Origin of the sequence: Sporosarcina sp. P3 (assembly GCF_002743415.1) — a bacterium.
In the GTDB taxonomy this organism is placed as follows: domain Bacteria; phylum Bacillota; class Bacilli; order Bacillales_A; family Planococcaceae; genus Sporosarcina; species Sporosarcina ureae_A.
In genome coordinates, this window is record NZ_PDZE01000009.1 from 1 (window position 1) to 115,343 (window position 115,343).

At 40.4% G+C, this 115,343-nt stretch carries 106 protein-coding genes, 13 tRNA genes, 1 other RNA gene and 4 pseudogenes (1 of these 124 running past the window's edge); 93 read left to right on the plus strand and 31 right to left on the minus strand.

From position 1 onward, the window contains the following. Nucleotides 1–7: 7 nt before the first annotated feature. From CSV61_RS11655 to CSV61_RS11715, 13 genes and pseudogenes are all read left to right on the plus strand, one after another. A tRNA-Met gene (locus CSV61_RS11655) sits at nt 8–82 on the plus strand. A gap of 1 nt (nt 83) precedes the next feature. Continuing rightward, nucleotides 84–159, plus strand: a tRNA-Asp gene (locus tag CSV61_RS11660). A 46-nt stretch (nt 160–205) separates the two neighbouring features. Beyond that, nucleotides 206–281, plus strand: a tRNA-Phe gene (locus CSV61_RS11665). 7 nt (nt 282–288) lie between these two features. Beyond that, a tRNA-Thr gene (locus CSV61_RS11670) sits at nt 289–361 on the plus strand. Between the two features lie 8 nt (nt 362–369). Beyond that, nucleotides 370–454, plus strand: a tRNA-Tyr gene (locus CSV61_RS11675). 3 nt (nt 455–457) lie between these two features. Then, nucleotides 458–528, plus strand: a tRNA-Trp gene (locus CSV61_RS11680). Nucleotides 529–553: 25 nt separating this feature from the next. After that, nucleotides 554–629, plus strand: a tRNA-His gene (locus tag CSV61_RS11685). 53 nt (nt 630–682) lie between these two features. Then, nucleotides 683–758: transfer RNA gene (locus CSV61_RS11690), tRNA-His, on the plus strand. A gap of 4 nt (nt 759–762) precedes the next feature. Continuing rightward, nucleotides 763–834: transfer RNA gene (locus tag CSV61_RS11695), tRNA-Gln, on the plus strand. Between the two features lie 8 nt (nt 835–842). Beyond that, nucleotides 843–917: transfer RNA gene (locus tag CSV61_RS11700), tRNA-Gly, on the plus strand. Nucleotides 918–924: 7 nt separating this feature from the next. Next, nucleotides 925–995 (plus strand) — tRNA-Cys (locus tag CSV61_RS11705). A gap of 28 nt (nt 996–1,023) precedes the next feature. Further along, nucleotides 1,024–1,104 (plus strand) — tRNA-Leu (locus tag CSV61_RS11710). A 247-nt stretch (nt 1,105–1,351) separates the two neighbouring features. Continuing rightward, nucleotides 1,352–2,565 (plus strand): annotated as a pseudogene (locus CSV61_RS11715) (ISL3 family transposase). A gap of 102 nt (nt 2,566–2,667) precedes the next feature. On the opposite strand, the gene CSV61_RS11720 reads toward CSV61_RS11715, so the two are convergent. The 6 genes from CSV61_RS11720 to CSV61_RS11740 all read right to left on the minus strand — a co-directional run bounded on the left by CSV61_RS11720 (nt 2,668) and on the right by CSV61_RS11740 (nt 8,535). Next, on the minus strand, nt 2,668–3,591 hold the full coding sequence (locus CSV61_RS11720; RefSeq protein WP_099639360.1) for a cation diffusion facilitator family transporter: 924 nt from the start codon (nt 3,589–3,591) through the stop codon (nt 2,668–2,670). 176 nt (nt 3,592–3,767) lie between these two features. Next, nucleotides 3,768–4,391, minus strand: a complete 624-nt coding sequence (locus CSV61_RS11725; RefSeq protein WP_099639361.1) for a DUF421 domain-containing protein — start codon at nt 4,389–4,391, stop codon at nt 3,768–3,770. 334 nt (nt 4,392–4,725) lie between these two features. Next, the gene (locus tag CSV61_RS16840) at nt 4,726–4,887 is read right to left on the minus strand and encodes a hypothetical protein (RefSeq protein ID WP_158233847.1); all 162 of its coding nucleotides are present in this window, start codon (nt 4,885–4,887) and stop codon (nt 4,726–4,728) included. A 195-nt stretch (nt 4,888–5,082) separates the two neighbouring features. Then, entirely contained in the window at nt 5,083–6,756 is a 1,674-nt protein-coding gene (locus CSV61_RS11730; RefSeq protein ID WP_099639362.1) for a ribonuclease J, read from the minus strand. A gap of 562 nt (nt 6,757–7,318) precedes the next feature. Further along, nucleotides 7,319–7,831: a hypothetical protein gene (locus CSV61_RS11735; RefSeq protein ID WP_099639363.1), complete on the minus strand. Its 513-nt coding sequence runs from the start codon at nt 7,829–7,831 to the stop codon at nt 7,319–7,321. Further along, the gene (locus CSV61_RS11740; RefSeq protein WP_099639364.1) at nt 7,828–8,535 is read right to left on the minus strand and encodes a B3/B4 domain-containing protein; all 708 of its coding nucleotides are present in this window, start codon (nt 8,533–8,535) and stop codon (nt 7,828–7,830) included. Before CSV61_RS11740 ends, CSV61_RS11735 begins: the two co-directional genes overlap by 4 nt. Before the next feature lie 55 nt (nt 8,536–8,590). On the opposite strand from CSV61_RS11740, the gene queG reads away from it, so the two are divergent. Together queG and trmL are read left to right on the plus strand one after the other, a co-directional pair. After that, the gene (queG, locus tag CSV61_RS11745; protein WP_099639448.1) at nt 8,591–9,727 is read left to right on the plus strand and encodes a tRNA epoxyqueuosine(34) reductase QueG; all 1,137 of its coding nucleotides are present in this window, start codon (nt 8,591–8,593) and stop codon (nt 9,725–9,727) included. A 14-nt stretch (nt 9,728–9,741) separates the two neighbouring features. Beyond that, nucleotides 9,742–10,218, plus strand: a complete 477-nt coding sequence (gene trmL / locus CSV61_RS11750; RefSeq protein WP_099639365.1) for a tRNA (uridine(34)/cytosine(34)/5-carboxymethylaminomethyluridine(34)-2'-O)-methyltransferase TrmL — start codon at nt 9,742–9,744, stop codon at nt 10,216–10,218. A 253-nt stretch (nt 10,219–10,471) separates the two neighbouring features. Here the strand turns inward: trmL and CSV61_RS11755 are convergent, their stop codons facing one another. Next, nucleotides 10,472–11,770: an NCS2 family permease gene (locus tag CSV61_RS11755; protein WP_083033483.1), complete on the minus strand. Its 1,299-nt coding sequence runs from the start codon at nt 11,768–11,770 to the stop codon at nt 10,472–10,474. A 156-nt stretch (nt 11,771–11,926) separates the two neighbouring features. Here CSV61_RS11755 and CSV61_RS11760 point away from each other — a divergent pair, with 156 nt between their 5' ends. After that, nucleotides 11,927–12,751: an aldo/keto reductase gene (locus CSV61_RS11760; RefSeq protein ID WP_083033481.1), complete on the plus strand. Its 825-nt coding sequence runs from the start codon at nt 11,927–11,929 to the stop codon at nt 12,749–12,751. 31 nt (nt 12,752–12,782) lie between these two features. Then, nucleotides 12,783–13,715 carry a methyl-accepting chemotaxis protein gene (locus CSV61_RS11765; protein WP_099639366.1) on the plus strand — a complete coding sequence of 311 codons (933 nt, stop codon included), beginning with the start codon at nt 12,783–12,785 and terminating at the stop codon, nt 13,713–13,715. Between the two features lie 240 nt (nt 13,716–13,955). Here CSV61_RS11765 and CSV61_RS11770 read toward each other — a convergent pair whose 3' ends face one another. The 6 genes from CSV61_RS11770 to CSV61_RS11790 all read right to left on the minus strand — a co-directional run bounded on the left by CSV61_RS11770 (nt 13,956) and on the right by CSV61_RS11790 (nt 17,831). Then, nucleotides 13,956–14,798 carry an RluA family pseudouridine synthase gene (locus tag CSV61_RS11770; protein ID WP_099639367.1) on the minus strand — a complete coding sequence of 281 codons (843 nt, stop codon included), beginning with the start codon at nt 14,796–14,798 and terminating at the stop codon, nt 13,956–13,958. Nucleotides 14,799–14,811: 13 nt separating this feature from the next. Next, nucleotides 14,812–15,285, minus strand: coding sequence for a thioredoxin family protein (locus CSV61_RS11775; protein ID WP_083033475.1), 474 nt, complete (start codon nt 15,283–15,285; stop codon nt 14,812–14,814). 6 nt (nt 15,286–15,291) lie between these two features. Next, nucleotides 15,292–15,711, minus strand: coding sequence for a disulfide oxidoreductase (locus tag CSV61_RS11780; protein WP_099639368.1), 420 nt, complete (start codon nt 15,709–15,711; stop codon nt 15,292–15,294). 59 nt (nt 15,712–15,770) lie between these two features. Continuing rightward, complete coding sequence (locus CSV61_RS11785; RefSeq protein WP_199173624.1) at nt 15,771–17,108, minus strand: hemolysin family protein; 1,338 nt, start codon at nt 17,106–17,108, stop codon at nt 15,771–15,773. A gap of 322 nt (nt 17,109–17,430) precedes the next feature. Next, the gene (locus tag CSV61_RS16845; RefSeq protein ID WP_156890527.1) at nt 17,431–17,583 is read right to left on the minus strand and encodes a hypothetical protein; all 153 of its coding nucleotides are present in this window, start codon (nt 17,581–17,583) and stop codon (nt 17,431–17,433) included. Between the two features lie 44 nt (nt 17,584–17,627). Further along, the gene (locus CSV61_RS11790) at nt 17,628–17,831 is read right to left on the minus strand and encodes a YheE family protein (RefSeq protein ID WP_083033470.1); all 204 of its coding nucleotides are present in this window, start codon (nt 17,829–17,831) and stop codon (nt 17,628–17,630) included. Between the two features lie 84 nt (nt 17,832–17,915). Here CSV61_RS11790 and CSV61_RS11795 point away from each other — a divergent pair, with 84 nt between their 5' ends. Next, the gene (locus CSV61_RS11795) at nt 17,916–18,308 is read left to right on the plus strand and encodes a ferritin-like domain-containing protein (protein WP_099639369.1); all 393 of its coding nucleotides are present in this window, start codon (nt 17,916–17,918) and stop codon (nt 18,306–18,308) included. A gap of 1 nt (nt 18,309) precedes the next feature. Here the strand turns inward: CSV61_RS11795 and CSV61_RS11800 are convergent, their stop codons facing one another. Further along, nucleotides 18,310–19,089 carry a helical backbone metal receptor gene (locus CSV61_RS11800; RefSeq protein ID WP_099639370.1) on the minus strand — a complete coding sequence of 260 codons (780 nt, stop codon included), beginning with the start codon at nt 19,087–19,089 and terminating at the stop codon, nt 18,310–18,312. A gap of 190 nt (nt 19,090–19,279) precedes the next feature. Between CSV61_RS11800 and CSV61_RS11805 the strand changes: the two genes are divergently transcribed. The 4 genes from CSV61_RS11805 to CSV61_RS11820 all read left to right on the plus strand — a co-directional run bounded on the left by CSV61_RS11805 (nt 19,280) and on the right by CSV61_RS11820 (nt 23,252). Then, nucleotides 19,280–20,419 (plus strand): DUF445 domain-containing protein, encoded by a 1,140-nt coding sequence (locus CSV61_RS11805; RefSeq protein WP_369824371.1) that lies wholly within the window; start codon nt 19,280–19,282, stop codon nt 20,417–20,419. Between the two features lie 11 nt (nt 20,420–20,430). After that, nucleotides 20,431–20,778: a YlbF/YmcA family competence regulator gene (locus CSV61_RS11810; protein ID WP_099639372.1), complete on the plus strand. Its 348-nt coding sequence runs from the start codon at nt 20,431–20,433 to the stop codon at nt 20,776–20,778. 65 nt (nt 20,779–20,843) lie between these two features. Next, nucleotides 20,844–22,352: a coproporphyrinogen III oxidase gene (locus CSV61_RS11815; RefSeq protein ID WP_099639373.1), complete on the plus strand. Its 1,509-nt coding sequence runs from the start codon at nt 20,844–20,846 to the stop codon at nt 22,350–22,352. 114 nt (nt 22,353–22,466) lie between these two features. After that, nucleotides 22,467–23,252: an enoyl-CoA hydratase gene (locus CSV61_RS11820; protein WP_099639374.1), complete on the plus strand. Its 786-nt coding sequence runs from the start codon at nt 22,467–22,469 to the stop codon at nt 23,250–23,252. Between the two features lie 68 nt (nt 23,253–23,320). Here CSV61_RS11820 and mgsA read toward each other — a convergent pair whose 3' ends face one another. Together mgsA and CSV61_RS11830 are read right to left on the minus strand one after the other, a co-directional pair. Then, nucleotides 23,321–23,725, minus strand: coding sequence for a methylglyoxal synthase (gene mgsA / locus CSV61_RS11825; protein WP_199173625.1), 405 nt, complete (start codon nt 23,723–23,725; stop codon nt 23,321–23,323). A gap of 269 nt (nt 23,726–23,994) precedes the next feature. After that, a complete protein-coding gene (locus CSV61_RS11830) occupies nt 23,995–24,180 on the minus strand; it encodes a YhzD family protein (protein ID WP_099639376.1) in 186 nt (61 codons plus the stop codon). Between the two features lie 186 nt (nt 24,181–24,366). On the opposite strand from CSV61_RS11830, the gene CSV61_RS11835 reads away from it, so the two are divergent. The 5 genes from CSV61_RS11835 to yhaM all read left to right on the plus strand — a co-directional run bounded on the left by CSV61_RS11835 (nt 24,367) and on the right by yhaM (nt 31,739). Beyond that, on the plus strand, nt 24,367–25,266 hold the full coding sequence (locus CSV61_RS11835) for an ABC transporter ATP-binding protein (RefSeq protein WP_099639377.1): 900 nt from the start codon (nt 24,367–24,369) through the stop codon (nt 25,264–25,266). Next, nucleotides 25,259–26,518, plus strand: coding sequence for an ABC transporter permease (locus tag CSV61_RS11840; protein ID WP_099639378.1), 1,260 nt, complete (start codon nt 25,259–25,261; stop codon nt 26,516–26,518). Before CSV61_RS11835 ends, CSV61_RS11840 begins: the two co-directional genes overlap by 8 nt. Before the next feature lie 226 nt (nt 26,519–26,744). Further along, complete coding sequence (locus CSV61_RS11845) at nt 26,745–27,947, plus strand: metallophosphoesterase family protein (protein ID WP_099639379.1); 1,203 nt, start codon at nt 26,745–26,747, stop codon at nt 27,945–27,947. Nucleotide 27,948: 1 nt separating this feature from the next. Continuing rightward, nucleotides 27,949–30,801, plus strand: a complete 2,853-nt coding sequence (locus tag CSV61_RS11850; protein ID WP_099639380.1) for an ATP-binding protein — start codon at nt 27,949–27,951, stop codon at nt 30,799–30,801. Continuing rightward, nucleotides 30,801–31,739 (plus strand): 3'-5' exoribonuclease YhaM, encoded by a 939-nt coding sequence (yhaM, locus tag CSV61_RS11855; RefSeq protein ID WP_083033443.1) that lies wholly within the window; start codon nt 30,801–30,803, stop codon nt 31,737–31,739. The genes CSV61_RS11850 and yhaM overlap by 1 nt, the downstream gene beginning before the upstream one ends. A 319-nt stretch (nt 31,740–32,058) precedes the next feature. On the opposite strand, the gene CSV61_RS11860 is transcribed toward yhaM, so the two are convergent. Continuing rightward, nucleotides 32,059–33,033 (minus strand): peptidylprolyl isomerase, encoded by a 975-nt coding sequence (locus tag CSV61_RS11860; RefSeq protein ID WP_099639381.1) that lies wholly within the window; start codon nt 33,031–33,033, stop codon nt 32,059–32,061. Nucleotides 33,034–33,191: 158 nt separating this feature from the next. Here CSV61_RS11860 and CSV61_RS11865 point away from each other — a divergent pair, with 158 nt between their 5' ends. Continuing rightward, on the plus strand, nt 33,192–33,293 hold the full coding sequence (locus CSV61_RS11865; protein ID WP_081657910.1) for a YjcZ family sporulation protein: 102 nt from the start codon (nt 33,192–33,194) through the stop codon (nt 33,291–33,293). A 42-nt stretch (nt 33,294–33,335) separates the two neighbouring features. On the opposite strand, the gene CSV61_RS11870 is transcribed toward CSV61_RS11865, so the two are convergent. The 4 genes from CSV61_RS11870 to CSV61_RS11885 all read right to left on the minus strand — a co-directional run bounded on the left by CSV61_RS11870 (nt 33,336) and on the right by CSV61_RS11885 (nt 35,336). Then, nucleotides 33,336–33,521, minus strand: coding sequence for a hypothetical protein (locus CSV61_RS11870; protein ID WP_029054118.1), 186 nt, complete (start codon nt 33,519–33,521; stop codon nt 33,336–33,338). A gap of 85 nt (nt 33,522–33,606) precedes the next feature. Then, on the minus strand, nt 33,607–34,170 hold the full coding sequence (locus CSV61_RS11875; RefSeq protein WP_099639382.1) for an HTH-type transcriptional regulator Hpr: 564 nt from the start codon (nt 34,168–34,170) through the stop codon (nt 33,607–33,609). Between the two features lie 188 nt (nt 34,171–34,358). Further along, entirely contained in the window at nt 34,359–34,715 is a 357-nt protein-coding gene (locus CSV61_RS11880) for a YtxH domain-containing protein (protein WP_083033437.1), read from the minus strand. A gap of 195 nt (nt 34,716–34,910) precedes the next feature. Then, nucleotides 34,911–35,336 (minus strand): HIT family protein, encoded by a 426-nt coding sequence (locus tag CSV61_RS11885; RefSeq protein WP_099639383.1) that lies wholly within the window; start codon nt 35,334–35,336, stop codon nt 34,911–34,913. 121 nt (nt 35,337–35,457) lie between these two features. On the opposite strand from CSV61_RS11885, the gene CSV61_RS11890 reads away from it, so the two are divergent. The 6 genes from CSV61_RS11890 (at nt 35,458) to CSV61_RS11915 (ending at nt 44,111) form a co-directional block, all read left to right on the plus strand. Then, nucleotides 35,458–36,204, plus strand: coding sequence for an ABC transporter ATP-binding protein (locus CSV61_RS11890; RefSeq protein WP_099639384.1), 747 nt, complete (start codon nt 35,458–35,460; stop codon nt 36,202–36,204). Next, on the plus strand, nt 36,188–37,399 hold the full coding sequence (locus tag CSV61_RS11895; RefSeq protein WP_099639385.1) for an ABC transporter permease: 1,212 nt from the start codon (nt 36,188–36,190) through the stop codon (nt 37,397–37,399). Before CSV61_RS11890 ends, CSV61_RS11895 begins: the two co-directional genes overlap by 17 nt. Nucleotides 37,400–37,616: 217 nt before the next feature. Beyond that, on the plus strand, nt 37,617–37,874 hold the full coding sequence (locus CSV61_RS11900; protein WP_083033426.1) for an IDEAL domain-containing protein: 258 nt from the start codon (nt 37,617–37,619) through the stop codon (nt 37,872–37,874). A gap of 207 nt (nt 37,875–38,081) precedes the next feature. After that, nucleotides 38,082–40,064, plus strand: a complete 1,983-nt coding sequence (uvrB, locus tag CSV61_RS11905; protein WP_099639386.1) for an excinuclease ABC subunit UvrB — start codon at nt 38,082–38,084, stop codon at nt 40,062–40,064. A gap of 7 nt (nt 40,065–40,071) precedes the next feature. Next, the gene (uvrA, locus tag CSV61_RS11910; protein WP_099639387.1) at nt 40,072–42,939 is read left to right on the plus strand and encodes an excinuclease ABC subunit UvrA; all 2,868 of its coding nucleotides are present in this window, start codon (nt 40,072–40,074) and stop codon (nt 42,937–42,939) included. An 80-nt stretch (nt 42,940–43,019) separates the two neighbouring features. Continuing rightward, a complete protein-coding gene (locus CSV61_RS11915) occupies nt 43,020–44,111 on the plus strand; it encodes a DUF4097 family beta strand repeat-containing protein (protein ID WP_099639388.1) in 1,092 nt (363 codons plus the stop codon). A gap of 757 nt (nt 44,112–44,868) precedes the next feature. Here the strand turns inward: CSV61_RS11915 and CSV61_RS11920 are convergent. Continuing rightward, nucleotides 44,869–45,426 (minus strand): N-acetylmuramoyl-L-alanine amidase family protein, encoded by a 558-nt coding sequence (locus CSV61_RS11920; RefSeq protein WP_099639389.1) that lies wholly within the window; start codon nt 45,424–45,426, stop codon nt 44,869–44,871. Nucleotides 45,427–45,621: 195 nt separating this feature from the next. Between CSV61_RS11920 and hprK the strand changes: the two genes are divergently transcribed. From hprK to CSV61_RS11980, 12 genes are all read left to right on the plus strand, one after another. Next, complete coding sequence (gene hprK, locus CSV61_RS11925; protein WP_099639390.1) at nt 45,622–46,572, plus strand: HPr(Ser) kinase/phosphatase; 951 nt, start codon at nt 45,622–45,624, stop codon at nt 46,570–46,572. Next, complete coding sequence (gene lgt / locus CSV61_RS11930) at nt 46,573–47,394, plus strand: prolipoprotein diacylglyceryl transferase (protein ID WP_233193592.1); 822 nt, start codon at nt 46,573–46,575, stop codon at nt 47,392–47,394. It abuts the gene before it with no gap. Next, entirely contained in the window at nt 47,378–48,337 is a 960-nt protein-coding gene (locus CSV61_RS11935; protein WP_099639391.1) for a nucleoside recognition domain-containing protein, read from the plus strand. Before lgt ends, CSV61_RS11935 begins: the two co-directional genes overlap by 17 nt. Then, nucleotides 48,330–48,986 carry a pyrophosphatase PpaX gene (ppaX, locus tag CSV61_RS11940; RefSeq protein WP_083033408.1) on the plus strand — a complete coding sequence of 219 codons (657 nt, stop codon included), beginning with the start codon at nt 48,330–48,332 and terminating at the stop codon, nt 48,984–48,986. Before CSV61_RS11935 ends, ppaX begins: the two co-directional genes overlap by 8 nt. Next, nucleotides 48,983–49,504 carry an acyltransferase gene (locus tag CSV61_RS11945; protein ID WP_083033406.1) on the plus strand — a complete coding sequence of 174 codons (522 nt, stop codon included), beginning with the start codon at nt 48,983–48,985 and terminating at the stop codon, nt 49,502–49,504. Before ppaX ends, CSV61_RS11945 begins: the two co-directional genes overlap by 4 nt. Before the next feature lie 88 nt (nt 49,505–49,592). Further along, entirely contained in the window at nt 49,593–51,116 is a 1,524-nt protein-coding gene (locus CSV61_RS11950) for a tetratricopeptide repeat protein (RefSeq protein WP_099639392.1), read from the plus strand. A gap of 147 nt (nt 51,117–51,263) precedes the next feature. Next, nucleotides 51,264–52,217: a thioredoxin-disulfide reductase gene (trxB, locus tag CSV61_RS11955; RefSeq protein WP_099639393.1), complete on the plus strand. Its 954-nt coding sequence runs from the start codon at nt 51,264–51,266 to the stop codon at nt 52,215–52,217. 203 nt (nt 52,218–52,420) lie between these two features. Continuing rightward, complete coding sequence (locus CSV61_RS11960; protein ID WP_099639394.1) at nt 52,421–52,897, plus strand: NUDIX domain-containing protein; 477 nt, start codon at nt 52,421–52,423, stop codon at nt 52,895–52,897. 5 nt (nt 52,898–52,902) lie between these two features. Beyond that, complete coding sequence (gene rapZ / locus CSV61_RS11965; protein WP_369824366.1) at nt 52,903–53,790, plus strand: RNase adapter RapZ; 888 nt, start codon at nt 52,903–52,905, stop codon at nt 53,788–53,790. A 7-nt stretch (nt 53,791–53,797) separates the two neighbouring features. Further along, entirely contained in the window at nt 53,798–54,760 is a 963-nt protein-coding gene (locus CSV61_RS11970; protein ID WP_369824372.1) for a gluconeogenesis factor YvcK family protein, read from the plus strand. A 41-nt stretch (nt 54,761–54,801) separates the two neighbouring features. After that, nucleotides 54,802–55,728: a DNA-binding protein WhiA gene (gene whiA, locus CSV61_RS11975; protein ID WP_083033394.1), complete on the plus strand. Its 927-nt coding sequence runs from the start codon at nt 54,802–54,804 to the stop codon at nt 55,726–55,728. A gap of 48 nt (nt 55,729–55,776) precedes the next feature. Beyond that, a complete protein-coding gene (locus CSV61_RS11980; protein ID WP_029054095.1) occupies nt 55,777–56,034 on the plus strand; it encodes an HPr family phosphocarrier protein in 258 nt (85 codons plus the stop codon). 371 nt (nt 56,035–56,405) lie between these two features. On the opposite strand, the gene clpP is transcribed toward CSV61_RS11980, so the two are convergent. Beyond that, nucleotides 56,406–57,002 (minus strand): ATP-dependent Clp endopeptidase proteolytic subunit ClpP, encoded by a 597-nt coding sequence (gene clpP / locus CSV61_RS11985; RefSeq protein ID WP_083033388.1) that lies wholly within the window; start codon nt 57,000–57,002, stop codon nt 56,406–56,408. 231 nt (nt 57,003–57,233) lie between these two features. Between clpP and CSV61_RS11990 the strand changes: the two genes are divergently transcribed. From CSV61_RS11990 to CSV61_RS12065, 16 genes are all read left to right on the plus strand, one after another. Continuing rightward, nucleotides 57,234–57,305, plus strand: a tRNA-Arg gene (locus tag CSV61_RS11990). A 462-nt stretch (nt 57,306–57,767) separates the two neighbouring features. Next, the gene (ehuB, locus tag CSV61_RS11995) at nt 57,768–58,655 is read left to right on the plus strand and encodes an ectoine/hydroxyectoine ABC transporter substrate-binding protein EhuB (protein ID WP_083033385.1); all 888 of its coding nucleotides are present in this window, start codon (nt 57,768–57,770) and stop codon (nt 58,653–58,655) included. A 93-nt stretch (nt 58,656–58,748) separates the two neighbouring features. Beyond that, complete coding sequence (gene ehuC / locus CSV61_RS12000) at nt 58,749–59,408, plus strand: ectoine/hydroxyectoine ABC transporter permease subunit EhuC (protein ID WP_099639395.1); 660 nt, start codon at nt 58,749–58,751, stop codon at nt 59,406–59,408. Then, nucleotides 59,408–60,091, plus strand: a complete 684-nt coding sequence (gene ehuD / locus CSV61_RS12005) for an ectoine/hydroxyectoine ABC transporter permease subunit EhuD (RefSeq protein ID WP_099639396.1) — start codon at nt 59,408–59,410, stop codon at nt 60,089–60,091. Before ehuC ends, ehuD begins: the two co-directional genes overlap by 1 nt. 26 nt (nt 60,092–60,117) lie before the next feature. Next, a complete protein-coding gene (ehuA, locus tag CSV61_RS12010; RefSeq protein ID WP_099639397.1) occupies nt 60,118–60,894 on the plus strand; it encodes an ectoine/hydroxyectoine ABC transporter ATP-binding protein EhuA in 777 nt (258 codons plus the stop codon). Between the two features lie 479 nt (nt 60,895–61,373). Continuing rightward, nucleotides 61,374–62,132, plus strand: coding sequence for an SDR family NAD(P)-dependent oxidoreductase (locus CSV61_RS12015; RefSeq protein ID WP_158233848.1), 759 nt, complete (start codon nt 61,374–61,376; stop codon nt 62,130–62,132). A gap of 587 nt (nt 62,133–62,719) precedes the next feature. Beyond that, nucleotides 62,720–64,159, plus strand: a complete 1,440-nt coding sequence (locus CSV61_RS12020; RefSeq protein WP_099639399.1) for an aldehyde dehydrogenase family protein — start codon at nt 62,720–62,722, stop codon at nt 64,157–64,159. A 135-nt stretch (nt 64,160–64,294) separates the two neighbouring features. Next, the gene (locus CSV61_RS12025) at nt 64,295–65,209 is read left to right on the plus strand and encodes an ABC transporter permease (protein WP_099639400.1); all 915 of its coding nucleotides are present in this window, start codon (nt 64,295–64,297) and stop codon (nt 65,207–65,209) included. Nucleotides 65,210–65,225: 16 nt separating this feature from the next. After that, the gene (locus tag CSV61_RS12030; protein ID WP_158233849.1) at nt 65,226–66,128 is read left to right on the plus strand and encodes an ABC transporter permease; all 903 of its coding nucleotides are present in this window, start codon (nt 65,226–65,228) and stop codon (nt 66,126–66,128) included. A gap of 49 nt (nt 66,129–66,177) precedes the next feature. After that, nucleotides 66,178–67,239, plus strand: coding sequence for an ABC transporter ATP-binding protein (locus CSV61_RS12035; protein ID WP_099639402.1), 1,062 nt, complete (start codon nt 66,178–66,180; stop codon nt 67,237–67,239). Further along, nucleotides 67,214–68,179 carry an ABC transporter ATP-binding protein gene (locus CSV61_RS12040; protein ID WP_099639403.1) on the plus strand — a complete coding sequence of 322 codons (966 nt, stop codon included), beginning with the start codon at nt 67,214–67,216 and terminating at the stop codon, nt 68,177–68,179. Before CSV61_RS12035 ends, CSV61_RS12040 begins: the two co-directional genes overlap by 26 nt. A 179-nt stretch (nt 68,180–68,358) precedes the next feature. Then, the gene (locus CSV61_RS12045) at nt 68,359–69,846 is read left to right on the plus strand and encodes a carotenoid oxygenase family protein (RefSeq protein ID WP_199173626.1); all 1,488 of its coding nucleotides are present in this window, start codon (nt 68,359–68,361) and stop codon (nt 69,844–69,846) included. Nucleotides 69,847–69,892: 46 nt separating this feature from the next. Then, nucleotides 69,893–70,600, plus strand: coding sequence for an alpha/beta fold hydrolase (locus tag CSV61_RS12050; RefSeq protein WP_099639405.1), 708 nt, complete (start codon nt 69,893–69,895; stop codon nt 70,598–70,600). Nucleotides 70,601–70,863: 263 nt separating this feature from the next. Next, on the plus strand, nt 70,864–72,417 hold the full coding sequence (locus tag CSV61_RS12055) for an ABC transporter substrate-binding protein (protein WP_099639406.1): 1,554 nt from the start codon (nt 70,864–70,866) through the stop codon (nt 72,415–72,417). Nucleotides 72,418–72,720: 303 nt separating this feature from the next. Further along, the gene (locus CSV61_RS12060) at nt 72,721–72,903 is read left to right on the plus strand and encodes a hypothetical protein (RefSeq protein WP_099639407.1); all 183 of its coding nucleotides are present in this window, start codon (nt 72,721–72,723) and stop codon (nt 72,901–72,903) included. Further along, nucleotides 72,896–74,320 (plus strand): amidase, encoded by a 1,425-nt coding sequence (locus CSV61_RS12065; protein ID WP_099639408.1) that lies wholly within the window; start codon nt 72,896–72,898, stop codon nt 74,318–74,320. The genes CSV61_RS12060 and CSV61_RS12065 overlap by 8 nt, the downstream gene beginning before the upstream one ends. A 140-nt stretch (nt 74,321–74,460) precedes the next feature. On the opposite strand, the gene CSV61_RS12070 is transcribed toward CSV61_RS12065, so the two are convergent. The 3 genes from CSV61_RS12070 to CSV61_RS12080 all read right to left on the minus strand — a co-directional run bounded on the left by CSV61_RS12070 (nt 74,461) and on the right by CSV61_RS12080 (nt 77,109). Further along, nucleotides 74,461–75,438 carry a metal ABC transporter solute-binding protein, Zn/Mn family gene (locus CSV61_RS12070; protein ID WP_199173627.1) on the minus strand — a complete coding sequence of 326 codons (978 nt, stop codon included), beginning with the start codon at nt 75,436–75,438 and terminating at the stop codon, nt 74,461–74,463. 61 nt (nt 75,439–75,499) lie between these two features. After that, nucleotides 75,500–76,369 carry a metal ABC transporter permease gene (locus tag CSV61_RS12075; RefSeq protein WP_099639410.1) on the minus strand — a complete coding sequence of 290 codons (870 nt, stop codon included), beginning with the start codon at nt 76,367–76,369 and terminating at the stop codon, nt 75,500–75,502. Then, nucleotides 76,369–77,109, minus strand: coding sequence for a metal ABC transporter ATP-binding protein (locus CSV61_RS12080; RefSeq protein WP_099639411.1), 741 nt, complete (start codon nt 77,107–77,109; stop codon nt 76,369–76,371). Before CSV61_RS12080 ends, CSV61_RS12075 begins: the two co-directional genes overlap by 1 nt. Before the next feature lie 418 nt (nt 77,110–77,527). Here CSV61_RS12080 and CSV61_RS12085 point away from each other — a divergent pair, with 418 nt between their 5' ends. From CSV61_RS12085 to CSV61_RS17110, 18 genes and pseudogenes are all read left to right on the plus strand, one after another. Further along, nucleotides 77,528–78,106, plus strand: coding sequence for a LemA family protein (locus tag CSV61_RS12085; RefSeq protein ID WP_099639412.1), 579 nt, complete (start codon nt 77,528–77,530; stop codon nt 78,104–78,106). Further along, the gene (locus tag CSV61_RS17220) at nt 78,106–78,906 is read left to right on the plus strand and encodes a TPM domain-containing protein (RefSeq protein ID WP_143561095.1); all 801 of its coding nucleotides are present in this window, start codon (nt 78,106–78,108) and stop codon (nt 78,904–78,906) included. Before CSV61_RS12085 ends, CSV61_RS17220 begins: the two co-directional genes overlap by 1 nt. Before the next feature lie 1,088 nt (nt 78,907–79,994). Further along, entirely contained in the window at nt 79,995–80,228 is a 234-nt protein-coding gene (locus tag CSV61_RS12095; RefSeq protein WP_099639414.1) for a glutaredoxin family protein, read from the plus strand. A 126-nt stretch (nt 80,229–80,354) separates the two neighbouring features. Then, nucleotides 80,355–81,380 carry a sugar-binding transcriptional regulator gene (locus CSV61_RS12100; RefSeq protein WP_099639415.1) on the plus strand — a complete coding sequence of 342 codons (1,026 nt, stop codon included), beginning with the start codon at nt 80,355–80,357 and terminating at the stop codon, nt 81,378–81,380. Between the two features lie 62 nt (nt 81,381–81,442). Beyond that, nucleotides 81,443–82,450, plus strand: a complete 1,008-nt coding sequence (gap, locus tag CSV61_RS12105; protein WP_099639416.1) for a type I glyceraldehyde-3-phosphate dehydrogenase — start codon at nt 81,443–81,445, stop codon at nt 82,448–82,450. A 133-nt stretch (nt 82,451–82,583) separates the two neighbouring features. Continuing rightward, a complete protein-coding gene (locus CSV61_RS12110) occupies nt 82,584–83,771 on the plus strand; it encodes a phosphoglycerate kinase (RefSeq protein ID WP_099639417.1) in 1,188 nt (395 codons plus the stop codon). 12 nt (nt 83,772–83,783) lie between these two features. Continuing rightward, nucleotides 83,784–84,548 (plus strand): triose-phosphate isomerase, encoded by a 765-nt coding sequence (tpiA, locus tag CSV61_RS12115; protein ID WP_099639418.1) that lies wholly within the window; start codon nt 83,784–83,786, stop codon nt 84,546–84,548. After that, complete coding sequence (gpmI, locus tag CSV61_RS12120) at nt 84,538–86,064, plus strand: 2,3-bisphosphoglycerate-independent phosphoglycerate mutase (RefSeq protein WP_099639419.1); 1,527 nt, start codon at nt 84,538–84,540, stop codon at nt 86,062–86,064. Before tpiA ends, gpmI begins: the two co-directional genes overlap by 11 nt. A 12-nt stretch (nt 86,065–86,076) precedes the next feature. Next, nucleotides 86,077–87,372: a phosphopyruvate hydratase gene (eno, locus tag CSV61_RS12125; protein WP_099639420.1), complete on the plus strand. Its 1,296-nt coding sequence runs from the start codon at nt 86,077–86,079 to the stop codon at nt 87,370–87,372. Between the two features lie 110 nt (nt 87,373–87,482). Then, nucleotides 87,483–87,710, plus strand: a complete 228-nt coding sequence (gene secG / locus CSV61_RS12130) for a preprotein translocase subunit SecG (protein WP_085426945.1) — start codon at nt 87,483–87,485, stop codon at nt 87,708–87,710. A gap of 61 nt (nt 87,711–87,771) precedes the next feature. Continuing rightward, the gene (locus CSV61_RS12135; RefSeq protein ID WP_029054060.1) at nt 87,772–88,518 is read left to right on the plus strand and encodes an alpha/beta hydrolase; all 747 of its coding nucleotides are present in this window, start codon (nt 87,772–87,774) and stop codon (nt 88,516–88,518) included. 39 nt (nt 88,519–88,557) lie between these two features. Further along, entirely contained in the window at nt 88,558–90,945 is a 2,388-nt protein-coding gene (gene rnr / locus CSV61_RS12140; protein ID WP_099639421.1) for a ribonuclease R, read from the plus strand. Nucleotides 90,946–90,987: 42 nt separating this feature from the next. Beyond that, nucleotides 90,988–91,455, plus strand: coding sequence for an SsrA-binding protein SmpB (gene smpB / locus CSV61_RS12145; protein ID WP_099639422.1), 468 nt, complete (start codon nt 90,988–90,990; stop codon nt 91,453–91,455). A gap of 90 nt (nt 91,456–91,545) precedes the next feature. Next, nucleotides 91,546–91,905, plus strand: a transfer-messenger RNA (tmRNA) gene (gene ssrA / locus CSV61_RS12150). A 176-nt stretch (nt 91,906–92,081) separates the two neighbouring features. Continuing rightward, a complete protein-coding gene (locus CSV61_RS16855; RefSeq protein WP_156890526.1) occupies nt 92,082–92,231 on the plus strand; it encodes a hypothetical protein in 150 nt (49 codons plus the stop codon). Beyond that, complete coding sequence (locus CSV61_RS12155; RefSeq protein ID WP_099627434.1) at nt 92,231–92,581, plus strand: type II toxin-antitoxin system RelE/ParE family toxin; 351 nt, start codon at nt 92,231–92,233, stop codon at nt 92,579–92,581. The genes CSV61_RS16855 and CSV61_RS12155 overlap by 1 nt, the downstream gene beginning before the upstream one ends. A 144-nt stretch (nt 92,582–92,725) precedes the next feature. Further along, nucleotides 92,726–93,157, plus strand: coding sequence for a Fic family protein (locus tag CSV61_RS12160; RefSeq protein ID WP_099639423.1), 432 nt, complete (start codon nt 92,726–92,728; stop codon nt 93,155–93,157). After that, nucleotides 93,156–93,377: pseudogene (locus CSV61_RS17110) on the plus strand (IS5/IS1182 family transposase); the annotation flags it as partial. The gene CSV61_RS12160 and the pseudogene CSV61_RS17110, both read left to right, overlap by 2 nt. Nucleotides 93,378–93,390: 13 nt before the next feature. Here the strand turns inward: CSV61_RS17110 and CSV61_RS12170 are convergent. Genes CSV61_RS12170 through CSV61_RS12180 form a run of 3 tightly spaced genes read right to left on the minus strand, consistent with a single transcriptional unit; the run spans nt 93,391 to nt 97,094 of the window. Continuing rightward, the gene (locus CSV61_RS12170; protein ID WP_099639424.1) at nt 93,391–94,497 is read right to left on the minus strand and encodes a Ger(x)C family spore germination protein; all 1,107 of its coding nucleotides are present in this window, start codon (nt 94,495–94,497) and stop codon (nt 93,391–93,393) included. Next, nucleotides 94,472–95,614, minus strand: coding sequence for a GerAB/ArcD/ProY family transporter (locus CSV61_RS12175; protein ID WP_369824368.1), 1,143 nt, complete (start codon nt 95,612–95,614; stop codon nt 94,472–94,474). Before CSV61_RS12175 ends, CSV61_RS12170 begins: the two co-directional genes overlap by 26 nt. Before the next feature lie 4 nt (nt 95,615–95,618). Next, nucleotides 95,619–97,094, minus strand: a complete 1,476-nt coding sequence (locus tag CSV61_RS12180; protein WP_233193593.1) for a spore germination protein — start codon at nt 97,092–97,094, stop codon at nt 95,619–95,621. Nucleotides 97,095–97,851: 757 nt separating this feature from the next. Here CSV61_RS12180 and CSV61_RS17225 point away from each other — a divergent pair. The 6 genes from CSV61_RS17225 (at nt 97,852) to CSV61_RS12205 (ending at nt 103,255) form a co-directional block, all read left to right on the plus strand. Then, nucleotides 97,852–97,983: a hypothetical protein gene (locus tag CSV61_RS17225; RefSeq protein WP_255408192.1), complete on the plus strand. Its 132-nt coding sequence runs from the start codon at nt 97,852–97,854 to the stop codon at nt 97,981–97,983. 19 nt (nt 97,984–98,002) lie between these two features. After that, entirely contained in the window at nt 98,003–99,628 is a 1,626-nt protein-coding gene (locus tag CSV61_RS12185) for a sodium/proline symporter (protein ID WP_099639427.1), read from the plus strand. Nucleotides 99,629–99,643: 15 nt separating this feature from the next. Next, entirely contained in the window at nt 99,644–100,090 is a 447-nt protein-coding gene (locus tag CSV61_RS12190) for a hypothetical protein (RefSeq protein WP_099639428.1), read from the plus strand. A gap of 50 nt (nt 100,091–100,140) precedes the next feature. Next, on the plus strand, nt 100,141–100,767 hold the full coding sequence (locus CSV61_RS12195; RefSeq protein ID WP_099639429.1) for a glutamine amidotransferase-related protein: 627 nt from the start codon (nt 100,141–100,143) through the stop codon (nt 100,765–100,767). 81 nt (nt 100,768–100,848) lie between these two features. Beyond that, a complete protein-coding gene (locus tag CSV61_RS12200; RefSeq protein ID WP_233193600.1) occupies nt 100,849–102,012 on the plus strand; it encodes a M24 family metallopeptidase in 1,164 nt (387 codons plus the stop codon). A gap of 121 nt (nt 102,013–102,133) precedes the next feature. Continuing rightward, a complete protein-coding gene (locus tag CSV61_RS12205) occupies nt 102,134–103,255 on the plus strand; it encodes a tyramine oxidase subunit B (protein WP_099639431.1) in 1,122 nt (373 codons plus the stop codon). 128 nt (nt 103,256–103,383) lie between these two features. On the opposite strand, the pseudogene CSV61_RS12210 reads toward CSV61_RS12205, so the two are convergent. Next, nucleotides 103,384–104,136: pseudogene (locus tag CSV61_RS12210) on the minus strand (DegV family protein); the annotation flags it as partial. Between the two features lie 186 nt (nt 104,137–104,322). Between CSV61_RS12210 and CSV61_RS12215 the strand changes: the two are divergent. The 3 genes and pseudogenes from CSV61_RS12215 (at nt 104,323) to CSV61_RS17360 (ending at nt 107,975) form a co-directional block, all read left to right on the plus strand. After that, on the plus strand, nt 104,323–107,415 hold the full coding sequence (locus tag CSV61_RS12215; protein ID WP_099639433.1) for an AAA domain-containing protein: 3,093 nt from the start codon (nt 104,323–104,325) through the stop codon (nt 107,413–107,415). Between the two features lie 103 nt (nt 107,416–107,518). Further along, nucleotides 107,519–107,655, plus strand: a pseudogene (locus CSV61_RS12220) (23S rRNA (uracil(1939)-C(5))-methyltransferase RlmD); the annotation flags it as partial. Nucleotides 107,656–107,867: 212 nt separating this feature from the next. After that, nucleotides 107,868–107,975, plus strand: coding sequence for an Ltp family lipoprotein (locus tag CSV61_RS17360; protein ID WP_233193594.1), 108 nt, complete (start codon nt 107,868–107,870; stop codon nt 107,973–107,975). Between the two features lie 250 nt (nt 107,976–108,225). Here the strand turns inward: CSV61_RS17360 and CSV61_RS12230 are convergent, their stop codons facing one another. Continuing rightward, entirely contained in the window at nt 108,226–109,077 is an 852-nt protein-coding gene (locus tag CSV61_RS12230; RefSeq protein WP_099639434.1) for a DegV family protein, read from the minus strand. A 255-nt stretch (nt 109,078–109,332) separates the two neighbouring features. Between CSV61_RS12230 and CSV61_RS12235 the strand changes: the two genes are divergently transcribed. The 4 genes from CSV61_RS12235 to CSV61_RS12255 all read left to right on the plus strand — a co-directional run. Then, a complete protein-coding gene (locus tag CSV61_RS12235; protein WP_099639435.1) occupies nt 109,333–111,258 on the plus strand; it encodes a DUF2075 domain-containing protein in 1,926 nt (641 codons plus the stop codon). 606 nt (nt 111,259–111,864) lie between these two features. Then, entirely contained in the window at nt 111,865–113,286 is a 1,422-nt protein-coding gene (locus CSV61_RS12245; RefSeq protein WP_233193595.1) for an SNIPE associated domain-containing protein, read from the plus strand. 277 nt (nt 113,287–113,563) lie between these two features. Next, entirely contained in the window at nt 113,564–114,313 is a 750-nt protein-coding gene (locus CSV61_RS12250; RefSeq protein WP_099639436.1) for a hypothetical protein, read from the plus strand. 212 nt (nt 114,314–114,525) lie between these two features. Beyond that, nucleotides 114,526–115,343: the 5' portion of an NADP-dependent oxidoreductase gene (locus CSV61_RS12255; protein WP_099639437.1), read on the plus strand. 115 nt of this gene lie beyond the right edge of the window; only the first 818 of its 933 coding nucleotides appear in the window; the start codon lies at nt 114,526–114,528; its stop codon lies off the right edge, out of view.

Below are 115,343 nucleotides of genomic sequence, written 5' to 3' on the forward strand. Positions count from 1 at the left end.
GTATTATCGCGGGGTGGAGCAGTGGTAGCTCGTTGGGCTCATAACCCAAAGGTCACAGGTTCAAATCCTGTCCCCGCAACCAAGGTCCCGTGGTGTAGCGGTTAACATGCCTGCCTGTCACGCAGGAGATCGCGGGTTCGATTCCCGTCGGGACCGCCATTTTATACATACGCTTCAAAAGCGTCTTTCTAAAAATAACAAATGTGGCTCAGTAGCTCAGTCGGTAGAGCAAAGGACTGAAAATCCTTGTGTCGGCGGTTCGATTCCGTCCTGAGCCACCATGTATATGCCGGTGTAGCTCAATTGGTAGAGCAACTGACTTGTAATCAGTAGGTTGAGGGTTCAAGTCCTTTCGCCGGCATCCTTACTGGTGGGGTAGCGAAGTGGCTAAACGCGGCGGACTGTAAATCCGCTCCCTCCGGGTTCGGCGGTTCGAATCCGTCCCCCACCACCATTTAGGGGCATAGTTCAACGGTAGAATAGAGGTCTCCAAAACCTTTGGTGTGGGTTCGATTCCTACTGCCCCTGTATTTTTAAATTAATATTTATTATGGCGGTCGTGGCGAAGTGGTTAACGCATCGGATTGTGATTCCGACATTCGGGGGTTCGATACCCCTCGTCCGCCCCATTTTTTTCAGAAACATTAAGACTCATTACTATATTGTATGTAATCATATCATGGCGGGCGTGGCGAAGTGGTTAACGCATCGGATTGTGATTCCGACATTCGGGGGTTCGATACCCCTCGTCCGCCCCATTAATGGGGTATAGCCAAGCGGTAAGGCAACGGACTTTGACTCCGTCACTCGTTGGTTCGAATCCAGCTACCCCAGTCATTTTTGCGGAAGTAGTTCAGTGGTAGAATACGACCTTGCCAAGGTCGGGGTCGCGGGTTCGAATCCCGTCTTCCGCTCCACTATGTTGGCGGCATAGCCAAGCGGTAAGGCACGGGTCTGCAACACCCTTACCACCGGTTCGATTCCGGTTGCCGCCTTATAATTTTATATAATTACTTTACACGTGCCCGAGTGGTGGAATGGCAGACACGTCGCACTCAAAATGCGATGCCGCGAGGCGTGCCGGTTCAAGTCCGGCCTCGGGTATCACCAGGTTTTATCGTGTTAGTTTAGGTAAGATCTATAGCATCTACAAACGTTGATACAAAACGTTTGTAGATGCTTTTTGTTTTGAGGCAATACTATCGGCATTAAAAATATTTTATGGTTCTATAATAAATGTTGGTTCTATAATATTTGTTGGGGTGTAGACTCAATTTGAATAAAAAATGCACGCAATCACCATTTCTTTTATACTTGGATTGTCTAGAAACAAGTAAATGAAAGGTGATACGTGCATATGAATAATACCATGAATACGCCGGGGTTAAAAAGTGTGGAGGTTAATAAAATTGAAGAAGTTGGAGACCGATTCGCACTTCATGTTTCCCTTCCTCTGAAGTCTCACCAATGCCTGCTTGTGGAACGCTGACAAAGAAGATCCATGATTATCGCATTCAGAAAATTAAACACCACAAATGGTTTGAACGTTTGAGTGTTCTGTTCTACAAACGTCGTCGGTACGCATGTCCATGTGGGAAAAGGTTTGCGGAGAAATCACCATTTGTCGATAAGTATCAACGGTATTCTAAAGAGTGGAATCGTGTAGTCCGTATTCGAAGTGTAAAAGCGAAGACCTTCAAAGAAGCAGGCGAGGTGTTAGGTACATCCTGCTCAACTGTGATTCGCCGTTTCAAAGAAGTAGCGAAAAATGAATTGAAAAAAGGAGGTAGATTGCCTAAAGCGATTGCGATTGATGGATATAAAGGCGATACAGATGCCGGTACCTATCAATTGTCATCGCGGATGCAGAAACTCATGAACCCCTAGATATCTTGTCGAACCGCAGGAAAGACACCATCAAAGATTACCTTTATCAATATGGAGCTGACGTTGAACTGGTGGGGATGGATATGAACCCAAGCTTTAAAGCAGCTGTGAAGACGGCGTTAGGTCGCCCAGTCATTGTCGCTGACCGCTTTCATTACTGTCGGTATATTTATTGGGCAATTGACGAAGCACGACGTAAAGTTCAGAGAGAGTGGCATGCATATGACCGTAAGAAGTGTAAGCACATGCGACACGTGCTTTACAAGCGAAGTGAAAAACTAACTGACAAACATCGTTGGTATCTGAATCGCTATCTAAGTATGTCGGACGAGTTGAAGACCGCTTACGAATTAAAGGAAGCCTATTGTGAATGGTTTGATTGGGGCAAAGACAACAGACGATTTAGTCGAGGTGAAAAGAAGAGTACAAGACTTTTACCGAAAGGGAGAGAAAGGGCACATTCCAGCGTTTTTAAAAGCGATTCAAACGCTTAAAAACTGGCAGGTAAAGATTCTATACAGTTTCTCCTTTAAGTACTCGAACGACCTCCTAGAAGGTATTAATAACAAAACAAAAGTGATGAAACGCAATGCCTATGGCTTTAAACGTTTCGATCACTTTAGAGCGAAAATCTTATTAAACATACAGTATAAAGAAATTGGGGTTCATTTAGGTTGAAGGATGATGTGCGAGTTACATCACCCGAACGTTTGATTTAGAACCATATTTTGATGCTTTACTAAAGAAAAACAGATGAATATTAATGGAGGTATTCTTAAGTTATTCAGACTCTTGATTAATTTTACAAATTAAGGAGTCGTCATGTGAATGATCACCGCTCTCCATCTGAATCGTTACATGATGGATATTTTTTTGAATTAATTCCTGTTCTATTGTTCGTAATATTTTTTGGCTCTCTTGCACAGTTAAGGCTCCATTAATTACCGCATGACAAGATAAAGCATTTTGTCCACTTGTAATGCTCCATACATGTAAATCGTGGATGCTTATAATACCGGTTACGTTTTCTATTGTTTGGATCACTTCATCTACATCAACATCTTCTGGAGTACCTTCCATTAATATATGTACTGCGTCTTTGGTTACTCGCCAACCACTTATCAAAACGAGAATAGCAACAATAACACTTGCTATTGGATCCGCTAGATTCCACCCTAAAAACATAATGAGTAATGCAGCAATAACTGCACCAACAGATCCTAATAGATCACCAATTACATGAAGAAATGCAGCACGTATGTTTAAGTTTCCTTTTGTATCACCTTTGCGCATGAGTATCCATGCAACAAGAATATTTATTAGTAAGCCAATGGAGGCAATAAATAACATACCAGTCGATGCGACTGCAGGTGGCTCTGCTAAACGATGGAAAGCTTCATAAAATATGTAGATTGAAATTAGTATAAGTGTAACCCCATTAAATATAGCGGCTAGTATTTCAAAACGCTTATATCCATAGGTTTTACTATAATTTGCAGTCTTCTCTCCCAATGTAAAGGCCAATAGACCAACCCCAAGTGATATGGAGTCACTTAACATATGCCCTGCATCGGATAATAAAGCAAGACTATTAGTAAGGAATCCTCCTATCGCTTCAATAATCATATAAATTGTAATGATTATAAAGCTAATCAATAAGGCTTTTTTGTTTGTACCATGTGCATGGTTATGATTGTGACTCATTTTTAATCCCCCCTAATCTCCAATATTACATTAAATAATATTCAGATCCAAATTGTTACTATGTAAACGCATGAATATAGCAGTCGCAAAAGAGGGGGGATCCTAATGCGACGCTATAGCAGAGTAGAGTGTCTATAATCATCATTTTGTTAGAATTTAAGGTTGATGGAAATTTTCTATTGTAAATGTTTTGGAACATCTGAATTTCCCTTGCTATTTTGTATTCCTTGTATATTCTCTTGTAAGGTCTCGGTGAAAATATTATTGCTTTGATTAGCAGAATGTCGGGGTGTTTTTGTATTATTGTTACTAATTAAATCATGAAGGTCTTGAATATCTTGCTTGGTTGCAGGCTGCTTGTTTGATTTTAACGTATAACCTAACTGTCCACTGGTTTCAAGTGTAGCATATTGAACATCACTAATATGTGTAACACCCACTTGCCTTAAGCGCTCTTCTAGTCTATCTACAGTTAACCGATGTTTCTTTAAATTACTCTCATTTAATGTTCCGTTTTCAATAACAGGTACTGCTTTACCTGACAAAGTACCTTCCGCTTTGTCAATTTTTAATTGGATATATTCGGCTGCTAGTAAGAGAAGTATTAATAAACCAGCTACCATAAAGGTGTTCTTAAGACCATGACCTGCAACTGGTTGGATTAGCAAAGTACCAATTGAAATTATGATCACAGTTTGGGGAATAGTCATTTGTGAAATGGTTTTTCTTCCACCAATTCTTAAAAATATAGTTCCTATTATGAAAATAAGGACTGTTTGCCAAACGAGATTGAGATCCATTTTAAATTATCCTTTCTAAAATAAAATAGTATAGAAATTTATTACAAAATAAGTGGTGTACACGACATGAAAGTATATAGGTCTGCGTCACAATTTTACTTGAAGGGAGAATGATGGCCTATGTAGGAAAAGCCAACCGTTGATGTGGCTGGCTTGGTGTACATACTCGCAGAAACTTCATGTCAGATGCAACATAAGCATAGCTGCAATTGTCATCTTGTGTATTGATGTTGGAAAATACAATAACTGCGTTTATAGCCTCCAAGACAATTTTGTTCAAAATGAATATTCAGGATTTTGTACATAAAAACTAAATTATTTCACAGTGTTTCATTCATTGCAATAATTCGCAGCATTTAGCAATACATTCTTCTAGATCTTTTACAGCATGTTGCATTTTCTGTTTAGCTTCATGATGGGCCATTGGTAAAGCATTGTTCATATGCGTTAACGCTCTCTCGCATTCCGAGATACCTTCCTGAATATGATTGGTCATTGGAAAGCATTCCTTTCAATTTAAAAAATGGTATAGGTATATTGTTTGCCTGTTTATTCTTTTCTATTCACATAAACAAAAGGAGCCTGTTGGCAGGCACAATGGAATGAAAGATGACGGACCATCAAACAACTCCGCAAGGCATGTAAATGTTCTGTTATTCCTAAAAGGGTTTTGGAAATTATTACATCAGTTTCATATTTCAATTACGAACGGAAGAATCATCGGTCTTCTTTTTGTTTGGGTATATAAGAGCTGCTCAATTGCCTTTTTCAGATGATGTTTTAATTCGCTAGTTTTATCTCCATTCGATTGTCTTGATTCATTAATGATCGTAATAACTAGCTGATTCACTTCATGCAGAATATCTTCTGCAGCACGTTCATAGACGAATCCACGGGAAATGATCTCGGGGTTAGAAATGATTTTCCCATCCGCTTTGCTTAGGGAAATCACAATAATTAACATTCCTTCTTCTGAAAGCAATTTACGATCACGTAATACAATTTTCCCGACATCTCCAACGCTTAGCCCGTCCACAAATACGCTACCAGCTTGTATGCGTCTTGTTTGGCTAGCGACAGTATTGTTAATATCTACTACATCACCATTGTTAATGATGAAGATGTTTTCACTCTTTACTCCTACGGATTCGGCTAATGTTCGATGTTGCTGAAGCATGCGGAACTCACCATGAATCGGGATGAAATAAGTTGGCTTCATCAAGGTGAGCATGAGTTTTAATTCTTCCTGGAAGGCGTGTCCTGAAACATGCATACCGGATGTGCTACCGGATCCATAGAGTACCTTGGCCCCTAAATGGAATAAATTATCGATGATGCGTGACACACTTTTTTCATTACCAGGTATAGGGCTTGATGCAAGAATGACGGTATCTCCAGCTAATACAGATACTTGGCGGTACGTTGAAGTGGATAAGCGTGATAAAGCTGCCATAGGCTCACCTTGACTGCCTGTACAAATAATGGCAACTCGTTCAGGTGCCATCCGATTGATTTCATTAGCTTCTATCAAAGTGCCATCAGGTATTGTTAAATATCCAAGTTCCGCTGCAACAGATACAATGTTGACCATACTTCTACCAAGCAACGCAACCTTTCGATTTGTTTTAGTTGCGGCGTTAATAATTTGCTGAACACGATACACATTGGATGCGAATGTAGAGATAAAGATTTTTTGATTGGCCTTACGAAATGCATCTTCAATATGTTCGCCAACGACCCGTTCAGATTGTGTGAAACCTGGACGTTCAGCATTCGTGCTCTCGGATAATAAAAGCAACACTCCGCGGTCCCCAATTTCGGTCATTTTATGAAAATCTGGATACTTTCCATTTATAGGTGTTAAATCAAACTTGAAGTCGCCTGTGTGTACCACAGTCCCTTCTGGTGTATGAATCGCTATTCCTAGACAATCCGGAATACTATGATTTACATTGAAGAATGTCATGTTGATCGTACCGGCTTCGACATTCGAATCCGCATGAATCGTCTTCAGTTCCGTTGTACGTAGAAGGCCATGTTCTTTCAATTTCAATTTAATTAATCCGAGCGTTAATTTAGTTGCATACACGGGGATACGTAGCTGTTTTAGTAAATATGGAATACCACCGATATGATCTTCATGTCCGTGAGTCACAATCAATGCACGAATTTTATCTTTGTTCTTTTGCAAATAGGATATATCTTGAATAATTAAATCTACCCCTAATAAAGTTTCATCTGGGAACTTGGCACCGCAATCGATAATGATGATATCCTCTTCATATTGTAGTACGTACATATTTTTACCAATTTCATTGATGCCACCCAAAGCAAAAATGGATAACGTGCTTTCTCCTATACTCAATGCAAAAACCCCTTACAAAGTTATTTTTAATAAGTTAGATGTAGATTAAGATGACCATAATAATAAAGTTTATGTAGTATGCACAAAGATAAATTTTTCTTTGCTTATTTCATATTACGGAAAGCGGAATTAGCAAAAGATCCGTGTTGGGAAGGAATGGTAGATAGTAGAGAAATTGAAGTATGTTTGACTTAGTCGAACGGATATAAACTAGTATCTACATTTTTTTTATATACGCATAAAGAGCAATTTGAATTAGTTGTACGATAGTTTTGTTCGGAAACGAATGAATCAATGGAGTATCATATATCTTTGGTGTAGTTATGCTATAGTCCTGTTATTTTAAAAAACACAAAAAACGCCTGCTATCTGTCAAAATGACAGGTAGCAGGCCACAGAGGGGAAATATGGAAGGGTGTTACTCAGTAAGGGTTCATTGCCATGGACGTGGTTGGTAATAGGTCATTGGTCAATGTGTAAAGGGTAATGTGTAATTGGTTTAGCAAGTTTAAGTACATATTTCCCACTCTATGCCTCAAAAAGGAGTCTCACCTTTTTGAGGTTAAAAGTAGTTGGCGCCATCGAAGTCTAGAACGATTGAATAGTTTTTCATGTTGATACGATTCGATAATTGATGAGCTGCTTTTTCTGCTTGCTGTGCTTTCAGTCGATACTCTTCTGGATCAAACAAAGCCACTCGATAAACTGTAGTCGATTCGGCAAAACCGTATTGTATTTCTTCTTTACTCGCTAAAGAAAATTGTTTATAGTAAGAAGACTTTGCACGCAATTGGATAGCCAGTTCAATGGCTTCAACTAATGGTAGTTGTTTGCCTTCGAATTCTACTGTATTTGTACTGTTTGCTACGTAGATGAGATAATCTAGTTTGCGTTGGTCTAGTCTCACTTGTTCCATTTCAGCTTCTACATCTTGTAATGTTCGGCTGATTATCGGACGTGGCGCGCCTTTTTCAACCGTTATGAAAGCCACTCGTTGGGCTTCTGTTTCTAGTTCACGTATTTGTTTAGATAGAATGCTTTTTAATTTAATGCCTTCAGCTAATGTAATATTCATTGTTCCACCTCTTTTGTTAGGATGAAGTTAGGATTCTGTCTATCCAATACAGAGCTTTGATAGTCCCCACCGTTGATGCTTGTGAACATTTTGCCGCAAGCATTAGTTAGTTGTAAAGCCTGATCTTGCTCCAACGAAGGGCGAATGAAAAGAAGTTGGATGATGTTTTCTGTTTCCTCTGTTACGGCTGTTCGTATAGAATCAACATATGGACTACCGAATGGACTGTAACCGTCGCTTAGGAGTAAGATGTTTTCCAAGGTATTGAATTGATTATTCAATCCTTCGTAGCCATCCTCAGCGGTGCCGATAGACAACATAATATCTCCTGCTATTTTGTCCGCATCGTAAATAACAGTCGGAATTTCGTATTGCAAGGAAAAGAACGTATTCAGATCTTCTGCACTATGGAAGGATGGAGTATAGTGACGATCTTTGATCTGTTGTAAGAGTAATTGAAGAGCTGGTGGCTTAGTCGACGGGTCTGCACCAAGAGTTGTCCAAATGGATCGCCACTCTGCTAGACCGTTAAAATCCGTGAAATCTTTATCGAGTAGCTCGAAGTATAGTTGTTCTTGGAATAATTGTAGTCGTCCTTTTAGCATCTGAGGTGATGCGGAGACGATTGTTTTGTTATAATAGATTATGCCTAATTTAAAATCAGGAATTTTCGAGAATATAGAAGTATCAATAGTAAGTTGCATCAGTATCACCTGCTTGTAATTTTACTTCATCTTATCATAAGGGAGGCGGGGAATGGTGAATGTCGCTCAGTTACAGCATGAAATACAAACGTTTGCGGCGTCCATTGGAATTGACAAAATTGGTTTTACGACAGCAGCCCCGTTTGTGAAATTGAAAGATCGTTTAAAACAACAGCAACGATTGAACTATCAATCGGGTTTTGAAGAGTCGGATATTGAGAAACGAACGGAGCCTTTATTATTACTAGATCAAGCAGAGAGTATCATTTCTATAGCCGTTGCATACCCCTCGAAAATGTCGAATAGTCCTCGTGGGAGAAAAGGGGAACGTCGCGGTATGTTTTGCAGGGCTTCTTGGGGTGAAGATTATCACACCGTGTTGCGTGACAAACTAGCACAGCTCGAGTTATTTATTCTGACTAAGGTACCAGATGCGCGACTTCGTTCTATGGTGGATACAGGAGAACTTGTAGATCGTGCTGTAGCAGAACGTGCGGGTATCGGTTGGTCAGCTAAGAATTGTTCCATCATTACACCTGAGTTCGGATCCTACGTTTATCTGGGTGAAATGATTACAAATCTGCCATTTACACCAGATGAGCCGATGGAAGATCAATGTCTAGACTGTAATTTATGTTTGGATGCTTGTCCGACTGGTGCGCTTATACAGCCTGGACAATTGAATGCACAGCGTTGTATTGCGTTTTTGACACAAACAAAGAAACCTGTACCTGAAGAATTCCGTCACAAGATCGGAAATCGATTGTATGGATGTGATACATGCCAAACCGTTTGTCCAAAAAACAAAGGAATGAATCACCAGCATCAACTTGCATTCACGCCTGAGCCAGAGCTCGTTAAACCTTTGTTACTGTCACTATTGTCATTATCCAATCGGCAATTTAAAGAGCAATATGGCCATATGTCGGGCTCTTGGCGCGGGAAGAATCCGATTCAGCGAAATGCGCTCATTGCATTGGCTCATTTTAAAGATGAATCGGCGATACCGGAACTCACCCGATTGATTAAAGAAGATCCGCGACCGATGATTAGAGGAACAGCGGCCTGGGCACTTGGGGAGATTGGAACGACAGACGCACAAGAGGTGCTGAAAGAATGTTTGGTTATGGAAGAAGAGGAGTTTGTCGTGAGTGAAATTACGCAAGCTATGGAACAGCTGTACATTAATTGAAAGAAGGTAGTAAGATGACGATTCATGTTGCATTATTCGAACCACAAATACCCGCGAATACGGGGAATATTTCACGTACGTGTGCGGGGACTGATACAGCTCTTCATTTAATAAAGCCACTTGGTTTTTCTACTGAAGATAAAATGTTGAAACGTGCGGGACTGGATTACTGGGAACATGTTGATATTACGTATCACGATGGGATCCAAGAGTTTTTAGACGCGTATCCGGAGGGTGAGTTTTATTTCATAACCAAATTCGGAGAGACGAGCTATGACACGTTTGATTATTCGGATACTGATCAGGATATTTTCTTTGTGTTTGGCAAAGAGACAACTGGATTGCCGAATGAAATAACAGAGAAGTATAAAGAGAGTTGTTTGCGTATTCCGATGAACAATGAGCATATCCGTTCATTGAACTTGTCGAATACTGCTGCGATTCTTATCTATGAAGCGCTTCGTCAACAAGGATTTGCACATTTAACATAATATAAAAAAAGGATTGGCTCATGGCCAATCCCTTTTTTATTTATTTCATTTGATTCGTTTTTGATTCGCCTGGCTTATTTTCATATCCGCCAGTCAAGATGGCAGATAAGAATGCAAAAGAAACGGCCATAATTAGAATGAGTCGCATTGTTTGTACCTCCTATGAAATCGATAGTCCTTCATACAGTATACCGTAAAAATTGTATAAATGAAATATTCTTCGTCATTTTATGTGACAGCTTACTAACAAATCTTAATGAGGCAGGAATAGCAACTGATAGGTGAATAATACTGCAAAGATATACATCAACAGCGGAACTGACTTACCTTGCCCTTTTGTAATCTTCAGTAATGGGTATGTGATGAACCCAAGCGCGATACCTGTCGCAATACTTGAAGTCAGTGGCATCGTTAAAATAACTAGAAATGCTGGGAACGATTCGTCGAATGAGTCCCAGTCTATATTTTTCACTGCACCGATCATCAAACTGCCTACAATGATCAAAGCAGGTGCCGTAATGGCTGCGACGCCGGATAAGGCACTGACGATCGGACTGAAAAACGCTGCGGCTATGAATAGCACTGCAACTGTTAATGTAGTCAAGCCTGTACGACCGCCTACAGCTACGCCAGAGGACGACTCGACGTAAGCGGACGTAGGGCTGGTTCCGACCATTGAGCCGACTGTGGCGGCTACAGAGTCGGCTAGAAGCGCATGGCGAGCACGAGGTAGCGATTTACCTTTCATGAGTCCAGCTTGCTTGGCTACACCAATCATTGTTCCGGTTGTATCGAATAGAGTAACGAGTAGAAATGATAGGACAACACCGTATAAACCATAAGAAATGACATCTCCCATTGCTAGTGCTGGATTCCATACAAGAATACCTTCAGGCAGATGAGGCATTTTCACTACGCCATCAAATTGTAGCTGTTTCGTGAAGAAAGCGACGATGCCGGTTGCAATCATACCTATAAAAATAGCACCATAGACATTGCGGTTCATAAGAATAATGGTCACAAGCAATCCGAACAACGTTAGCAATACAGCAGGTGAGGTAAGTTCACCGAGTTGTACAATGTTGGATTCATGAGGAACTACTAAACCTGATAATCGTAGTCCGATGAATGCGATAAATAAACCGATTCCCGCTGTAATTCCGTGTTTAAGGTTTTCAGGAATTCCTTCTATTAGCTTTTCCCGGAAAGAAGTCATCGATAATAATATGAAAATTAGACCCGCTATAAAGACTGCAGAAAATGCTGTCAAGTAATCGAGTTGACCGTTAGACCCAATGACGACAGAAGCAAAATACGCATTCAATCCCATACCAGGTGCAATGGCGATTGGATAATTTGCGAATAAGGCCATCCAAAGAGTCCCGATGACAGTAGCTATTATAGTGGCTAAAAAGACTTGGTCAAATGGAACACCGGCCTCCGATAAAATAATGGGATTGACGATGACGATATAGACCATTGTCAGGAAGGTAGTCATCCCCGCCAGTAGTTCTGTTTTGACAGTCGTTTGATTCTTCTTTAATTGAAACACTGTGTATTCTCTCCTTATATTACGAACATAATAAAGTCCATAGACAATAATATTCGTTATTTAAGAAGAAATCAACCTGTTATATCGAAAAAGGTTTCGTATATTCTATGAAATAATGTACAATTACATTATGAGTGTATAAAGGAGGATTTTTTCATGTCAACGATTTTTGATCAGATGGTTATACTGAGCAACGGTGTGCAAATGCCGCAGTTCGGTTTAGGTACATATAAAATGACAGAACCCGAGCGAACTATGCAAGCCATTGAGAAAGCGGTTTCACTAGGCTACCGCGCAATTGATACAGCTTCTATATATAATAATGAACAAGCGGTAGGAGAGGCAATCCGTCACTCCGGTATTGCGCGTGAAGACTTATTTGTGACTTCAAAAGTATGGAATGATGAACAAGGATACGATGAAACACTGCGTGCTTTCGAACGTTCATTAACTAGATTGGACATGAATTACTTGGACTTGTATTTGACACATTGGCCTGTTACTGGAAGTTATGTGGATACATATCGCGCAATTGAAAGACTTTACGATGAAAAGTTGATTCGAGCTACTGGTGTCTCGAATCATCATGAAGCTCATTTACAAGAGATATTTACGATTGCCAATATCCGTCCTATGGTAAATCAAATAGAACTTCATCCCCGTTTAACTCAAGAGCCATTGCGACATTTTTGCAGTGACCATCAAATTGCGGTAACTTCTTGGAGTCCACTAGCCAGAGGGCAAATTCTTGAAGATGCAACACTCACAGCAATCGCTGCGCAGTACGGAAAGACTGTGGCACAGGTTATTATTAGATGGCATATCCAAAAAGGATTGATCGTTATTCCGAAGTCTGTATCATTTGACCGGATTACCGAAAATAGTGAAGTGGCAGATTTTGAATTAACACTTTCGGATATGTCGATGATCGACGCATTAAACCGTAATGAACGGACAGGTACGGATCCAGACACGTATTAAATGGGTCTAATGAGTAAAAGGGAGGAAGAACATGGGGATATTTAGAAGGCAACCGGATAGGCGCCTAATGGAAGACAAAACGATCATACAAACGACACCTCTACAAGTAGAGCAAACAGATAACCGCCGTTACAAAAAAGTAGAGACAGAATTGACTGCTGCAGTTGCACAACACGAAAAAGTGAATGCTCAACACCATGTCTTAGGTGATGCAGTATCTGACATCGAATCAAGCTTTCATGTAATACAGAAGCTAAGTGACAAAACGATTGAATCCTCTTCACAGTTGCAAGAAAATGGTCATTCATTGGAAGAAAAATCATTATATATGGTAAAAGAAGCGGAAACTGGTGCAGATGATGTGAGGTTAACCGCTCAAGTCATGAATGATCTAGGTATGCATATGAAAGAGTCGGAAGATAGTATGTCGCAATTGAGTGAGCGGTCTGTAGAAATCCAGTCGATTGTCGGTGTCATCGAAAACATCGCTGCGCAAACTAATCTCTTAGCATTGAATGCTTCAATTGAGGCGGCAAGAGCAGGCGAGTATGGCAAAGGGTTTTCTGTCGTCGCACAAGAAGTACGAAAACTGGCAGAGAGCACGTCGACCAGTACAAAAGATATCCAGCAATTAACGAATTCTCTTAAAGAGGAAATTTTGGAAGCGTTGGAAGCTACAAAGAAAAGTTCGAAGTTGATTGAACAAGGAATAGCGGTCAGTTTACAGACTGCATCTAAGATTGATCATATTTTGGAGACGGTTAAAGGGAGTCAGGTTGATATTTCCTCAATTGAAAAGATGATTGTAGAGCAGAATGAATTATCCACGCTTATGCAAAGAGAGTTACAAAAGGCAAATTCATTATTCTCATCTGCACATGAACTTATTGTAGAGCATATCGAGGATGCTAAGGAAGTAGATCAGCGTCTGGAAAGCGGAATTCAGCAGTTGTTGGTGGAATAATACTATACAGATGTCCTGGAAGTAATCATACTCCAGGGCGTTTTTTTACATTTTTCTAAGTTCAGGAATTACATACTATGGCAATAGAGAAGACCTCGAAAGTAACATGTGTAATGAAGCTTCAACTGGCGGACGCTTATTCCTATTCCGACACATACAATGCCATGTGGTTAACAAGAGTAGAAAAGAGCTGTCCAGGAAGTCGTAGCCAAACGACCTCTTGGACAGCTCTGTTTCGTCTTATTCAGTTTCCACTACGATCAACTCTGAAGTAATGGGATGTGTAAAAGCGACTTTTGTAGCGACTAGCTTATATGGTCCTCTTGACATCGTTTCGCTGCCATATAGCTGATCTCCAACTACGGGGTGACCCATATGAGAGAAGTGGACACGAATTTGGTGTGTTCGGCCTGTTTCCAACTGAGCTTCAACCAGTGTCGTATCCGTTTTACGTTCAATCACTTTAAAATGCGTGACCGCCGATTGGCCGGAAGGTGATACTCTTCGCTTTGTGGCATGATAACGATCTTTACCAATTGGCATATTAATTGTGCCACGCGGTTTTCTTAGCTGGCCTTCAAGTTCAGCTGTATAATATCGTTCGATTTGATTCTGTTCCAACATACGGTCGAACATCGTTTTTGCTAGTGGATGTTTTGCGATAAGCAAAACTCCAGCCGTGTGCTGATCTAGGCGATGGATATGCTCTGCATAGCTACCACCTTTTGCGTCGATATATCCCATGACTTCGTTCATCAATGTGCCGGTACCAGGTACGTGTTCTGGGTGTACGGACACGCCAGCGGGTTTGTGTACCGCAAGTATATGCTCGTCTTCCCATAGCACACGTAAGGAGTCGGAAGGTTCTGGTTTGTAGTCGGACTGTGCTTCTGAGAAACTAAAGATCAGTTCTGTGCCTTCGGGGAGAGGTTCTTTCCATTCCACTGGTTGGCCTTCTGTATCCGTTACGCTCTTATCCATGCGCATTTGGTGAACTGATTTCTTACCGCCTTGCCATTGTTCTCTCAGTAATTTTTCGATCGTCTCACCGGGTTGTTCAGTTGTATAATGAAAACTTGTCATCTACGTAGTCTCCTTAGTTGCTCTCGAATTCATCAAAGAATGCTCTAATTTGATCGTCAGGCTGTGAGCCGACTGTTCTGCCTTGTTCTTTTCCATCTTTATAGTGGACGAGTGCAGGCCATGCTGTTATATCATATTCCTGCTTCATCTGATCCCCGAACTCGATTAGGTTATATTGATAGACATGTGCATCATATTCGTCTGCAATCGGCATCAACCGCGGAGTCATGTCCATACAGTGCGGGCATTCGGGACTGAAGTAATAAACGGTTGTTGGCTCGCCGCTTTCAATCTTTTCGAATATTTCTTCAGGAAGTGCGACGTTCTGGTAACTTTCGTTGTCCAATAAATCAATAGTGGATTGCTGTAGATTATTTGTACCGTATGGGTTGTCAGCCAATTTGGTTTCGTTGGATTTATTATTGAGGACGATGATCAAAATGAAGATCACGACAATAATTCCACCAATCATTAATAACTTTTTCAATGTGGTTCACTCCTTTGTCTGTTTTAAGATTACAAGACTTGCGATAAAAATAAAAGCGAATGCTATCAATGCAAGAAAAGGAATCGTAATAAAGCCGAAATAATTGATATAGGCACCTGTACAAGAAGTCCCACCACATTCAGGTGCGCTGTCTTGTAAGAAAGCCAGTTTCTGAATGCCGTAGTGATAGAGAGAGATACAGCCTCCGATGAAAGCGAACGAAGCTGTAGTCCAAGCAATCGAAATGTTTTTCTGAATGAGTGCGATCAAACCGATTAAGACAATAGGATACATGAAAATCCGTTGATACCAGCACATCGTACAAGGAGTATAGCCTTTGATTTCAGAGAAATACAATGAACCAAGTGTAGCGATGAGTGCGACGGCCCACATGGAGAGGAGCCAGTTTTCCTGTTTTTTATTCATGGAGCATCTCCTTACGATTAGATAATTGACAAAAGCTTTCCCGTTTAAGCGGGAAAGCTTTATTTGGAAGAGTCGGTAGTTTCATTGGTTGCTATATCGGAAGGTTGTTTTTTGGCTTCTAGATACAGAATGTGATTACCGTCTACTTCTTTAACAGTAAACTCATATCCTTGTTCAATAATCTTTTCGCCTTGTATAGCTTCAAAGCGTTGATCCATGAACCAACCGCCGATCGTATCAATATCTTCTTCGAGAATTTCGATATTCAATGCGTGATTGACGTTTTCAATCAGCATTTTAGCATCTAAAATATAGTGGTCCGTACCGACAACTTGAAGTTCAGGTAGTTCATCCATGTCGAATTCATCGCGGATTTCACCAACAATTTCTTCTAGTATGTCTTCAATGGTGACGAGACCGGAAGTCCCTCCATATTCATCCAATAGAACAGCCATATGAATACGTTCGCGCTGGATCTTTAAGAGCAAATCTCCGATCGGAATTGTTTCGATCACTCGGATAATCGGCTGCATATAGTTGACGACCGATTTACTGCCATTTGACGGATCTTTAATATAGGCTGTTAGCAAATGTTTCATATTGATGAGTCCGATGACATGATCTTTGTCTCCATCGATAATTGGATAACGAGTAAACTGTTCTACCCCGAGCAATTCAAACACTTCAGATAATGTCATATCCTTCTCGACTGTCATCATTTCTGTTCGTGGCAGCATAATTTCTTTTGCGACTCGATCATCAAACTCGAAAATACGATTGACGTATTTGTACTCTGCTTGATTGATTTCCCCGCTACGCAAACTATCGGATAAGATAATGCGCAATTCTTCTTCTGTATGACCTACTTCTAGTTCGGAAATGGATTTGAAGCCTAGCAATCGTGTAACAAGACGTGCCGATCCGTTCATTCCTTTAATGACCGGGTACATAAGACGGTAAAATAGATTTAATGGGACGGCAAGGGATAGGGATAATTCTTCCGCCTTGTGCAATGCGATGGTCTTTGGAGCGAGTTCTCCGACCACGACATGCAAATAGGTGACAATCGCTAAAGCGATAGTGAATGAAAGAATGGTTTCGACATTGGCATCGAGCATAAACATGTCGAAAATGGGAGCTAGCATCATGCGAACTGTTGGTTCCCCGAGCATACCTAAGCCAAGAGCCGAAATCGTAATTCCGAGCTGACAAGCGGATAAATATTCATCTAAGTTATCGGCAATTTTTTTTGAAAGAACCGCGCGTTGATTACCTTCATCGATTAATTGGTCGAGACGTGATGAGCGGACTTTCACGATTGCGAATTCACACGCAACAAAGAAAGCGGTGATTGCGATCAAGGCAGCAAATGCTGCCAATCGTATGGCAATATCCAAATAATAGCTTCGCGCTTAACCCAAATGAGGGAAAAGAACAAAGCGTACACCTCCTGTAAAGTAAAGTTAGTTATCTTTTATAATAATTTATTTATAGAGAAATTACAATTCGATTTGCTTACAGAATGGAATAAATCATTTTAGGGATACATAATGTGTCGATATATCGAGTGAAGGAGGGTGTGACAACACCGCTGTACGAAGAAATTATCTTCTAGTTGGCATCAATTTTGTCATTTACTCAAGTAGTAAAACTTTGTAAAAAAGACTGAAGACCAAGTCCTTTACACAAGGAAAATGTCTTCAGTCTTAGATCAAACTGTTACTCGCCATATCGTGGTTGAGTTTCTTTAAAAGCATTTTGTTCGTCAGGGATGCGGCTTTTGTCTTCAAAGACGTTTTCAGTTTTTTGGTTTTGTATCTTCAAACGCTCTTTTTCTAACTGTTGTTTACCTTTTGATTGTTCTTTGCCCATAAAAGCACCTCCTCTAGTTAGAGGATGGTCGGTTTACGTGGATCTCATTCATAGACGTGGTAAGTCATCAGGTCATGAACCATCCGCAAGACGTTTTCTTCATCTGGCGGTGTGCCGTTAGTCCAGTTAACCGTGCCGTCTTTATGATAGTCGCCTTTGTATTGTTTGTTTTGGTAATAGAATGAAATGGTCCAGCCTGGTAGATCAGTGTCTTCAAACATTTTTTTATAACTGAAGTGTTGTAGCATATTGTTTTCTCCTTTACTGTTCCATTAGTGATATCCCGTTCGTTCGTTTCATAAACTGACCAAAAGGAACGAAAGGATGAGTGTGTGTTTGTTACTCAACTACGTAATGCAGTCGAGGAAAAGTATAAGTCGTATTTTTATTATAAGTCCATGTACCAACTAACGAATGATTTGCTGTGGCAGGAATTCATTCGCCATGCATATGAGGATGAAAAAAGTCATTACGAGATGTTCCAGCAGTTGTATTATCTACTAACGAACGAGTTTGTACCAAATCCGAAAAAAACAGCGCCTTGTACGAATTTAAAAGAATCAGCCAAAAACGCGTTAGTTTTTGAACTAGAAGCAGTAGAACAATGTAAGGAAATGTTTCTAACGATTCCGTTTGAAGAGGCATATGATCCAATTTTTATCGCTTTACATGATGATATGGAGCATGCGATTCGAATGTCTACCATATTCAATGGAGCAAATTAAATCAAACGTCGAATGAAAAGTTTTTGAAATACTTGGCACCTTCAAGCATCCGAACCCCATACCAGAACATTTCGCCATCAATTAATTGAATAGCTGAATCTGGTAGCATTTCTTGGAATTGAACTAGCTGTTTTTCTTTAAAGGGATATGGTTCGGATGACAGCAATACTAAGTCGAGATTAGCTTCCTTGAATTGCTCTTTCGTTACCGCTGGATAGCGATCAAGCGATTCGACAAAAGGTGTGATAAAACCGAGCTTTTGCAACAATGAGTTGATATAGGTGTCTTTGCCTACAACCATATAAGGTTTTTGCCAAATGACATAGGCGACCCGTGCAGCAGGAAGAGTAGGGAGTTCCGCGAATGCTTGCTTAATTTCCGTAACAAGCGATTCGGACTGTTGCTCTCGATCAGTCAATGATCCCATATCTGTAATCATTCTATAGGCTTCTTCGATCGTCTGTACTTCTGCTACATATACTGGATAGAACTCGGAAAGAATTTCAACCATCTCTTTTGTGTTTTCTTCTTTTTCCATAATGATTAAATCAGGTTGTACTTCATGTATCTTTTCCAATTTCAGATCTTTTGTTCCTGCAACTGCGGGAACGTTCTTAGCTTGTTCGGGATAAATACAGTAACGTGTGCGTCCGACGATTTCATTCTCAAGGCCAATACCGAATAAAGTTTCCGTAATACCAGGACATAACGTAACGATTCGTTTAGGTGGGAAGTTATACACAACCGTTCTTCCCAAATGGTCAATAATTTCTTTCTTCAATGAAATGAAAGCCTCCTTTGTTGGTATGTAAAACATAGGTTCATGGTAAGTAATACTCTACTTGCAACGTACCTGAACGGCTATCAAATGTAAAGTCAGAAATCTCCGCCTCTAATTGCTTTTCATTCAGCTGGTTTTTGTTATAATTGGAACGAAGACCAAGTGGAATAAGGTGAAGCGATTGAAAATAGTGCTAACTATTTTGTTCATGGCGTTTATTGGCGCATTAATAGGTGGGGTAACGAATCATCTGGCGATTAAGATGTTGTTCAGACCGCATGAGGCAAAATACATTGGAAAAACCCGTTTGCCATTCACACCCGGCTTGATCCCGAAACGTCGAAATGAATTGGCGACTCAGCTTGGTAAAACGGTAACAAATTATTTGCTGACACCTGATCTATTCAGGAAAAAGATGTTGACGCCTGAAATGGAAAAACGTGTAGAGGTATTTGTCCAAAGTAAAATGGATCAATACATTCTGCAATCAGATAAGACATTGACCGACTGGCTTCAGCTTGCGGGTGCCGACAAACTTCCTGACCAAGTGGAAGAAAAGTTGGTTACATTGATTGATCAGCAACTTTACGAGATGAAAGAAAAAGTGACAACAGGTACAGTGGAAGAAGTCATGCCACTTCGTTGGCAACAACAAATCGAAGAAAGAATTCCTTTAGCCTCTGACTTTATATTACTACGCGCAAGTCAGTTTGTTGATTCGGCAGAAGGAAGACAGACATTCCAAAAGTTAATCGATGATTTCTTGGCTTCCAAAGGAACATTCGGTGGCATGCTCAATATGTTTTTTGGAGAATCGGAGTCACTGGTCGGCAAGGTTCAACGGGAAGCTTTGCGATTTATAGAAGCACCTGGAACAAAAGATTTAATAGATCAACTGATTCGGAAAGAGTGGCATAATGTTCAACAACAACCGATGGAACAGTTGACGTCTGGATTCGATTTTGATAGTGTGTTTGCTTCAGTGAGAAAATATGCACTCGATCAATTGGCAGTACATGAAAGACTTGATCATAGCTTGTCATACTATTGGCCACAAGGTTCTACGTGGACAGCTAATCAAGTAACACCAAAGCTTGTGAGCTTTTTATTCTCTCAGGCGGAAGCGCAGCTTGAACAATCATTGAAGAAACTTAAGCTTGATGAAATGGTGAAAGAGCAGGTAGACACGTTCCCGGTGGCGGTTCTAGAAGATCTAGTTCTCGGCATTTCACGTAGAGAGTTTAAGATGATTACGGTTCTCGGCGCATTTCTGGGTGGGATCATTGGAATTGTGCAAGGAATTATTGCGCTTACACTAAATGGATTGTAGGAGGAGATAGTATGTCAGTAAACATTTATGATGATATGAACAAATTAGAATCTACTTTACGCAAGACGGATGAGTATGTAGCGGTGAAAACAGCAATGGCTGATGTGAAAAGTGACGAGCAAGCCCTTGCATTGTTCGAAAGCTTCCGTGAAATCCAAATGAATTTGCAACAGAAACAAATGGCAGGCGAAGAGATTGAGGGAGATGAGCTTGAACACGCACAGAAAACAGCTCAATTGGCTCAAGAAGATCCGAAAATCCTAGCTATGCTAACAGCAGAAATGAAACTTAGCGAGTTAATTGAAGAAATAAACCGTGTAGTATTGAAACCTGTCCAAGACTTATATGAAGGATTTTAATGAATAGACACATCGAAACCGGCCTTGGCCGGTTTTTTTAAACGGATGGAGAGTAGGAGAAAACGATGCAGCAATTATATGTTAATCAACAGTTCCCACAAGACTGGATTCGAATGTTCACGCATTTGGCCAATTTATTTTTCGAACAGTCTAAAATAGTTACTGACCATGCAGAAGATACAGCGATTGATCTACGGTTTATCGAAGCTTACGAAGGTGCGCCAAGTGTAACTGCGGATATTCATTGGCAAGGTAAACACTATACGTCGCGTTTTGCCGAAGATGTAAAAGAAACAGAAGAACGCCAGCAGCTACGTCAGCGTAAAAGAATGTATTCCCATGTATTGCTAGATGTGCTGGAACAAGCAACAGGAATGAATCAAGAGTGGGGGATTTTAACAGGAATCCGACCTACAAAGTTGTATCATATGTATCTTCAAGAAGGCCATACGGTTCATGAGGCGAAGCAATTGCTTCAGCAACGTCACCGCGTATCGGTACGGAAAAGTGAACTGATAGCAGAAATTGCAGACGTTCAACTGAATGCATTGCCAGATTTGTATGCATTAAAAGAAGAGGTAAGTATCTATATTGGTATTCCGTTTTGTCCGACAAAATGTGCGTATTGCACGTTCCCTGCCTATGCCATTCATCGTAAAAGTGGACGGGTGGAAACATTCCTCGACGGCTTGCATGAAGAAATGCGCGCGATAGGTAAATGGTTAAAAGAGCATGACATTCGCATCACGACTATTTATTTCGGTGGCGGTACCCCAACGTCTATTGAGGCAGATGAAATGGATGCACTATATGAAACGATGATGGAGTCATTCCCTCATATGGAACATGTTCGTGAAGTGACAGTGGAAGCCGGCCGTCCCGATACGATTACCATACCGAAACTTGAAGTATTAAAGAAGTGGGGGATTGATCGAATCAGTGTCAATCCTCAATCTTATACAGACGAAACGTTGAAAGCGATCGGCCGTCACCACACTGTACAAGAAACGATCGATAAATATTGGTTGTCACGAGAGCAAGGAATGCGCAATATTAATATGGACTTAATCATCGGTTTGCCGAATGAAGGTCTTGAAGAATTTGAACATTCCTTAGCGGAAACAGAAAAGATGCAACCGGAATCTTTGACGATTCACACTTTGTCATTCAAGCGGGCATCTGAAATGACACGTAACAAAGACAAATATCAAGTAGCGGACCGTGAAACTGTAGGGAAAATGATGACGCGCGGAGAAGAATGGTCACGCGAAAATGGCTATATACCGTATTATCTGTACCGCCAGAAAAATATCTTAGGAAATCTTGAAAATGTTGGGTATTCAAAGCCCGGCGAAGAAAGTCTGTATAACATTTTGATCATGGAAGAAGCACAGACCATTATCGGTTTAGGTTGCGGGGCTTCAAGTAAGTTCATGGAACCAGCAACTGGCAAGCTGACGCAATTCCATAATCCGAAAGAACCTGGCGCTTATATCATAGGATTTGAAGAAGCCATTGATAAGAAAATAGCGTATTTGGAAGAGTTATTTCCGTCCTCAGAAACTATAAAATAAAATGGGTTTCCCCGTCGAAAAGTGTCGGGGAAATCTTTTTTATTAAAGTTATGCAAATGCTCAGGTAATTGTGTATAATGTAATGAATGAACAACCATTCATATAAAGGGGGAATTGATTTTGACAAAACAGATCGAAGTGGAAATTGAAGGACGATTAGCTACAGTAACCTTTAACCAACCGGAAGTAATGAACGCGATGGACGGACTTATGATGAAAGAATTGGCAGATATCGTAGATCAACTAAAAGATAATTCATCCGTACATGTTGTACTGTTCAAAGGAGCAGGTCGAGCATTTTCTGCAGGTGGGAACGTGAAAGCGATGTTAAACCCGAATGGTCCGATGAAAATGGAAGATATTATGGTCGACTTGTCGAGGTTGGCATTATCTATGTACAGTATGCCACAAATCACGATTGCATCCGTACATGGTGCAGCAGCAGGACTTGGCTGCAGCATCGCCATTGCATGCGACGTTGTCATCGCGGAAGAGACAAGTAAAATCGCTATGAACTTCATTGGCATCGGACTCGTTCCAGACGGTGGCGGTCACTTCTTCTTAAAAGAACGCGTTGGTACAGCTAGAGCGAAACAACTCATTTGGTCGGGGAAAGTACTCGATGGAAAAAGTGCCATGCAGATCGGGCTCGTAGATGAAGCGGTTGCAGATGGAGAAGCTTGGAACACGGCACAACAACGTGCTCAAGTGATCTTGAACTCTCCAACAGCCTCTATGGCAGCAACAAAGAAAATCCTCCATGCAGCGGGCATCGCGGAACTCGAGCAAGTAGTGAAACTTGAAAGTGAAGCACAAGCAACCATGCGCGCAACAACTGATCATCGCGAAGGCGTACAGGCATTTGTCGAGAAAAGAAAACCGAGTTTCATAGGTCAATAAATCGTGTACAAAAAGACGCGCTATGCACACTGCGCGTCTCGTTTATATCTATGGAAATAGTTAAAGAATTATTGATACTTAGCGGCTGTTTCTCTCCATGAGAAATAGCCTTTTTCTATAGCGCGTAATAGTAGCTCCGCTGAAGCTAAATTCGTAGCAAGTGGAATACCATACACGTCACATAATCGAAGTAAGGCGCTCACATCGGGTTCATGTGGCTGAGCAGTCAAAGGATCCCGGAAAAATAAAATTAAATCTAGTTCACCCGTTGCGATCATGGCACCCATCTGTTGGTCGCCACCAAGCGGACCCGACATAAGCCGTGTAACGAAAAGATCCGTTTCTTCCATGATGCGTAATCCTGTTGTGCCCGTTGCAAAAAGAGTATGTTTAGCAAAAATCTGCTCGTAAGCAATGGTGAAATTGACCAATTCAGCCTTTTTTTCATCATGCGCAATCAAAGCAATGTTCAAACGAGTCACTTCCTTCTACGATTTCTCAACGACCATAGCGTATCACAAAGCCTCTGAAAAATCTTGTGCTATTCTTATAAAAATTTGTAATAGTACGTTTACTACCTTATTCCTAGAAGATCTGTAAACGCATCGGAAAGGGATTGTTGACAGGCATTATGTTGTTTTTCATTTATCTAATAAGTCGGTAACTTTCTTTTGGGATACTCATGTCCTGTATGAAATTATATAAAAAATAAAATCCCCTAAACGGAGATTTTGTCATGTGTTCACGAATGAAATAATAATAATTTACCGAGAGGGGAAGCCAGACGGTGCGTTCGCTCGAGCAGATCTTTTTCTGTCAACAACTGACGACCTTGTTCTTTCGCTACGTCATCAGATTCAGCAGTAAAAGTCTCCTCTGTAATCAATGAACCATCTTTTTCATAAGCTGTAAGTTTGTATGTCTTCATTGTATCGCCTCCATCATGTTTTATTTAGTATACTATGAAATGAATGAAATGAATAATGATTCAGTGAATTAAAGTGAAAAAATATGTAATGTTTAGAATATAGTAAAAGAATATTTATAAATGTGAAACATATTGTCAGTTAAAACGTAGAACGTGATAGAGAGAATAGTGAAGGAGATGATGTGCATGGCCTTAGAATTGGAACAAGTAACTAAACGGTTTGGCGATTTTACAGCAGTAGATCAGCTGTCATTGATGGTAGAAGAAGGAACGATGTACGGGTTCCTTGGAGCGAACGGTGCTGGGAAAACAACTACGTTTCGAATGATATTGGGGTTATTAACTCCGACTGAAGGAAATATATCATGGAATGGACGCACAATATCATATGAGACGAGTCCGCTCATTGGCTATTTACCTGAAGAACGAGGTCTTTATCCAAAAATGAAAGTGCTAGATCAGTTAATTTTTCTAGGACAGCTGCGTGGAATGAAAAAGTCGGCAGCGAAAAGTGCTGCACTTCATTGGTTGGATCGTTTTGAAGTCCCGCAAAATACGAATAAAAAGGTAGAAGAGTTATCCAAAGGGAATCAGCAAAAAATACAAGTCATTGCGGCATTATTGCATGACCCGCAATTACTGATCTTAGATGAACCGTTCTCAGGACTTGATCCAGTTAATGTGGAGATGTTGAAAAAAGCGATCGTGGACTTCCGTAATAGCGGAGCGACGATCTTATTCTCGAGCCACCGCATGGATCATGTAGAAGAGTTATGTGAACAGCTCAGTATTATTCATCATGGTAAACAATTGGTCAGTGGTAAGTTGCGTGACGTAAAACGTTCATTCGGCAAACAGAATGTTCGAATCCGTGCAGACTTCCCTTTAGTAGAGTTAGAAGGTATCGAAGGGGTCACCACTGCTCATCATTCATTGGAAGGGGCAGTCTTTCAAGTAGAGGATGAACAAACGGCGCATACGTTGTTGCAGATGGCATTACTAAAAGGACCGATTCGTCATTTTGAAATAGAAGAACCATCTTTGCAAGACATATTTATTGCGAAAGTGGGGGAAGAGCATGCGTGAGTTTTGGATTATTTTCAAACAAAGTTTCATAACGAAAGCTAAAACGAAATCATTCTTCATTACGACGCTTATTATGATAGCAGGGATTTTCCTGTTTGCGAATTTACCGAGCATTATTGACAAGGTCGGTAAGATGATGGGAAGTGGGGAAGATGAACGTGTAGTAGTCGTGGATCAGAGTGGAGTATTGTTTGACCGATTGCATGAACAACTTCAGCGCAATGAACAAGGAATTTTATTGGAACAGACGGAAGACTCGCAAGATCAGTTATTAGAGAAAGTAAAGTCAGAAGAAATTGAAGCGTTTGTGGAATTGAGTTTTGATACTGAACAAACGATCCAAGCGTCTTATACAACGGGTAGTTTGGTAGATCAGTTTTTGCCTTCTGCTCTACAAGAAGCATTGCAGAATATCCAAACTGAAGTGAAAGCTGAACAGCTCTCCTTATCCGGTGAACAAGTTGCCGAGTTGTTTGCACCTATTCAGTTTGAGAAACATAATATTTCAGAATCCGCAAAGTCAGAAGAGGAACTAAACCAGGCGCGTATCTTGGTGTATGTGTTGATGTTCGTTATTTACTTTGCCGTGATCATTTACTCATCGATGATTGCGACGGAAGTAGCGACAGAAAAGTCATCACGCGTGATGGAAATACTCATCTCGAGCGTCTCACCGGTTAAGCATATGTTTGCGAAAGTACTTGGAATTGGATCACTCGGGATTGTGCAAATACTAGTCTATGCAGTGTCAGGATTTTTAGCCTATACACTTTCTTCTACTGGAGAGGAAAACGAGTTATCCGCGTTTTTTAGTCTAGAAAACTTAGAAGTAAGTACGCTTGTTTACGCTGTGATCTTCTTCTTACTCGGCTATTTCTTATATGCCACACTCGCAGCTTTGCTTGGATCGCTAGTGAGCCGTACAGAAGACGTACAGCAAATGATTATGCCGATGTCGTTGCTGATCGTTGCAGCTTTCATAATCGCAGCAACTGGACTTGGGAATCCCGAGTTGGGCTACTTAAAAATTGCGTCATTCATCCCATTCTTCGCCCCGCTTGTCATGTTCTTGCGGGTTGGTATGCTCGATTTGCCTTTGTGGGAACCATTGCTTTCCATAGGGATCATGGTGGTGACCATCTTCATCCTTGGTTGGTTCGGTGCCAAAGTATATCGTGGCGGGGTATTGATGTATGGACCATCACGTTCACTGAAGGATTTGAAGAAGGCTATACAGCTTGGAAAAGAATAGGTTTATGTGAAGGGTGTCCCGAGAAGTCGCAGTGCTTCTTGGGATACTCTTTTTTGCGTGGATTTAAGTTCAAGTTCGAGTGCTTGGATCACTCACTGTTAGTAGTATGAGAATTATTGTATGGTCTTAACTTATTCATTGCTATGCGCTATGTTTTAATCGCCTTCCCTTCAATTGATTGAATATGTTAAAATAGGAACTAGTATTCGTGGAAGAGGTGCACGCTATGGAATCTATACGTTTTTTACATACAGCCGATCTGCATTTGGACAGCCCTTTTAAAGGCATGGCCACAGCTGGTCCGGATGAGTTAGCCAGATTGCAGCAGTCTATATTTGCCGCATTCGACCGATTCATAGCCTATGCAGTTAAAGAACGACCGGACTTCGTTGTTATTGTTGGCGACCTATATGACGGTGAAGACCGTAGCTTGCGTGCGCAAATTCGTTTCCAACAAGGGATGCAACAGCTTCAAAAAGTAAATATTCCAGTCTACTTATCGTATGGAAACCATGACCACCTGGCAGGTAGATGGACTAGAGTTTCATTGCCTGAAAATGTACAGGTGTTTACTGAGCAAGTAGAGCAGAAGCAATTGATGATCCGAGACGAAATAATTTATTTACACGGCTTCAGCTACCCGCAACGCCATGTGAAAGAGCCGATGATCAGGCAATATCCTGTAGCGAATGAAGGAATACATATTGGTCTATTGCATGGAAGTGTGGCAGGAGATGCCGAGCATGCTGTATATGCGCCGTTTACAGTCAGTGAATTACAGGAAAAGCACTATCGTTACTGGGCGCTTGGACATATTCATAAACGCCAAGTATTATCACAGGAACCGCCAATTGTATATCCGGGCAATATTCAAGGCAGGCACCGCAATGAGCAAGGTCTCAAAGGCTTTTACGACGTCTCGTTGACGCCTACTAATGTTTCCATGACATTTGTAGCTACATCCGATGTTGTATTTACTACATTGACGGTTTCGTGCAAAGGAATTGAATACGCAGATGACTGGATTTCTGCGTGTCAGGAAGCGATTGATCAACTGACAGCTGAAATGGGTAGTGTCGTCGTGGAGTTGGTGATGGAACATACGGAAGGCCTTACAAAAGACTTGGATAGATCAGAAGTAGAATGGCTTGAAATTTTGCGCGAACAGTATGAAGCTATGGAACCTTTCGTGTGGATTTCAGCAATTGAATGGCCGCAAATCAGTTATTCAGTAGTCCCGAATTCATTACTGGAACCGGTGGAAAAGACTATTTCTACTTGGGAAGCGGATGACTGGAATGACTTGGTGAAAGAAGTATACAGCCATAAAGCTGGTCGCTATTTAGAAGCACTGACGCCGGCGGATTTCGAGCGCTTGAAACAGCAGGCAACCGCATTGCTTAAGAATGAAATGTTGAAGGAGGGCTAAAATGAAAATTCGTAGAATACTTCTTTATGGATTCGGCAAGCATGAGAATTTAGAAATGGATTTGCGACCTGGTATGAATCTTTTGTATGGACCGAATGAAGCAGGTAAGACGACGATTCAGCAAGCCATCCTTCATATTTTATTTGGCTTTCCTCAAAAGAATCAACAAGTGTTGCGTTATGAGCCGAAAACAGGCGGTAAATATGGCGGCTGTCTATACATAGAGGATCAGGAATACGGTAATTGGATGATTGAACGGGTGCGTGGAAAGTCTGCAGGTGACGTGTTCATTCGTTTTGAAGACGGGCGTATGGCGGAAGAAGAAGAATTGAAGAGGTTATTGAGAGGGTATGATCGACAAGCTTTTGAGGCCATTTTCTCTTTCTCTTTATTCCAGTTACAAGATCTTGAGAAAATGGATGAAAATGATTTAAGTCGTACGTTACTGGCTTCCGGAACGACCGGTTTAGATACACTTTGGAAAGTGGAAAAGAAAATGGAAAAGGAAATGGGGGCCCTTTTCAAGAAAACCGGAAAAATACCGCCGATGAATAAAAAATTGACCGAAATACGTGAGCTTGAACAAGCGATGCAAAAAGAGCAACAGAAGCTATCGTCATATGAACCACTGACTATTCGTAAGGCAGAACTCGACGAGCAAGTGACGGCATTACGCTTGGAAGAGCAACATCTGTATAAGCAGTCTGAAGAACAACGAATCGCCATGCAAATTGTTCCGTTGCAGCAACAACGCAATCAAATACGTGAACAGCTTTCTCATATGTCGGATGAATTCCCAGCAGCAGGAATCCAACGTTATGAAGAACTAGCCAGTAAACAATCAGAATTGCAATTAAAGAAAACCCGCTTAGAGAAAGAACAGGAAAAGTGGCAATCGGAATTAATTGATTTGCGACCTGAAAATGAGCGGCAACAGTTAGAGCGCTGGGTGGCACAAGAAGCGGAATGGCATCGATTACGTACGGAGCGGTTTTCTGCTGAACAGGAAATTCGTTTGCTTGAAAAGAAACGACAGCAGCTCAGCAATCGTTTAGGAGTAACTGAGGAGCAACAGTTGTCCATAGGGCAAATAGATGTCTCCATTCAACGCGAACGCTTACTTGAACCGATCCTTGAAGAACAGAAAGAACTAGATCAGCAATTAAAAGCATTGCATCGTCTATTGGCGGAAGCAGAAAGTGAACGCCAAATAGCGGAACAACAAAAAGAACGTAATGACCGGTTGCAATTGACTGAATCTGAGCGAGCGAAACTGGCAGAATGGCCTAAATTGCAACGTCAGCTTATGGAGGCTAAATTCAGTGTATCTGCGGCGGATAAGCACGCTTCGAATCAAATGGTTCCGATACTAATTTTGCTCATTGGACTAGCAATCGGGGCATATAGTATGTTGCAGCAACAATGGTTGTTTGCAGGCCTCGGACTAGTAGTTGTGGGGATCGGTGCCTGGTTATGGAAACAGCAACCTGAATCTGTAGCGGATCAGCAATCATTCATTCGAAATAATGAAGCGTTAGCAGCAGAACTCGAAAGATTGGCTGAACGTGATGATCAGCAGCAACGCGATCAACAGCGAGTGTTAACGGAGATTGAAAGACTGGATCGTAAACTGCACAATTATGCAGAAGAAATGGAACAACTTCATGATCAGAAACAACAGGCAGTAAAGAAGTTGCAAGAACTGGTACAAGATGAACCGTTCGATCTGACATTTAATATTCAGGAAAGCTTCCGTTTACTGCGCGAATTCCAGGATGCGGAAATAGACCAGAGAACATGGCAGCAACGACTGCAAACGACAACGCAACAATTGCAATCGCTGACCCGAGAAGTGGAAGATATGCTTGGTCCTGTTGCGGAGGAAAGTTTATTCGAACGGATTCGCCAGGAGTTACTTCGTCAGGATAGCTTGCAAGAAAAGCATCTAAGCAAACAACAAAGAGTACTTGAAATCCAAGAACAAATGCAAGAAACGCATGAGTTGTTGGAAACGATAGCAACAGAAATTCAAAATTTGTTCGATGTTGTTGGCGTATCAGAAAAAGAGCAATTTTACACAGCATATCAGCAAGATCAAGATGCACAATTGCTGAAACGACAGCTGAAGGAAGTAGAAGTCCAGCTGTCTTTATATAGTAAGGAACCGTTAGTGAGAGAATGGACTATACCGGAACTTGAACGACAGCGTAGCGAAACGACGAACCGTTTACAAATGATTCGTCAGGAAGTAGAGGTACTTGTAGACGAGCAAGTTAAAGTAGGTCATGAAATTTCACAAATGGGTGCCAGTCAAACGTATAGTGAGCTCCAGCAGATATTTGAGGTTCGGAAAGCAGAGCTAGAAGAAATGACGCAACAATGGGTGATCCGCAAAGCTGTCCGTGAATCGATTCGCCAGACGATGAGTGAGTGGAAAGAGCATCAATTACCGGCTGTTCTCATACAGGCCAATAATTGGTTCAGCCGTTTAACGGGGAATCGATACGCGACGCTCGGTTTAACAGCAGAAGGCTATTTTGAGGCAGTTACTGCTGAAGGACAATCGTTCATGATCAATGAGCTCAGTCAAGCTACAAAAGAGCAAGCCTATCTTTCATTGCGACTAGCGTTGGCATATGAATTAGTAGAGCGCGCACCATTTCCTATTATAATGGATGACCCATTTGTTCACTTTGATAATGAGCGACTTTCGCGTATGATAGAAATACTTACTGAGTTACAGCCATCTCATCAATTTCTGTATTTTACTTGCCATACAGAAATGAAATCCAAATGGCTAAGTGAACCGCATACAATTGAGATGGGACCAAAAGTAAAAGGGGAGATCCACTGATGAAAAAATTACTTGATTATCAAGTCGGCGAAACGGTCGACATGTATTTATTGATTAAGCAGGCAACAAAAGGCATCACACAGCAAGGAAGTCCGTTCATGACATTGATACTGCAAGACAAAAGTGGAGACCTGGAAGCGAAACTTTGGGATGCGGGTGAAGAACAAGCCCAGATATACAAAGGAGCGACCATTGTAAAAGTAGGTGGAGAAATCCATGAATACCGTGGAAAAAATCAACTTCGACTTAAAGCCATCCGTCCTGTAAAAGAAGATGAGGGCGTGACGATTGCAGATTTAGTGCCGTCTTCTGAAAAAAGCAAGGAAGTATTGCTAGATGAATTGATGCAGTTTTTCTTTGAAATGAAAAATCCACAAATCCAGCGTGTCACTCGTCATTTGCTGAAAAAGCACCAGCAAGACTTCGTGTTGTATCCGGCAGCTACAAGAAACCATCATGACTACGTATCTGGCTTACTTGATCACGTAGTTTCAATGTTGAAGCTAGGTAAAGCGATTGCGGAGTTGTATCCGACGTTGAATAAAGACTTGTTGTATGCGGGGATTATTTTGCATGATATCGGCAAGGTGATCGAATTATCAGGGCCGGTCGGTACGCAGTATACGATCGAAGGGAATTTGCTAGGTCATATTACGATTATGGTCAATGAAATTTCCAAGGCAGCAGAAGAGCTGGAGATCGAAGGCGAAGAAGTGATGTTGCTTCAGCATATGGTGTTGTCTCACCACGGAAAAGAGGAGTGGGGCAGTCCGAAGCGTCCGATGTTAAAGGAGGCAGAGATTCTTCATTATATCGATAATATCGATGCGAAGATGAATATGCTGAACCGTGTCATGTCTAAGACTACACCGGGCGAGTTCTCCGAGCGCGTATTCCCGCTGGATAACCGTTCGTTCTACAAGCCTACGTTTGAATAAACTAGCGTGGAACGATGCATTAGTAGTTGCTGAGTACGGAGCCTTGTTAGGTTGTTGTATGTAGTGGACTAGCAAACAGAGAAATTGCTCGCTCATGATATCTAGTATGTATTGCTAGCGAAAGAAGTCTACGAATTACCCTACACCCGATGCAACTTGCGAAAACCATTCACCAGCGCGTAGTGGGGGACAATGAATTTGCCACTTAGATTGCCAGCTAAACCACAACCTTGATTCGAAACGCATTAAAATCTATTGAAAACACAAAAAAGGTCTGCCACTGGAAGTTGAAACTTCCAAGGCAGACCTTTTTCATATATTACTTACCTTCTTCAACTTCTACTTCCGCATCGTCAGCTGGAGCGTCTTCTACAGGTGCTTCTTCCGCAGGCGCTTCTACGTCAACCGGAGCTTCACCTTCAGCTGGCTGCTCTTCCATCTTGAACAAATCAAGTGCTGATTTCAAATCTTCGTCTTTGATTTTTACATCTGCTTCTTTTACTAGCTTCGAAACTTTAGCTAATAGCTCATTTTCGTCAGCCTTTTCCATCAATAGTTCATGACGGATTTCATCTTTCTTTTCATCAGTGATTTTCTCATCATCCGTTTTGCGTTTTTCTTTTACTTCAATGATATGGAATCCGTTATCTGATTGAACTGGCTCACTGATTTTGCCTGGCTCTAGGTCGTATGCAGCATTCCAGAATTCTGGAACCATTACACCGTAAGCGAACCAGTCAAGGTCTCCACCTTCGTCTTTAGAACCTGGATCAGTAGAGTATTCTTTTGCAACTGCTGCAAAATCTTCACCTTTGTCTAACTTCTCTTTTACTTCTTTTGCAGTCTCTTCATCTTCCACTAAGATGTGGCGAGCGTTGATTTCTGTTTGAGATTCTTCAAGGCGCTTGTCTAATTCTTCGTCAGAAACTTCCACACCGTCAGTCAATGCAGCTTCCTGTAATTTATTCAAACGAATCATTTTCTTGAAGCTGTCAGGTGTTTGACCTTGTTGAGCCAAGAATGCTTCGAAGTTTTCACCGAGTTGTTCTTTGTTTTTATCAAATTCTGCGTCAACTTGCTTATCGTCTACGTCATACTTATCATCCAAAACCTTTTCCAAAATGATCATTTGTAGGGCTTGTTCACCGACAGATGTTTTCATTTCTTGATAAAACTCATCTTTCGTAACATCTCCTGCTTTAGACGTCATGACTTTTTCATCTCCGCCACCAGAACAAGCGGATAAAGCTGCAACCGAAGCTGCGAGTGTAAATGCTAACATCTTCTTTTTCATGTAATTAACTCCCCTAATCTAAGTATCGATTCTGTATATTCTTCAAGTAAACACTATACCATATAACGTATGAAAAACAAAAAGGTTCCATACATCCAAACTGCCCAACCGCTTTTTTCTACTTTCGCATAGGATACAATGTGAAAGGGGGTGCCTTCATGAGCGGTTACACACATGGCGGATCAGGTTCATCAGGCTTTGCTTTAATTGTTGTGTTGTTCATTTTGTTGATCATCGTCGGTGCAGCATACTTGTATTAAAAAAAGCCCTGCCTCCAGTACTGGGGGTGGGCATACATAGTGTCAGGCGCTAAAGAACACTTCTACATATAAGGATAAAATGAGGATCGTAATCAGAATATTTACAGTTCGATAAATCTTTGGCTGCTTTTCTTCTGGAATCTCTCTAGATTGGCAAAGAGCAAATGTCATTTTATTAATTTGATATAAGTAGAACAATGAAAATAGAATGGTAATCGCTATAACCATTTTAGACCTCCTCTTTCTGCTTCTGTACTATCATAGCAGAATTTATGATCAAAAGGAAAAAACTAAACTGTGTAAAGAGCAGGCGTTAAGATTCTACTTCTAATTTTGTTAAGTAATCATTTGAATCGATATACGTCTTCTCGATGTTTTGGAAACCGCGTTCAAATATATCCATAAAATCGTCTCCGTAAATATTTCGCAGTACAGACATGACCTCTAGGAATTCAGGAAATTTACCGTAAATATCGCGAATGGGAAGGGAACCTTGAAGTACGCTGTAATCTTCTTTATGGTAATTTTTATTCATCTGGATGATTAATGCTTTGCCTTTTTCTGAAACCGTCACGTATGTATTGCGTCGGTCGTCCTCTTTTTTCGAGAAGTACAGAAGTTGACGTTGTTCCAATTTTTTTGAAAAGTTAAAGGCGGTTGAGACATGCATTACACCAAACTTCGCGATATCTGAAATTGTAGCACCTTCTAAATGATAGGCAATCCATAAAATATGATGTTCGTTAATATTGAGGTCATAAGGTTTAATCCATTGCTGCCAATCCTTCTCTACAGCTTTCCATAATGCTTTGGACATTTGGGCTACGCGTTGATTGAAGATCATGGCGTCTTTACGTGTAATATGTTGATCGGCCATCGAGACACCTGCTTTCTTTCAGTCTTTTTATTTATTATACCAAAAAAGCAACAAATAAAAAAGACGGAATAATAAAATAAATCAGTTTGAGTGTATATGCCCATAGAATCCAGCTAGTCATAGCTGTTTTACTATGGGTATCACTCAAAGATTAGCAGGAGAAGAACTGATGCCTTCATGGCAATACGTTAGCGAGTGCTAATGGATTTCTCGAGATCATCCAGTGCTGTTTGGATTGCAGAAATTTCTTTCTCCAAACGTTTTTTATTATGTTCGGTTGAGCGCTTCCAATCTGCTACGGAAACTTTCATTTCTTCAACTGTCTCTGGTACAAGTTCTTTTGCTTCCTTCGACAAATCCGTTACGGAGTCTTTTAGATCTGCGACTTGCCCTTTGACATCTTTCAACTTATCTTTCAATTCAAGTGATGCATGTTTGACACTATCACGCAGTTCACTGCCAGCTTTAGGTGTAGAGTATAGAACAGTTACTGCAGAAGTGACAGCACCTGCTGCCAGACCAATAAAGAATGTGGACGCTTTCATGTAGAGAACACTCCTTTTGTATAGTTATTATTTTATTAAAGCATGTTATTACGCAGTTGAGCAAGAAAATGAATGAAATATTATTGCCATAAAAGTTTTCTGTCCTAATTGGGGAGAGGGGTAGACAGAAGCGTCGGATTCACTTCAAGTTATGAAGCAAAGTGCAGTACTCTTCTGTCCTATTCCCTCCATGTGTTATTGTTGCAGGCGTCTTGAAATATGGGTAGCTAATTCAGATACTACGTCCATTGGGAACTGCTCTACCTTTGTATGAAATTCTACTTTCAGACCATCTGATTTATCATAGCGTGGAATTAAATGCATATGGAAATGATAGACTGACTGCCCAGCGAAAGATCCGTTGTTTTGTAATAAGTTCATTCCAGACGGTTGAAATTCTTCTTTCAATGCATTGGCAATTTTAGGTGCCACTTTAAATAAATTCGCAGCTTCTTCTTCTGTTAATTCATACACATTTTCACGATGTGTTTTTGGAATCAGGAGTACGTGCCCTTTCGTGACAGGCATAATATCCATAAACGCGATCACGTGATCATCTTCGTATACCTTTTCTCCTGGAATCGTGCCTTCTACAATTTTGCAGAAAATACATGAGGTCATTTCTACACATCCTTTCATGTTTGGATGTATTGTAGCATATTTTCAGATAGTTAACGAAGGCGGATAAAGCAATTTTACAATTTCTTTGCTAAAATAATAACAGAAGATAGGGGGAAATATAATGGCAATCCTAGAACTAGAACATGTTACAGGTGGTTATACGCGCAAGCCCGTTCTACATGACCTTTCATTTCAAATAGGAGAAGGTGAATTGGTAGGGTTGATCGGACTGAATGGCGCAGGAAAAAGTACGACAATCAAACATATTATCGGTGTGATGAATCCGCTTGAAGGAATGATCAAAATTGACGGCGCGACGTTTAGTGACAAAGAACATTACCGCCAGTCATTCAGTTATATTCCAGAGACACCGGTGTTATACGAAGAACTTACATTACAAGAACATTTGGAACTGACTGCGATGGCGTACGGGTTGGACAAGCAGCAATTTGAAATCCGCACTGAACAATTGCTGAAAGAGTTCCGTATGGAAAAACGTTTGAAGTGGTTTCCAGCTCATTTTTCGAAAGGTATGCGACAGAAAGTTATGATCATGTGTGCTTTCTTGGTCGAACCGAAATTATATATTATTGATGAACCGTTCGTCGGATTAGATCCGTTAGCGATTCGTGCATTGCTCGACCAAATTATTGAACGCAAAGACGCAGGTGCTTCTATTTTGATGTCGACTCACGTACTGGCAACAGCTGAGAAGTATTGTGATCGTATTATCTTATTGCATGAAGGACGGGTACGTGCGAACGGTACGATGAACGACTTGCGCAAGGCGTTCGGACGACCAGATGCCACGCTAGATGATTTATATATTGCAATGACTGAGGAAACCGACCATGAACAACATGCATGATATTTGGGGACAACGGTTCTTCCATTATGTCAATGAATTACAGAAATATATGCGCTATGTATTCACTGGACATTTGGCGATCGTCTTCATGTTTGCCATTGGGGCAGGAGGCTATGCGTATAGTGAATGGCTAAAAGAAGTACCAGTTACATTCCCTTCTGTTTTCATCGTATCCATCGTCATTGCCCTGTTGTTAATGAAAGCGGCACCGACTACGTTACTAAAGCCGGCAGATATCGTGTTTTTCCTGCCGTTAGAAAATCAATTGCCGAGCTATATGAGACGTTCCATCACTTGGTCGACGTGTTCACAACTGCCTTTGCCGTTAATTGCTATGGTTATTGCATTACCTTTATTAAAAGCTACGGAAGTAGGGACAGGCACGGATTACCTTCTTGTTATGTTGCTGATCGTAGTGTTTAAAGGGCTGTTTGTAAGGACTGAATACAATGTTCGTATTGCGAATCACGATTTTGTTTGGCCGGATCGTCTCCTTCGATTAGTTTTAACATTTCTAACAATTCAATTGGGTCTTTCTTGGAGTCCGGCGGCAATCTTTATCGGAATACTGATTGCGATGCTCTATTCGAAGTTTTGGGATAAAAAAGCAGAACAATTTCCGTTCCCCTACGAGCAGTTTATTGAATTGGAACAAAATCGTATGATGCGTTTCTATCGATTTGCAAATTACTTCACGGAAGTACCCCATCTAGTTGGATCTGTGAGTAAGCGCAGCTGGTTAAAGATTGCCATGAAACGTTCTAGGTTCAAGCGTAAAGATGTGCAAAATTACTTAATCGTTCGGACATTTATCCGTACAGATGATACGTTTTGGTTGTGGGTTAGATTAACGGCGCTATCTGCGTTGGGTGCGTTTTTAATACCATTACCGATTGTGTCGTTCATCTTTGTAGGAGCATTGGCGTTTGCAACTGCTGTTCAATTGATATTGGCACTTGAAGGCGGCGTCGAGTTCACTATGGATCAGCTATTTCCAGAAGAACAAGAAAAATCGCAAATCAAAGCGGTACGTTTGTTAGTGAGAAAATTGATTTGGCTACAAGCAATCATTCTATTACTGGCAGCATTACCGTTGTACGGATTAAGTGTTACCCCCGTCTTGATTGCGGCTGTTGCACTCATTGTAGGTGAAGCGACGATTCGATTAACTAAAGAGCAAATGAAAGATATATGATGGTAGACAATAGGTAAAATAAAATAGTGTGAGTAAAAGAGTCAATGTTGCTGAAGTAAAGAATTAAACCCGTGACAGAATTATCTGAATATATGTACCTAGTAAACAGTGTGTTAATCATATCGAAGTAATTAAAAAGTTCGAATAGTTAAAATAATGGTTGCAATTCCTATTCTATTGCATATATAATTACTAAAAGGTATCAGGGGTGAGAGAGATGAATAATAACAACTCATATGCTGAATTTTTGAAAGCGGTAGGTAACAATAGCACTTCTCTCCAAGCGGAAAAGCTGCTGAACGAAATCTATTGGGATCTGTTTCTACAACACATTCATTGGGAACAAACACAATCGCGAATCATGCTGTTGATTGACGATGCGCTAGATCAAAATGACAAAGAAGCATTCGACCTGTATACACAGCAATTACTAGACATTTCACAAGAACATGGATACAAACTTAAAACAAAATAATATTTCCATAGGCACTGCTAGGGCAAAATCCTGGCAGTGTTTTTTATTGTATGGAATGTCTGAGTTGCAAGTTTCTTTCACAAAGTACAAGGGTACAATAAAGTACATAGAGAGTTAGCTTAAAACGTACGTTCGTTATTTCTTTAGAAAAAACCCTAGTTGTGGTAAAATAGAAGGACAGGTGTTTAAGAAGAGGAGTGGAACCATTTGAACGAAACATTTCAATTGCAGGCACCATATACGCCGCAAGGAGATCAGCCAAAAGCGATTGACAGCCTTGTTAACGGCATAAAAGAAGGCAAGAAACATCAGACATTACTCGGTGCAACAGGTACAGGTAAAACATTTACTGTTTCTAATGTACTGACAGAAATTAATAAACCTACACTGGTCATTGCCCACAATAAAACGTTGGCAGGCCAATTATATAGCGAGTTCAAAGAGTTTTTCCCTGATAATGCAGTAGAATACTTTGTCAGCTTCTATGACTTTTATCAGCCGGAAGCATATGTTCCGCAGACGGATACTTTTATTGAAAAGGATTCATCCATCAATGATGAAATCGATAAACTTCGCCACTCCGCAACGAGTGCATTATTTGAACGCAATGATGTATTGATTGTGGCATCTGTTTCGTGTATTTACGGTCTCGGTTCGCCAGAAGAATACAATGACATGGTTTTTTCATTACGCAAAGGGATGGAAATACCGCGTAATCAATTATTGCGCACGCTAGTGGACATTCAGTACGAACGCAATGACATCAATTTCACGCGTGGTACATTCCGTGTTAGAGGCGATGTAGTCGAAGTCTTCCCGGTGGCACGTGACGAGCGTTGTATACGTCTCGAGTTCTTTGGTGATGAAATCGAACGGATCCGTGAAGTGGATGCGTTAACAGGTGAAGTCATCGGTGATCGTGACCACGTAGCCATATTCCCAGGATCTCACTTCGTCACACGCGAAGAAAAGTTACTTAAAGCGATTGAAAATATTGAGATTGAGTTGGAAGAACAGCTTAAATATTTACGTGATCACGATAAATTACTGGAAGCGCAGCGCTTAGAACAACGAACGCGCTACGACTTGGAAATGATGCGAGAGATGGGTTTCTGTTCCGGTATTGAGAACTATTCCAGACATTTGACGTTGCGTGAAGCAGGTGCAACACCTTATACATTGCTTGATTATTTCCCAGATGACTTTTTGATCGTAGTAGACGAGAGTCACGTATCTTTACCGCAGATTCGCGGTATGTACAATGGAGACCAAGCGCGTAAAAAGGTATTGGTGGAACATGGCTTCCGCTTGCCGTCCGCATTGGATAACCGCCCGTTAATGTTTGAAGAATTCGAAAAGCATATTCGTCAGGCGATGTATATTTCTGCAACGCCAGGACCTTATGAAATTGAGCATACAGACAAAATGATAGAACAGATCATACGCCCCACAGGATTACTGGATCCAATCATTGAAGTGCGTCCGATTGAAGGGCAAATTGATGATTTATTGGATGAAATTCAACTTCGAATCGAGCGAGATGAACGTGTCTTGATTACGACTTTGACGAAAAAAATGTCCGAAGACTTAACGGATTATTTAAAAGATGTTGGAATTAAAGTTCAATATTTACATTCCGACGTCAAGACATTAGAGCGGACAGAAATTATTCGGGAATTGCGTATCGGCACATATGACGTGCTGATCGGAATCAACTTACTGCGTGAAGGAATCGACATACCGGAAGTTTCATTGGTCACAATTTTGGATGCAGATAAAGAAGGTTTCTTGCGTTCGGAACGTGCGTTAATCCAGACAATTGGACGTGCAGCACGTAACTCGGATGGACGCGTTATCATGTACGCGGATAAAATGACAGACTCTATGAAGAAAGCGATCGATGAAACGGAACGTCGTCGTGAAATTCAACAAGCTTATAATGAGAAACATGGCATCACACCCACAACGATCGTCAAACCGATACGTGAATTGATCCGTGCGACTCAAGTGGCGGAAGAAACGGAATCGTATTTGCAAAAGGTAACCAACGGCAAGAAGCTATCGAAAGACGAGAAAGGCTTATTGCTAATGAAGTTGGAAAAAGAAATGAAAGACGCAGCAAAGGCTTTGGACTTCGAAAGAGCTGCAGAATTACGCGATACCGTACTAGAACTGAAAGCAGAAAGGTAGAGTTCGCATGAAAAATACAGAACTTGTAATCCAGGGAGCGAGAGCGAATAACCTGAGGGACATTACCGTGAAGATTCCACGCGATAAGCTAGTTGTACTTACTGGCTTATCTGGCTCAGGAAAGTCTTCACTGGCGTTTGATACGATTTACGCGGAAGGACAGCGCCGCTATGTAGAATCATTATCCGCATACGCGCGTCAATTCCTTGGACAGATGGATAAACCAGATGTGGATTCTATAGAAGGATTATCGCCGGCTATTTCCATCGACCAGAAGACAACGAGTAAAAATCCACGCTCTACTGTAGGAACAGTGACGGAAATCTACGACTACTTGCGTTTGCTATATGCGAGAGTCGGAAAACCTCATTGTCCGTATCATGGCATTGAAATCTCAACACAGACGATCCAGCAGATGGTAGACCGTGTAGCTCAGTTGCCTGAGCGCACTAGAATTCAAATTTTGGCGCCAATTATTTCTGAACGAAAAGGGACGCACGCCAAATTATTTGAAGACATTAAAAAACAAGGGTATGTGCGCGTACGGGTCAACGGTGAAACGATTGATTTAGACGACAATATAGATTTAGATAAAAATAAAAAGCATACGATTGAAATCGTCATTGATCGGATTGTCATGAAAGAAGGCGTTGAAACACGTTTAAGTGACTCATTAGAGTCCGCTTTACGTTTAGCTGACGGTAATGTTCTTGTCGATGTAATCGGTGAAGAAGAACTGTTTTTCAGCGAACATCATGCGTGTCCTATCTGTGGATTTTCTATAGGTGAACTAGAGCCGCGGATGTTTTCATTCAACAGTCCATTCGGCGCATGTCCTGAATGTGACGGGCTTGGCATGAAACTTGAAGTCGATCCAGAATTAGTCATTCCCAATAATGAACTAACGCTAAAAGAACACGCCATCGCCCCATGGGAACCAACGAGCTCTCAGTATTATCCGGAACTCCTGAAGACGATTGCCAAGCATTATAAAATTCCTATGGATGTACCAGTTAGTGAGATAGCTGATTCGGATATTGAAAAACTAATGCTAGGATCGAAAAAAGAGAAGATTCGTTTCCGCTATACAAATGAATTCGGTAATACTCGTGATAGCGATATTTATTTCGAAGGTGTTTTGCGCAACGTGGAACGTCGTTATCACGAGACATCTTCAGACTTTATTCGTGAGCAGATGGGTAAATATATGACGGAAAAAGCCTGTCCTTCTTGTACAGGCTATCGCTTAAAGCCTGAATCACTTTCGGTATTAGTGAATGGTGAGCATATCGGGAAAATCACGGAACGCTCGATTGTTGAAACAACAAAATTCTTTGACCAATTGACCTTGTCTGAGAAAGACGCACAAATTGCAGACATGATCCTAAAAGAAATCCAAGAACGTTTAGGCTTCTTGGTGAACGTCGGTCTCGACTATTTGAATTTATCTCGTTCAGCGGGGACATTGTCTGGCGGGGAAGCGCAACGGATTCGTCTAGCCACACAAATTGGATCTCGTTTGACGGGTGTCCTGTATATACTTGATGAGCCGTCAATCGGACTTCATCAGCGAGACAATGATCGATTAATTGGCACACTACAGAGCATGCGAGACATCGGAAATACGCTGATCGTTGTAGAACACGATGAAGACACGATGATGGCTGCTGATTATCTAATTGATATAGGTCCTGGTGCTGGTGTGGCAGGAGGAGAAGTAGTGGCTGCAGGTACTCCTGCGAAAGTCATGAAAAACAAAAAGTCGCTGACGGGTCAATATTTGAGCGGAAAGAAATTCATTCCACTTCCGACCGAACGTAGACCGCGTGATGAGCGAAGCATTGTCGTTAAAGGGGCTTCGGAGAACAACTTGAAGCATATTGATGCAGAATTCCCTCTCGGTCAATTTATTGCGGTGACTGGCGTTTCCGGTTCAGGCAAGAGTACGTTAGTCAATGACATTTTGCATAAAGCATTGGCTCAGAAATTGAATCGATCCAAACAAAAGCCGGGCAAATTCGAAAGTATCAGTGGTGTCGAACATTTAGAGAAGATTATCGATATCGATCAATCTCCAATCGGGCGAACACCGCGTTCTAACCCAGCCACGTATACAGGTGTCTTTGACGATATTCGCGATGTTTTTGCGATGACGAATGAAGCGAAAGTTCGTGGCTATAAAAAAGGTCGCTTCAGTTTCAACGTGAAGGGTGGACGGTGTGAAGCATGCCGTGGAGATGGAATCATCAAAATCGAAATGCACTTCCTTCCCGACGTATATGTGCCATGTGAAGTATGTCATGGCAAGCGATATAACCGTGAAACACTTGAAGTGAGATACAAAGGAAAGAATATTGCGGACGTACTTGAAATGACAGTAGAATATGCTGTGGTGTTTTTCGAGAATATCCCAAAGATTCACCGTAAATTGCAGACGATTGTAGATGTAGGCTTAGGGTATGTTCAATTAGGCCAACCAGCAACGACGCTGTCTGGTGGGGAAGCCCAGCGTGTGAAACTTGCTTCAGAATTGCATAAACGTTCCACAGGTAAATCATTTTATATTCTGGACGAGCCGACAACAGGTTTGCACGTACATGACATTGCCAAGCTACTCGAAGTTCTCCAACGTTTAGTAGATGGAGGAAACACCGTTCTCGTGATTGAGCACAATCTAGATGTCATTAAGACAGTCGATTATATTATCGATATCGGTCCGGAAGGTGGAGACAAAGGTGGAGAAATTGTTGCAACGGGAACACCGGAAGCAATAGCAGAAGTCGAAGAGTCTTATACTGGTAAATATTTGAAGGCCATTCTAGAAAGAGATCGAAACCGGATGAAAGAGCAAATCAATAAAGTAGTAAAGAAATAGAAAGTGAAACTTTTGTTCCGCAGAACCGTATAAATAGATAGGTACTGAAAAGATTGTTCAAAACGAGGAGGAATCTAGGCATGCAAAATGAACGCATACGAATACTCACGATGCTCGAAGAAGGTAAAATCACAGCTGATGAGGCATTGAAATTACTAGAAGCCATGGGAAAAGAATCTGAAAAAGAAACAGCAGAAGAGAGCTCTTCTGCTGATGCTTTCTTCGAAGATATCCGTAAAGAATTCGTCACAGCAGGTGATCGCTTCATGCAGTTTATGGACACGGCGGTACACCGTGTGAAAGAATTCGATTTCGAAGCACCATTCAGCAAATCTGTTTCCTTTACACATACAGAAAGCAAATCTGTAGAAGATATTGAAGAAATCATCATCCATATCGATCACGGCTCTGTGGAAATTCATCCTTCAGACGATGAAGAAATTACGGCGAAGTTCTCTGTAAAGCATTTCAATACGGATTCTGAAGCAGGCGCACTTAATCAGTTCCTGGAAAAGTTATTGTTCGTGAAAGACGGTAACAAATTGCGCATCGGCAGCGACTTGAAAATGCTGCAAGTCAATCTTCATCTATACGTTCCGACTTCAGTACATTATAGTAAACTCTCTGTCCGTTTGTTGAACGGTGGCTGTTCATTGGAGGGCGTCGATTTCAAAGATCTGCGCATCAAAACGGCGAATGGGAAAATCGAATGTGCGGATATAAAATTCGATGAAGCCGAGCTAGAAACAGCAAATGGTATGGTCCGTCTGTTAAAAGTTACTGGTGAAAAGCTAGAAGCCGAAACATTAAACGGTCGTGTCTATGTAGATGGTGCTGTACAAGATGTAGATGCGAAATCCTTAAACGGAAATGTGACGTTGACGACTTCATCTGCTGCTGCAAAAAGATTGGAAGCGAAGTCAATTAGCGGGTCTGTTGAAATTTACTTCCCATCTTCTATAAGCGTTAAGGGAGAGATTACTTCCAACATGGGTAAGCTCGACTTGCAATTACATGACGTGTCGCGTGTAGAAGAGCAAGAGCAATTCTTGCATCGTACGATTCGCTTCAGCAAAACTGCCGAAGACGAGACGAAAGAGCCGTTGCATGTAACTGGTGAGTCCAAGACAGGCTCAGTCATGGTTCGCTATAACTCTGTCGATATGATTTGATAGCATAATGAAACACCTGCATTGCCGTTACTGGCGGTGCAGGTGTTTTTTGGTTTGTTTGATATACGTGTAAGGGGCGGGGAGAGTTGCTTGGGCGTTGGGCGCTCAATAATTGGTGTAAGCGCTCATAGTTGTTGCGTTTTCGCTCTATGATGAGGGTTGACCGCTCTATTCTGGTCCGTAACCGCTCATACTTGCGGTTTATGCGATCAATCACGCTGTTTATCCGCTCATTATCCCATAACTATCTAGGGTAGTTGCTCGGACGCTCAATAATTGGTGTAAGCGCTCATAGTAGTTGCGATGCCGCTCAATGGCATGGGCTAACCGCTCTATCCTAGTCTGTATCCGCTCATACTTGCGGTTTATGCGATCAATCACGCTGTTTATCCGCTCATTGTCCTATGATATCAAGGGGGAGTTGCTCGGACGCTCAATAATTGGTGTAAGCGCTCATAGTAGTTGCGATTCCGCTCTATGGTGTGGGCAAACCGCTCTATCCTGGTCCGTATCCGCTCATACTTGCGGTATATGCGATCAATCACGCTGTTTATCCGCTCATTACCCTATAATATCGAGGGTAATTGCTCGGTCGCTCAATAATTTCCCATAAGCGCTCATAGTTATTGCATAACCGCTCTATCACAACAACCATCCGCTCATACTAGCGGCCTATACGATCAATCCCACCACATAACCGCTCATAACCACCTACATCTCCTTCAACCCAACCCAACCCATCGCATCCCATCCCCCATCAATTCAACCTCTCATACTCCCAACACAAAATCCCAAAGGCGATAGCCCGTGCGCATTGACGTTGATAGGTTTTACTTTGCAGTAACCCAGCTTCCGTCTGATTCGACATGAAGCCGCATTCGACTAAAATTGCAGGCATATTGGTGTCGCGCAGTACGGCGAAGTTTGCTTTCTTCACACCGCGATCGGCGCGCTGGCATGCGGAAATTAAGGATTTTTGTACGGTGGATGCGAGCACTGCGGAGCTTTTGCTTGCTTGTGGATAAATATAGGTCTCAATCCCTTGTGCTGAATGCCAGCCAGTACCAAATGCATTGGCATGGATGGAAACAAATGCATCTGCCTTCATTCGATTAGCTGAAGCGGTGCGTTCACTTAAAGGTACGTCGCGTGTAGCTGCGTGCGTATACTTGATTGTCAGGCCTTCTTTCGTTAAAATTTCGCTGACAAGTGTAGCTACTGCTGCATTAAAGTGATACTCCCGAAGCTTTCCATCAGGTGTTCGTTTACCGGGTGTATCTGGTCCATGACCCGCGTCAAGAATGATTAGTGTCAATTCTGTTCACTCTCCTTTATCCTCTATATAGAGAAATCTTTTAAAAAGGATACAAAAAGGGGAGATCGATCAGGAAGTAATCCATTTCTTTTCGTTTCCTTCATGGTAAAATAGGTGGGAATGGTTTATACATAAGCACAAAAATCTGTAAAAGACTGAAGAATACGTACATCGTAGCAGAAAGTGAGGGGTTTCATGGGTGAATTAACAGTAGAAGATATGATGAATCGATTCGGATTGGAATTGATTGCTGGGCACGCAGGGATTCATAAACAAATTCTAATGAGTGACATTTCACGGCCAGGGCTTGAGATGGCTGGTTATTTTGATTATTATCCTGCGGAACGTGTGCAGTTGATCGGGCGTAAGGAGATGTCCTTCCTCGAAACATTGTCTGCCATTACGCGAAGAAAACGTTTGGAGCGACTTTGTTCGGTAGATACGCCAGCATTTATTATTGCTCATGGCGAAGAAGGGCCGAAAGAATTGAGCCAATTAGCAGAGGAGAAAGATATTCCGGTTCTTCGGACGGATTATAAGACTACACAGTTTTCGGGGATGTTGACGAATTACTTGGTTGGACAACTCGCGCCGATGACGACAGTGCATGGTGTGCTAGTGGATGTGTATGGTGTGGGTGTGTTGATTACGGGCGGCAGCGGAGTAGGCAAAAGTGAAACTGCGTTAGAACTCATTAAAAAAGGGCATAGACTAGTAGCGGATGATTCCGTTGAGATTCGTCAAGTGTCCGATAATGTCTTGATCGGAACGTCACCGAAATTGTTGAAGCATATGTTGGAGATTCGCGGGGTCGGTATTATCGACTTGATGACGTTGTTTGGAGCGAGTTCTGTGAAAGACGATAAGCGTGTATTGCTAGCGGTCGATTTGGAGATTTGGGATGATAAGAAGCACTATGACCGTCTTGGAATCGATGAAGAGAAGGTAGAAATTCTCAATTCGCAAATTACCAAATTATCCGTACCCGTAAGACCTGGGCGAAATATCGCAGTTATCATTGAAGTAGCGGCGATGGATTATCGAATGAAACGTCTCGGTATTAATGCCGCAGAGGAATTTACTAAGCGTTTGGATCAAGCCATCGCAGATAATGCGGAATTATTAGATGAAGAGGGGCGCGACTAAGTGAATGTATCTATGCTAGCGATTAACCCAGTCGCAATCAGTATTGGCAGCTTAGAAGTTCGCTGGTACGGTATTTTGATTGCGCTCGGAATTATTTTAGGATTTATGATAGTTCAACGAGAAATGTTGAAGCGGGGAATGCACCCTGATTTACTAACGGATATGCTCATTTGGGCAATTCCTATTTCAATTATCAGTGCACGAATTTACTATGTTATTTTTACGTGGGATTATTACCGTGATCATCCTGATCAAATTATTCAAATTTGGAATGGCGGGATTGCCATCCATGGCGCGTTGATCGGTGCGGTCATTACCGCGGTAATATTCTGTAAGAAGCGTGGCGTGTCATTCTGGAAAGTAGCGGATATTACAGCGCCTGGTTTATTGATAGGACAAATTATCGGGCGTTGGGGAAATTTCATGAATCAGGAAGCGCATGGCGGTCCGGTTTCACAAGCGTTTAAAGAAAATACGATAATTCCCGATTGGATTATGAATCAAATGACGATTGATGGTATCACGTATCATCCGACATTCTTGTATGAGTCGTTATGGAATGTCGTCGGACTTCTTTTGATTTTGGTAATTCGCAGAATGCTGAAGATGAAACGTGGCGAGGTATTTTTGTTTTATGTCATCTGGTATTCAATCGGCAGATTCTTCATTGAAGGGATGCGGACAGATAGTCTGTATGTCATCGGCAGTTTGCGTGCAGCACAGTTAGTATCTGTAGCGGGAGTTGTCATAGGGATTGCCATCTTGCTGTATCGTAGATATGCAATGAAAGTAAAAGAGAACTACGATGACAAACAAAAATAATATTGCATTATCTAATACGTTGAAAAATGGTTTGCAAGTAGGGTTCAAAACAACGTGGTCACTCGGTAAGATTATTTTCCCTATTACGTTGCTTGTGACTATTTTGCAGTTTACGCCTGTCTTACCATGGCTTGTGCAGTTGGTTGAACCTATCATGCATCTTTTTGGCTTGCGCGGTGAAGCAGCTGTGCCGATCGTGCTTGGGAATGCATTAAACTTATACGCTGGAATTGCTGGAATCATTTCATTAGAATTAACAGTAAAAGAAGTTTTCATCATTGCTATAATGATCAGTTTTGCGCATAATCTGTTCATCGAAACGGCTGTTGCTATAAAAGTTGGCGTCAAACTATGGACCGTGCTTGTTGTGCGTCTAGGATTAGCTGTGCTAGCTGGAGTGCTGATTAATGTATTCTGGACAGGTGGTAACGAAATCGCACAATACGGTCTAACGCCACAAGCGGAAGTCGTACCGGAAGGCTTTGCGCAGATTTTCTTGCTCGGGCTTGAAAAGGCGGCATTTGGCGTCTTACAACTGGCAATGATCGTCATTCCGTTAATGTTGTTTGTGCAGTATGTGAAAGACCGTAATTACTTAGAGCGTTTTTCTACTAGTTTGGCACCGTTTACAAAAATGATTGGCGTGAAACCGAACGCCTCGATGACACTCGTTGCTGGATTATTAATTGGCTTGGCATATGGCGCAGGCGTCATGATCCAAGCAGTGCAAGAAGATGGCGTATCGAAACGGGATATTACATTGGCGTTCATTTTTTTGATGGCATGCCATGCGGTGATTGAGGACACACTATTATTCTTGCCACTCGGTATACCGATTTGGCCATTATTGATCATTCGGCTCGTGACTGCCATTGCACTGACTATTACAGTAAGTATTCTATGGAAGCAGCCAAGAGAGAAGGAGGAAGTTGTGATTGACTAATCAACCAATTACTACATTATTATTTGATTTTGACGGAACGCTTGCAGATACAAATGAATTAATACTCTCTTCTTTCCAACATGTATTGGAAAAACATTTCCCTGGACGTTTCGAACGAGAAGAGATGCTGCCATTCATCGGACCTACATTGCATGATACGTTTTCATCGATTGCACCCGACATGACAGAACAACTAATTGCCGAATACCGTGAATGGAATTTGGCGAATCACGATGCATATGTAACTGAATTCGAAGGTGTGACAGATACGCTTCGTAAATTATATGATCTAGGTTTGAAGATGGCAGTCGTTTCCACGAAGAAACGCGACATGGTCGAAAGAGGGATCAACCTTTTGGGAATCGCTTCCTATTTCGATACGGTGATTGGACTCGATGATATCACGAATCCTAAACCCGACCCAGAACCCCTATTACTCGCATTAACACGTCTGGATCGAACAGCGGAAGAGTCACTGATGATCGGGGATAACTTCCACGATATACTCGGTGGACAAAATGCAGGGACACGAACCGCAGCTGTCGCATGGGCACTCAAAGGGGAAGAATATTTGCAGACATTCAAACCTGATTACATGTTGCAACATATGTCGGACTTACTTAAAATTACTGCGGGAATTAAGCTATGAGACGCACGGAGCGGCATCCGTCCAAAGGAGATGCAAATTCCCTTTGGCATATTTACCGTACAGTTTCGATTTTTAAAGTCGCTAAAAATTTCATCGTGATTCAAATTGCGCGGTACACTCCGTTCGTTTCATGGAAAAATGTTTTCTATCGATTGTTCTTGCGAATGAAAGTTGGGAAACATACGGCTTTTGCGCTGATGGTTGTACCGGATGTCATGTTTCCAGAACGAATTTCTGTTGGGGAAAACTCTATAATTGGGTTTAATACAACGATTTTAGCGCATGAATACTTGATAGATGAGTACCGTATTGGAGATGTGGAAATAGGCAATCATGTACTGATTGGAGCCAATACGACAATTTTACCAGGCGTTAAAATTGGTGACGGTGCGATTGTTTCCGCTGCGTCACTCGTCAATAAAGATATTCCGGCTGGTACATTTGCTGGCGGAAATCCGGTGCGTATTATATATACGGCTGAAGAAATGGCGGAACGTGCGGCACGTGAAAGCAAATGAATGACGGACTGTGTAGTTGTGCTATACTAGAGGATACATTGCAGAGGGACGTCAAGTACGTTCCTCTTACTTTTTCGGAGGAGTTCGATTGAAAAACAACCAACGATTTAAGAAAGAAAAAATTATATCATTCCTGCCAGACGGTGATTTTTATCGTAAACGCGCAATGCAAGCTATGCAGCGTGAACAATTTTCTGATGCGGAAAAATATTATAAACGTGCGCTAGAATTGAATCCAGATGATGCACTTACACATATGGAATACGGTGTGTTCATCATGGAAGTCGGGCGCTTTGAAGACGCCTATGAGCTATTGCAAACCGCTGATGATCTGGACCCAAATAATGAAGAGACGACGTTCTATTTAGCAGAAGTTCACGCACATCTTGGTCTATTGCGCGAAGCGAAGCAATATGCATTGAAATATGTAGCTATGGCACCTGATGGCGTCTTTGTAGAAGAAGCCCACGAAATCTCTGAATTCGCTGATCAAGAAGAATCGTTCGTTGAAGAAGGTGAACAGCTTGATGGTGAAGTGATTTTCATGCAAGAAAAAGCGCGTCGCATGATGGAGCAAGGGGATTTCGAAGAGGCCATAAAGGTGCTAGAGGATTTATTAGTGGATTATCCGAAAACGTGGGCTGTCCACAATAACTTGGCGCTTGCGTATTTTTATATTGGCAAAGAAAAGCATGCAGAAGATATTTTGTATGATGTCCTACGCGAAGAGAAAGGCAATATCCATGCGCTTTGTAACTTGGCAGTGTTCTTTTATTACAACCGAGATGAAGAGCGTCTGAAAAGCATGATGGAGTTGTTGTCAAAAATTAAACCGTACCAATTCGAGCAACGCTATAAATTAGGCGCGACATTTGCACTGACGGGTCGTTATGAGGAAGCATACCACTGGCTTCGAAGTCTGCAAAAACGTGGATTTGAGGGGGATGTCGGGTATTATTTCTGGTTAGCGAATGCCGCATACTTTACCGGGCATCGAAAAGTGGCGGAACAAGCAAATGAAGCTTTGTTGAAATTAGATCCTACCAAAGAAGGATTTGAACCTTGGAAGTCATTGGACGAAGAGTTGGATACGGATTCTTACGAAGAAGATGTGCCGTTCTTGATTGAAAAGATTTCAAACCCTTATCGCAGTGAGCGAATGCTCGGTTTGTACTTAGTAGGAAAGTCGTCACATTTACAGGAAATCTTATCGCATCCGGGATATATTGATGTTGAAAAATTGACTGCTGCGGAACAGCTGTTTTTAGCGCACAGCCTGAACTATTCATTCCAGGTGACTACTCCATTTGAAAAGGCTTTGAAAAAAGCGCTGGCAATTTGTGACCTATTGTATGAAGAGTATAAACCGTTGGATGAGCGAGGTGTACTGCTCTTTCAAATGTGGTTTACATTGTGTGAAAAGGCGCTTGAACAAAAGTATAAGTTCAGTAATGTACATGCACTGGCTGCCGCTGCAGATTTTATGTTCCAATCTTCGCATGACAAAAAAGTGACAAAGAAGTCTATTGCAGAAAATTATAGCGTGTCCGTTTCAACACTTTCCAAGTATATTCAAGAACTGCTTCAATTTCTGCCTTACACAGAAGAATAGTGATTTTTGGATGTTGCATTTAAGTTGAAATTCACGTGCGTTTCTCGTACGATTTTATGTAGCGACAGTTTTATCTGTCGATCAGATAAAACTTTTGGTGACATGAATGAACACCAAGGGGAGCGTATTTTGAAGGAGGAAAACACCATGACAATGGAAGAAAAAGTATATGATGTAATCGTCGTCGGAGCAGGACCAGCAGGGATGACAGCAGCTGTCTATACATCACGTGGAAATATGTCCACACTGATGCTGGAAAGAGGCTTGCCAGGCGGTCAAATGGCCAATACAGAAGAAATTGAGAACTATCCTGGATTTGAAAGTATTTTAGGTCCGGATATCTCTACGAAAATGTTCGATCATGCGAAACGCTTCGGAGCTGAATATGCGTATGGGGACGTAACGAAAATCGAAGACGGCCGTGAATTCAAAACGGTTCATGTAGGCGAGAAAAGTTACAAAGCACGCGCAGTTATTTTGACTACGGGTGCAGAATACCGAAAGATCGGTGTACCGGGTGAAGAAGAATTAACAGGCCGTGGTGTAAGTTATTGTGCAGTATGTGACGGGGCGTTCTTCCGTAACAAAGATATCGTCGTAATTGGTGGCGGTGACTCTGCGGTAGAAGAAGGTGCGTACTTAACACGTTTTGCTAATAAGGTCACAATCATTCACCGCCGTGATACATTGCGCGCACAAAAAATCGTACAAGAGCGTGCATTCGCAAATGAGAAGATTGATTTCATTTGGAATTCAACAGTTAAGCAAGTAAATGAAAAAGACGGGAAGATTGGTTCCATCACGTTGGTATCTACTGAAGACGGTTCTGAACGTGAGATGGAAACGGAAGGAATGTTCGTTTATATCGGGTTGGATCCAATAACAGAGCCTTTCAAAGATCTTGGTATTTTGGATGAAAACGGCTATATTGAAACGAATGACATTATGGAGACGAAAATTCCAGGTATCTTTGCCGCAGGTGATGTGCGTGAGAAATTATTACGCCAAGTCGTGACGGCTACTGGAGACGGAAGTATTGCGGCTCAAGCAGCTCAGAAGTATATCGAAGAGTTGATGGAAGAAGTAGAAGCAAAGGCGTAAACAGGTTATCGTTTTGTAACGTGTATGTAATCGTCCTGCAATATAAAAGGGGGATAATAAAAAGAAGAAAGACCCCCTTTCATAATATAGCAACTTTGTGGCTATTTACGGTACAAACTTCCGTGAATAGCCACCTTTTTTTTTCGTTTTACTTGAAAGCATTGTATACTATAAGTACATACTCGAAAAGTGAGGAACTACATATGCAAAAAATTGCTAATTTGCTCGTGGTAAAAGACGGTCAAGTTCTTTTACTCAAGAAGCCAAGGCGTGGTTGGTATGTAGCACCGGGAGGGAAAATCGATGAAGGTGAGTCTGTATATGAAGCAGCTAATCGTGAATTTCTCGAAGAAACCGGTGCACAGGCAATCTCGCCACATTTAAAAGGCGTATATACGATGATGATCATGGATGATGAAGAAAAAGAATTATTAAACGAATGGTTACTCTTTACATTTGTCGCACATGATTATTCCGGAAACATAATGAAGACAACCGTCGAAGGTGAACTGGAATGGCATCCGCTTGAAAGTTTGCATACACTGCCAATGGCGGAAGGTGATCGCAAGAATTTGCTCTTTGCGGTGAGTCAGGAAGGTATGCAGTATGGAACGTTCTATTATACAGAGCAATTCCGCTTTTTGCGGGAATCACTTCAACAATCAATGGAAGGTGAATAATGTTTATGGATCAACCACAGGCGGTAAATGAATATGAAGTCGTAATTATTACGGGGATGTCAGGTGCAGGTAAGACAGTCGCCATGCAATGCTTTGAAGACATGGGATTCTATTGCATAGACAATTTGCCACCCGAATTATTTGTCACATTCCTGGATTTGATGATGAAGTCGGATAATCAGATGAGGCGTATTGCTGCTGTGATGGATACACGCGGGGGAAGTTTATTTGACTCTATGGTTACTGCACTCGAAGGGTTATTCAAGATGGAAGATGTTAAAACCAGTTTGTTATTCCTCGATTCAAATGACGAAGCGCTTGTGAAACGGTATAAAGAAACGCGCAGATCACATCCGTTATCCGAAGGCGGTGTGTTACTCGAAGGGATTCGCAAAGAGCGTCTTTTGTTAACTGAAATAAAAGGACTTTCACGTTCTATTATTGACACATCAAAATTAAAGCCTAAGCAATTACGAGAGAAAATCACCCGTGAGTTTGCTGAAGCAGGAGAGCCAAACTTCACATTGAATTTTGTGTCATTCGGGTTCAAGCATGGGATGCCGATTGATGCAGACGTAGTATTCGACGTACGTTTTTTACCGAACCCGTTTTATTTGGAGGAATTACGTCCGTTGACAGGTTTGAATCGCGAAGTATCGGAGTACGTATTGAAATGGTCAGATACGAAAGAATTAATCGAAAAACTAACCGATTTATTCAAATTCTTGATCCCACAGTATAAACAAGAAGGAAAAGGTCAAGCGGTTATAGCTTTCGGTTGTACAGGTGGTCAACATCGTTCTGTTACACTTGCTGAATATTTTACAGGTGTTTTTAAAGGCGATTACCCGACACATGTATCGCATCGGGACGTTGAAAAAAGAAAGGGTTGACATCACTATGCAATCCACTACGATGAAAAGAGTTGTTGTGTTCGGTGGCGGCACAGGTTTATCCAATATACTGCGTGGATTAAAACGGTATCCAATTGAGCTGACCGCGATTGTTACGGTGGCGGATGACGGGGGAAGTTCAGGTCGTTTATTCGACCAATATAACGTACCGCCACCTGGAGATATCAGGCAAGTTATGGCAGCGCTTTCAGATGTTGAGCCCATGATCGAGAAAATGTTTCAGCATCGTTTCGAGGGAACGGATGGTTTGAAGGGACATTCTCTTGGAAATTTAATGCTTACAGCTCTAACAACTATTACTGGCGATTTCGCACGTGCAGTCGAGCAGATGGGTGTGGTGCTGAATATTAAAGGGACGGTGTTACCTGCAGCAAATCAGCGAATTACCTTGCATGCCGAGCTTGAAGATGGTTCAATCATTACAGGTGAATCGAAAATTCCTCTCTATGGGAGGAAAATCCGTAACGTTTTTATCACGCCTCAAGATGTAAAACCTTTGCCGGAAACAGCCGATACGATAAAAAATGCAGATTTAATCGTATTTGGGCCGGGAAGCTTGTATACTAGTACTTTGCCAACACTTTTAGTGCAGGATATCCGTGAAGCGGTTCTCGAAAGTACTGCAAAAAAGGTCTATGTTGGTAATTTAACTACGCAACGTGGCGAAACGTATCGCTATACTGCTTCTGAGCACGTTCAGGCGCTTTATGATCATGCGGGAGAACCCTTTCTCGATGCAGTACTAGTGAATAATGCAGAAGCGTTCAGACGCACGCATAACCTGAATGAAACAGAAGAACCTTGGCTTGTGGAGAATGACCTAGAGGTACTGCAATCTTTAGTACCTGAAGTATTCGTGCAGGAGATTGCGACCATCCTAGATGGAACGATCATGCATAAAACGATGGAAGTATCAGATATGTTGATGCGTTATATAGAGAGAACGTAGAAGGCGGATAGATATGAAAATCGCCGAAAAGGGGGAATATCATGTCTTTTGCATCCAAAACGAAAAAGGAACTGACGCAGATCGAAGCGGATGATTGCTGTACGAAAGCAGAAATTGCGGCCTTCATCCGAATGAATGGTGTCATGTCTTTTTCTAATAAACAACTAAGTCTTGACGTTCAAACAGAAAATGCCTCTATTGCGCGTCGTCTGTATTCGAACGTGAAGGCATTGTATCCATATAAAGTGGAATTGCTAGTACGAAAAAAAATGCGTTTAAAGAAAAATAATATCTATATTTGTCGAATCCGTGATGGAGCGAAACATTTATTGGAAGAGTTATCGATCATGACGCATGACTTCCAAATGATCCATACAATCGATCCACAGCTAATTGAAAAAGACTGCTGTGCACGCGCATACTTACGGGGAGCTTTCCTGGCAGGAGGCTCCGTGAATAATCCAGAGACGTCTTCTTATCACTTGGAAGTCTTCTCAAGCTATCAGGAACATAGTCAATCACTTGTTGAGTTGATGAACCATTTTCAGTTGAATGCGAAATCTATTGAGCGTAAAAAAGGGTTTATTGCGTATCTCAAAGAAGCAGAAAAAATATCCGATTTCCTAGGGATCATCGGTGCGCATGTATCTCTTATGAAGTTTGAAGATGTACGGATTATGCGTGATATGCGAAACAGTGTGAATCGGCTAGTGAATTGTGAAACCGCCAATCTGAATAAGACAATCGGTGCGGCACAAAGGCAAGTAGAAAACATTAAATTGATTGAGCGCACGATTGGTTTAGATCAATTACCAGATCGTCTGCAAGAAATTGCTCGATTACGTGTCACGCATCAAGATGTGACGCTAAAGGAGTTAGGTGAACTGGTAACAGGTGCACCGGTCAGTAAGTCAGGTGTCAATCATCGTTTGCGTAAAATTGAAGAAATCGCAGATCGTTTACGTTAAATAACTAGTAGATCCTTCATGAGAAGAGGAAGAAAAGGAGCACACAATATGGTAGAAAAAACAGTGAAAGTAGGAATCAAACCTGGTTTGCAAGCAAGGCAGGCGGCGTTATTTGTACAGGAGGCCAATAAGTATACGGCTGATATTTATTTGAAGAAAGATAATCGTCAGGTGAATGCGAAAAGCATTATGGGGATTATGAGTTTGGCGATTGCGAAGGGGACGGAGATCACGTTGATTACGGACGGGATTGATGAGGATTTGGCTCTTCAAAATTTGGCTGATTTAGTGGAAGTGGAGCAGTGAGTGTAATTATGTTAGACATGGGTGGCGATGACCTTTTTGAGGTTTCGTCATCTTTTTTTGTGCAACTGGAATGCAGGAGTAGGGCGATTAGAGAGTAAAGGGAGCCGTTGATCTGCGTTCCAGGCGGACGCTTTCCTGCGGGCATGGCTTGAGCCTCCTCGTCCGCTTCGCTACCTGCGGGGTCTCAAGGCACATGCTTTTCCCGCGGGAGTCGCCGCCTGGAACGCAGATCAACTAGCTGTCACGATCTGGAGTTAGAGAGCTGATACATTTGTATTGTAAAGATTAACCCAAACCCAAATACCTATAAAATACAAATAAAAAGGTTGTCGCGGAAGGCCATTTGGCTTTCTGCGACAACCTGTAGTTGTTTATTTCTTTTCGATTTCGTTGCGTTCTAGAACGTGGTCGATTAGGCCGTATTCTTTAGCGCGCTCGGCAGTCATGAAGTTATCGCGGTCTGTGTCTTTTGCGATGACATCGATTGGCTGGCCGGTGCGATCAGCTAGGATTTGGTTTAGTTTTTCACGTAGATGCAAGATGCGTTTTGCGGCAATTTCGATTTCAGTTGCTTGACCTTGTGCGCCACCTAGTGGTTGGTGAATCATTACTTCTGCGTTTGGCAAAGCGTAACGTTTACCTTCTGTACCAGCTGTTAGCAAGAATGCACCCATGGATGCTGCCATACCTACACAGATTGTGCGGATGTCTGGTTTGATGTATTGCATGGTATCGTAGATTGCCATACCAGCTGTGATACTTCCACCTGGGCTGTTGATGTAAATGGAGATATCTTTGTCTGGATCTTCAGCTTCTAGGAATAGAAGTTGCGCAACGATAGAGTTAGCGACGTTGTCATCAATTCCGCTACCCAACATGATAATACGGTCTTTCAGTAGACGGGAGTAAATGTCGTACGCTCGCTCACCACGGTTTGTTTGTTCAATTACTGTAGGAATTAGATTCAATTAGACTTCCTCCTTTAATTACTTCATAATATTCGTTCGGTTGAAATCATTTCGTATTTCAACTATACCTGTATTTTACCTATTAAGGTCAACAAAGGTCAAATCATTTGCCTTAAAAATACACATTGCTTTTCATTATATTCTACGATATAATGGAAGATGTCTCTTACAGAAGAAAAGCTTTTTTCTGTAGTTGAGTATTTGTAGGTAAAGTTTGATACTACACGTTTAGTCCTCGTGGTGCAATGGATAGCACGTGAGCCTCCGAAGCTCAAAATGTGGGTTCGACTCCCGCCGAGGGCATCAAGGTTCTACCGTAAACAACGATTGTTTGTCATGATCCGTTTGGATTATGCATCCAATCGTTGTTTTTTTACATCGGGAAAAAATATATATCGAACACACTGGATGAGAAGAGACGAAAGTATACGCATCCAGTGTGTTCTTTTTAAATTATTAATATTCATTTAGTTAATTAATTTACTAATGGAAAATAAACGGTAAGTTTTGAAAGATGAAGTGGAACTTCAAAGAACCTTTTTAAAAATAAATAATTGATGTCTTTTCACCTAGTAAAAAATAAAATTTTGCGAAAAAATCTTAAAAATAAAGTTATGGAAACGCTGTCATCACGGTATTTGTTGTTACTATTTTTATATAACTAAAATGTGAAGTTGTCGAAAATCGTTTGAACTTATTAATTCACTATGGTAATCTATCAACTAACTTACTAATAGTTTGATAAAAAAATCAAGGGGGAGAATTATGAAGAAATCGGCGATAGGTGTTTTGGCAGTGATGATGCTTATAGTACTTGCAGCTTGCGGGAATGGGGATGCAGATTCGTCAAGTAATGAAGGCGGAAGCAAATTGGATAATATGAAAGAAAAGGGCGTTGTCAAAGTCGGCTTTGCCAATGAGAAACCGTATGCGTATGAAGAAGATGGGGAATTGCAAGGTGCAGCGGTCGCTATTGCCAAAGCGGTTTTTGAAAACTTGGGAGTGGAAGAAGTAGACGGTCAGCTTTCTGATTTTGGCCAATTGATCCCAGGCTTGGGCGCAGGGAAATTTGATGTCATTACAGCGGGTATGGCCATTACGCCTGACCGTTGTTCAAGTGTTTCATTCGGAGAACCAGAGATTAAGTATGGTGAAGGTTTGATCGTTGAAACGGGTAACCCAATGAATTTAAAAAGCTATAAAGATATCGCTGCGAACCCAGATGTTAAAGTAGCCGTGATGAGCGGTGCAACAGAGAAAGACTTTATGTTGCGCGAAGGGATCGCAGAAGATCAGATTATGATGGTTCCCGATATTCCGGCGTCATTCTCTGCGGTAGAATCCGGACGTGCAGCAGTTACGACAGGTACAGAAATGACTATCAAAATGGCGCTCGAGTCTGCGAACAATGAAAAGCTAGAGTTCGTGTCAGACTTCGAACAGCCAGATATTGAAGGAGTGCCAAGCTTCGGTGCTGCAGCTTTCTTGAATGACGACGATGAATTACGAGAAGCCTATAACGAAGAATTACAGAAGTTGAAAGATAGTGGTGAAATCGCCGCATTGATCGAACCATTTGGTTTCACTGAAGAAATGAATATAGTAGAAGACGACATTACGACAGAAAGTGTTTGTAACGGCGATAACTACTAAGTACACAACCGGGTCATGCCCAACAGCGGCATGACCTTTTTAATTCGCGAAATGAAATAGATGGAAGTAAAACAATTATAATGGAGTGGTTTTGTGAGTTCCTTACCCGATATTTTTTCCACTGTCGTACAAGGGTTAGGTATTACGCTACAGGTACTAGTACTATCAATTATCTGTGCGAGTATCATCGCATTCGTCGCGGGCTTATCACGCGTCCATACGAATCCGCTTATTAAAGGATTCACTGGTTTTTATGTAGAGATTTTCCGTGGAACATCATTGATTGTACAGCTATTTTGGTTTTCCTATGCGTTACCGGGTTTATTCAATATCCATCTAGGTAGCGATATATGGGTAGCCGTGCTGGCAATCTCCTTGAACTACGGAGCGTATATGTCTGAGATTGTGCGAGGATCGATTCAAGCGGTGGCTGCTGGTCAAACGGAGGCTTCCATTGCATTGAATTTATCCAAGTTTCAACGTATGCGTCATATTATTCTTCCGCAAGCTCTACGCATGATGCTACCTGAATACGGCAATTATTTAATTCAAATTTTAAAAGCAACATCATTGGTTTCATTAATCGGACTAACCGATTTACTGTATTACGGAAATATTTATCGAAGCACGCACTTGTCGGAATCTCCGATGGTATATGTACTTCTACTCGTCATGTACTTTGTTATTGCATTGCCATTGATTTTCTTCACAAGAAGAATGGAAAGCGTATCGAAGAAAGGAGTGGCTAGCTAATGACTTGGAGTTGGGACGTATTCTTTTCCGTTATTCCACTAATATTTAAAGGACTATGGATTACAGTCGGTTTGACGCTGGCTTGCTACTTATTCGCTGCGATCTTTGGGTTTGTATGGGTATTCATTAGTCGCATACCTTGGCGGCCTGTGCGCTGGTTATTTGGCTGGATTGCTGAATTTATCCGCTCTACGCCACCACTCGTGCAGTTGTTTTTCATTTATTATGCATGGCCGATGATACCGGTCGTAGGCGTGTCATTGAACCCATTCGTAGCCGCAATTTTAGGGCTTGGCATTCACTTTAGTACATATATGTCTGAAGTATACCGTTCGGGTATTGAGTCTGTCGATAAAGGACAGTGGGAAGCTTCTACTGCACTGAATCTGTCGACACGTCAAAAGTGGATGAAAATTATTTTACCGCAAGCGATTCCACCAACCATTCCGATGCTTGGGAATTACTTGATCATCATGTTTAAAGAAGTACCGTTAGCTTCAACGATCGGTGTGGTAGCGATGCTTCATATCGCGAATGATTATGGTGCTCAATATTACAAATATGTGGAGCCGTTAACGGTAGTCGCATTATTCTTCTTATTGCTAAGCTATCCATCTGCACTGCTGATCAATAAATTAGAGAAGAAATATAATCGTCGGTTCGACAAGAAGACGTTAGCGTAAGAAACAAAAAAGAAGGAGAGGATCAGATCGTGGAACCGATCGTACAATATAAAGATGTGCACAAATCGTTTGGTAAGACGGAAGTATTAAAAGGAATTGACCTAGACATTAAGCCTTCTGAGAAAGTTGCGCTCATTGGACCTAGTGGTTCTGGTAAGACAACGATTATCCGCATGCTAATGACACTCGAAGAGCCTACTGCAGGCGCGATTGAAGTGAATGGAAAAAACTTGTGGATGATGCAGAAAAAAGGGGAATGGGTCACGGCGGATGAAAAACATTTACGTTCTATCCGTGGGGATATCGGCATGGTATTCCAGCACTTTAATTTGTTCCCGCATATGTCGATTCTCGAGAACTGTATGCTGGCCCCTGTTCTCGTCAAAAATGAGAGCAAAGCGGAAGTGAAAGCTACAGCAGTAGAGATGCTAGAAAAAGTGGGGCTTGGCGATAAAATCGAACTGTTCCCCGCACAATTATCAGGTGGTCAAAAACAGCGTGTCGCGATGGCGCGTGCATTGATGATGCGTCCGCAAGTGATGCTGTTTGACGAAGTAACATCCGCACTGGACCCTGAACTCGTCGGAGAAGTGCTAGAAGTCATTCGGGATCTAGCGAAAGAAGGAGAGATGGCGATGATCCTGGTCACGCACGAAATGGATTTCGCACTCGACATTGCAGATCGTGTCGTGTTCTTGAATCAAGGGGTCATTGAAGAAGAGGGACCGCCTTCGGAAATACTATTGAATCCCGAAAGTGAGCGACTGCAAGACTTCTTGGGACGTTTTATGAATAGTCGATAACACACAAGTGGGTGTCTCCGTAGAGAGGCATCCACTTGTTTTAAACTCTAGTATACTGCTGAGAAGACTCCGATTGTAAGGTATTATGTTTAAGAAATTTCTATAACTAAATAGTAGCTACTAGTATATAAGCATATTACTGCATTACGAATTGCTAATGAAGTTAAAGCTTTTTTAAATAGCACCCCTATTAAATTTCCCATTCAATGTTCAGACTATTTTTAAGTAAAGTAAAAAGTTAAAAACATTCCGCCAGTGTAAATATTTTTCACATTAATTATTTATTGAAAATTCATCATTGACACAATATTTTAAATAAACTATAATATTTTTGTGTACGAAAATAAATTCTACTGGCGGTAAAATAAATAAGTTAATTGTGTATAACTGCAATAATGAGAAAGAGAATGTTTTTAGGTTAATGAGTATATTTACATGATTGGAGTAAGACCATAAAAAAGTAGTCAGGAGTGACAAGAGTGTTTACATTTAAAGGGAAAGTTGTTTGGGTGACTGGAAGTGTAACAGGGATTGGAAAAGAAATCGCAATGGAATTTGCAAAGTACGGGGCTGATGTTGTCGTACATAATTACGATAATAGAGAGAAAGCTGAAAAAATCGTTACAGAACTTAAAGAACAAGGTACAAATGCGCTTTTAGTTGAAGGTAATGTGACGAATAAACAAGATGTTGAAACAATCGTTGAACAAATTAAAGAGCACTATGGTCGATTAGATATTTTGATTAATAACGTAGGAGGTTCACCATTTAAATTTTCTTTTGAAGATTTGGAAGAAGAAAATTGGGATGCAATGATTAATTTGAATCTTAAATCCACTTACTTTGTTACTCGTGCTGCATTAGATTTAATTAAAGAGCAAAAAGGAACGATAATCAATACGTGTTCAGCTGTAGTGCGTTCAGGAGGAATTATCGGAGGAAGTGCTTATACAACTGCTAAGGGTGGTGTCGAAGCACTTACTCGTGCACTGGCAAAGGAATTGGCAAGTAGTGATATTAGAGTAAATGGCGTTTCGCCAGGCTTAGTAGACACACCGTTTCATGCTGTGAATGTAGGAGAGAAATATCCACAATTAATTGATCAAATTCCACTCAAGCGCGTCGGAACACCTAAAGATCTTGTGGGAGCATTTCTATTTTTAGCGTCAGATTATGCAAATTATATCACTGGAGAAATTATCGAAGTAAGTGGCGGTGCCAAACTATCGTCAAACTAGTCAATTAAGAAATGCGTAAAGCTCGTTTCAAACAGCCTTTTGTCGGTATTTTACTGGTGACTGGCTGTTTCATTTTTTAAATTACTATGTTTATTGAGTAATTGATTTAGCACTTTGATTTATGACCAGTAATCAATCAGTATATTTTGCTGAAAGTGAATCCTACTCAACGAGAAATACTGCCAAACATTAGCTACATAAAAATTAAATTAAAACATCAGCTAGGAGATATTTTTATATAATAAAAAGATAATAATATTTATCCAATTTAATGTATATATGTAATTAATGAGTGAAGAAAGTGGAATACTTTCAAATAGTTTTATATGAAAGTTTTTTAAAAATAATATTTCTCTATTAATTCGACATAAAATTAGTAGAAAACAAAAGTGTAATATATTAATTGCTGTTGACTTCAAAATATTTAGAATTATAATAATTAATAACATATACGGAAATGGTTTTCTTTTAAAGATATATAGTTGGAGTTTATTTTATAATAGATAACAATTTCATCTATCCAATAAGAGAAATATGTAAGCGCTTTATTGGAACAAATTAAATAAAGATAGACGGGAGGATTTTTTATGTACGATGTAAAACAAAAAGTCATGAATGTACGAAATCCAAGAACAGGGCAACTCGATTATCAAATGGTGCCGATAAATCCTCAACAGTTAGAGAAACAATGTACTGATTTACGAGTAGCGCAAATTGAATGGCAACGACTCGGAGTCGACGGAAGAATTAATATACTGAAGCAATGGGGGCAAGTAATAGAACAATCTAGAGAAAAATTACTTGCCGCGGTGACAATAGATACAGGTCGTCATCGAGAGAGCATTATAGAGATCGATGCGATTACAAATTGGATAAATGGATGGAGCAAAATTGCTGAAAAGGAATTCATGCCAATTACGCAAATAACATCCATTGATTTTATAGAAATGGAAAGTGACTACTCGGCTTATCCTCTTGTAGGAATCATTAGCCCTTGGAACTTTCCGATGGCACTCTCACTGATGGATGCTATACCTGCTTTATTGGCTGGATGTGCAGTAATCATTAAGCCAAGTGAAGCAACACCACGTTTCACGGAACCGTTGATGGACACGATTAAACAAGTTCCTGAACTTTCGAAAGTTATTACCTATGTGCTAGGCGCCGGTGAAACAGGTGCTCAACTTCTTGAACATATAGATATGGTTTGTTTTACAGGAAGCGTGGCAACTGGTCAAAAAGTAGCGGTTGAGGCAGCACGACGTTTTATACCTGCATTCCTAGAGTTAGGTGGAAAAGATCCAGCTATTGTTACAAAGTCAGCGGATATTGATAAAGCGACTTCTGCCATATTGGTAGGTTCGGTTTTAGGATCAGGTCATCAATGCTATTCGCTTGAACGAATATATGTTGAAGAGACAATCATGGCAGAGTTTGTAGCATGTCTAATTAAAAAGGCGAGCCGTTTACAGTTAGCCTACCCTGTGCCAGAAAGTGGAGAGATTGGTCCTTTGATTTTTGCACCGCAAGCTGACATTATTGCTGAACATTTGCGAGATGCAGTAGAAAAGGGTGCACACATTCATTGTGGAGGTGAAATTGAAAAAATTGGAGGAGGACTATGGTGTCGTCCAACTGTCATTACAGAAGTCCATCATGATATGAAATTAATGAAGGAGGAGACGTTTGGTCCGATCATGTCGGTTATGTCGTTTAAAGATGTAAAGGAAGCAATTCGCTTTGCGAACGACACGGAATTTGGTTTAAGTGCTGCAGTATTTGCTGGGACTGTCGATGAAGCGAAAGCAATTGCACGTCAAATAGATGCAGGTGGTATTAGCATTAATGATACAGGGCTTGCAGCGATGTTTATTGGAAGTGAGGGCAAAGTAGAGAAAACTTCATTCAAAAGTTCAGGATTAGGAGGCTCTCGTTTAGGCTCAGCTTCAATAAAACGTTTTGTACGAAAAAGAGCTCTTCTTTATAATACAACTTCCACTCGTTCACCATGGTGGTATGAAGAATGACGTAAGCTATTTACGGAAATAATGATCATCAACAAGTTTTACGTTCTACAAAATTATTAAAATGAAATATATTTTGGTTAAATTAAAGTAAACAAATATGGAAAGTATGGATATTTGTTGAGAAGGAGGAGTAGAATGTTAGATTTTATTATAAAACGGGTCATACAGACTGTAATTGTTATATTTTTGGCACTCACAGTCGTATTCTTTCTTATTCGCCTCTCAGGAGATCCTACAGTACTAATGTTGCCTCCAGATGCCCCGCCAGAACAATATGAAGAATTTCGAAAGCAACACGGTTTTGATCAACCTCTCCACATTCAATATATCGACTTCATTAAAAACTCAGTTAAAGGGGATTTTGGAAACTCAATTCGGATGGGTACAAGCTCAGTCGCATTAGTGGTAGAGAGATTACCAGCAACATTCCAGTTAGCTTTAACTGCCTTGACATTATCCGTGGTTATCGCAATCCCGATAGGTGTCATTAGTGCATATCGACGCAATACAATTGTAGACCGACTTGGCGTTGGCTTCACCATTATGGGTCAAGCCGTTCCGAACTTTTGGCTAGGACTCATGTTGATCTTCGTATTTAGCGTTTCATTTAAAATATTGCCAGCAAGTGGCGGTGGCTCAATTGCCCATTTAATTCTTCCTACAATTACATTGGCCATGCATAGCGTCGCGAAATTTGCACGTTTTACAAGATCAACGATGTTGGATGTGTTGCGAAAAGATTATATAAGGACTGCAAAAGCATCCGGTACACCTACTAGTAAAATTTTAATAAAGTATGCTCTGAAAAATGCTTTAATTCCTCTCCTGACGTTAATCTCGCTGGAGTTAGGGACTTTACTTGGCGGAGCAGTCATTGTTGAAGTAGTGTTTGCTTGGCCAGGCTTAGGTAGATTACTTATGGAATCATTACTGAATCGCGACTTCCCTGTTGTATTAGCAGGCGTATTCTTTATTGCCTTAATTTATACTTTCATTAATTTCATAACAGACATGCTTTATGCTGCCGTTAATCCACAAATACGGTTATAGAAAGGAGGGATTTCTAATGAATCAAGTGTCAGTAGGAGATAAAGTGTATACAGCAAAACCGCAAAAGAAAGAGCTTAAGATAGTTTCATTAGCAAAAAGGTTAGTAAAAAGTCCTTTTGGTTTACTAGGGTTCCTCGTTATTTTAGGCGTGTGTGTGGTCGGTCTATTTGCACCTGTCATAGCGCCTTTCAATCCTGTAGAGACGGACTTAACGAAAAAGTTACTAGCTCCTATGACAGGTGGTCACTTATTAGGGACAGACCAATTAGGTAGAGACATACTCTCGCGTATCATTTACGGAACGCGTATTTCACTTATAATCGGAATAACTACCGTGTTCTTTGCGGGTATTGTCGGTACAACTGTAGGTGTATTGGCAGGTTATTTCAGAGGGTGGCTCGATGTTGTACTAATGCGAATTGTGGATGTACAACTCAGTTTTCCGTTCATTTTGCTTGTACTAATTATTAATGCGGTTTTAGGGTCAGGGTTAAAAAACATTATGATTTCGCTGATTGTTGTAGGGTGGGTATCTTATGCTCGTGTCATTCGGAGTGAAGTACTAGCAATCAGAGAAAAAGAATTTATACATTCTTGTTTTGCGACTGGCGTTCCACGCTGGGAGATTATAGTAAAGCATATTGTACCCAATTTATTTACCCCATTAATCGTTTTAGCATCGCTTCAAGTTTCAACATTCATTATAGCTGAAGCCTCTATAAGTTTCCTTGGTTTTGGTGTACAACCTCCAACACCGGCTTGGGGAAATATGTTAAATGAAGGTAAAAACTTTATATTAAGTTCATGGTGGTTAATTACATTCCCTGGACTAGCATTAGTTATTACAACGCTGGGTATAAATTTGTTTGGTGACTGGCTAAGAGATGAACTAGATCCCGAGATGAATCAAAATCGTTAATTCAACGATTTGAATAACAATAAATACCAAAAAGGAAGAGGTGATTCTTTTGAGTACTAAACGTCCTTTATTAGAAATACGAGATTTAGATGTTTCTTTTCAAACTCAAAAAGATCCCTTACGAATCGTTCATGGGCTAAGTCTTACGCTAGAACAAGGTGAGACGATTGGGATCGTAGGCGAGTCAGGAAGTGGAAAAAGTGTTACGTCGCTCGCTGTCATGGGTCTATTACCTCAACCAACCGGCTTCATTAGTAATGGTGAAATATTATTAGACGGTCGTAAAATTTCTGGGTTGAAAGAAAAAGAGATGAGGAAATTACGTGGGAATGAAATTTCTATGATATTTCAAGAGCCAATGACTTCATTGAATCCAGTCTTTACAATAGGTGACCAGTTAAGTGAGCCGCTAAAGCAACACACAAAGTTAAATAGAAAAGAAAGAAAGACTAAAATTATCGATATATTGAAGACGGTAGGCATTCCACGTCCAGAACAAATTATCCACGAATACCCTCATCAACTATCAGGTGGAATGCGCCAAAGGATTATGATTAGCCTAGCCATGCTAGGAGAGCCCAAATTATTAATTGCGGATGAACCGACCACTGCGTTAGATGTAACAATTCAAGCGCAAATACTAGACTTGATACGCAGAATTAATGAAAAGAAAAACACATCAGTCATGCTGATCACACACGATCTCGGGGTGGTTGCGGAAATTTGTGATAAAGTAGCCGTCATGTATGCAGGAGAAATCGTAGAATACACAGATGTACGCACATTATTTGACAAGCCACTTCATCCATATACGCAAGGCCTTATTGCTTCCATGCCGGATAAAAATGAACGGAAAGGAGAACTGTATTCTATTCCTGGAAACGTTCCAAGGCCTACTGAATTGCCGCAAGGCTGCCATTTCTCCACACGCTGCCCGCTCGCCATGGAGCGTTGTCATCAAGAATCGCCACCTATAATTTCAAGTGGAGGTAATCACACGGTAAAGTGCTGGTTACATGATAGCGCAGTTAAAAAAGAAGGGGAAGAAGCAAAAGAACAGCTGGTGGAAAAGGAGGAAGAATATAATGTCCGACACGCTATTACAAGTTAACGAGTTAAAAAAACACTTTGCAATTAATAAAGGATTATTTAAACCTAAAGTCTTTATTAAAGCTGTCGATGATGTATCTTTTTCCGTTAAGAAAGGAGAAACGTTCGGCATCGTTGGGGAATCAGGTTGCGGGAAATCAACTACAGGTCGGACAATATTACGCCTTAATGAGTTAACATCGGGCGAGGTAATATTGGATGGTGAAGATATTAGTAAATTTTCCTATGAAGAGATGAGAAAAACTCGAAGTAAATTACAAATGGTATTTCAAGATCCATACGCTTCATTAAATCCGAAAAAGACCATTCGGCAAATATTAACAGAGCCTCTACGAGTTCATGGCCTATTTACAAAGCAAGAACGTGAGAAAAAGGCTACTGAGATTATCGAAATTGTCGGATTGCATGTATCCCATTTAGATCGTTACCCTCATGAATTTTCTGGTGGGCAGCGGCAACGAATAGGTATCGCAAAAGCAGTGATTTTACAACCTGATTTAATTATCGCAGACGAACCAGTGTCTGCTTTAGATGTATCTATTCAATCACAAGTCATTAATTTACTGTTAAAACTTCAAAAGGATTTTAACTTGACCTACATTTTTATATCGCATGACTTAGGTGTTGTGAAACATATTACTGATCGCGTTGCAGTCATGTACCTAGGCAGAATTGTTGAACTAGCGGATACAGGAAGTTTATACGATAAGCCAATGCATCCATATACACAAGCGTTACTTTCAGCAGAACCTATTGGACATCCAGATGAAAAAAGAGAGCGTATCATGTTGAAAGGGGATGTACCGAGTCCAGCTAACCCACCGAGTGGTTGTACATTCCACACACGTTGTGTCAGTTGTATGGATATATGTAAAACGCAGGCACCTCGTCTTACAGTTATGGAAGATGGACATTCTGTAGCTTGTCATTTATACGAATAAGAGCTCTGTAATTTAAAGGTAAATAGCAAGAGTTAAATGATTCAACATACACATGGTTTTGATTATCTAATACGTATTGCTTTAAGTCTTATTGTAAAGTAAAAATACGTATTTAAGATAGTAAAAATATAGTATCACTTTTAATCTAAAATACTTTAAGAAAAGAAAGGAAGATGAATTTGATTAAAGTTGAAAATGAAGTGAAATTAACAATTGCTGAGGACGAAACGAACCCACTATTGCAAGGGCACTTTACTTCTGTGGGAAAAGAATACACGGCGACGTCAGAAAGTTTGCAAGTTATCGGAGAAATACCTAAAGATTTAAAAGGGATTTATGTTCGTAATGGACACAATCAAGTACATGCACCAATGGGGGTGTATCATCCATTCGATGGTGACGGAATGCTTCATGCAGTTCATTTTGAAGACGGTAAAGCGACATACCGTAACCGTTTTGTGCGTACGACTGGTTTTTTGGCTGAGGAGGCTGCCGGTAAATCATTGTGGGCTGGGATTCTTGAACCTCATTTAAATACGCGTCAGGGATGGGGAAGCATGCGTACAATGAAAGATAATGCTGGAACAGATGTCATTGCGCACGCGGGAAAGTTACTTGCGACGATGTCTCAATGTAGTGAAGTAAATCGACTTGATCCCATTACGTTAGAGATGCTTGAACCAGATGCGTGGAACAAGACAGTTGCCCCTAATGGTATTTGCTCACACTATAAAGTCGATAATGATACAGGCGAAATGATGTTTTTTAACTTTAGCGAAACATACCCATATATGCATTACGGAGTAGTGGGTCCTGATAGTGAACTTAAACATTATGTACCGATTGATCTACCTGGTGTTCGTTGGCCACACGACCTTGGAGTTACAAAAAATTATTCGATCCTTCATGACTTGCCGTTCATATTTGACCCTGAATTGCTTGAAAAAGGGGAAAGAAAAGTAACGTTTTATGATGATATGCCCGCCCGTTTTGGTATTATACCTCGCTTAGGAACGAGTGAAGATATTAAATGGTTTGAAGCGAAACCTTGCTTCATTTATCATCTTTCAAATAGTTATGAAAGTGGAGACAGTGTCATAATGGAAGGTTGCGTTACATTTAATCCTAAAAAACCAGTTGTAGGTAAGCAAGGCGAGGATGCAATCGCTAATGTACAGAAGAATTTTGATGCATCTATCATAAAATACAAAATGTATCGTTGGACATTCAATTTGAAAACAGGACAGACAAAAGAAGAATTTCTTGACGATGAAGTAACAGAGTTTCCTGTTGTGAGTAATGACTATGTTGGGAAAGAGTACCGCTACAGTTATAATTCTGTTTTGAGTCTTGATAAACCTTGGTGGTTAAGCGGTCTTAAAAAGTATGATTTGAAAGAAGGCACAAGTCAAACATATGATTACGGAGAAGGACGCTTAGGAAGTGAACCACATATTGCTCGTCGTGAAAATGCAGTAGGTGAAGATGATGGCTACTTGATTACATTAATCACAGATATGAATGAAGATCGCTCTGAATGTCTTATTCTAGATGCGAAAGATCTTACAATGGGCCCGGTAGCACGTATTATCTTGCCACACCGCATACCTGCTGGCGCACATGCCGCTTGGGTTGAATCTGACCGTATCAAAGGTGAATTGCTCTAACTTTATTATTTATTAGCAGTACAAAAGAGGAAAAGGGGAGTATTGGATGAGTCAATATGTTGAAAATCTTGTATTAATACCTGGCTTAAATAACACAAAGCAAGCGTGGAGCGGTGTAATGGAAGCTCTACCAGCATCGGTAAACAAATATGCAGTTGACGTTCCAGCGATGACTGACATTAATCAAATAGCTGAAGAATTACTAAATACGTTACCTGAAACGTTTCACTTGGCTGGTCATTCATTTGGTGGTTTCATTGCACTGGCTATGTTAGAGATGGCTCCGGAAAGAATATCGGGCCTTTCTTTAATTGGCACAAACGCCAATGCAGAAAAGGAGGAAGTAAGAGAACTTCGCAAAAAAGCGATAGCCCGAGCGTTGTCAGGCGAATATGAAGAGATGATCAGCGCTGCGTCTCATCGCACTTTTCATCCAGATAATCTAGGTAATGAAGATCTTCAGATTCTTCGTAAGCAAATGATAGAAGATTATGGAGTAGAGCGCTACGCTGCACATGCTGAAGCTACAATGAACCGTCCTGATAGAAGTAAAATATTAACTGAAGTAGACATACCATATTTATTTGTTTCAAGCATAGACGATATAATTGTTCCATTAGAAAGTACAAAAGAAATGTTGCAGTATGCTCCAAAAGCTGAATTTGTAATAATTGAAAACAGTGGTCATTTAATTCCACTAGAGCAACCAAAAGCTTTAGCAGTAGAAATGTTACCATGGCTAGAAAAGAAGTAATATTTGTAGGTTTTTGAACAGACCCCTTGATTATTACAATAAAAATGAGTAACCAAATGATTCGGCATCAATGGGTAGTGTGAAAACATCACTGGAAGAAATGATGAAAAGTGAGGAAACCTCTACAATCTCCTAGTTAATAGATAATCCGTGAATTTATATTTCATGAATGATTACGTTTTACGATAACTAGTATCAGTTTGTAATTTGTTTTTGGAACATTAAATAAATTTACACCATTTTAATTTAAAGGGAGAGATTTCATGAGTAATTCACGGAAATTTACTTTGTTACTACTTTTCGCTATTAGTACATTACTAGTCGCTTGTACAGCTGGAACTGCGGATGAATCTTCAATAGACACTGGAGAAACTGTTGACAATACGAAAATATCCATTGCGGTAGCAGCAGAACCCACAACCTTAATGGGGAGTATGTCACCAGATTACTCGGTTTTCTCAATTAATAAGAATATATATGACCGTTTAGTTGATTACGATGGGAAAGGCAACTTTACTCCAAAACTAGCAACTGAATGGAAAAGCATTAATGAGAATACTTGGGAATTTAAACTTAGAGAAGATGTCAAATTCCACAACGGTGCCCCTTTTAATGCAGAGTCTGTTAAATATACAATTGATTACATGTTAGACCCGGCTAACAAATCAATCTACGGAAGTCGCTGGAAATCAGAGCTTGAGGAATTGAAAGTTATTGATGATTATACTGTACAATTTGTCACTAAAGATCCAATGGCTGGATTTTTAAGTAGAGCAGTCACTGATTTCCAATTCATTGAACCTAGTTATGTAGAAGAAGTGGGTGTAGAAGAAGCAGCTAATAAACCAATAGGTACAGGACCTTATAAATTAAAGGAATGGAAAAAGAGTGAATACCTAGTGTTTGAATCAAATGAAGAATATTGGGACGGTGCACCAGAAATTAAAGAAGCCACTGTTCGTTTTATTCCCGAATTTAGTTCACGCTTATCGGCTCTACTAAGTAATGATGTTGATTTAATAAAAGGTGTTCCTGTAGATTCGATCGATCGCGTTGAGTCTGATTCGAATGCAAAAATCATTTCTGGTTTGACAGGCAGACCTTCACAAATCTTGTTAAACACATTTAAAAAGGGTCCATTGGAAGATGTAAGAGTTCGCCAAGCACTCAATTACGCAATTGACACAGATATGTTACTTGAAAATGTCATGAACGGAAAAGGCCAGAAACTACTTGGAACGATGACTCCGATTAATCTTAATTACACGGAAGTCCCGGGGTATGGATATGATCCTGAAAAAGCACTAGATTTAATTGCCGAAGCCGGATATAAGCCAGAAGATATTAAACTAACCTTCAACACAACAAATGGCGTGTACCCAATGGATAGCCAAGTTACACAAGCGATAGCAGGAGAACTTGAAAAGCTTGGAATGGATATTTCAGTTGAACAAGTAGAATCAGGTGTTTTCATGGAAAGGCTAGGTAGTCAAAAAATGGACGAGATGGCATTCATGACATTTGCAGCATCTACAGAAGCTGAAAGTTATTTGTCATTCTTATTCACACCAACTGCAACCTATCGCTGGCACAACGACCCAGCTTTATTGGAGGAAATAAAGACTAGCTTTAGTGAATTTGATCCAGAGAAACGTCAACAAAATTTTGAAGACATTCAAAACCGTTTATATGAAGAAGCTGTCACGATTCCGTTGTGGACTCCAGATGATATTTGGGGGGCACGAAATGATATTGAATTTGAACCGAGATTTGACGAAGTAATAGAAATTGTTGATATCAAGCGTGTTAGTAAATAAAATGAGATGAAATTATTCCTGAATGCTGAGTATAATCATTGATATTTTTTAAAAATGGAAATAGTGTAGGCATGTAATGAAGAAGAGGTTGTTCTCTCACTCACATTGCAAAAGCTATTACGTTTCATCATTAAGTAAAAAAATCCTTATAAATGGGTTAGTAGTTTACTACGTATACCCATTTATAAGGTATTTTTATTAGTGCTCGATAATCATACAAGTATCTATTTTAATTGATGTGGACAGAGCAATAATGTGTAAGCTTAACTTTTACAAAAAAAAGACTTTAAGGAGAGAATCGACATGAAAATAATGATCGAAGAAGTTTTGCTTGAGAGGGGTATTCATGTTACACAAACAGAATTAGGAATCATAACGGTAAAATGGCAAGACTTTAAAAAAATAAAGAATGGATTTGAAAAATATAATTTAAAAGAGTCCGACATTGCACTTACTCATCATGTAGGAAGTGTCAACTATGAATGAAGACATCCATGAAAAAACGATATCAGAATTGGCTCCACTTATAAAAAGTAAACAAATTTCTCCTAAAGAGCTTACTTCAGCCGTGTTACAACAAATTAAAAAAGTCAATCAACATGTGAATGCATTTATAGAAGTCACTGAAAATAAGGCATTAAAACAAGCTGAAATAGTAGAAGCTGAAGTGTTTTCGGAAAACTATCGGGGTCCGCTTCATGGCATACCGATAGCGATTAAAGATAATATCTATATAGCGAATGAAGTAACGACTATGGGATCTGACATACATAGACATTTCATTCCTCGAGAAAATGCGACTGTAGTTGAAAAGTTAAAAGAAAAGGGTGTCATATTTACTGGTAAACTAAATTTACATGAATATGCAGGAGGCGTAACCAATGATAACCCTCATTTCGGTACATGTAGAAATCCATGGGATCTAGAGAGGATTCCAGGTGGCTCAAGTGGTGGATCAGCGGTTGCTACTGCAACCAGCATGTCGATCGCGACATTAGGCACCGATACAGGAAGTTCGATCCGCTTGCCAGCTGCCTTCTGTGGTGTAACTGGATTGAAGCCGACTTTCGGATTGGTTAGTAAATACGGAGCATTTCCTCTAGCTTGGTCATTAGACCATATTGGACCCTTGACGAAAAATGCAAAGGATGCAGCTTATCTATTGGAAGCGATTACTGGATATGATGCAAATGATCCTTCGTCAGTAAAGAGTGCTGTAACAGATTATAGCAATCAATTAACGGGGTCTGTGAAAGGATTAAAGATAGGGATTATTGAAGACTACTTTTTTAAAAATGTCGATACAAGAATCGAAGAGGTTGTTAAAAAGTCCATACAGTCATTAGAACAAGCAGGTGCTACAGTGGAAGTCATTAAGATGCCTTCACTATCTCTCGTGGAATATGCACACACTATTACAATGATAGCTGAAGCGAGTACGGTTCATCACGATAATTTGCTATCAAGAGAGAAGGATTTTAGCGCTGATTTTAGGCTTATCTTAAAGTTGGGAGAATTACCATCAGCAGTAGATTATTTGCAAGCGCAACAAATACGTCATCAAGTTAACAATGATTTTGCTAATTTGTTTAAAACAGTGGATGTTTTAATATCACCAACCACTCCACTCTTACCGCCGAGAGTCGGGCAAAACCCTTCAATCAATAACAAGGAGGTAGATATCTCAGATCAGGGTAGTCGTTTTACGAAACCACTTAATCTAACAGGTCTTCCGGCGGTCAGTGTACCATGTGGTTTTACTGGGAATCTACCTGTCGGAATGCAAATAATAGGCCCGCCATTTAAAGAAGGAAGGATTTTAAATGTAGCGTATACGTTAGAGCAATTGCATCCGGAATTTCAACAGATGTCTCCTATCATAAAAAGAATTGATCAAATATAGGAAAGTTTAAATTCGAATTAGTGCTAGGCGTAGTAAAAAAGATAGTAACTCGTTGAATATCCTTTACGTAAAAAAAAGAAATTCACAAGGAGAGTGACTTTCTTTTTTATCATAGCTTTGCAGTTAGTTGACCAAGACCCTTATCGCTCTTTACTCAACTCATCATGAATGAGATCCATATTATAGTTCAAGTATTTTACATACGTATCAACTTCGTCACCAGGATTACCGATTTCGTCGGAGTAGATCGGCTTTTCGGCAATCGGAACGCCAGTCTCATTGGAGACAGTTTCCATTGGACGAGGATCTACGTTAGATTCCACGAATAACACAGGTACTTTATGTTCTTTGATAAAGCCAATGAGTTCCTTGATTTGTTTAGGAGAACCATTTTCTTCTGTATCAATTTCCCAGATAAACGCTTCTTTCAAGCCATAGTGGTCATTCAAGTATTGGAATGCACGTTCACTTGTTATGAGCACGCGGTTTTCTTCAGGTATTGTAGAAAGACGCTCTGCGAAGTCATCATCGAGCTCTTGTAGACGTTGTACGTACTTGTCGCCTTGCTCTTTGATCTTGTCGCCATCTGTCGGGTGTTTATCAATCAATACATCCCGCATAGCTTCAGCCATCTTCACGCCAACAGCTGGATCGATAAACGCATGTGGGTTGATTTCCTCATCTGTGCCGTCTTCTCCGCCAATATATTTCGGCTCTATTTCTTCAGTCAAGCTATAAATGTTCTCCTCTTTCTGTCCAACGGAGTCCATCATTCTGAAAAACCAGCCGTTTTCTCCGCCTTCCAGGTTTAACCCGTTGTAAAATAATACGTCTGCGTCAGTTGCGGCTTTAATATCATTTGGTAACGGCTCATATTCGTGAGGATCTGTTCCCGTTGGTACTAAGTTATACACATCAACGTAGTCCCCACCGATTTCACGTGCCATATCCGCAATGATAGTAAATGACGTTACCACTTTTAGCTTGTCGCCTGTTTCGGCTACTTTGTCACCGTCGCCCGTACCTTCTGTCTTGTTGCCTTCATCGTCATTACCGCATGCCGCCAACATAAACACGGCGAGCAATGACAACGTTAGCCATTTTGCTAAGTTTTTCATGTAATACATTCTACTCCTTTATGGTTAATGAATTTATAGTACCGCTGTAGCGGTTGGTCCCTTACTCAGTTGCGCTTGAAATCGATTTACGTTTCATTTTCTTGCGGAACATACCAACGACAACGCCTTGCTTAGGTGAGAATAAAAATGCCAGGACGAAAATGGCTGTCGCGGCTAAAGCAATCACGGGTCCGGATGGCATGTTGTACAAGAAACTGAAATACAGGCCGGTAATGGAGGATACAGCACCGAAAAATGCTGCTAATACGACCATGATCGATAAGCGATTCGTTAACAGATACGCTGTGGAAGCAGGTGTGATCAATAAAGAGACAACGAGAATCACGCCAACAGTTTGTAATGAAGCGACTGTAACCAATGTCAATAAAAACATAATCGCGTAGTGAATTAGACGCGTTTTCAAACCGTAAGCCGCAGCCATTGTTTCGTCAAAACTAGAAACGAGAAGTTCTTTAAAGAACAACACAACGACTACAATAACGATGGCACCGATAATCAACGTCAGCCACATATCAGAACTGCGGACAGACAACACATTACCGAATAAAATCTGCGTTAAGTCTGTCGCGCTTTTTGCTTGTGTAATTAAAATAATCCCGAGAGCGAAAAACGCTGAAAATACAATCCCGATAGAAGAGTCATTTTTGATTCGACTATTTTGAGATATGGCGCCGATACTGAATGCTGTCAGAACACCCGTAAATACTGCGCCGTAGAAATAATTAATGCCAAGCATATAAGAAATGGCAACACCCGGTAGAACCGCGTGGGAAATCGCATCGCCCATCAAAGCCATACCGCGGAGAACGATGAAACTACCAATGACTCCACAAATGATGCCGACCATGATCGACGTAATCAAGGCTTTTTGTAAGAAACTGTACGTCATTAAGTCTTGAATAAACTCCATTACATAGAAACCTCCAAGCCGTCGATCATAAATTCACGATTGTATGCTTTCGCCATATTTTCTGACTGGAATACTTTACTAGTCGGGCCTGCATCAATTAACTCTTTATTAATGAGAACCAACCCATCGAAATATTTTTTTACTTTTGATAAGTCATGGTGAACGACGAAAATCACTTTGCCAGCCGCTCGCATTTCGCGTAAAATCCCAATAATGATTTCTTCACTGGATACGTCAATTCCAACGAATGGTTCATCCAGAAAGAAGTAATCCGCTTTTTGGGCTAGCGCACGTGCAAGGAACACTCGTTGCTGCTGGCCACCTGATAATTCACCAATTTGGCGATTGGCGAAGCTTTCCATACCTACTTGCTTTAAACACTCCATCGCCCATTCTTTATCTGCTTTACGCGGACGTCTTAGCAAGCCGACTTTAGGATACGTGCCAAGCAAGACCGTATCTTTTACAATGATCGGGAAGTTCCAATCGATATTTGAACGCTGAGGAACATAAGCGATCTGCTTACGCATAGAATCCACCGTCTTACTACCGAATTTCACATTCCCATGATCTTTATGAATTAAGCCAAGCATAGCTTTCATCAATGTTGATTTACCCGCACCATTGGGTCCGAGAACACCGATCAAACTACCGGCTCCAAATGAAAACGAAACATCTTTTACAACTTCATTACCGTCATACGAAACACTTATATTATTGACCGTGATCGGATCTATCATCCAGTTTCCTCCTCTTTTCTTTCCTTAGTGCAACTTTCAGATAAAAAGAATACAACTTTTATTTTAATCAAGTAGCAGTATAGTTTTTTTTATAAGTAATAATATAAAACAATAGTTTCCCTTATGCAACTCTAATGCATGATTAGGACTATATTGTTTCCCTAGCGCAACTTTTAATAGTATAGCCCACTCAAAAATTTCTGTAAAGTAGTTAGTGAAAATATTGTCGCAGATTTTATCTAGAAGCACATTGAATCGAATAGATGTGTCATATTGTATGTAGTTTATGCTTATATATAGGAAGTAAACTGGACATAGACCCAACAACTCACGTTAAAAATATCGCCACGGGAAGTTTGGTGAGTGAAAGAAGTAGGGTAAGTACATACTAATGAGATGACGAGAGGAGTAGTGATCGATGAAGAAATTTTCTGGCCCGCTTATAGCCATTATCGTGTTAGTAATTATCGCGGCGATTATGATCGTCCCTTCTTACAACAAGTTAGTGAACTTAGAAGAAGATGTCGACCAGTCGTACGCGCAGATCGAAACGCAATTACAACGTAGAGTAGATTTAATTCCGAACTTAGTCAATACGGTGAAAGGGTATGCCTCACATGAAAAAGAGGTGCTTGAAAACATTGCGAACGCTCGTAGTAAAATGGCTGGGGCACAAGGTCCTGAAGAACTAGCAGCAGCTGATTCAGAACTATCGAGCGCGTTAAGTCGTTTATTAGTAGTAGTGGAAAATTATCCTGACCTAAAAGCGAACCAAAACTTCCAACAGTTAATGGATGAATTAGCAGGTACAGAAAATCGTATCGCCGTTGCGCGTAAAGATTATAACGACGTCGTGTCGGTTTTTAACAGAACCGTTAAACGATTCCCAGGTAAAATCGTTGCTTCGATCTTCGGATTCGACGAAAAAGAATACTTCAAAGCGGTCGAAGGGGCGCAACAACCGCCATCAGTCGATTTTGGGGATGACGCGAAGTGATGAACCGCGTCTGCATGTTCATCGTAGCCCTACTAGTGGCCCTTACTGGTACTACGACCGTTCATGCAATTACAGATGTGGTCGTGGATGACGCGGACATTTTATCACCCACCCAAGAAGCGGAGATCGAAGAATACGGCATACGCCTGCAAGCAGCAACGAAAGCAGAACTCGCTGTTCGTACAGTCTATTCACTTGAAGGCGAACCGGTTGAGGACTATGCGCTTCGGGTGCTTCGTGAATTACAATTAGGCGATAAAGAAATGGACAACGGCGCATTGCTCGTCGTTTCCACAGAAAAAGATGAAGCGGCAGGTATCAATCGTGAATTTTATTTAGCCACTGGCTACGGTTTGGAAGGAGCACTTCCTGACGGAAAAGTGGGACGTTATATTGATGAACTCGCGATTCCCTATTTAAAACCTGTACAAAAACAGGAACCTGAACGGCCAGACCTCGCGATTATAGAAACGTACAAAGCATTCTATAATGAAATAGCTGCAGAATACGGACTAGAAGGCGATGAGTTGCCAGTCGTATACCCCGAGCAAGGTGAAGAAGATGTAGGCATGCCATCATTTATTTTCGTGATTATCGTTCTCTATATACTCTTCCGCGTCTTTTTCGGCGGCGGAGGAAGAGGCGGAGGTGGCGGTCCACGTGGCCGATCTAGCGTGGGACCGATATTTTTCCCTAGCTCCGGTGGCGGCGGCTTCGGAGGTGGAAGTAGCGGCGGAGGCTTTGGAGGCTTCGGCGGCGGTGGTTCCGGTGGTGGAGGCGGAGCAGGCCGAAGTTGGTAATGGCTTGCTTCGCAGGAAAGTGACAATGACTCGAATTTTGAGTTATTGTCACTTTTTTTAGGTTGAGTACTGTATGAAGTTCCGCGATATGACAGCTCATCTTCCTCCATTGTATCTGCCGCGCTATTTATCTTTACGCAGTTAATGTGGTGGAGGGAGGCGCTCAATGTATCACGCTATCCGCTCAATGTTGCTTCGCTACCGCTCTATACGTAGCGTAATCCGCTCTATTGCGCCCCCCAACCGCTCATAGTTCCACGTTGTCCGCTCTATGCAACCCCATATCCGCTCTAATCTCGCGGCGTGACAGTGTATCTCCTCACATTGTATCTGTCGCGCCATCTAATCTTTACGCAGTTACTGTGGCGGAGGGAGGCGCTCAATGTATCGCGCTATCCGCTCAATGTCGCTTCGCTACCGCTCTATACGTAGCGCAATCCGCTCTATCGCGCCCCATAACCGCTCATAATTCCAAGATATCCGCTCTATGCAACCCCGTATCCGCTCTAATCTCGCGGCGTGACAGTGTATCTCCTCACATTGTATCTGTCGCGCCATCTAATCTTTACGCAGTTACTGTGGTGGGAGGAGGCGCTCAATGTATCGCGCTATCCGCTCAATGTCGCTTCGCTACCGCTCTATACGTAGCGTGATTCGCTCTATCGCGACCTACATCCGCTCATAATTCCATTTTGTCCGCTCTATGCAACCCTGTATCCGCTCTAATCCCGCGGCATGATAGTTTGTTTTCCCGCATTGTATCTGTCGCGCCATCTAATCTTTGGCTTCAATGTTTTCGCTCAATAAATCTAGCAATCCGCTCTATACCATCCGGCTAGCGCTCTATAAGCAGCGTGATCCGCTCTATCGCGACCTCCAACCGCTCATAGTTCCAGGTTATCCGCTCTATGCAACCCCGTAACCGCTCATACCCTCACGCCAACCGCTCATACCCCCAAGCCAACCGCTCAATCCACCCCCACAACCGCTCATAACCTACCCAACCACCCAACCACACAAAAAAATGCAAATCCCTAGAAAAACAACCCATTCCATGCCATCATAAGTAAAAACGAGGTGATCCACCAATGAAAATTCAATTTTACACAAAACCTAACTGTGAGCTATGCGAAGAAGCGGAACGAATGCTTCACTTGGTTGCAGAAGACTATCCACTTGAGTGGCAGACAATTAATATAGAAGAAGATGACGAAATCCACGAGAAATACATGCTGATGATCCCGGTTATTGAGCACGAAGGACAGGTGTTAACATATGGAAATATCGGTTATATCGATGTTTTGCAATTAATTGAACAGTGAAAACGCTTTCTTATTGTGTTTCGTTTCTGAACATGCTATACTTCATGTATAGTATTTTTTTACACTAGGTGGGACAAGAATAATCAGTAGGGACCAAATATAACCCACTTGAAAAGAGTGATGTGAGTGAACTTATCATTTTACGAAGCGCAACTCGCACTTGTACCTGAACTTCCGCTGTTGATCGAGCAACGCTATCAGATGTTGAAACTGATTAAGGCGTCGGGGCCTGTCGGCAGACGAACACTTAGTTCTATGTCCGGCTATTCCGAAAGGGAAACACGTACGATGCTTGATTTAATGAAAGAACAAGAATTGGTGCATATTGCGAAAGAAGGCGTATCGACTACTAAAAAAGGTATAGAAGTGCTCTTTGTATTGCATGATACGATGGAAGAGAAATCGGGTAGACGACAACTTGCGAATGAGTTGGCGGAGCGTCTCGGTATTCTGAAAGTACATGTGGTGGAAGGGAATTCTGATGACTCAGCTTTGACGAAAAAGCTACTCGGTATGCAAGCGGCGAAACAATTTCGTTCACGCATTAAGGGCAATGAAATTGTCGCTGTAACTGGTGGCAGTTCAGTAGCCGCGATTCCATCATTTATGCAGCAAGATGAATTGCCGAATGTGCAATTCATTGCAGCAAGAGGTGGCGTTGGAGAAGAAGTGGGGTTGCAGGCGAATATGATTGCTGCTTCGTTTGCCGAATCATGTCAAGCCACGTATAAAGCATTTTATTATCCAGATACTCTAAGTGAAGTAGCGCATGCGGTATTCCAGCATGAGCCTGCTGCGAAAGAGATGTTGGCGTTATATAGTCGCACCGATTGCGTCATTCACGGTGTCGGGGATGCGACGAAGATGGCTGTATTGCGAAACTCTTCCGAAGAAGAACAACAAATTCTACGGGATCAGCAAGCAAAAGGTGAAGCATTCGGCTTTTATTTCAATCAGCAAGGTGAGATTGTCCATCGGATCCGAACAGTTGGGATTCAAATGGAGCAATTGCAAGACGTGCCGCTCGTGTTCACAGTAGCTGGCGGAGCGAGTAAAGCGGAAGCATTGCTGTCGTATTTGGCGAGTGCACCGTCCCAAACTATTTTGATAACAGATGAAGGGGCAGCACAGAATATGCTGTCGCTTATGTAAAAATGCAGAGACCATGCCTAGAAGGCGAAATGATACAACTACTTTAACGGAGGCGATTTAGTATGGCAGTGAAAATAGCGATTAATGGATTTGGACGAATTGGACGATTGGTACTTCGCGAAGCATTTGCAGCAGAAGATATGGAAGTCGTGGCCATCAATGATTTAGCGGATGCTGCGATGTTGGCTCATTTATTGAAATATGATTCCGTACACGGCATTTTCGACGCAGATGTACAATCGGATGAGTCTTCAATCACTGTAAATGATAAAAAGATTAGCGTGTTTGCAGAAAAAGATCCTGCGAACCTACCGTGGAAAGACCTAGGCGTAGATATCGTCATCGATTGTACAGGTGTCTTCCGCTCAAAAGAAGGATTGCAAAAGCACCTCGATGCAGGCGCGAAGAAAGTCATTTTGTCGGCTCCAGCGCAAGGCGATATGACGACGCTTGTAATGGGGGTTAATGAAGGAACGTATGACGCGGCGAATGATCACATCGTGTCGAACGCGTCTTGTACGACGAACTGTTTAGCGCCTGTCGTAAAAGTGTTGAACGATTCATTCGGCATTAAGCGCGGTATGATGACAACCATTCACTCGTATACGAACGACCAGAAGATTCTCGATCTACCACATTCCGATTACCGACGTGCGCGTGCGGCGGGTGTATCGATGATTCCGACGACGACGGGTGCGGCTTCTGCTGTAACGAAAGTAATTCCTGAACTGAAAGGAAAACTAGATGGAATGGCTGTACGCGTGCCAACTCCAAACGTATCACTTGTGGACTTTGTGACGGAATTAGAAAAAGACGTCACAGTAGAAGAGGTAAACCAAGCATTCAAGAAAGCAGCTGAAGGCGATTTAAAAGGACTGCTGTTCTTCAGTGACTTACCATTAGTATCTGTTGACTACAATGGCAACACAGCTTCTTCCACAGTAGATGGTTTGTCTACTATGGTGATGGAAGATAATATGGTGAAAGTCGTTTCTTGGTATGATAATGAATCTGGTTACTCCGCTCGTTGTATCGATCTTGCACGATATATGAACGAACAAGGCCTATAATTCGATAAAACCATCAATTCTGTTATAAATCGTAGCCATTCCACATGTAACCGATTATAATGAATAAATATGGGTGAGAGGAACGGAGAACCCCGTTCCTCTTTTTGTATTGAAGCCAAGGAGGACTTACGGAATGAACATGAAAAAGACGATCAGAGATATTCAATTGAAGGGCCAACGCGTATTTTGTCGCGTGGATTTCAACGTACCGATGGAAGAGGGAAAGGTAACGGATGATACACGCATTAAAGCAGCTTTACCAACAATTAACTATATGACGAACGCAGGGGCAAAGGTTATTTTAGCTAGCCATTTAGGACGACCTAAAGGTGAAGTGAAGGAAGACATGCGCTTGACACCTGCTGGCAATCAATTGTCTGAGCTTCTTGGTAAGCCTGTGAAAAAACTCGATTCATCGATTGGTGAAGAAGTAGAAAAAGCGATTGCAGACATGAAAGACGGCGACGTGATCTTGCTGGAAAACGTTCGCTTTAATCCAGGCGAAGAGAAGAATGACGCGGAATTATCGAAGCAATTTGCTGCTCTTGCAGACGTCTTTGTCAATGATGCATTCGGAACAGCGCACCGCGCACATTCTTCCACTGCAGGCATTGCAGAGTACATACCAGGCGTTCTAGGCTTCCTGCTTGAGAAAGAATTAGATGTTCTCGGAAAAGCCTTGTCTCATCCGGATCGTCCGTTCACAGCGATTATTGGCGGTGCGAAAGTAAAAGACAAAATCGGCGTAATTGACAATTTACTGGATAAAGTAGATAACTTGTTGATTGGTGGCGGATTGTCGTATACATTCACACGCGCACAAGGTCACGAAACGGGAGATTCATTAGTAGAGGAAGATAAAGTAGAATTGGCGAAGTCGTTCATTGAAAAGGCGAAGCAAAAGGCCGTGAATCTATACTTGCCGACAGATGCAGTCGTGGCGAATCAGTTTGCAGCGGATGCAGAAACACAAACGGTTGCAGTCGATGCGATTACAGAAGGTTGGATGGGTCTAGATATCGGACCAGAAACAGCAGCGCGTTATGAGCAAGTCATTAAAGACTCGAAGTTTGTCATTTGGAACGGACCGATGGGTGTATTCGAAATGGAATCATTCGCAAACGGAACGAAAACCGTGGCGGACGCAATGGCAGAAACGACTGCTTATACCGTGATTGGTGGAGGAGACTCCGCAGCGGCAGTAGAAAAGTTTGAAGTAGCGGATCAAATGGATCATGTATCTACAGGTGGCGGCGCGTCACTCGAATTCATGGAAGGCAAAGAATTACCGGGCGTCGCTGTACTACAAGATCGAGAATAAGGAGGAATTCTTTTGCGAAAACGAATCATCGCGGGCAACTGGAAAATGTTTAAATTATCTGGTGAAGCTGCAGATTTTGCGGAACACATTAAAGAACAACTCACGGTGTCAGATCAAGTCGAAGCAGTCATTTGCCCACCGGCATTGTATCTGAACGGTTTACTACAACGTTTTGAAACGACTGCGATCAAAGTAGGCGCTCAAACGATGCATGATACTGACGAAGGAGCATTCACGGGCGAAATCAGCCCAGCTATGCTCGAAGACTTAGGCGTACAGTATGTCATTCTTGGACATTCCGAACGTCGTCAGTATTTCAATGAAACGGACGATACCGTAAATAAAAAAGTACTCGCAGCGTTCAACCATCACCTCGTACCCATCGTGTGTGTAGGAGAATCGTTGGAACAACGCGAAGCACTTGAAACGGTTTCGATTGTCTCAGCACAAGTAGAAAAAGCGTTTCTAGGCGTGCCAGCGGAACAAGCGAAACAAGCTGTTATTGCGTACGAACCTATCTGGGCGATCGGCACAGGCAAAACCGCAACAGCCGACGATGCCAATGAAGTATGTGCAGCGATCCGTCATAAAGTCGAAACACTGTATACAGCAGACGTAGCCAATGCCGTTCGTATTCAATACGGTGGTAGTGTAAAACCTGAAAATATTACTGAATTACTCAGCAAGGACAATATCGACGGTGCGTTAGTTGGAGGAGCAAGTCTTGATCCGACAGCATTCGTAAAATTAGTGGAGGCTGGAACTCATGGGGAATAAACCGGTCGCGTTAATTATCTTGGACGGCTTCGGCTTACGAGATGAAACGTACGGCAACGCGGTAGCACACGCCAACATTCCGAACTTTGATTTGCTGTGGGAGAACTATCCTCACGCAACGTTGACGGCGTGTGGAGAAGCAGTAGGGTTACCAGAAGGACAAATGGGGAACTCTGAAGTAGGTCACTTAAATATTGGTGCGGGACGTATCGTCTATCAGAGCTTGACGCGCATCAACAAGTCGATTCGTGAAGGCGAGTTCTTTGAGAACGCGACATTGCTGGAAACGATGGCGCATGTCAAAACGAAAGGCTCTGCACTTCACGTGATGGGTCTACTATCAGACGGCGGTGTTCACAGTCATTATGAACATTTATTCGCTTTATTGAAAATGGCGAAAGAGCATGGCGTAGAACGTGTCTACTTGCATGCATTCTTGGATGGACGCGACGTGGGCCCGACGACGGCTCTTCCTTACATCAAACGGACAGAAGATGTAATGGAAGAAGTCGGTGTCGGCCAGATCGCAACAGTGTCCGGCAGATACTTTGCGATGGACCGCGACAAGCGCTGGGAACGCGTACAGAAAACGTATGATGCCATGGTCTACGGAATTGGACCTCATTGTGATTCAGCAGAAGAAGGAGTCCGCGCTTCGTATGCCGAAGAAATACATGATGAGTTTGTCGAGCCGTTTGTCATTCAACAAGATGGCAAACCGGTAGCGACGATCGAAAACGGGGATGCAGTCGTTTTCTTCAATTTCCGTCCAGACCGTGCGATTCAAATGTCACGTGCGATCACGCAACCGGACTTTGATGGCTTCGATCGAGGCGTGAAAAATTTTACGGACTTACATTTTGTCGGCTTTACGCATTATAATGATGATGTAGTAGCAGACATTGTATTTCATAATGTCAATCTAACCAAAACAATCGGTGAAGTGCTTGAAGACCAAGGCAAGCGTCAGTTGCGTATTGCGGAAACGGAAAAGTATCCGCATGTGACGTTCTTTATGAGTGGCGGACGCGAAGAGACGTTTGAAGGCGAAACGCGTATTCTGATCAATTCTCCGAAAGTCGCGACGTATGATTTGAAACCGGAGATGAGCGCATACGAAGTAACAGATGCGTTAGTTGCGGAAATCGAAGCGGAACGACAAGATGCGATCATTCTGAACTTCGCGAATCCGGATATGGTTGGCCATAGCGGAATGCTAGAGCCAACTGTTAAAGCAATTGAAACGGTCGATACGTGTTTAGGCCGAATCATTGACGCCTTATCTGCAAAAGGCGGATCGGCTATCATCACAGCGGATCACGGTAATGCAGATGAAGTCACTACCATCGGTGGACAACCGATGACAGCGCACACGACGAATCCTGTACCTGTCATCGTCACGAATCCAGATGTAGTGCTGCGTACAGACGGTATTCTGGCAGATTTGGCACCGACAATGTTGAAAATGTTAGGTATTCCACAACCGGTTGAAATGACCGGAAAACCATTATTCTAAGGAGAGATTTTCATGCCAATCATTACCCACATTCAAGCTAGAGAAGTATTGGATTCACGAGGCAATCCAACTGTAGAAGTAGAAGTATTCACAGAAAGCGGTGCCTTTGGACGTGCCATCGTACCATCCGGTGCATCTACTGGGGAGTATGAAGCGGTAGAACTACGTGACGGCGACGAAAATCGTTATAACGGTAAAGGCGTATTGAAAGCAGTAGATCACGTCAATGAAGTGATCTCTTCTGAACTAGAAGAAAACTATTCAGTGTTGGATCAAGTCGTGATCGACAGAGCATTGATCGAATTAGACGGTACCGACAATAAAGGCAAGCTTGGTGCCAACGCAATCCTAGGTGTATCCATGGCAGTTGCACACGCAGCAGCAGATTACTTGGACGTTCCATTGTACCAGTACCTTGGCGGATTCAACGCGAAGCAATTGCCGGTACCGATGATGAACATCTTAAACGGTGGAGAGCACGCAGATAACAACGTCGACATCCAAGAATTCATGATAATGCCAGTTGGCGCAGAATCTTTCCGTCATGCACTTCGCATGGGTACGGAAATATTCCACAGCCTGAAATCCGTTCTTCACGGTAAAGGCTTGAACACAGCAGTTGGAGACGAAGGCGGATTTGCTCCGAACTTAGCTTCTAACGAAGAAGCACTTTCTACGATTATCGAAGCAATTGAAAAAGCAGGGTACAAAGCGGGCGAAGACATCTTGCTTGCGATGGACGTAGCTTCTTCTGAGTTCTACGATCAAGATCAAAACAACTACTACCTTGCAGGTGAAGATATTCGTAAAACATCTGAAGAAATGGTTGCTTGGTATGAAGAGCTTTGCGAAAAGTACCCAATCGTGTCGATCGAAGACGGTTTGGACGAGAACGACTGGGCTGGCCACAAGTTATTGACAGAACGTCTTGGCAGTAAAGTTCAACTAGTGGGTGACGATCTATTCGTGACAAACACAGACAAATTATCACGTGGAATCAAAGAAGGCATCAGTAACTCGATTCTGATCAAAGTGAACCAGATCGGTACATTGACTGAAACATTCGATGCAATTGAAATGGCGAAACGCGCAGGCTACACTGCAGTTATTTCTCACCGTTCAGGTGAATCAGAAGACGTCACGATTGCAGACATCGCAGTCGCTACAAACGCTGGCCAAATCAAAACGGGTGCACCTTCTCGTTCGGATCGTGTCGCGAAATACAATCAATTGCTTCGTATCGAAGATCAATTGTTTGAAACAGCGCAGTACCTAGGCAAAGAGACATTCTATAATTTGAATAAATAATAGCATCTATTACTGGTCAATCGGCATAATTTGTAACAAAAGGTTGTGCCGAGAGACTTGCTTTGGTAGAATAGAAATGTTGTAACTTGCTATTTTTGGAGGTGGAAAACATGCATGCCGTTCTAACAGCATCGCTGATAGTCGTAGCTATAGCATTAATAGTAGTCGTTTTATTGCAATCCGGTAAGAGTGCGGGACTGTCAGGGGCCATCTCCGGAGGCGCAGAGCAACTTTTCGGAAAACAAAAAGCACGTGGATTAGACCTCGTTCTACAAAGAGCGACCATCGTCTTATCCGTCCTATTTTTTGTCCTAACCATTGCGATCATGAAAATATAAAATGCAAGCGCCTGACCATGTTTGAACGGTCAGGCGCTTTTCGTAGAAAGGAACGAAATACATGCGAATTGCCCAACCGAAACCATTCTTCTTTCAACATGGAAAACGTGCGGTATTACTATTGCATGGTTTTACAGGAACATCCGCGGATGTGCGGATGCTCGGCCGCTTCCTTGAAAAACATAATTACACTTCATTGGCACCACATTACCGCGGTCATGGCGTGCCGCCTGAAGAATTGATCGAGACAAATCCTGACCAGTGGTGGCAAGATGTACTGGATGCATATAATGAGCTAAAAGAGGCAGGATATGAAGAGATTGCTGTGGCGGGATTATCGCTTGGTGGTGTATTTTCACTAAAGCTTGCAGCGCAATTTCCGCTAAAAGGCATCGTGACGATGTGCGCACCGATGACGATGAAAACGACCGACTTGATGTGGTCAGGCGTGCTGAAATATGCACGAGACTACAAAAAAATCGCGGGCCTATCAGACGAGCAAATCAAAGTAGAAATGGACGACTTGAAAACGAAGTCCATGCCAGGTTTAGACGGTTTGCAATCCATGGTCCAAGGCGTACGCGACCAAGTCGACTGCATCTACACACCATTACTCGTTGTTCAATCGCGTCACGACGATGTAATCGACCCGAATTCCGCACAAATCATCTATGACGAAGCTGAATCTACAGAAAAAGAACTACAATGGTACGAAGAATCGGGACATGTCATTACACTAGGTCCCGAAAAAGCACAACTTCACGAAAATATACTACATTTTTTAGAATCCCTTGATTGGCAAGAGTGAAATTAGGGGAAGATATAACTAAAGGAACAAAAGGAGGAGATGGTTTTTTTGGAACCAAATATAAAAGAGTTACAAGAACGGGTTATGTCTTTATTAAAAGAAAAATCCTATATACCGTCCACTGTGCACGAGATACAAGAAGCACTCGGCTTAGAACAAGCGGACGAATTTAAAGACTTAGTAAAAATGCTCGTACAATTAGAACAGAGCGGGAAAATCGTGCGTTCACGCAATAACCGCTACGGCCTGCCTGAACAAATGAATCTACTTCGCGGTAAATTCATTGGTCATGCAAAAGGCTTCGGCTTCGTAGTACCAGAGGAAGTAGAAGGCGATGATGTCTTCATCCCACCCCATGAAGTCAACAGCGCAATGAATGGCGATATCGTCTTCGTACGCGTATCAGACGACTCATTTGGAGATCGTCGCGAAGGGGTTGTCACGAAAGTCGTCGAGCGTAAAACGACACAAGTCGTCGGAACGTATCAAGCACATGAAGGATATGGTTTCGTCTTACCGGACGACAAGAAATTGCCGATGGACCTCTACATCGAAAAAGGTCATTCACTAGAAGCGGTAGAAGGTCAGAAAGTAATTGCTGAAATTACGAACTGGCCAAGCGATGAAAACAAAGCAACTGGTATGATCACAAAGATTCTTGGCCATAAAAATGACCCAGGTGTAGACATCCTATCGATCATTCACAAACATGGCATTGCGATCGAATTCCCTGAGAACGTCATGGAACACGCGACAAGTGTACCGACGACCGTTCAGCCAGAAGACTTCGAAGGCCGTAAAGACTTACGTAATGAATTGACGATGACGATTGACGGTGCCGACGCAAAAGACTTGGATGACGCGATTTCCGTCTTCAAAGAAGACAATGGATCCTATCGTCTATTTGTCCATATCTCAGACGTGAGCTACTATGTCACGGAGAATTCTCCGATGGACGTAGAAGCGGCAGACCGTGGAACGAGTGTCTATTTGACAGACCGCGTGATACCGATGTTACCGCATCGCTTGTCTAACGGAATTTGTTCCATCAATCCTGGAGAAGACCGCTTGACGTTGACGTGCGAAATGAAAGTCGATTCGAACGGTAAAGTCATTGATCATGCCATTTATCCAAGTGTCATCAACTCGAATTACCGTATGACATACGATGACGTGTACCAAATTATCGAGCATCAAGACGAAGAACTATCAAAGAAATACGAAGAAATCGTACCGATGTTAAACGATATGGCGAAACTAGCGAGCATTTTCCGCAAGAAACGTCAAGATCGTGGTGCCATCGATTTCGACTTCAAAGAATCCAAAATTCTAGTAGATGAAAACGGCTGGCCGACAGACGTAGTCATTGTGGAGCGTACAGTATCTGAACGCTTGATCGAGGAATTTATGCTAGCTGCCAACGAAACCGTTGCAGAGCACTTCGACCGCATGAAAGTACCGTTCTTATACCGAATTCACGAAGATCCAAAAGAAGAGAAACTACAACGCTTCTTCGAGTTCCTGACAACATTCGGAATCGTCGTCAAGGGAACAGGCAAACAAGTCGATTCAGGTGCATTACAAGAAATCGTTGAATCGATCGAAGGAATGCCAGAACAATCGCTCATCTCGACGATGTTATTACGTTCGATGCAACAAGCGAAATACTTCCAAGACAGTATCGGTCACTTCGGATTGTCAACGAAATATTATACGCACTTCACTGCACCGATCAGAAGATACCCAGATTTAATCGTTCACCGTCTGATCCGCACGTATTTATTCAATAAAGACACATCGGCTCAAACGGTTGCCCATTGGTCTGCTACACTGCCTGAGATTGCTCGACATACGTCTGAACGTGAACGCCGTGCAGTAGATGCAGAACGTGATACGAACGCACTGAAGAAAGCGCAGTTTATGCTCGACAAAGTAGGGGAAGAGTTTGAAGGAGTCATTTCTTCTGTTACGAACTTCGGAATCTTTGTAGAGCTAGAGAACACGGTAGAAGGACTAGTGCATGTCAAAAACATGAACGACGACTACTATCGCTTTGATGATCGCCAAATGATGATGATCGGCGAACGTACAGCGAAACAATACCGGATTGGAGACGAAGTAAAAGTGCGTGTGACTTCTGTGAAACCAGAAGAGCAATCAGTCGACTTCGAAATCGTCGGAATGAAAGAAAACTTCAGAGGCTCTCGTAAAGAGTCACCAAAAGTGATTCAAGCTAGCAGAGGTAAGAGCCGAGGCCAAGGTGCTGGTAGAGGAAGAGGCCAAGCGCAAGGTTCTGGTAAGAAATCCAGTGCGGGTGGCGGAGCGAAAAGTTCCAGCGACAAGCGCAATAAAAAATACGAGAAACCAAAGAAGAAGTTTTATGAAGGAATGCCAAAGAAATCTAAGAAACGTCCAAAGAAAAAATAAGACTGGAGCTTGTCTCCGGTCTTCCGTCAGGGAGGAAGTTGCATGGCCAAGGGAACCGGTAAAGTACTCGCCGTCAATAAAAAGGCGAATTTTGATTACGCAATTGAAGAAACGATTGAAGCGGGAATCGTGTTAAAAGGAACGGAAATTAAATCGATCCGCAAAGGGAAAGTCCAGTTGCGCGATGCATTTATATTGATCCGTAATAACGAAGCATGGTTGTCGAATATGCACATTAGCCCGTATGAACAGGGAAATATTCATAACCATGATCCTGTCCGCGTGCGGAAATTACTGTTGCACAAAAAACAGATTGCTTCACTCACAGGCACGATGAAAGAGCAAGGCTATTCGATCATCCCATTGAAAATGTATATTAAAAACGGCTTCGCCAAAGTATTAATCGGTGTAGGTAAAGGGAAGAAACTCTATGATAAGCGCCAAGACTTGAAAGAAAAAGAGCATAAGCGCGATATGCAACGAGCTTTCAAAGCCAATCAACAAGATTGATATTTCAGCTGAATTATTGTATACTAGATGAAGTATCAAGTACGACCCGCCGTTTTAAGTGAAACGGGCCTGGGTTCCGGACTTTCCTTCGGGGACGTTACGGATTCGACAGGGGTGGTCTGGGCTTGAGCCGCGCGTCGGAGGGATCGTCTCCGTCAGAAACGACAGTTAATAATAACTGGCAAAACAAACAACAACCTAGCATTCGCAGCATAAGCTGTTGAATCTACCTTCCGTTTCCATCGCTCATGTGGAGGCGTAAGGTTCACTTATAGTGAGCTACGATGACATCTGCATTCTGAGGCTGTCATAAGAGATTCCCGGAATAGCGCACAGGAAGCCCTGATTGATGGCATAATGCTTGCGCGAAACCAAATGATCAATCTACACGCGTAGACGCTGAAGTAGCAGAGCCTTTGGACGTGGGTTCGACTCCCACCGTCTCCATTATGAGATTAAGGTGTAATAAGATGTAAGGGATATTGTACAAGAGAACCTCTTGTGTGATATCCCTTATTTTTAAAATAAAGTAAAACGATGTTTAAATCATCATGCTCATTACATACTTACACATATACATAATCTGAAAGGATGTGGTATGTGTGGATGAGAAGGAGGAAAATGAAATGGCCATTTTAAAAGACAATCAGGCAGATAGTAAAAAAATACTGACAGAATCTATAAAAGAAGTAGACCAAATGAGAAAGGGAAAGCTACCCAAACATTCATATAAGGATATGATGAACCGAGTGAGGAAGAGCTTAGAAGAAAAATAATGGAGTATAAAGTGCTTGGCGTTAAAGCGTTCGAAAAAGAGCTTTTAAAAATCGCTAGAAAATATCCAGTAGTGGTTGATTTAGTCGATTCCCTTTTTGCGGATTTTGAAGAAGGTAAATTATATGGGGACCGAATTCCCAGAACCAAAGGAAATGTCGTATATAAAACCAGATTGAGTAATCCAAATGCAAACAAAGGAAAGAGTGGCGGATTTCGTGTAATATGGTATTTAGTCACAGCCGACTTAGAAATATATCCGTTAACCATTTACTCTAAAAACGAACAAGAAGATATATCTGTAAACGAAATCATACGAATAATAGATCGAATTTTAGAAAATGAATTGTAGTGAAGCAGCTATACGAAGACGTTGAATACATCTGAAAATATATCCAGTGATGAATCGGTTTTCTATACTTTTTCGATGAAGGGATATTGTACAAGAGTGAGCTCTTGCACAATATCCCTTATTTTAATAAAGGGGATGTAAGCTGTGATAGAAAAAACGGATCGATTTTCACTGTTAAAAAAGAATGTCGATCAACGACGACCAATTTCAAAAGGGCTTATTCGTAGCTTGAAAGAAGACTTTTTAATTAAAAATACATATCACTCCAATGCGATTGAAGGAAATAGGCTAACAGTTTATGAAACGAAAGCGGTGCTAGAGGACGGCATAGTTATTGCTGGAAAATCCATGAGAGAGCACCTAGAAGCTATTAATCATAAGGAAGCTATTTTAGTTGCAGAAGAAATAGTGCAGCAAGATCAGCCCCTCTCGGAAATAGTGATTAAAGAATTGCATGGCATCGTCTTGCATTCAATAGACAGAGCAAATGCAGGGAAGTATAGAGAGCAGAATGTAATCATATCAGGTGCCTCTTATACTCCACCTGATGCTGTAAGTAGTTCCACAGATCCATGATGAACTAATTCTACTTGCCATCGACGAAGGGCGTATCAGCGATAAATATGTCGCCTTCGATGCCACACATTTTGAGGCAAGAGATCGAGTCCAAGCCGCCAAAAAGAAAAAGAAGCAGGTACCGAAAAAGCACGGACGGAAGCCTAAGGCCGAACGTGAACAATGGTTAAAGGAAAAGCAGGCTGAAGAAGACGCACGTCCGATTAATGAGAAAGAGATTGCAATAGGAAGAATTAAAGGTTTTGCCTTTTTGAATTTGCATCCGTCAAAGGATTAATATTAATATTGTATTTTATTTTAATGTCCATCTTCTTGTAAAGTTCAATCCATTTTTTTTCATCCATTGGTTTTGAGAATGGTTTTAATGTATGAATGCCTAGCTGTAATGGATCCACATTCAATTCTTGCATCTTTTTTACTAGTTCTTGTGTTTGTTTTTCAAGATTGGATTGGATATCTTTTTTAAAATCTTCTAAATCCTGTGGGTCAAATAATTGCTTTTCTCCCCGGTATTCTTCAATTCTTGAGTCTATATTCACTGTATAGGTCATTGTAGACAAGCTTTTATTGATATCCACTTTCGTTTTAGACCTAACATGACCGAGAACAACTTGTAATTTTGGAATCGGTAAAACTGCTAAGTAGTGATCGTTGTGTAACAGTTGGAAGATACGATCATCAAAAGTTGTTAGTATTTCAACTAGTTTATCATTTTGAAACAGGGCTGTACCTTCATAGCTGATAGCGTCATTTTCTATTTTGAATACAGGTAAGAAAGGATCTGAATAAGGAGTATATAACAAATTTTTAAATTCATGTAGATTAACGACACTTAATTCTCCCTGATTTTTTTCCTCATAGTGCTTCAGCATTCGGTAAAAAGAGTAATCAAGATTTTCTTGTTTGTCCAATTGATTTTCCAAGTATTCTTCAAAATTTCCTTTTACGATAACTAAATAGATTCTCAAAGAAATATCCGGATCAGTCAATAACACATTAATAATGGACATAATCCCCTCGTTTCTTCCGAGGTCTTCATTAATTATCAGCATTCGCATTTGCCCAAATTTCATTTCCTGGTAGAAGTTTAAATTAAAACTTCTTAGTACCTCCTTTATTAAGCTTACTTCTTGCGTCATTACACTCTTTTTTTCTTTGCTTAGAGGAGGCAAAATCGTACTGATTTTTATTTTACCTTCATCCCCTTTACTAAGTGATAAAAATGTGACTGGAGCAAGCTCTTCAATAATGTTATTTTCAGTAAAAGGGGCACATCCAGTTAACCATAATGCCATAAATATGATTGACAATTTTTTAGCCATCTTCTTTCGTAGTCTCATGTTTATTAAACCCCTTTATCTTCATCACTACGATAATAGTAATTGGAACCACTAAGTAACTTAAGCTTCCTGCTAAAATTTGAAGATTAAGTAAAATAACCTGCTTTTCATCTGACTTCCAAATCCATTCATTCACAAGAATCATTCCAATTAAAATAATGAATACACTGAATAAAAATCCTACTCGACTGGGTGGTCTCTCCATTTTCCCACTAGCTATTTTAGATGCTCCATAAAACAACAGTAGAAAAATTGAAACCGCAAAGACGATGTTAAATAATTCTAAAGAAAGCATGACCATATCAATACGTTCAATTACTGGATTTTGAAAATAACGAGCCATAGTGACAATTGGAAATTGACTTTTGCTTAAATAATTGGAACCGAAATAGAATAAGGACGCCATATATAAAAATACATACTCTATAACGGTTAGAGCATTGCCATAAGACAAATAGCGAAATGTCTTATTATTTGTTTTAAACCACGGTCCCAAAAATACCAGAAATTCAGGCCCTGAAAATGAAGATAAAATTAAAAATATTCCTTTCCAGGAATTCACACTTAATTCCATTGGAATAATCGGATACAAATCACTGAGTTGAGCTATTGGAGGAAAGAAGAAAAAAGCAAAGAACAAGAACATCCAAAATGTACCTAAAAATGAAATCACGACAAAACGTATAGTTTTTTCAACGCCCTTCCATGCTACATACAAACAAGACAACATAATAAAAAAGATCAGCCAATTTGAATCTGTAGCTGGAAACATAAATATTTGAACCATTTCCGAGAATCCTAACATGATCACGAAAAGTTTAAGCAGGATAAAGAACAACCCGATGAATGAGAGGAGTCGTACAAGTTTTTTTCCGAATAATTGGACAAATCCGTTGTACCCTTCGCTAGAAATCCGGGTTAAAAACCATTTGGATAAAAGAAGAATGTTTAGTTGAGACAATATGCCGACCGCTATAATCACCCAAATCATATATGAATGGATCAAAAACCTTGGCATAATCAAAAAAAAGTAAAGCATTTGGAGGCGATTTACCATCAACATGACATAGAACCCATTATAGGTTTCATTCTTATTAAATAATTGAAGGGCTTCCATCAGTTCATCTCCTAGTTTGATATCTCTTCATCTTCAGCGGTTTAAGATGTTCTGGACGCTCTTTCATTTTGACTAAAGGCCCTCGAATGAATAGGTCAAGCCAATCTTTTCCGTAGAAAGGGGCAACAGGAGATAAATATGGCTGCTTGAGTGAAGACAAGCCATTAAGGTGGGCTAAAATGATAATCATTGCCAAAACAATCCCTACTATCCCAAGAAACGAAGAAAATATAAGAAGAATGAATTGAATCAATGAATTCGCCTTTGTCACAAGGTAATTAGGAACAAGAAAAGATCCAATAGTTGAAATCCCTACCAAGACAATTAACACCTGACTTGCCATACCAGCCTCAACTGCTGCTTGACCAATTACAATGCCCCCAATAACCCCAAGCGTTTGACCAGTCTTTGTTGGCATCCTTAAACTTGCTTCTTTTATAATTTCAATAAAAATCAACATGATAAATGCTTCCCAAAAAGGAGTGAACGGAAGCTTGCTCCTTGACTCCACCAAGACGAAAAGTGTTTGTAAAGGAATCATTTGATAGTGATGAGTTGTTAATGCCACGTAGAATGGGATCAATGTGATAGACAGAATAAAACTTACATATCGGATGATGCGCAAAAAACTGGCAACTACCCATCGATTAATATAATCCTCTGGTGATTGGAACAAATGAAAAAAAGTAATTGGGGCAACGAGAGCAAAAGGTGTATTGTCTACCAGAATCGTAATTTTTCCTGATCCCAGAGAATAAGCAACAACATCAGGTCGGTCAGTTTGCTGAAACTGAGGAAAAATACTATCTTGATGTTCCTCCATGAATTCCGCTACTTGAGAAGAATCAGATAAGAGATCATAATTAATTTCCGAAATCTTCTTTTTGGCGGTTGAAACAAATTCTGGATTGGTCAGCCCTTCTATGTACAATAAAACCACATTTGTCTCACTTAAAGAACCAACGGTGAACTTCTCTGTTTTCAGATCATGTGTTAGAAGACGTCTACGAATGAGCGTAATATTTTGTTCTAGCTGTTCACTGAAGCTGTCTTTTGCTCCTAAAAGGATGGTTTCAGTATCGGATGGTTCAATTGCACGTCCAAGTGGATTTTCTAAAGGGATAGCGAACCAAAGGTTTGACGAAGAGTCAAATAACAAAACAGATCCTTTAAACAGCTGCTTTATTGCCTCATTAAAAGTGGAAATGGAGTTTATTGTTGAGTGAACATTGCATTCCTGAATGGATTGTTTGGAACAGTTAGATAAAGGTTTTAGAATGCTTTCATTTAATCTTTCTTGGTCAATCAGAGTTCTTACGTAGATAAGATCAACATTTTGATTTTCAGAAATATTGAGTTCCACAAATTCCGCATCATCCATTTGAACGAGGGCTTTTTTTAGAGTCTCTATTGATATTTCTGATTCTGCGTTTGATTGAGAAACAGGCTTATTTTCATCCTGTTGTTTTTTCCAAAACATGTACATTCCTCACTTCTATATGTTAAAAAGCATTTTGGAAGGACGGTAAAATTCGATATTAATTCCATTATTGGCTTTTTAAGTTTAAAATATACGAAACTAAATTAATAAGATGCAGGGGCACAAGTAGACATTAAAGAAGCGATAATGTGAGCGGACTCGATTGAATTGGGGCTGTTATTGTGTAATATTTTCGGCTATGAATCTGTGGAAGATGTTTGGAAATATATTCAGTGAGGGTTTTCTTATGAAAACAAATATAATTTATAGTTGTGGACGTTAATGTAGTAGAGCCTATGGACATGGATTCGACTCCCACGTCTCCATAATGGGTTAAGGTTGTTGAAATATGTATTATCAATAAAAAGGTTTACATAGTCTAATGCGTATGGTATATTAATTTTTGAAATCAGAAAGTTTAATATAGTCAATCAAAATTGATTTAAATATATGCAATATACTTTCACAGGCGAATGCGTTGGGTAAACCCATCTCATTGGCCTATACGCATTTAAATAGTTTCCATATTTTGCAATAGAAATTCATTACACTTTTCTAAGACCATCACTAAATTTTTTAACCCATCGATTGCTATAAATTTATTGCTAGATTTTTCACAAGTATATAATATCTCTTTACAGGCGAATGCGTTGGGTAAATCCAATTCATTGGCCTATACGTGTTTAAATACTTAATGATATTGAAAGCGCTAACAAGTAACTTATTTATAAAATTATTTTGAAAGGTGGTGATTTTCATGGGAGGATTTCCTTTAGCTGGCTGGTTAATATTAGTTGTTCCGCCTACGCTAATGATAGCTTCAGTACTAATTTGGTATTTTAAAGAAGTACAACGAGAAAAATTAGAAGACGAATTGTTGAATAAATAAACTTAGGGGGGTAACCGATTTGGGGGCAACAGGAATAGGAATATTAATAATTTTAATTTTGTATTTATTCATGTTATTGGGTATTGGATTATGGTCAGCGAGATCTAGTAACCAAGGATCAGAAGAGTATTTCTTGGGTGGAAGACGATTGGGGCCTTGGGTTATTTCAATGAGTGAAAAGGCTTCAGAAAGTAGTGGCTTTATGACGGCGGGGCTTCCAGGTGAAGCCTACTCATCTGGATTGAGCGCTGCATGGAATGCGGTATCTAGCTTATTTTCCATATTGAATTGGGTATTTTTTGCAAAACCTATTCGTCGACTTTCGGAGCTTTTGAATTCTTTAACAGTACCGGACTTTTTGTCTTCCAGATATCGTGATGATTCGAATATCATGCGGATTATTTCAATTATTGTAATGACGGTATTTCAAACAGTATATATTTGTGCGCAATTCATCGCATTTGGGGTACTGTTTGAAGTTGTTTTAGGAATTGACTTTGCCATAGGTGTTATCGTTGGCGGGATTATTACTATTTTGTACACGGTTGTTGGTGGGTTCTTCGCTGTTACATTAACCGACTTTATTCAAGGATTACTAATGGCATTTGCATTTGTCGTATTGCCAATTGTCGGCATCTTGAAGGTAGGCGGGTTTAATCAAATGGGATATGTCATAACTGAACAAATGGGATCTGATTTTTTGAAACCGTTTTTCGGAAGTCCTGTATTAACGCTCGCAGGTATTATTGCCATAATTAGTTACTTATTTATAGGTGTAGGCTTTAACGGTGCACCTCACGTGTTAATTCGCTATATGGCGTTGAGGAATACCCGTGATGTTAAAAAGATTGCAATTATTGGGATCATTTGGATGATGGTTGCATATTACGGAGCGGTTCTTATCGGTTTATCCGGACTTGCTCTGTTTCCAGGCATCGAAAATCCTGAACAGATTTTCCCACTTATGGCTATGGAATTATTGCCTTGGTGGATGGCAGGTGTCTTAATTGCAGCAGCACTTTCCGCACTTATGTCATCAATTGACTCGATGTTACTTATAGCATCCTCATCTATTGCCGAAGATTTATGGAATAAAGTATTTTATAAGGGACAACTAAGTGAAAAAAGTACAATTAGGGTATCGCAAATATCTACAGTTGTACTGGGTGTTATTTCGATAATCATTGCACTTAATCCCCTGGACTCTGTTTTCTGGCTGGCAGTATTTGCATGGGCCGGTTTGGCGACATGTTTTGGACCTCCTATCATTCTCTCTTTGTTTTGGAAGAATGTAACTAAGGCTGGAGCAATCACGGGGATGATTGTCGGTCCGTTAGTCACAATCATTTGGTACTTTTGGTCACCAATCGACATTTACGAAGGCGGTCCGGCTTTCATAGCAGCATTACTTTCGATTATTATTGTTAGTTTGTTTACGAATCCCCCTAAAGGTGACGATTTTGAGGATATGTGGACTTCGTATACGAAGAAGAATGAAGTAGGTACTCCAGAGTTTTTAGCTTCTGATTATGATTTTCTTAAGAAAATACAAAATAGTAATACTAACTTAAAAACAGATAAAGATATCGTCTGCGACCTGTTAAAAAGTAACTTCAATACAGCAAATCTTTTTACACAAAAGTAAAAAGGAGTGAACTACGTGACTGAACTGGCAAACGGATTGGAAACAGTTAAGATCATTGACTCTTCTTACGATTTAGAGGGTAGAGAAATCGTTTGTTATCCAAATCATATCTTCACTTTCAAAGTGAGTATTCATCGACTGTTTATGAAACCAAGGATTTTTTACTCCACGATAACAGTTGATATGGTAAAAGGGAATGCCGCTCTCTCAAATATGTTTCCCGAACATAAGACAATTGAAATTAGTGAACAATCTTTAGTTCCAACTTTAATTAAGGAAGAAACGGCAATTGAAGAAGCGAAGAAAGTAATTATAAAGTGGGCAAGACATAAGTTCAGGGTTTATAAAGCACCTGAAATTGAAATTGCTAAACAGGAAAAATTATACAAAGTATTTTTTTACGCTGAAGTTGATAACGAACCAATGATAGTTGATTCGATCAAAGGAGTAGAAATGAAATAACACAAAGTTTGCAATTAGACTTGCAAAAGTAGAGTGGAGGAAGTGGTGCAATGGAAAAACATGTGCTTATTATTAATAACGAGAAATATGAAAATGAACTCGGCTGGTCAGATAAAGTGGTGGAAGCTTTAAATAATATTGAAGAAGTCACATGTACAGTGTCTCATTATTCAAAGATCGACTCTAATTATATTAAAGATTTACAACCTCAATATATCATAATGACGGGACGCATAGGTCAGCATTGGGAAGAAAATGAGATATCGGATAGATATATCCCAAAACTAAATATTATTAAAGACTTACCCGTTCCTGTATTAGGTATATGTGCAGGACTACAATTAACAGCTATTATGTATGGTGGAAAAATAGGGAAAATGGTAGAAAGTTCTGATGATATTTTAGAAGAAGGTTACATTAAGCACTTTATAAAGAAAGACCATCAATTGTTGGAAGGTGTAAATACTTCTTTTTATTGCAGGCAACTTCACCGTGACGAGGTAAAAACACTTCCTGAAGAGTTTGATCTACTCGCATCGAGTGAGATGTGTGCTGTCCAGATGATTGCACATAAAGAAAGACCGTTATTCGGAGTTCAATTTCATCCAGAATGGTACAACAGTGACTATCCAGCAGGAAAAATGATTTTAAAGAATTTCTTAAATATTAAATTTTGATATATACGAGAATCTTAAGCATGCGCTGATTAAGTGTTCCCACAAATATTTTTTTCAAAATGAAAGGATGTTATTGGATTGATGGATTTCATAGCTAGAAGAAAGAAATTGACTGAACATATGAACGAACAGGATTACACTTTAGCTTTATTGACAGATCCCAGTACTATTTATTACTATACGGGTTACCATGGAGCCTTGGGTATTGACTGGGGAAGACCCAATTTGTTTGTCCTTATGAATGATGGTGATTCTTATTTAATTACACCATCAATGGAAGAGGAGATGGCAAATACTCAAACTGATGTTACAGAAGTTATTCCGTGGACAGACGGACTGGATGATGAATGGAGAAAACCATTAAGCGGCATTTTGGAGAATATAAAAATTGATAGAATGGGTATTGATTATTTAAAAGCACCGAGAGTAGTTTTAGATTTTGTTATGCAATATGTAAACCCAAATAAAATAAATGACATTGGAATGGTAATTGAAAGCATGCGGATGGTTAAAGATCAGTATGAAATACAAATCGCCCGTCATACAGGAGAAGTAGCAATTGCAATGTTAGAAGGCGCTATGGAAGCGGCTGCTCCTGGCGTATATGAATTCGAAGTTTCTCTAGCGGCTGAAAAAGCAGGAACTTATAAAGCAGCTGAACTAATGAGAAAGTATTACAAAGAGGAAGAACCGTTTAATTATCCTACTATTAGTAACCAGCAACAAATTATGGCGAGTGGACGATTAACTACAATGTGTCATCATCGTGCAGGAATGACTAAATTAGAACATGGCGAGCCATTATTTATTTGTCATTGTGGCACTGTAAGTTTTAAAGGCTTTTATCTAGGTTTTGATCGTACCTTATTCGTGGGGGAAATTAATGAAGAAGTATCAAGATTGTTGAAAATTGCTGAAAGTGCACAGAAAGCAGCATTAGCGGAAATTAAACCAGGAGCAGTAGCGGAAGATGCTTTCTTTGCATATGCCGAAGTTATTCAAACAGCAGGCTATCCTATACCATTTAGAGCGGGTAGATCACTAGGATTCTCGGTAAATGGCTTCCCGCAATTAGCAAATGGTGATAAAACTATTTTAGAGGAAGGAATGATATTTGCAGTAGACGGCGGAGCAGACGCTGAAGACTATCGCACACAAGTAGGTGATAGTATCCTGGTTACAAAAGACGGATATGAATTTATTACACCATTTACAAAAAATCACAAGGATTTGATAGTTGGGTAAACAACTTTCCTATTAGATCGACATTATATACCTATTTATACTTATACCGACTTACAAAGGTTTTCTCGGAATATATAATTGCTGCATTAAAATTTCACTATAAAGAAAAGAGGAATGTTAGATGTCTGAAAAACTTGAACTATTATACTTGCAGGAAGAAGATATCATAAAAGCAGGAGTATTAAATATGAAAGAATGTATTAATACAATCGAAGAGATGTTTCGATTAATCGGTAAAGGTGATTATTTAATGGGAGGACCAAATAGAAATGATCACGGACTAATGCTTTGGTTTAACAATGACGATACATTCAAAAACATGCCGAAAAAAGGTCCGGATAGAAGATTCATGTCCCTTATTTCATACTTAGGCGGAGATTTTGATGTAGTCGGCAATAAGTGGTACGGCTCTAATATTGAAAACTTGAATAAGAATTTACCAAGATCAATTCACACCTTTACATTGAACGACAGAGAGACAGGTGCACCTCTTGCCATTATGTCAGGAAATCTTGTTAGCTCTGCTAGAACAGGTGCTGTTCCCGGAGTAATATCGAAATATCTTGCCAAAAAAGATGCAAAAGTTTTAGGCGCGGTTGGCGGCGGAGTAATTAACCAATCTTGTATCGACGCAATAATCACTACAGTGCCGGGAATTGAAAAAGTAATTCTATTCGACATAAATATTGAAAAAGGAAAGGAAGTTGCAAAAAAGATTGAAGCCCAAATAAATAGACCGGTTGAAGTTGTGGATGATATGGATGCTTGTGTTAAACAATCTGACATTGTTACTGTAGCAACATCCGGTAGCGTTAAACCGAAAATTAATGAAGAAAGTTTTAAACCAGGCGCATTGATCATATTAACAGGCGCGGCAGATTTATCCGCAGAGTCATACAATAAGCATAGAGTAGTAGCTGATTTATGGTCTATGCATGAAAAGTGGCTAGAAGATGGGTTAGCACATCCAGAAGGTATTAACAGTATACTCGACTGGACTATGTCTGGACAATTGCTTGAGTTAATCAACGACGGAAAATTTGATAGTAATAAAATTGATGATATTGGTGACATCATTGTCGGAAATAAAGAGGGAAGAAAGTCTGACGATGAAGTAATAATCGCAATGACAGGTGGTCTGTCGACTGAGGACGTAGCTTGGGGATATAGAGTGTACGAAAACGCACTCGAGAACAATATCGGCACAAAACTACCGTTGTGGAACAGTTCCCATTTGATTTGAATAATTGAAGATTAATTTATCAAGAATCCACCAACATGTAGACGTTGGTGGGTTCTTGTTGTACTAGGTACTCACATAAAATTGACGTTGTCAGAATCATTTAGATGCCTCGGTCTTTAGTAGACTCTTTAAACCTCAATCCCCGCAATCCCAAATCCACCAGGACCAGAATGTGTCGAGATCATACCACCCGCTTCCATCCAAAGAATATTTTCAAATCCTTTTTCCGATGCGATTTCATTAATCCGTTCTTTGATAGTCTCACTCAGTCCGATTGAGTATATGAAATATATTTGTTGTCGATCAATGTCATATTGCTGTAAATAATCAAGCAGTAAACTTTCAGCCACTTTGCTCATTTTCCCACGATACTTTTTAGTCGAAACAAGCTTACCTTCTACTAATTCAATACATGGTTTGATTTTTAACAAAGCCCCGCCAAGATATGCCATATTGCTGACTCGTCCGCCAGCTCGTAAAAAGTCTAAGCTACCCGGAACAAAGGCAAGTCTTGCTTTTGGAACTTTTGCTTCGATCTTTTCTACTAAGTGGACAGGATCCATTTCAGGTTCTTCCTCCAGCAGAGCCACCGCATACATAATCACCGCAGTTAATCCGCCAGTAACGTTTAATGCATCTAGTAAATAAATATCTTCTACATCTTCCGCTGCTGTTAACGCATTTTGATAGGAAACAGATGCCTTTGATGTGTAGCCTATATGAACGATTGTATGATCAGGGAATTTTGTTCGAATCTTTTTGAAGAATTCTTGGTACTCATGGGTATTTGTGGCGGCAGTGGATGGAATCTTTTTAGTGCGGTCGTAAAAGTCAAATATATCTTGTACGGGTAGATGACCGTCTAAATAGTCCTGGCCATTTTAGTTAAACAGTCACACTCTTATAGATTTGAGTCTTTTTGTGCCAATCTGCTGAAGTTGTGACCTCTATAAGCCCTTTAGTGTAATGTCTGCTTTGAATTGACTAAAATTTTTAAGTATATAGAATGGTAATTAATGCAATTATTTAAGTAGACTATGTAGTTTGAGTGGAGGAAGAAAATAGTCGTGAATAAAAAGGAAAATGTCTTAAACGCTTGGATCACAATAGAACAGTTATCTGAAGGTACTATAAACAAAAAGGATAAATGGTTAAAGCAAATAGATATAGAACCAAATGATTGGTATACGTTTTTTGGGGATTTTTTAAATGGCCACCGACAAAAGAGTTCAGAGAAAAAATTTGAAAAATCTGGAGTCGTAATGTTTTTTAACATTTTTAACTTCCAGGAAATCATTGATATTCTGAGAAAAAAATATAATATTCTGGCAACACATGAGGAAACAAGTAATTCGGATAAATTTACATTTTGCCTGTATTTTGATAATAAATTGAATTTTGTTGAAGAGAAGTTATTTCTAACGATCAGTGGATATATTCTGGATAATGGGGAAATACCAAAAGACTTTTTGGAGGTAGAAAACAAATTTCGAGAAAATTTAAGTAGAAAATTTGAAGATAAAGGATTTAATCATACAATTTCAGAACTTATTCAAAAAGACAATGCAGCTTATGATCATTTTCGATATGGATTTATTAACAACTTAGAGTTTGGTGATACAAATTTGCATTCTTTTTTTATCGATGACTTACAAAAAGCAAAGAAAATAGGAACAGCAAATTTAAGTCGCTATTTTACTAGTTATTCTGGGGAACAATTTAATTTGGATAGCAATAAAGAATCATTAAATTTCAATCCAGACATTTTCAAAGAAGTTTTGCAACCAAAAAATTATCCATTAGGACGTTTTCCGAGTAAAGCTGAATATGCACTTTCGCTTATGCAACAAACTGCAGTAAACTTAGCTTTGAAAGAAAGCCACACGATTGTGAGTGTAAATGGACCACCAGGAACAGGTAAAACGACATTATTAAAGGACATTTTTGCGGAATTAGTAGTAAAGCAAGCTCTTGTGATATGTCAACTGACAGATAAAAGTATCAAAGAGAGTTTGGTTTATAGGGAAAAGGCTAAGCTAGGTGTTTTGCCGCAAGTGATTTCTGACAACAATATTGTAGTCGCGAGTTCTAATAATGGTGCAGTCCAAAACATTGTTAAGGAAATGCCTAAATCGAAAGAGATAGGAAAGGAATTCCATGATTTATTGGGAGAAGCTAACTACTTCACAGAACTTTCAAATACAAAATTGGAAGTTGATTATTCTAAAGGAAGAGAAGTAAAAAGTGAACCGCTTGAAAAAGAAAATTGGGGTGTATTTTCATTAGAAGGTGGCGCGTCTAGTAACGTTAGCAAACTACTTTTAACAGTTGAATTTATGGAACGGAATCTTGAAGATGAGTATGAAGCGAATCCAAATGTGTATGAAGTTTTTTTACAAAAGTACAATCAATTAAAAGCTGAACGAGATAGAGTTCAAAAATACAGTGAAAAAATTAGGTTACTTTTAGATTTAAAAAATCAATATAAAAAGCAAAGCCTAGAGTTCAAACAACTAGAATATGAAAAACGAATGGGATTAGTATTATTAGAGGAAAAAGTAACGTACGAAATAGAAGATTTGTATGAACGAAATAATGTACTTCAAAGTGATTTATTAGACCTTTCTAGTGAAATAGAAAGATTGGATGAGGAATATAAGCAAGCAGAACGAAATTATCATGTAATGAAGGAACAAAGACCAGTTTTATTATCGTTACAAAAGATATTTTATCCTTCTAAAGTGGATAGATATGTAAAAAAATTAAATGGCGCGAATGAACAATTGAATCGAATTATTGAGCAGAAAAAAGATTATTTAAACAACAAAAATGAATTAAATAGAGAAATGAAAAGAAACACTCGAAAAGCAAATCTCCATAAAGAACAATTGGAAAAGATTAATAATGATTTTAACCATTGGTTGTCAGCACAGCAAGAGGCATTAGCGAAAATGGAACGAAAAATAGAATCATTGGAGAAATTGAAATTTGAAAATGATATTGAAGTACTAGATTTTTCTCAATCATATGGAGAACTTCAAATATCTAATCCTTGGTTTAGTGAAGATTTTCGCGATTTACAGTCTAAACTTTTTATATTGGCATTAAAAGTGAGAAAGCAATTTTTGTTTGAAAATAAAATACATTTAAAGACTGCTAGAAATATTTGGAGTCGGCAATCAGAATATAGCTCTAAGAAAAATGGTTCTCAATTGTTATTAGAATCATGGCAATGGTTGAATTTTGCGATTCCTGTAGTAAGTACTACTTTTGCAAGTTTTGGTAGAATGTTTAAAAATATAAATGAAAACTCAATTAGTAATTTATTTATAGATGAGGCAGGTCAAGCATTACCACAAGCAAGTGTAGGAGCCATTTTTAGAAGTAAAAGAGTAATGGTCGTTGGAGATCCTTCACAAATTAAACCTGTATTGACATTGGATTCAAATATTTTAAATTTAATTGGTACCTATTATAATGTTAATGAAAAATTTGTTTCAGCTCATGCGTCCACACAGTCAATTGTAGATAGTACAAGCGAGTATGGATACCAAAAAAGTGGAGACGAATGGGTCGGTATTCCGCTATGGGTACATAGACGTTCGAATTATCCAATGTTTACAATCTCGAATGAAATTTCATATAATGGTTTAATGGTACAAGGGAAAGATGAAAAAGATGCATATGGAATCTCCAAATGGCATGATTCCACAGGAAAAGCGAATGATAAATTTGTAAAAGAGCAAGCTGAATTACTAAAAGCATTGATAAATGAACGTTTGCAGGATAATCCCCAATTAGAGGATGAAATATATGTGATTTCGCCATTTAGAAATGTAGCTTCCCAACTTGCAGAATTATTGGATGACATACAATTTACGAAGAGAGAAAAAGGTAAAGCTGTTAACGTAGGTACAGTTCATACTTTTCAAGGGAAAGAAGCAAAAGTTGTTTACTTTGTACTCGGTGCAGATGCTACGAGTAAAGGTGCTGCAAAATGGGCAGTTACAGAAGCAAATATGATGAACGTTGCCGCTACAAGGGCGAAAGAGGAATTTTATATTATTGGTGATAAGAAGTTGTATGCATCACTCGGTAGTAAAGTTGCGAATACGACGATATCTATCATTGACGAATATAATAAATTAAGCAAAACGTAAAAAACAATTTATGTAAAGGCATGGAACATCTTTTTAAAAATGTTAAATATTACGTCTGTTGATTAACTAAGTATGTTACGCAGACGGCAAACGTTGCGATGTTGTATTAGTCGTCGATCCACTGCGTAAAGACTGCGACGAGGAACTAATGAAACGATCTTGGAATATAAACCAAAACGCGTTGTTTACGTATCGTGTAATCAAGGCACACTTGCGCGGGATTTACGGATACTTGAAGATGACGCTGTTTAGGGCGGTCTTTATAGTTTTTCGACATTATAATGTAAAACAAATCCTTTTTAAAAGAATCGATTAATATTACTTATCTCCGTAAGCAATTTAATGATAGGTGAGTTTTTTTGTGGAGGTTTTTTGCAGGGATGGGCTTAGTTTGCGGCGGGGGAATAGGATTCGGGGGAGAGAGAGGAGACTGAGAGGGATTCTCGGCTGAAGTGGTTCAATACGCTATTAATAATATTGTAGTTGATTGGAAAGAAAACGAGCTAAAATCAGCACGTACTTATGCAGAAACTATGGATATGTCAGACTCGGCTATATAAGAACGATTGATTTCGGAACATCGTGAAAAATCTACTGCTGATGAAGCTAAGTATGCGATTAATAATTTATAATAACAAAAAATTACTTACCAAGTAGTAGGTTATAGTTAAAAAATGCGACTCTATCTATAAAGATAGAGTCGCTTTACTGTTACTTACTAGCTTTAAATAAGGTACTAAATCTCAACACAAATCAAAAACAATTCTGAATCGAACTAAAGTCGTGTGAGGACTTGTTGCCTTTTTGACATCAAACCTCAATCCCCGCAATCCCAAATCCTCCAGGACCAGAATGTGTCGAGATCATACCACCCGCTTCCATCCAAAGAATATTTTCAAATCCTTTTTCCGATGCGATTTCATTGATTCGTTCTTTAATAGTCTCACTAAGTCCTATCGAGTATATGAAATATATCTGTTGTCTATCAATGTCATATTGCTGTAAATAATCAAGCAGTAAACTTTCAGCCACTTTGCTCATTTTTCCACGATATTTTCTAGTCGAAACAAGCTTTCCTTCCACTAATTCAATACATGGTTTGATTTTTAACAAAGCCCCGCCAAGATACGCCATATTACTAACTCGTCCGCCAGCCCGTAAAAAGTCTAAGCTACCCGGAACGAAGGCGAGTCTTGCTTTTGGAACCTTTGCTTCAATCTTTTCTACCAAGTGGACAGGATCCATCTCAGGTTCTTCCTCCAGCAGAGCCACCGCATACATAATCACCGCAGTTAATCCACCAGTAACGTTTAATGCATCCAGTAAATAAATATCCTCTACATCTTCCGCAGCTGTTAACGCATTTTGATAGGAAACAGACGCCTTTGATGTATAGCCTATATGAACGATTGTATGATCAGGAAATTCTGTTTGAATCTTTTTGAAAAACTCTTGGTACTCATGGGCATTCGTGGCGGCGGTGGACGGTATTTTTTTGGTACGGTCGTAAAAATCAAATATGTCGTGTACGGGTAGATGACCGTCTAAATAGTCCTGGCCGTCCATGATGACGTGCATGGGTACTACATGGATGTTGTGTTTCTTTGCTAGAAATTCCGGTAGATCGGCTCCGCTTTCGGTTGTTAGGATGATTTTTCTCACTGTATTTCGCCTCCAACTCACATTTTATTCGATGTGTAGGTTTTTGAATTCATTTTAACTATACATGATAGGTAGGTGGGGGATGTTTGAATTTATGAAATATAAATAAGCCTAGTTTTACTTTTCTTGATGGACTGATTTTTTACACGGGTACCTTTTACCTAATATATTGATTAATTTGTCAAGTATTGTCGTTATACCATTATAATGGTAGGGTATGGGTAGAACATAAATATAAAGTAAGCTGGTGATGTATTGATTATATATGAATCAACTAAAGAACAATTTGTTGGTGATGTCGTAAATGAATTGTTGATCGATCGGTTATATAGCTCCTATCAAAAGAAGATAGGGAGAACGAGTAAAGCCGAGATTCGTTCGTGGGAAAACTCTCTGCAGAAAATGTCTAATGTTATGCAGGATGATGATATACCCCGCGATGCAACAGTCGCTATTGAATTCAATATTCCTAATACATCTAAACGGGTAGACTTTCTTATTGCAGGGAATGATGGAACGCAAGATCATGTGGTCATTGTGGAGTTAAAGCAGTGGGAGGAAGTAGAAAAAGTTCCTTCTCGTGATGCATTGGTTCGAACGTATGTCGGTGGAGGCGTTAGAGAAGTCGTGCACCCTTCCTATCAGGCTTGGTCATATGCAGCACTCATTGAAGACTTCAATGAGAATGTGCAACAGCAAGAAATTCGTTTGGAACCGTGTGCCTACTTACATAACTATCGAAAAACAGATAAGGACCCGTTAACAGATGATCACTATGCGGATCATTTAGAAAAAGCACCTGTTTTTGCTAAAGGTGAAATATCAAAGTTGCGTACATTTATTAAAAAGTATATACGCGAAGGTGACCGCAAGCATTTAATTTATCAGATTGAAAATGGTAGAATCCGACCGTCTAAATCTCTTCAGGATGCATTGAACAATATGTTAAAAGGGAATGAAGAGTTCATCATGATCGATGAGCAGAAAGTGTTTTATGAAGAGGCATTCCACTTAGCGCTCAATAGTATCCGGACAGGAACTAAACAAGTGATGATAGTGGAAGGGGGACCCGGTACAGGGAAGTCTGTGCTCGCTATTAATTTAATGGTGAAGTTAATAGCAAAAGAACTCGTGGCGATGTATGTAACAAAGAATGCTGCGCCGCGGCATATTTATTCTACCAAGCTGAAAAAGGATTTTAAAAAGTCCCATGTTGATAATCTCTTCAAAGGATCTGGTAGCTTTACAGAAGTAGAGCCAAATGAATTTGATATTTTAATCGTCGACGAAGCTCATCGATTAAATGAGAAGTCAGGATTATTTCGCAATCTAGGAGAGAATCAGGTTAAAGAACTGATTAAAGGCTCTCAATTTACGATCTTCTTTATTGACGAACATCAGAAAGTCACCATACACGACATTGGCAGTATAGAAACGATCGAGAAATATGCAAAAGAACTAGGTGCTGAAATTATCTCACGTGAGCTAGTGTCTCAATTCCGATGTGGCGGATCAGACGGCTATATTGCCTGGCTGGATGATGTATTGCAAATCAGACATACAGCAAACGTCAATGATATGGGAATGGATTACGATTTCAGGATTTTTGATGATCCGAACGAGATGCTTGAGGAAATTGAAAAGCTTAATGAAAGAAACAATAAATCGCGTCTGATGGCTGGGTACTGCTGGGAGTGGCCGAAATCCAATAGGCGTGATGTAGACCATTATGACATTACGATTCCCGAGCATGATTTCGGTATTAGTTGGAACATAGAAAACACATGGGCTATAGAGAATTCGTCTGTTCGGGAAGCAGGGTGTATTCATACGGCTCAAGGACTGGAGTTTGACTATGTCGGTGTGATTGTAGGGGATGATCTCCGCATGGAGGACGGGAAACTGGTCACGGATTTTACTAAGCGTGCAAAGTCAGATCAATCACTTAGAGGCATCAAGAAATTAGCTAAAGAAGATCCTGAAAATGCGTATGAGGTGGCGGATCCGATTATCCGAAATACGTACCGTACGCTGATGACCCGAGGACAAAAGGGATGCTTTATTTATTGTACTGATCCTGAGTTGCAGTCTTATTTGAAGGAACGATTGAAACGGGTGACAGCGAATCGTAAGGATCAGGAGCAGTTGTTGTATTTGGTGGATGATCGGGAAGGTTATTGATATTCAAATCATAAATACAGTAATAATTTTTGAAACTATTTATGAGATTTGTCGTCTGTAGGCTGTTTAAAGCATAGTGTAAAACTACTTTAGATATTTAAATTTCAGAAAGGACTAGTGAAAAGCAGAAATTGTATAGTAAAACCATTTATTTATCGTCAACTAGAAGTAGAGAAAAATGAACAATTTGTTTTTTGTTACTATTCTTATCTTTTTTATCATTACTCATAAGCTTAATAAAACAGTTAGAGTTTGAAGGCTTCAACAACAGTGATGCCGCCTATGCAGTTGAGAAAATCGAAGTTGATTGGCGAGAACAAGCTGTAAAAATGGCTGAGAGCTACTTGGAATATACTGCGTTTTAAGGAGTGGCTTGATAGAACAGTTAAAATTTGAAGGAGTTAGTGATGAGTTTGCGATGTATTGCTGTCGATCAAGTTGGTTTGTGAGAAATAAGAGGTTAAAAAAGTCTGTGTAAGGAACGAAAGTGATAGTTTGAATAATTGCGAAAAATTCACGCGCAGCTACTTTTATTATGGCTGAATTTTATTGCAATCAAATATTTCTATCCAATCATAATTAACAACATAAAAAAGGAGGTTTATTATGAACAAGGACTCAATGCCATGGTTATTAAGCGCATGGTTCATTTCCCTGCTAACAGTATTATTAGCCATAATTAATCCGGTGCTAATAATTTTACCTGGACTAATAATTATACCAATCTTAATAATCTTACATACAAAGAGACTGAATAAAATTAAGGAAAAAGCTGAGTTACTATCAGAACTAAAGAATAATGGCTATGATGAATCGATTGAAATAGCAGATCTTATTGTAAAGCAGAAAGAAGAACTGGAAGTTAAACAACAAGAATATTTAAAGTTAACCGAATCTCTAAACGCATATAAAACTGAATATGCTAATTTGAAAACTAAGTATGTTGAACTTGAAGATGAAGTGCTTTTGCAGTCTTTTGGATTTTTCGAACCTAAATATGACTTAGAAGATTCTGCTGCATATAAAATACGTTTGAGCGAAATAAGAAATAAGCAGAAAGAAATGGTGATAAAGAAAGATGCTGCCTCGTATAATTCTAATTGGACAGTAAATGGCAGTAAGGCTGAAGGAAGAAAAATGAATAATAACTTACTTAAACTTGCGATTCGTTCATTTAATAATGAATGTGATGTAGCTATATCTAAAGTAAAAGTATCAAATATTAAGTCTATGGAAGATCGGATTAATCGGACATTTGAAACGATTAATAAATTAAATGCCAGCAATCAGATTCAATTGAAAGTAAATTATTTAAATTTGAAACATGAAGAGTTATATCTGGCACTTGAATACAATCAAAAATTAGAAAAAGAAAAAGAAGAGCAACGAGAAATCCGTGAGCAGATAAGAGAAGAAGAGAAGGCTAGACGTGAAATCGCGAAATTAAAAGAAGCAATTGAAAAGGAAGAAAAACATTTCATTCAAGCTTTACAGAAGTTAGAGAAACAAAAAGAAGACGCAACGCAAGAACAGCTATCAGAATTAGAATTAAAAATCGCTGAATTAAATCAAAAACTAGAAGAAATTAATGAGCAAAAAGAGGATGTTTTAAACAGAGAAAGAAACACTAGAGCTGGTTATGTATATGTAATATCAAATATAGGATCATTCGGAGAAGATGTTTATAAAATAGGAATGACAAGAAGATTGGAACCGTTAGATCGAGTTAAAGAATTAGGAAGTGCTTCTGTTCCATTCTTATTCGATGTTCATGCAATGATTTTTAGTGAAGATGCACCAACATTAGAAAACACTTTACATCGCACATTTAATGATAAACGGTTAAATCTTATTAATGAAAGAAAAGAATTTTTCAAGGTGTCACTAGAAGAAATACAAGACGTTGTAGAAAGAAATCATGATAAAACAATTGAATTTAAAACAACTGCTTTAGCTGAAGACTATAGACAAACTCTTGCACACAGAAAACAGCTAGAAGAAACTAAAAAAGAGTTAGTTATTACTTGATATATTCTCGACTTTTAGTAACTCAAAGGCGGATGATAGATTTCTAGTGAGGCTGCTATGTGAGAAACAAACGTGAATGTTTCAAACTGGGTACCAGGTTCACGCGCAAATTGGAAACAATTCTGAATTTATTTAGAGTTGTGTGAGGACCTGGTACCTTAACTGATATTTAAAGGGAATCTTAGTGATTGGCAGAAATATGAGATACGAGTGGTCTGAGATAAGAGGACTGTTCGTTAAACAAGTTACCAAGTACCATACATGGAGGTGATGAACTATGATGTTATCGGAAGTAGGGAACTTTAAAGATCAATTAATGGGATTAGTTAAATTTACTCAATATACAGATTACCTAAAAGCCGGAAATCTACGAATGAGTAATTTAAAAACCTATATAGACTGGGAAAAAGAATCCGGTATAAAGGGTATAGGGGACAAGTTAGAAGCTTCTAGAGTGTTTTCAGACGTTGGTATCAAAGTATTTATGGCTGAAACAGAAGTACTTGTATCAGAGGGTGTTGCAGAATCATTTAATTTTCATGTGAACGAAGATACGTTGCTACCTGTCTATTGTATGTACGCTGTAGATGCAAAAGTCTTAGAAATAACGAAAGAAGATGATCGATTTTATTACACCAAATTTAGTGTTCCTGATGAAACTATAAAAAGATTAGTTGAAGAATTTGGAGATAAGATGATATTTATCAATCCAGCACCGTTTATAGAAATGGTTCAACAGACTTTTAAGAAGAAAAGCTATGGTCTCAAGGCTAATAAAGTGAAGTATGATGATTACAGCAAGAACAACTCCGAAAGACTAAAAGCATATGAGGACAAGGAAAGCATAGACGTTTGTTTTTGGAAAGACAAGTATTTTGAGGATCAAAATGAATATCGAATTATTATTCCGAACTTATCAATAGAAGAACCACTTGAAGTAAACATAGGTGACATTAGCGATATAGCAGTTGAATTCAAGATAAGTGAATTTTTTAGCGAGAAATTCGAATTGCGAATTAGTAAATAACTATTATTGGATCTTTATTGGTTCTTTTTCTATTCCTGATAATAAAATACTTGTTTGCAGTATGTATGGTTGGAATCATAAATTTTCATGCACAAGTATCTTTTACTATTCACTCGCTCCTTCGATTGAGTTGAATGATTCAGGGTATACAGTATAGAAAGTACAGATAACCACATCATGTAAGCGTACTAATCAGAAGGAGTGTAGTTGAAATGAAAGCAATCGTAATTGAACAATACGGTGGATCGGAACAGTTAGTAGAGAAAGACCTTCCTGAACCGGAGATCCAAGATCAGCAAGTGTTAATTGAAATGCATGCTACTTCTATTAATCCGATTGACTGGAAAATACGGGAGGGCTATATGAAAGACGCAATGCCTTTTGAGTTTCCGTTAATTTTAGGTTGGGATGCAGCAGGAATCATTAGTGAAGTCGGAAGTCAGGTTACGCAGTTCAAAAAGGGGGATGCGGTGTTCGCGCGTCCAGCCATGGAGAATGGCACATACAGCGAGTATGTGGCGGTCGATGAGGAGTTAGTGGCGTTAAAGCCAGATCATCTTAGCTTTGAAGAGGCAGCTTCTGTTCCGTTGGCAGGCTTAACGGCTTGGCAATGCCTAGTTGACTTTGGGCAAGTGAAAAAGGGAGACAAGGTTCTCATTCATGCGGGATCTGGTGGTGTGGGTAGCTATGCCATACAGATTGCCAAAAGCTTCGGCGCCTACGTTTATTCTACGGCGAGCAGCAAGAATGAAGCATTTTTGAAAGAGCTTGGCGTGGATGAATTCATTGATTATACAACGACTGATTTTGCAGATGTTGCACAGGACGTGTACTTAGTCGTAGACACGATGGGTGGAGAAATTTTAGAGAAGAGTCTAGATGTTGTGAAGGAGGGCGGTCGTCTCGTTTCAATTGCAGGTGAACCAAATGCAGAGAAGGCGAAAACGAATGGCATTACCGCGGAATCTTTATGGCTGAATCCAAATGGCAAGCAACTCGCAGAACTGGGACAACTGATGGAAAAAGGAGA

Excerpts from the sequence above, each read along its gene's own strand:
- rnr (WP_099639421.1), top strand. The coding sequence starts at position 88,558 with ATGGTTTTTTTGGAACCAAATATAAAAGAGTTACAAGAACGGGTTATG.
- CSV61_RS12040 (WP_099639403.1), top strand. The coding sequence starts at position 67,214 with ATGTCCGACACGCTATTACAAGTTAACGAGTTAAAAAAACACTTTGCA.
- CSV61_RS12025 (WP_099639400.1), top strand. The coding sequence starts at position 64,295 with ATGTTAGATTTTATTATAAAACGGGTCATACAGACTGTAATTGTTATA.
- CSV61_RS11720 (WP_099639360.1), bottom strand. The coding sequence starts at position 3,591 with ATGAGTCACAATCATAACCATGCACATGGTACAAACAAAAAAGCCTTA.
- CSV61_RS11885 (WP_099639383.1), bottom strand. The coding sequence starts at position 35,336 with ATGACCTCATGTATTTTCTGCAAAATTGTAGAAGGCACGATTCCAGGA.
- CSV61_RS12050 (WP_099639405.1), top strand. The coding sequence starts at position 69,893 with ATGAGTCAATATGTTGAAAATCTTGTATTAATACCTGGCTTAAATAAC.
- CSV61_RS11900 (WP_083033426.1), top strand. The coding sequence starts at position 37,617 with ATGAATAATAACAACTCATATGCTGAATTTTTGAAAGCGGTAGGTAAC.
- gpmI (WP_099639419.1), top strand. The coding sequence starts at position 84,538 with ATGGGGAATAAACCGGTCGCGTTAATTATCTTGGACGGCTTCGGCTTA.
- rapZ (WP_369824366.1), top strand. The coding sequence starts at position 52,903 with ATGGATCAACCACAGGCGGTAAATGAATATGAAGTCGTAATTATTACG.
- CSV61_RS17225 (WP_255408192.1), top strand. The coding sequence starts at position 97,852 with ATGGGAGGATTTCCTTTAGCTGGCTGGTTAATATTAGTTGTTCCGCCT.
- hprK (WP_099639390.1), top strand. The coding sequence starts at position 45,622 with ATGGGTGAATTAACAGTAGAAGATATGATGAATCGATTCGGATTGGAA.
- CSV61_RS11760 (WP_083033481.1), top strand. The coding sequence starts at position 11,927 with ATGTCAACGATTTTTGATCAGATGGTTATACTGAGCAACGGTGTGCAA.
- CSV61_RS11770 (WP_099639367.1), bottom strand. The coding sequence starts at position 14,798 with ATGACAAGTTTTCATTATACAACTGAACAACCCGGTGAGACGATCGAA.
- ehuB (WP_083033385.1), top strand. The coding sequence starts at position 57,768 with ATGAAGAAATCGGCGATAGGTGTTTTGGCAGTGATGATGCTTATAGTA.
- CSV61_RS12095 (WP_099639414.1), top strand. The coding sequence starts at position 79,995 with ATGAAAATTCAATTTTACACAAAACCTAACTGTGAGCTATGCGAAGAA.
- CSV61_RS12245 (WP_233193595.1), top strand. The coding sequence starts at position 111,865 with ATGAACAAGGACTCAATGCCATGGTTATTAAGCGCATGGTTCATTTCC.
- CSV61_RS12180 (WP_233193593.1), bottom strand. The coding sequence starts at position 97,094 with ATGTTTTGGAAAAAACAACAGGATGAAAATAAGCCTGTTTCTCAATCA.
- CSV61_RS12075 (WP_099639410.1), bottom strand. The coding sequence starts at position 76,369 with ATGGAGTTTATTCAAGACTTAATGACGTACAGTTTCTTACAAAAAGCC.
- CSV61_RS12135 (WP_029054060.1), top strand. The coding sequence starts at position 87,772 with ATGCGAATTGCCCAACCGAAACCATTCTTCTTTCAACATGGAAAACGT.
- CSV61_RS11835 (WP_099639377.1), top strand. The coding sequence starts at position 24,367 with ATGGCCTTAGAATTGGAACAAGTAACTAAACGGTTTGGCGATTTTACA.
- CSV61_RS12055 (WP_099639406.1), top strand. The coding sequence starts at position 70,864 with ATGAGTAATTCACGGAAATTTACTTTGTTACTACTTTTCGCTATTAGT.
- CSV61_RS11725 (WP_099639361.1), bottom strand. The coding sequence starts at position 4,391 with ATGGATCTCAATCTCGTTTGGCAAACAGTCCTTATTTTCATAATAGGA.
- CSV61_RS11790 (WP_083033470.1), bottom strand. The coding sequence starts at position 17,831 with ATGCTACAACACTTCAGTTATAAAAAAATGTTTGAAGACACTGATCTA.
- CSV61_RS12110 (WP_099639417.1), top strand. The coding sequence starts at position 82,584 with ATGAACATGAAAAAGACGATCAGAGATATTCAATTGAAGGGCCAACGC.
- CSV61_RS16845 (WP_156890527.1), bottom strand. The coding sequence starts at position 17,583 with ATGGGCAAAGAACAATCAAAAGGTAAACAACAGTTAGAAAAAGAGCGT.
- CSV61_RS11945 (WP_083033406.1), top strand. The coding sequence starts at position 48,983 with ATGAGACGCACGGAGCGGCATCCGTCCAAAGGAGATGCAAATTCCCTT.
- CSV61_RS11875 (WP_099639382.1), bottom strand. The coding sequence starts at position 34,170 with ATGGCCGATCAACATATTACACGTAAAGACGCCATGATCTTCAATCAA.
- whiA (WP_083033394.1), top strand. The coding sequence starts at position 54,802 with ATGTCTTTTGCATCCAAAACGAAAAAGGAACTGACGCAGATCGAAGCG.
- CSV61_RS12065 (WP_099639408.1), top strand. The coding sequence starts at position 72,896 with ATGAATGAAGACATCCATGAAAAAACGATATCAGAATTGGCTCCACTT.
- CSV61_RS12200 (WP_233193600.1), top strand. The coding sequence starts at position 100,849 with ATGGATTTCATAGCTAGAAGAAAGAAATTGACTGAACATATGAACGAA.
- CSV61_RS12060 (WP_099639407.1), top strand. The coding sequence starts at position 72,721 with ATGAAAATAATGATCGAAGAAGTTTTGCTTGAGAGGGGTATTCATGTT.
- CSV61_RS12195 (WP_099639429.1), top strand. The coding sequence starts at position 100,141 with ATGGAAAAACATGTGCTTATTATTAATAACGAGAAATATGAAAATGAA.
- CSV61_RS11845 (WP_099639379.1), top strand. The coding sequence starts at position 26,745 with ATGGAATCTATACGTTTTTTACATACAGCCGATCTGCATTTGGACAGC.
- CSV61_RS11865 (WP_081657910.1), top strand. The coding sequence starts at position 33,192 with ATGAGCGGTTACACACATGGCGGATCAGGTTCATCAGGCTTTGCTTTA.
- CSV61_RS11765 (WP_099639366.1), top strand. The coding sequence starts at position 12,783 with ATGGGGATATTTAGAAGGCAACCGGATAGGCGCCTAATGGAAGACAAA.
- CSV61_RS12085 (WP_099639412.1), top strand. The coding sequence starts at position 77,528 with ATGAAGAAATTTTCTGGCCCGCTTATAGCCATTATCGTGTTAGTAATT.
- CSV61_RS11890 (WP_099639384.1), top strand. The coding sequence starts at position 35,458 with ATGGCAATCCTAGAACTAGAACATGTTACAGGTGGTTATACGCGCAAG.
- CSV61_RS11880 (WP_083033437.1), bottom strand. The coding sequence starts at position 34,715 with ATGAAAGCGTCCACATTCTTTATTGGTCTGGCAGCAGGTGCTGTCACT.
- uvrA (WP_099639387.1), top strand. The coding sequence starts at position 40,072 with ATGAAAAATACAGAACTTGTAATCCAGGGAGCGAGAGCGAATAACCTG.
- secG (WP_085426945.1), top strand. The coding sequence starts at position 87,483 with ATGCATGCCGTTCTAACAGCATCGCTGATAGTCGTAGCTATAGCATTA.
- CSV61_RS11870 (WP_029054118.1), bottom strand. The coding sequence starts at position 33,521 with ATGGTTATAGCGATTACCATTCTATTTTCATTGTTCTACTTATATCAA.
- CSV61_RS11740 (WP_099639364.1), bottom strand. The coding sequence starts at position 8,535 with ATGCAACTTACTATTGATACTTCTATATTCTCGAAAATTCCTGATTTT.
- trxB (WP_099639393.1), top strand. The coding sequence starts at position 51,264 with ATGACAATGGAAGAAAAAGTATATGATGTAATCGTCGTCGGAGCAGGA.
- CSV61_RS11895 (WP_099639385.1), top strand. The coding sequence starts at position 36,188 with ATGAACAACATGCATGATATTTGGGGACAACGGTTCTTCCATTATGTC.
- CSV61_RS11810 (WP_099639372.1), top strand. The coding sequence starts at position 20,431 with ATGTCAGTAAACATTTATGATGATATGAACAAATTAGAATCTACTTTA.
- CSV61_RS11815 (WP_099639373.1), top strand. The coding sequence starts at position 20,844 with ATGCAGCAATTATATGTTAATCAACAGTTCCCACAAGACTGGATTCGA.
- eno (WP_099639420.1), top strand. The coding sequence starts at position 86,077 with ATGCCAATCATTACCCACATTCAAGCTAGAGAAGTATTGGATTCACGA.
- CSV61_RS16840 (WP_158233847.1), bottom strand. The coding sequence starts at position 4,887 with ATGACCAATCATATTCAGGAAGGTATCTCGGAATGCGAGAGAGCGTTA.
- ehuD (WP_099639396.1), top strand. The coding sequence starts at position 59,408 with ATGACTTGGAGTTGGGACGTATTCTTTTCCGTTATTCCACTAATATTT.
- smpB (WP_099639422.1), top strand. The coding sequence starts at position 90,988 with ATGGCCAAGGGAACCGGTAAAGTACTCGCCGTCAATAAAAAGGCGAAT.
- CSV61_RS11960 (WP_099639394.1), top strand. The coding sequence starts at position 52,421 with ATGCAAAAAATTGCTAATTTGCTCGTGGTAAAAGACGGTCAAGTTCTT.
- CSV61_RS11735 (WP_099639363.1), bottom strand. The coding sequence starts at position 7,831 with ATGAATATTACATTAGCTGAAGGCATTAAATTAAAAAGCATTCTATCT.
- CSV61_RS12020 (WP_099639399.1), top strand. The coding sequence starts at position 62,720 with ATGTACGATGTAAAACAAAAAGTCATGAATGTACGAAATCCAAGAACA.
- CSV61_RS11860 (WP_099639381.1), bottom strand. The coding sequence starts at position 33,033 with ATGAAAAAGAAGATGTTAGCATTTACACTCGCAGCTTCGGTTGCAGCT.
- gap (WP_099639416.1), top strand. The coding sequence starts at position 81,443 with ATGGCAGTGAAAATAGCGATTAATGGATTTGGACGAATTGGACGATTG.
- CSV61_RS12250 (WP_099639436.1), top strand. The coding sequence starts at position 113,564 with ATGATGTTATCGGAAGTAGGGAACTTTAAAGATCAATTAATGGGATTA.
- CSV61_RS11935 (WP_099639391.1), top strand. The coding sequence starts at position 47,378 with ATGACAAACAAAAATAATATTGCATTATCTAATACGTTGAAAAATGGT.
- CSV61_RS11780 (WP_099639368.1), bottom strand. The coding sequence starts at position 15,711 with ATGAATAAAAAACAGGAAAACTGGCTCCTCTCCATGTGGGCCGTCGCA.
- CSV61_RS12080 (WP_099639411.1), bottom strand. The coding sequence starts at position 77,109 with ATGATAGATCCGATCACGGTCAATAATATAAGTGTTTCGTATGACGGT.
- CSV61_RS16855 (WP_156890526.1), top strand. The coding sequence starts at position 92,082 with ATGGCCATTTTAAAAGACAATCAGGCAGATAGTAAAAAAATACTGACA.
- CSV61_RS11850 (WP_099639380.1), top strand. The coding sequence starts at position 27,949 with ATGAAAATTCGTAGAATACTTCTTTATGGATTCGGCAAGCATGAGAAT.
- yhaM (WP_083033443.1), top strand. The coding sequence starts at position 30,801 with ATGAAAAAATTACTTGATTATCAAGTCGGCGAAACGGTCGACATGTAT.
- CSV61_RS11970 (WP_369824372.1), top strand. The coding sequence starts at position 53,798 with ATGCAATCCACTACGATGAAAAGAGTTGTTGTGTTCGGTGGCGGCACA.
- CSV61_RS12175 (WP_369824368.1), bottom strand. The coding sequence starts at position 95,614 with ATGGAAGCCCTTCAATTATTTAATAAGAATGAAACCTATAATGGGTTC.
- CSV61_RS11840 (WP_099639378.1), top strand. The coding sequence starts at position 25,259 with ATGCGTGAGTTTTGGATTATTTTCAAACAAAGTTTCATAACGAAAGCT.
- CSV61_RS12030 (WP_158233849.1), top strand. The coding sequence starts at position 65,226 with ATGAATCAAGTGTCAGTAGGAGATAAAGTGTATACAGCAAAACCGCAA.
- CSV61_RS12170 (WP_099639424.1), bottom strand. The coding sequence starts at position 94,497 with ATGAGACTACGAAAGAAGATGGCTAAAAAATTGTCAATCATATTTATG.
- CSV61_RS12205 (WP_099639431.1), top strand. The coding sequence starts at position 102,134 with ATGTCTGAAAAACTTGAACTATTATACTTGCAGGAAGAAGATATCATA.
- CSV61_RS11915 (WP_099639388.1), top strand. The coding sequence starts at position 43,020 with ATGCAAAATGAACGCATACGAATACTCACGATGCTCGAAGAAGGTAAA.
- trmL (WP_099639365.1), top strand. The coding sequence starts at position 9,742 with ATGACGATTCATGTTGCATTATTCGAACCACAAATACCCGCGAATACG.
- CSV61_RS12155 (WP_099627434.1), top strand. The coding sequence starts at position 92,231 with ATGGAGTATAAAGTGCTTGGCGTTAAAGCGTTCGAAAAAGAGCTTTTA.
- CSV61_RS11830 (WP_099639376.1), bottom strand. The coding sequence starts at position 24,180 with ATGAAGACATACAAACTTACAGCTTATGAAAAAGATGGTTCATTGATT.
- CSV61_RS17220 (WP_143561095.1), top strand. The coding sequence starts at position 78,106 with ATGAACCGCGTCTGCATGTTCATCGTAGCCCTACTAGTGGCCCTTACT.
- CSV61_RS11980 (WP_029054095.1), top strand. The coding sequence starts at position 55,777 with ATGGTAGAAAAAACAGTGAAAGTAGGAATCAAACCTGGTTTGCAAGCA.
- CSV61_RS12070 (WP_199173627.1), bottom strand. The coding sequence starts at position 75,438 with ATGAAAAACTTAGCAAAATGGCTAACGTTGTCATTGCTCGCCGTGTTT.